Raw genomic sequence first — 115343 nt, 5'->3', positions numbered from 1 at the left:
GCCGGCTCTTAGAGACCCTTCGCTAATAAGGAATGAACCCATTCGATCTGAATCTCGACGCGACGTGTTATAAACGGGCGCTAGAGATCAGCGAATCTTATGAATGCTGCCAACCAGCAGGACCTGCTGTTGCCGGACGCTCTCCCGTCCGTTCTTGGTGACGCCACTGTCAGCGGGGATCGGCCCTGGATCTTTGGTCTGCTCGTCGCGCCGTCGGCTGTCGTAGCCAACGGGATCATACAGGGTGGGGTACTCGGATATCTGCTCACCCAGCAGGGCATGAAGATCGACGTCGCATCCCATTGGCTCTCCATACTGGCGCTTCCCACAACGCTTTATTTTCTCTACAGCCCGTTAACGGACTTCCTCCTCAAACGGCGCACCTGGCTGATGCTTGGTTCGCTCTGCGCGGCTGTCCTCATGCTGCTCGCCTTTCGCCAACAAAGCATCGCCGCGCCCACTCCACTGCGGCTTATTCTCCTCAGCGGATGCCTCACACAGCTTGTCTTTGCCAGTTGTGGCGGCATGATGGGAACGCTTCACTCCGACAAGTCTCGGCACACAGCGTGTGGTTTTTTTCAGGCTGGCTCCATGGCCTTCGGCGCGCTCGCCACCTGGGCCTTAATCCGCGAAAGCTCACGCGTTCCTGCCGCATCGCTTGGATGGATGGCAGCTGCCATGATTGGACTTCCCAGCATCTTTGCTCTTCTCGCACCGCATCAGCCCGTCGTGCGAAGCTCCGGCCTTCTACAGACCCTCAGAATTCTGGGTAGCGAGTGCAAAGCTACCTTCCTGCGCCGGGACTCCATCCCTTATCTGGTATACGTGCTCCTGCCGGCAGGCACCGGCGCAGCCATAGGACTACTTCCCAGCATCGCGCAATCCTACAGCATCAACAGCGACCAGATTGCCTGGATGAACGGCTTGATAGGAGCCTTAGCTATCGCCGCAGGCTCAATGGTGACAGCCCTGTTCCCAACTCGTTGGGGAATCGCACGCCCCGCTCTCGTCGTTTACATTCTCAACGCGTTGGTCCTTGGCGCAATGGCGTTCGGCCCCATGCGCCCATGGAGCTATCTCTGCGCCACGGTCCTGTATCTGTTCACCTCGGGCTGCTGTTACTCGACCTCGACTGCGATTACACTTGAGTTCCTCGGAGAGTCAGGCAAGAGCGGCAGCGGACGCTTCTCAGTCATCAACGGCATCATCAACATCCCGGTGCTGCTCATGATCTCCATCGACGGCTGGGCTGCGGCCCGATGGGGAGCACGAGGACTGCCCGCTATTGAGTGTGTGGCCGCCCTCGCAACCAGCATCCCTATGTTGATCTTCGTCTGCCTGCGGCCACTTCGCCCCACCGTGATCAAGACCGCACAACTCGAACTCTAAAGGGCTTCTCAGGGTAGAGCGCAGGCTCGTACCATCTCCTTAGCAACCGTCCGGGATTAAGCAACCAATCTAAGAGGAGCAGGCGATGCATGTATTTGTAGCAGGTGCAAGCGGAGCGATCGGCGGACCTCTGATCGCGGAGCTACTTAAGCAGGGACACTCTGTAGTGGGCATGACTACAAGCGCGGCGCGAGCGAAAGACCTGGAAGCTCAGGGAGCCGAGGCCGTGATCGTAGACGCCTTCGATGCTGTAGCGCTCGAAGCAGCGCTGCGGCATTCAAAGGCCGAAGTAGTGATCGATGAGCTGACATCTCTGCCCAAAGAACAAAGCGATATGCCAAACTACGCGGCTGGAGACAGAAAGCTAAGGATTGAGGGTGGTGGCAATCTCTTTCGTGCAGCGATTGCAAGCGGCGTGCGGCGATATCTGCAACAGTCGAGCGGATTCTTCTTGAAAGCGGCCGAAGGTACTTTGGCCGATGAATCTTCTCCCTTGGATGTGCACGCAAGCCCAGGCGTAGCGGCAAGTGCGCGGACGTACACAGAACTGGAAACACGCCTCTTCAGTTCCAAGGCAATCGAGGGCGTGTCGCTGCGTTATGGGTTCTTCTACGGGCCGAGAACGTGGTATCACCCCGGTGAGGCGGCGGCGAACATGGTGATGAAGCAACAAAATCCCGTGGTCGGTAAAGGTGAGGGAGTGTCGTCCTTTGTGCATATCGACGACGCTGCAATTGGAACAGTCGCAGCTCTGACCGCCGAACCAGGTGTGTACAACTTGGTCGATGATGATCCTTCCCCTCAGGCCGTGTGGCTGCCGGCGTTTGCGAAGTTCGTGGGCGCTCCGCCACCTCCGCGCATGAGCGAAGCCGAGGTGAAATCAATCGCAGGGGAAGATGTCGTATATTACGCAACAAAGTTGAGTGGCGCCTCCAATGCCAAGGCGAAGCGGATTCTCGGATGGAAGCCGCGAAGATTGCAGTGGCTGGAGGCGTAATGGAACCGTTGCCGCGCAAAACATTAATCTCACCGTCGAGCAGGTTCGATACACAAACAGTATGCTTCGATACACAAACGGAGATACCAGATATGGTGCCACGATCCAAGGAGCAACATCGCACAGAGCGCGCTCTTCGGAACAACTCTACAAAGCTGACGAGGCTTGTTGCGCCTTGGCCGTCAAGCCTCGTCAGGGTGTCGTCGGGCGGACGAACGTACCGATTTCCACCCTTGAACCAGCAATTCATCACGTCATCACGCAACGCTCTTCGCCAGCAACTCCCTCATAGCCAACGCAACCTCCTCTACATGCGTCTCCAGCGCAAAGTGTCCCGTATCCAGAAACTGCACCGTAGCATTCGGATTATCCTTTTTGAAAGCCTCAGCCCCCGGTGGAATAAAAAACGGATCGTTCTTCCCCCAGATCGCCAGCAACGGAGGCTTCGACGTCCGGAAGTACTCCTGAAACTTCGGATACAGCTTCACGTTGTTCTGATAATCCAAAAACAAATCCAGTTGAATATCCGTATTTCCTGGGCGGCTCACCAGCGCATAGTCTAGCCAGTAAGCCTCTGGGCCAACCGCCTCCGGACTCTTCACCCCATGCACGTACTGAAACTTGATCCCCTCAAAGCTCACCGCAGCCTTACGTACCTCCTCGCGATTCGCCGCCGAAGGATCGCTCCAATACTTACGAATCGGCCCCCACGCATCGCCAAGCCCCTCTTCATACGCGTTCCCGTTCTGCGAGACGATCGCCGTCACCCGCTCCGGATGCGCCACCGCCATGCGAAGCCCGGTAGGCGCCCCATAGTCGAACACATACAACGCATACCGCTTCAGATGCAGCGCATCGGTAAAGGCCAGCATCGTCTTCGCCAGCGCATCGAAGCTGTACTTGTACTGCCGCGCCTCAGGCACATCCGTAAATCCAAACCCCGGAAGATCCGGCGCAATCACCCGGTACTTATCCGCCAGCCGCGGAATCAGCTCACGATACTGAAATGAAGAAGTGGGGAAGCCGTGCAGCAGTAACACCACAGGCGCATCCGCCGGACCAGCCTCACGATAAAACACGGTCACTCCATCAGCTGTAACGCGGCGAATGGTAGTCAGCGGAACTCCTGAACTCGATACTGCTGAACCTGCGGATATGTTGGACATACTCTCTCCTCCTTCGAAACTTAGTGAGTCTTGAAACAAACTTTGTGAAAGGGCAGCGGGAGCGGCACCAGCCATTGCCAGTAGGCTCCCTCCCCCCGCAATAAAGCTTCGACGATCCATTCTGTCCTCCAGATGCAATTCAAATGTGCGTAACCACTGAACCTGGTGTTCAATAGTTACAAGTGAGATGTAACCACCTGAAATAGGTTTCAGAAGTTACAATAAAAGCAGAAAAAACTTTGCCCTTGCCGACACCCGTCAATCTCGTCGAATCTCCAAAGGTAGGCGATCATCCCGCGCTCGATCTCCTCAACACCGTCTTCCTTCTCGACGGCGTAATCGTAGACTCTCTCCAGACCGATCAGGATGCACTTCAGTGGCTTGCCGCTGCGGGCTGGCGAATCGAGCACGATCTCGCAAGGTCAAAGCCAGGTGCTCTCCTGCGCAGTGCCCGGTCCCTTCGGGAAGCCATTCGCAAGATCATAGAAACCAGAAAAGCAGGGAAGCGCGCCGACCTGGCTCCTCTCAACGCCTTCCTTGCCCAGTCACAAAGCCATCTCAAACTATCTTCCGCCCAAAAAAGAACGTTTCATCTCGAACGTCATTGGCAGCAGCGGACCCCCGAAGAGATCCTCGCCCCCATAGCCGAAGCCGCTGCCGAACTCCTCGCCACCGGAGACTTCAACCTAGTCCGCCGCTGTGAAGACTCCGAGTGCATCCTCTGGTTCTACGACCGAACCCGCTCCCACCATCGTCGCTGGTGCAGCATGGCCACCTGCGGCAACCGCAACAAGGTAGCCGCCTTCCGCCATCGCCACCAATCCACCACCTAACCACCATCTCGCAACCACAACCCACCACCTGGCAACCACGACCCACCACCTAATCTCCACAATCTACCTGGTCCCTACAACCCACGGCGTGGCCCTGCTAACCTACCTGGCCCCCACAACCCACCGCGTAGCCCCCACAATTCGATCGTCATTCTGAGCGGAGCGAAGAATCCCCGTATTTTGCAGTTGCGTTGTGCTGTTGCCGTTGCCTGTTCTTACCGTCATCCTGCCTCTGTGCGAAGTCAAATGGAGCCTGCCCACCATTCATTGCTGTTCCCCTCGCTTGCTCTTCCCGTGAACGAAACCGCCAAAACCCCAACGAAACCACATGTCAAGCCCCACCGAGACCTAAACACTTCTATCCAAAGAACATCCACGTGGCGTATTAGATAAGCCTGCCGCACTATACTTTAAGTAAGAAAGCGAGGAGGAAGAGATAATGCTTCAACAAGCAGCTTGCATATATCTACTAAACCATTGATTATAAGTATTTTGCGGATAACTCAAGCAAAATCAATATTTTGCAGACAGTCACCCCTCGCAAACCGCTAAAAATAAACAACTTCCATACAAGATACCCGGAGGGGGAGGGGGAGGGTGAGTGGCACTATCTGGGCCGGGGAATCGTAAGATCAAGATCCCTAGCAGTCATCTGCTTCGTCAGCAAAATTATCTGCCCTACATGCTGCTGCACATGTCCCACCACCTGATAGATAGCCTCCATAACACTCACATCGCGCCCCTGCGGAGTGATCCTCTCCGGCAACCGCCCCGCCGGCACCGCCGCAATCACACCCTTCGCCTCCGCAAACGTCGATTGAAACAGCGCAATCAACTCCTCTGGGCTCATCCCACCCTCTGCACTGAACTCCGCATCGCGAACTCTGACATCGGCGGCCCCACCCACCCCGTGCATCACCCACTGCTGAGCATTCCCGCAAAGATGAAGCACAAGATTTCCTACAGCATTCTCATGGTCCCCCTGCCGCTGCCAAACCTGATCGTAAGTCAGCTTCCTCAAACAAACTTCGAAGCACTCACACATCATGTCGAGCCTGCGACATGAAACATCAAGAAAATCGGCAGCAACAGCATCAAGGGTCGTAGTCATCTTTGCATTCTAATCCGCACCAGCGCATCCAGATCCGTCGAGCCGTTGACGGGATAGGAGATAGGGGGTTTCAAAACTGCCCCCTTGACTGTGTTGCGATAAGTGACTCGGCGATTGTTTCTTCGTTGTCCCATAGGGCTTCCTCATTTTTTTAAGCCCCAAAGAACGCAGGGGTGGGTTTCCTCCAAGAAGAGGGTTGCGTTCTGGTTGGGGAGGGAGGGCTGCCATTGGACGGATTCTTGTGCCGGGCTCGCCGAGCGCAGATAGTTAATTAATCCCCAAGAAAGAAACATTGCTTTAGATCGAAAGGCGTGATATCTATTATGTCCCCGGCCCAGAGTGTCCCACGCAGCAGAGTGTTCTACACGCGAGGAGAGCCTAATGGAGTCACGACTAGGTAAGTCCAAGGCTATAGGAGGGTGCGTATTCACAATAAGCTCACTCTTTGTGATAGCTCAACCTAAGCCCACAAGCACCCAAACTACTCCGACCGTTACAATTGATTGGTCTAACAGGACGACGGGACAACAAGCTTGCATTGCACCTGGAACGGGTGTAACTAACGCGCAGTTAACTCTGACAAACGCAAATATCATTCTCTACACGTACTCCCTTGACGTCAAAAGTTACGAACTTCCCGGGAACGACGCCGGTAGACTGCCCGGCGGTGGCGCGCTGGGTGGAGGCCAGCAGCCTGTGGCCGGGGCTCCTCACCTAGACTGCAGCGCCTACGAAACCGCCCTAGAGGATGTTTCGAGTAATCAATCTCTATTTCCGAAAAATGGAAACAGTGTTGGCCTGAGTGAAACTCAGACAGCGCTGACTAGCCAATCGGTCACCACAGTGCTCACAAACGCGAAATGCAGCGATCGAACCACACCTGGATATGTGCAGATCTCAAGCCACCCTTTTAGACGTAGCACAAGAAATCCAAGAGTACGAGGCGCTCAATGAAAAGCTTGGTTCTGGGACTGCGAGTGTCTCATTCCCGTATCAAGTTGATAGCAAACACTGGGATGCCTTCACGGTGAGGGAGCGTTTGCGCTACAACAATCAGCTTAGCGATTCGACTTTATCTTGGCGATGTGGGATAGATGACGTCTTAACGCTGTCTGTTGGCGTTATGTTCACGACACTTCCATATCGAACTTATGTGAGCCAGTCAGTGCCAACCTCAACGGGAACGCAGAATGTTCTTGTCGTGAATGGCAATTCAAATGTAAGCCCACAAGGGCTGGCCTTACTCAACTATAAGTTATATGTCTTAGACAAGGGTCCGCAGCCGGGGCTTGCGTTTTCTACGGGTCCTGTATTCAAATTTGGAAGCACTCCCTCCGTGTCCAATTTCGGCTGGTTTGCTGGTGGTTCATTTTCGTTGTGAAGGCGGCTGTTTCTGTCTGGGGGCATGCATATGGGGGAGTTTGCCGACTACCCTCCAGGATTTCACAACGGCAGCGTAATCCCCCCTAATTTTGGGCAGTTGACGCCCGTGACACGCTGGTCTGCCCGGTTTGCTGGAGGAATTACGTTCCAAACTAATTCCTTTGTGAAGCAAAGAAGCCTTGAAGGATACGAGGAGCAACTATGATGCGACCGTGGTTACTGGTTGTTGGCCTTGCAAGCTTGGTTTCGGCGGGGCTTCAGAATGAATCAAAGTCGCCCAGTCCGAATCTGAAAATACACGTTTGTTCGGCCAAGGATCCACCCAGGGTCAGAAAGGCTTTGAATAAGCTCGCTCAGTCGCCGATGTTCAACCAAGAGCTAAATATTACAAGTTTGTCTGCCTCGCAATTAGCTGATATTCGAGCAATTTCGCCAAGCATACAGCAAGGGGTAATGAAGCCGGAACTTTGGCCTCAAGGTTCCACTATCAAAGTAGCGTTTCTGAGTGGAGATCCGACTGTTCGCGAAAGAATTAAGCAATCAGCAATGAAGTGGACTGACTACGTCAACGTCAAATTTAATTTTGTTGATGATCCCACCCAGGCGTCGATTCGTATCGGCGTAGACGGGAATGGAAGATCAGAATCGGAAATCGGAAATGATGCGTTGCAAATCGATGGAACGAAGGAAACGATGCACTTCGGTTGGCTTACAACTTTTTCATCACAAGCGGACTACGACAGCGTGGTTCTTCACGAGTTCGGCCACGCTCTCGGTTTGGTTCACGAACATCAACTACCGAACACGGGGATTATTTGGAACAAACCGTACGTTTATCAATACTGTAAGACGCAGTGGGGCTGGACAACAGACGACGTAGATCAGAATATTTTCAACCAATACACACCTAAACAGCTTATCTTTACCAGAATGGACACAAGCTCGATCATGATTTACAGCTTTCCATCCGAGTGGACTCAGAACAATATTTCAGCGCCCTGGACCTATCAACTGTCGGACGGAGATAAGCAGTTCATGGCTTTGCAATATCCTAAGGCTCCTATGCCTAGCGTGAGTGGCCATCCCTAGTCATGGGAGCATATACCCACATCTCAATCCCTGACCTACTGGACAGCGTAGCACGTGATTCTCGTCGTCGGCTTTAAGTACTCGCGCTAAGTCACATGTCGATCTCTTGGACAATATTCCTTGCTACTAAACAGAGGAAGTGTGAATGGGCGACAACAAGGCAATCCACTCACTGAGCACTCGCGTACCGGTTCCACGGCAGAACCCTCTATTCTTACAGCCCTATAAGTTTGGCCAAAGCCATCCAATGCCGTGGATGCGGCACCCGGCCCTGCCGAATCTCGCCTGCATAGCCTCGCGAAACTGCAAGTCGGGTTGTTATGGAACTGCAAGATAGAGAGGAGATTTGCGGCTGAATGTTCTCAGCATAAAATTCTGCTGTCAGCCAGGACGGTTGGTCCGAAGGTGACCATTCCCGGATCTCTACTTGGTTCGCAATCTGAGTCGTGGACCGCTTAACTTGAGCATTGGCTGAACGAGAAACTACACGCCCCTCTGTCGCAACTGCTTTAAGGCGCCGCTTAGACTCTTCAACTGAGCAAACTCTGCACTTCTCATTTGCATTGATGATCGGAGTGCCGCAGTCATTACAGACGTTCTGCAAGCTAACCGAATTGTTGGACGTTACAAACGGATCTCCTCCCCGGGTCTCGCGCTTGTGATTCTGTGTCAGCCGCGTTGCTGGAGTCGCTCTGCGGATTTTGGTCGTTGACGCAATCTCCTTCACGGTCCACTCAGCAAGTGGAGCGACTAAGCGAGCCCAGGTCGAAATCGTTTCTGCGAGCTGACTCGCTAGATCAGCCATCAGACGGCAATTGCCGTTGCGCTCTTCGAAAAACCAATTTCTTTTTAGAGGCTGCTTCAAAATGCGGTCTAAAACATAGGCATCAACATCGGGTCGGATGGCCTCCATCAGATCGCACGCCAGGCTGTCTCGGTTGATCGTATCCATGTGCAAAACTCCCATCTCTGGATCAAGTCCAAGGGCAGCGACAGCAAGACGACACTCCGCCTCCAGCAGTGCATAGAGATAGTTCAAAATTGCGTTAACCGGATTTACCGCGAGTCTAGGAGAGCCTGAGAGGACAGACGCGCGTGAGCGAAAGATCCGCCAATGTTCGGGTGTGCGAGGCAGATCCTTGTCGGGAAACTTGATTGTGACTGCCCGCCACGCTTTCCAATAGATCTTGGCTGCGCGCAACTCCACAGACCGAATCTCATCAAGGGTCGTAACTCTTCGTCGCTAAACTTTCTGTTACGTCCAGGGCCACCCGGTCGCAGTCTCGGACCGGCGGGATAATGGACGGATGATAGCCGACCTACGAGGTCACCGTGAGACCTGTTTGATTTCTCCCGGTCACTCAAGGCTTCGTCGCGTGTCGTCATTCATAATCACTGGCTAAGCGTCCAACGAACAAGCTGGCAGCATCCTTTGCGATTGCAATGGCATTGCGCACGTCTTCTCGTTTCAAGTTTAAGGCGCGCAGTTTGCCCTTTACCTCGGCAACGGATTCGATCCGCCGGTAAGCCACTGAGTGCGCCTCCGCGAACAGTGCCAATCCTCGCAGTTTGGGTAGCGCGTCGTTCAAATAGAGGCCGTGAGCGTCAACAATGTCACCAACAACCTTCCCATCTTCTAGGGTGGAGAAGAAGATGAAGTCAGGGCGGACGATTTTGTATTGGTCACCATCAAGGTAAGCGATGCCAAGCGAAGATTGCCCAGGTTGTTGGGGATTGCGATACCAGAAGCTGAAACCCTTGCGCTTTGATTCGGTCTCTGCAACAGCGATCTCCCATGAATTTAGATTCGCCGGGTAATTGCCGTTCTCATCGCACAATAGATGGTTCTTGTAGGTCGGAAATTCTGTTTCCTTGTCGTTCTCTATTACCTTGGTCGGCTCGAACTTGGTTTCCGGCTTGACCAACTCCAGATCTTGCGGCTCGCTGCTCATCTCGACAATCTGTCGGTAGGCTTCCTTCCGGTCATCGGTCAGCTTCTTGATTTCGTTGCCGTATTTGGCTAGCCAAGCCGTGGCCAGCTTGTCGGCCTCGGCATCGAAATAACCTTGCGCCTCCATCACCAAACCCAGAGCGGCGATAGATACACGCGATTCGATAATGGATTCCTCGAATTCATCCGGTTCATCCGGCGCGGCCACCTTGTAAGCAAGGAACTCGGCATAGGTGCGCGAAATGTCCGGGGTAAAGATGCGCGCGGCACGGCGGTAGGCATCCTCGATCACTGCCATATCCGCATCTTCCCAGAAATCATCGAAACTCTTGTTCTTACCTTTTAGGTCGGCAACTATGGTCTTGCCGTCTACCGTCATCACAGCTTTGCGTTTGGCCTCTATCTTCACCTTCTCACTCTCTTGGAACTTGTCCAAAGCCTTGTGCATGTCTGCATGAGCCAACTTTCCAGCACCGGGAAGAATGTCATCGGAAGCCAATTCGTGCGCAAGCGCAGTCAAACGCTTTGCAGGCTTTGCTCCACGCTGTGGTTGCGTTTGGGATGGCAATGCTTCAAAGACCTCCCAAACAGCCGCTGATGCCGCAGGATTGGGCTTCACCTCAACAGGATTGACGAGGATGCGTCCAGTAGAAGGCTGCATCGTGTCATCGCCCTTCATCAGAGCCTTGACAACGTCACCAACCGTCTTCTTCTTGAAATTCGGCAACAGGCATTCCACTGCATTCAATCGCTCATTGCCAGGGATACGGCGAGCCAATGGCGAACGCACCAGGCGGCCCAGCAACTGTGTGATGTGGGTATAATCCGTAGCAGCACGGAAGGACACCATCACCTCTGCCCGCGGGCAGTCCCAGCCCGTACTGATGGCATCCTTGGCAATAAGCACACGCACCCAAGCACGATCCTGCACCAACTCTGGCGAAATGTACGGCACGTTGTGGTTGCCAAACTGTTGCGCGATGTGGTCGGCAAGCACATGCGCCACGCTTCCGCTGGGCAACTCCGGCCATTGCTGATAGATGGTATCCAACGCTCGGCCAATATCGTTCGGATCAGGTTTGTTGGGAACCTGCAACACCATCAGCGGAACCACAGTATGCGACTCCTCCTGATGCTTGGCGTACTCAGCCCAAGCAGAGGTGGATGCTTTCAACTTGTCCGTCGCTCGGCGCACCAGCACGGTATCGAAATCACCCGCCTCATCCGGGATGTCAATCAGGATGGTGTCTTTGATAAGACCAGATTCCTGCACTTTGGCAGAATCCACCAGTACATTGGGCAAGATCGTGCGATTGACAGCAACTTCCATAGCTGCGTTAAAGCGTTCCACTGTGGCCGAAATACCCCAGACTACTGGAACGCCCGGTACGCCGTTCGCGCCGTTGATGAGTCTCTGGACGATGGTATTCTTACCGTTCCTGTCGGCAGCGGTGGGATTTCCTATTCCGCGGTGCGCTTCATCCAGTACCAGATACAGAGTTAAGTCCGGATCTTCAATGGTGTTCTGGATGGTCTCCCAAATCGTATATGACCGCGAGTCAGGACGGAGTTCCAGCAACTGCGCACCGGCTCTTGTTTCCACTTCCTCTTGGTCGAAGCCGCGGGTCAGCAAGCTGTTCTTGGAGAGCTTTCCGGTGTTGATGAAATAAATCTTCTTCGCCTGAAACTTATCCCTGCTGAAGGTGTTTTCGACTGGAACTAGATCAGTATGGCTGAGCCGGTCACTGGCTTCCATTAAGCGGAACCGGGTCTGCTCGTTCAACGCTGGATCGTCGCTGAACCAGATCACCACCGCGCCAGGGTCTGCATCGAAATCGAATTCGTCATCACCATGAAACAGCGCCTCGAACACAGCGGCGGCCATGACCGTTTTGCCCGCGCCGGTGACGGCAGTCAGGGAGAACGCGGTCTTGTCGGCCTCGCCGTGCCAATACTTGCGGGCCTTCTTGAGATTGGACAAGGTATCGCGTGCAGCATCCGTCTGGTAGCTTCTCTTTAGCGTGAACTTCATCTGTCATTCCCCGTTCGCAAAGCTGAAGTTGGTCAAATACGATTCGTACAGGCGCACCGGTTCCACACCTTGGGGTAAACGCCGTGCAATGGCTTGGAAACGGCGATCATCGTCGGTAACAATGTAGGCGACGCCCGCGTCTTTAGCCTTGCTCACAGCCTTGATGAAGGGCGTAGCGGTATCCACGTCCACCAGCAGTCCATAGGCACACACCACGGCCCAACCTTCGGCGGGCAGATTGTCGATGCGCTTGCCACGGCTACCGGCACGCAACCACAACAGCGGGGCGATGCGGGCAAAGGCCACGTTGTGGTTGACTGCAATCGGAGATTCGTAAGTCAGTGTGAAGAACTCCGCATTCTCCTTAAAGCCATCGGCCATCGGAAATTCGTCGGTGAAGTTGTATTCGCCCTCGATAAGTTCACCGCTCGGTGTCTTGCCAGTGATAGCGGCTTCGACGCGGGGCTTGGTGATGTAGTCGCAGATACCCCATTGTTCCCATTCGGCGTCTCCTGGGCGCAGACTCCTTTTAAGAAGCGCATCCTGCTCCTTGGCAGCAACCTCATTGTTAGTAACAGAGATGCACTGGCGAGAGCCGCCATCCTGCTACGACGGCTTCTTGCTTTGCAGCCACAAACAAACGTAGCGTGTCTTCAACCGCATACAGTGACTTGGGAAACGGAAATCGGCGATCTGGCAGCAGTTGTGTGAGGGTGAGAGTGCCGCCAGTCTCTGCGTTGTGGGAGGGTCTCATCCACGTAGAAGTTGGAGTCTTGCGCTTATCGACCACATACTCGGCTATGACGCTCCCATTTGGCTCTCGATCTACTATGATTGCGCGCCCAGTATCAATGTCTTTAATCTTTCCTGTAGTCAAGTACGAAATCTCCCACTGTTGAGGCTCTCCTGGCGTGTGTCGCCCAACACGAACGTACCCACGGGAGTGTATTTTGCGCAGAGCCGGAGCGATAAGTCCCCAGTTCATTTCTAATCCCGAATCGCGCATAGGAAATACTGCTGTGCAACCTTTACGAAATGGCGCAGTTTCGCGTGGGACGCCATGAGGTAGCGCAGTGCCGATCTCTTCGATGACGCCCTCGGCGTTCACGTAGATGGGATAGAACTGAGCCGGGCCGCCTTTCAGGGTGCCCCGCGCTGAAGTCGCGTCGCTACGTCGCAAAGTACGCCAAGGAACCCGGCTGCCTCCGCCGAAATTGGGGTCTGCCTCTTGGCCGACCGTCGCCTTCCCTAGCATGACCGTAAAGATGTATTCCTCTGACCGCGAAAATCGTCCGGGACGATGGCGTCCACGTGGGTTCACAACGGTTGTAACCATCTCAATGACAGCTTCTGGGAAAACCTGCTCCAGCAACAACCCCAGCCGTAGATATTCCTTCTCGTCAATGGTGACGATTAGCGCGGAATTCGCCGCATTTAACAAGTCCTTTGCGAGCAGCAAGCGCCGCTCCATCATCGCCAGCCACTTGCTGTGCCGATAGAGATCATCTGCCTCGACGTAATCGTTGTTGTATTTCCAATCTTTTGCCCTGGAGTTGTATGGCGGGTCTATGTAGATGGCATCCACCTTTCCACGATGCGTGTATGTCAACGCCTTCAGCACGTGGTAGTTCTCGCCATTGATGACTGTGTGGAAAGGTCTGTCTCCACCTCGCTGTACTTTGCCGGTGCTGACCAAGCCCGGATAGATGGTGTCGCGAAACTCAGCAACAATCACCAAATCATTCACCACCACGGATTGCGCTTCCGTGTTCGCCGCGCCCAACAGTTCCAGATCGGCCATCTTGCCGTCACCGACCTTGCGGGTCGCCTTCACCTGCCAAAGGAGCTGGTCTCCTTTTTTGCCGGAGCCACGTTTCGGCAACACGCGCACCTTGTCACCCTTGCGAACAGGACGCTGAGGCAACTCCACGGCCTCCGGGCGGTGGCGCTCGAAGTTCAGGCCGAACGGCAACCGTGACGACAAAACCTTGAATTCCTTGTCCAAATCTGCCCCTAATTGCGGGTCTTTGGTTTTGGCTTGGGCAATCAAGTCGGTCAGTCGTGACACAGAAACTCCTTGGCGGCTGCTTGGAGCCGCGATGTGGTGGACAGCGTTTTAAAGATGTTCTAAACCACTGTAACGCAGAGTTGCGTGCAAGAAATGAACAGGCTTTCGGGGGATCGTGGAGGCGGGAACGAAAACTGTTGTGGTTCAATATCAAAGATCTACGTTGGGATATTCCTGCTGACTCTTGTTTTCTTTCAAATTCGTGCGTGCGGGAATTGAGGGGGGCAGTTTTGGAGCCCTCTATCTCCTATCCCGTCGAGCCGTTGACCTTCTCTCCCTCACCTCGTACACTCATAAAAGGCAGTCAGCGAGCACCCGTCGCGACGCAAAAGCGCACCCACGCCAAGCACGTTGCCCCCTAGTTCAATGGTAGAACAGTCGGCTCTGAACCGATCAATCGGGGTTCGAATCCCTGGGGGGCAACCAAAATCCATAAAAATTAAACGTCCCCAAACATCCTCTCGCACGAGCGATTCCGATGGAGCTCCTGATCCAGCCGGCTTGACGGACTGGTTATGAGAGAGGAGATCATTCAAGAGCTTTAGGACGATGAGATTGAGGTTGATGCCGCCGTTCGGAGGATACGACAAGTTTTGTGCGACGACTCATCGAGCCTCCGCTTTGTCCAGACGATCAGCAAACGAGGGTACCTATTCCTGGCTGAGACCGCACGGCCAGCCATACCACATCAGGCGCCCGCATCAACCTCGAAGACGATCCGATGGGCCTGCCCGTCGGCCTAGCAGCTCTGTTATGCGTCGGTCTGCTCGTCTGGAGCATCAGTCATTTCCGGAACGTCATGCGAGCAGAGAAAGACCCTCTCTAGACGGTTTTGTCTTTATAATTCAGAGTAGGATCGCTCTTTCCACCTCACACTTCCGCCAGCTAGTTTTCGTATAAGAGCGTACCACTGTATAACGAGAAGTATTCCAACACCGAGGGGATGGAACCACCCCCCGCGCCAGTTCTGGCGAAAACGGTATGCCGCCATAAAACGCGGCACCCATGCTCCAGCGATTGCAATGACTACATAGATTGTCTCCGCAAGCGAAGTTCCTTCTACTAGCCATAGCCATGCTGCCAGCATGAACGGGACTATCTGACCCAGGAATAAAAGCAGGCTGATCGGCAAAATTCTTACCGGTGCCGCGAGTCCCTCCGTTGCATTTTTGGCAAGCCCTTGCCACACTTGCCAAGCGTTGCGATACATCCTGCACGTTGCAAGATCAGTGAGATCGGTCAAATCTGTTCGATACCCGCGTTGCCGGAACAACCTTGGAAGGAGAAGTCCGTCGTGCATCGTTGTCTTGATCTCCGCATGGCCACCGCATGCAAAGTAATCTTTGCGTTGAACGAGAATGAACTGCCCGCAGCCCGCCGCGAACGACGGATCGGTAGTGTTTCTCATTCTTTCGACCGGAAGAAATCCGAGGAGGACAAAATGAATGAGAGGTAGCAGTAGCCGTTCAAGCCAGGTCTCCGTCAGCTGCCGCGGGAAACCACTGACTAACCCCCGTTGGCCTTGTATCAAGAGCGCTGCCACACGAGCAAGGCACTCGGGGCTCAGTCTTACGTCTGCGTCAACAAAACAGAGCAGATCGTGCCTGGCAGCATGTGCCAGCGCCCAACACGCGTGTTGCTTGCCATTCCAACCGATCGGCAGTGTTTGAGTACGCTCGAGTCTGACTCGCGCATCTTTCTTCGCGATCGCCTCGACGATATCAGCCGTTTGATCGGTCGAGCCATCGTCCATCACGATCAATTCGAAGGCCACGCCAGTGTTCGCGAGAACGCTTTCTACTGCGGCGGCAATTCCATCCTGCTCATCCCTCGCTGGAATAAGAACAGAGATCGCGGGCAGGTATAAGGACCCGGCTTGCGGAGGAGGCACATATCGCCGCCAGTTTACGCAAAACAATACCGCGGGCGCCAAAGAACAGAGCATCACCGCTATTGTGAAGGCGTCAAAGATCATCGCCACGCTCCTTGCAGGAGGCAACATCCCTACCGTACTCCGGCAGTACCGTGTGCTCCGCTTGATAAGGCCGTCCGGTCAAGGAGGATTTCAGTTTTTGCCATCCTCCATAGAAACCGCCCGTGCCGAGCTTTCCATGCGCTAAGGTGTCGAAGTTTCGGGCATCGCGTTGTATGGCTATGAAGCGTAGAGTGTTCATTGCCGTTTCCAGCGATTGCACCAATTCCTGTTGCAACTTCTCCGAATCCTGCGGTGAGTCAACCTTTAGTGGCTCTCCAAAGTGCAGTAAGCATTCTGGCAACCGCTCGTCCCAGAACGGATACTCGATGGCAAGCGGAACTACTGTGCACCAACCAGTGCTTACAGCTACTCTCGATGCCAGAATAGAAAGACCTGGCTTGAACTCCAGCGGCCGCGCCCTGCTATCAACGAAGCGTGCCTGCGGTGTTATCCATACAACTCCGCCCGAAGCGAGGATTGCTTCGCTGGTCCTCAAAAACGTCATCGCTCCACGGGCTGAGTTCATCTCGACTCCAAAGATGCCCATACGCTTCAAAACTGCATATCGCTCGAGAGCAGCTGCGTCCATCGGAGCGTAGTGCCGCCTGGCGCCCATGAGTCTCTCCGCTAGATAGACCGAAACCATCGGATCCCACCACGAACTGTGATTTGCATACACAATCACGGGTCCAGCATCTGGTTTTGCCAGCGCGGAAAATCTAGCCGCTCCACTTATCCTTACGGCGTGAAAGTGCCGGCGAAAGTAACCGCGAACGATTTTTCGGAAGAAGCGAAGAGCCGGTAGCGAAATAGGTGGCGCATTCATCATCGGTGAGCATCATGATCGAGCGAATCCGCCGCGATCCATCCCGACATCATTACCATAGGCATTCCGGGCCCTGGGTGTGCGGCTCCCCCGGCAAGATACATTCCTGCCAGTTCCTTACTGCGGTTGGCCGGTTTGAATGCACCCTGGAAGACTCCGTGGCTTGAAATCCCATAGATAGCTCCGTTTAGTACCCTATATCGTTCATGAATATCCTGAGGGGTCAGTGTCGCTTCAAAGACGATACGTTTTTCAATATCCTCGAGCCCTGCGGTTCGTTTTAGCTTATTCAAGATTACCTGCCTATACGCGGGAAGCATTTTGGACCAGTCATGATGTTCGCGCAAATACGGTGTGTGTACGAGCACGTATAACGCTTCGCCGCCTTCAGGGGCGCTGGTTGGATCGGTCGAGGCCGTGGCAGCGAGATAACACGTGGGGTCGGGAGCGGGCTCGCCCAACTCATAGATTGAGTGAAATTCCTCGTGGGGGTCACGCGAAAACACGAAGTCATGATGCGCCAGATGTTCGTACCGCTTATTCAGCCCGAGATAGAGTACTACGCCGGAGCACGCTGGCTCATAGTGTCGCTTATGTTCAAACTGCTGTGCGGCCGCTCCGCCGACGAGTTCACGGTGGGTCCGCACTGCGTCTTCATTCGAGACCACCGCATCGAAATGATGCACCTTGCCCATGGTCGTCACGAGTCCAGTTACCTTGCCGCCGGCCCTTCCTCCGTGCCGAGGGACGTCGGTAAGAATCTGCGATACGTCTGTCTCTGTACGAAACACAACACCAAGCTCGCCAGCCAGTCTCACCAGAGCCTCTGGCACTGCGCGTGTCCCACCGAGTGGGTACCAGATTCCTTCTGCCATCTGCATGTATCCGATTGCACAAAGAATCGCAGGCGAAGCATCGGGTGAGCTTCCCACATACTGCACAAAGTGATCGAGCATCTGTGCCACATTCGCATCCGGGATGAACTCTCGGATTGTGCCCGCAACTGTCTTACCCAGCCTCATCCTCATCACGTCTCTAAGAACCTTGATGTCAAACGCTCCACCTAGATCGATGGTGTCTTTCATCGACCCGATCGATCGCCAAAAGAAGAACCGGTCGCTGATCGAGTGCAATTGCTTTGATGTTTCAAGAAACTTGAGGTAGCCCGCGCCCATCCTCGGCCAGATAGCCTCGAGTTCTTTCGCCATCCTGGAGGCGTCATCGCGCAAGTCCATGCTTGTTCCATCTTCGAAGAAGCACCGCCACTGTGGATCGAGTCTTACCATGGGCACATAGTCTTCCATGCGTCGTCCAGCTTCTTCGAAGATTCTTCCCAGCACCGAAGGCTGGATTAAAATCGTCGGTCCCATGTCGAAGCGGAAGCCGGCGGCACGCAACTGTGCAGCCTTTCCCCCGAGCCATGCATTCTTCTCGAACACCTCCACCCGGTATCCCCGGGCAGCCAGCGTACAAGCCGCCGCCAGCCCAGCTAATCCGCTTCCGATCACTCCAACTTTCATTCCGCCGTCCCGCATGCTCTTCCTTTGGCTACTTCCGGCGAAGCCGCATTGCGGCTCCTACTGCTCTAGCTAAGCCTTGACACCGTTGATGTATCGTTTGCGAGTGCGATGCCAGGATTACTCCATCGAACAACTCGCGATGCTGATCTCCTGTTACTTCGTAGTGGCGAACGCTCTTGTTGCGTTGCACTGTAACCACCTTGGCAGTAGTCATCTCGAGAAGTCCCTCAGTGCCGCGGGTGGTTCCGTAGCCGCTTTCTTTTCGTCCGCCGAACGGGGTCCGCGGATCCACAGTAGCAACGATGACGTCGTTAATCAGCACGTTGCCCACGTTGAGCGTTGATGCCAAACGTTTGGCTTCTGCCTCATCGCCGAATACCGACGCCGTCAGCGCAAAAGGGCAGGCCTTCTGCGCCGCCAGCACTTCTGTCTCGCTCGATATGTCGATCATCGAGAGCACAGGAGCGAACAGATCGGCTTGGGCCAGACGCATCCCGGGTTTTACTTCAGTCACCAGGATAGGCCGTTGCTCTGTATTGATAGAGCCATGCACGTGAGCGCCTAAACGCTCCGCCTCGTGAAACATCTCGCCCAAATTCGCTCGCGGCGTCTCGCCAAGATGCACCGGCCTGCATTCATTGAACGCAGTGGACAACATCCCGACCAGCGTCCTCTTTCGATCCTCGGATGCACCCAACAGCAATAGCCTTCGCGGCGCCATGCACGTAGCCGAGCCATTCAGACGCATACCAAACGTTATGGCCCTCACAACTCGCTTCAAATTGGCCGAAGGTAGCACCACGACAGCGTCACATCCCGATGCCTCGATCACACATGGGATTATCTTTTCCGCGCATACTCGCAGTACTGTTCGCGCAGTCTGAGCGGAACCTGTGAAGATCACCTTGTCCACGGAGGACCGTAGAGCCTCCTCTGCCGCCTCGACCGAATCATCGGTCACCTCCAACAACGAACGTGGAAGGTTCGCAGCATAGAGCGCTTCGGCAAAGAGTTTCGCTATCGGGCCGCCGCCATGCCCAGGTTTTAACATTACTGCATTGCCAGCAGCTAATGCCTGCAAAGTCTGTACTCCGGGTAAGAAAAGTGGATAGTTCGCTGGTCCCAAAATAAGAACAACTCCGTAGGGTACGCGCTGAACCTCGCTGATGAGGCCTGCCAGCCAAAAAGGGCGCCGTCGGCTGCCCAATCGTTGGACCTCGAGAATCTTCTCTGCTCTTTGTTCCAGAAATCGGCACGCCGCAAGCAGTGGCAAGACCTCTGCGACTCTGGTATCTGCAGGCGTCCGGCACAGATGAGATGGTATTGCGTCTGAGAATGCGTCGGCCATGCGCGACATCGCAAACCTGGCACGCCGCAACACATCAAGGCGCCTCTGTATCGGCAAGTTGGCCCATGTCAGCTGCGCTTCGCGACGCAAAGAAAATTCAATGGCGTTGACTTCCTCGGCTTCGTCCATACGTGATGATCTACTGAGAGGTGCCTCTTCCCCGATCGCAGAGATGGGCATTGTTATGATGCCACGCCGACCAACTCATCGTCGGATATCGGTGATACGGACTCCCAGCGAGGCTCAATCTTCATGTCTTGCAGCAAGAGTCGTGATGTAATTCGGGCCGACTCGAAGATGACAGGCAATCCGCTGCCCGGGTGTGTTCCTCCACCGACCAGATACATCTGTCCGATGTCCTCGAATCGATTATGAGGACGTAGATGCAGCATTTGTTTCAACGAGTGCGCCATGCTAAAGGTCGCTCCTTTGTAAAGATTGAACTCGCTGCTCCAATCTGATGGGGTAATAATCTTCTCTGTTCGTATTCGTCTCTCGACATCCGTGATTCCTATCTTCTCCAATTGTTTAAAGGCTAGCTTTCGGAACCGTGGGGTCTCCATTTCCCAATCCACAGAGTTGCTCCCTTTTGATCCAGTCTCATGTGTAACTGGTAGCAGTACATATAAGGTGCTGCTGCCCTTTGGAGCCAGCGTTGAGTCTGTGACACTAGCATTCTGAACATAAAACGACGGGTTGTCTGAGAGGCGGTGTAGCGTTTCAATATCCTTCAGGTTCTGCCTGTAATTTTCAGCCAGGTAGATCGTGTGATGTGATACCTCGTCGTAGCACCCATCGATTCCCAGATACATCATGAACGTCGAACACGAATAATCCTTCTTAGCCAGCGTTTCGTTTGTCCATTTTCTTCGTTGATGATTCGGAATCATCTGCCGCATCGCACCTGCGAAGTCTGCGTTCACCACGACTGCATCTGCGGGCAAGCTATGGCGCGTTGTTTTTACGCCGATTGCCTTTCCGTTCTCCACGAAGACTTGCTCTACCGGCTCGTTGAGCAGAATCTTTACCCCCATTTCTCGAGCGATTCTCGCCATTGCCTGTGTAACAGCCCCGCACCCGCCTGTCGGATGAAACACTCCATGTTCATATTCGAGAAACGAGAGAATAGAAAATAGACTAGGGCATTGGAATGGACTCATTCCTAGATATTTCGACTGAAAGCTGAAGCCGAGTCGGATCCTCTCATCCTTGAAGTGCTGCTGTAGATCTTGATCTAGGGAACGCCAAGGAGCCAGCAAGGGCAGAAGCTTCATCATTCCTGGTTTTGCCAAATCCTTCCAGCTCTCGAAGGGTGATTGCAGAAACGGGATAAAACTAGTGAGCTTTTTTCGATTCTGCGTCATGAAGTTATCGAGACGAGCCGCATCCTGCGGCGAGATCGTGGCAATTGCCTGCCTCATGCGCTCCGCATCTGGCGTTGCCAACAACTCACCTCCTGCGCCGAACACCAACCTATACTGAGGATCAAGCCGAGTCATCGGCACTTCGACATCCAAGTCATATCCTGACGTCTTGAAGATTTCTCTTAGGACCTTTGGGTACAAGAAGAACGTTGGACCAATGTCGAACTTGAAGCCGCCCCGTTCAATCGTCGAGGTCCTCCCTCCAACTTGGCTGCGCTTCTCGAGGACAGTAACTTGAACTCCTGCCTTCGCCAGGAGCATCGCCACTGCCAGTCCGCCCGGGCCCGCTCCGACTATTACAACTTCTGAAGGTTTTGTTTTTCCCATATTCCTGCGCATAGAGTCTTGAGCCCAGCTGTGCTATTCGCGGTAGCCTGTTAGTTATCCTAAGCCTTAATCGCACCGCGCTCTTCGGAGCTTTCGTAGTGTGAATATTTTGCGCTCCAAACATCCGTGCGATCTAAATGGAGAAAAGTTGGCTTCAGAAAAGCCCGAGAGTCACAAACGGCGCATCGCCATGACTGTTCGTCCCGGTTTAGAGCTCGTGGCTCAAGCTGAGAGATGGATAGAAAATTACTCTCCAATTGTGGCAATAGGATAGAAAATACACCGCTTCGGCTTTCTATCCCTCCGTTCGCCCGAATGCATCAATGATGCTAAGGATGTTGGATCACGCTGAAAAGTGGGCACACTGTTGAACGATCGAACATAAACAGATTTATCCTTACCGTAATCCGCTTACTACATGAAATCTTTCTTCAGACTTTCGCTGGCGTTCGTTATTGCTACGACCTGCTATGGGCAGGTTGACTCCTCTCCAGTATTGAAAACCGGCGGTCTGCAGGAAGATGTTGCCGTCCTGCGCAGCGCGTATGAGCAACTGCATCCGGGCCTCTACCGCTACAACAGCAAGGCGGAGATGGATAAGGATTTCGCAACACTCAGTCGCCAGTTGGATCACGACCAGAGTTTGCAGGACGCCTTCCTCGCCTTTTCGGAATTTGCCGCGAAAATCCGTTGTGGTCACACCCAAGCGAATCCATTCAATCAGCCGAAGTCGTTGATTGAGACTCTCTTCAAGAGCCCAACGCGGCTCCCGTTCTACTTCGATTGGCTTGATGGACATATGATCGTCATGCGAGACTTCACGACGGACCACCTTCTTCCTCCCGGCACCGAGGTAACCCGGATCAACGGTGTTGCCGCGTCGGTGATTCTTATGCGGCTCCTTAGCGTCGCACGTGCCGATGGAGCCAACGATAGCAAACGTGTCGCGCAGCTTGCCGTAAACGGCGACAGCAGCTACGAGACATTCGACCTGTACTACCCGATGTTCTTCCCGCAAAAGATGGCCAACGACACCTTGCTCATACGGAAACCGATGAGTCAAAAGGTCGAGCAGATTTCCGTTACTCCGTTGACCTTCGAAGAACGGATTGCCCCCATAAAGCGGCGCGAAGAACAACGCAAAGGCGGCGACGGAGCGTTGTTCTTCTGGAAATACCTGTCGGATGGAAGCGGATACCTCAAGATGCCAACGTGGGCACTTTATGACAGCAAGTGGAATTGGAAACAGTGGCTGAACGAGCATTTGGATGATGCTGCCACCCGCAACGCTTCCGCGCTCATACTTGACCTTCGCGGAAACGAAGGGGGAGACGATGTCGGTAACGAGATCATCCCGCATCTCATCGATCAGCCTATTACTCTCTCGTCCATGCGCCGCCTCGTCCGCTATCGCAAGGTTCCCGACGAGCTCGTTCCCTATCTAGACACCTGGGACAAAAGTTTTCGTGATTGGGGAAATTCCGCAGTTGATCTACCCGAAGCATGGCCGACTGCACCGACAGGCGTGGCGTACCTGAAGCTCGCTCGTTACGACGACGATGCCAACGGAGACATTATCAAGCCGGCAAGCAAGCGCTTCCATGGAAAAGTCTTCGTCTTAATCGACGCAAGCAATAGCTCCGCGACTTTTCAGTTCGCACAGAATATCCAGAGTCACCATCTTGGCACGCTCATCGGTCAGCCAACCGGCGGAAGCCAGCGAGGAATCAATGGCGGTGCTTTCTTCTTTCTGCGGCTTGCGCATTCAAGCATAGAGATGGACCTGCCGCTCATTGGCACATTTCCTCCCGGTCCAGTGCCGGACGCCGGGGTGACTCCGGACATCCTGGTTAAGGCAACGGCGTCGGACATCGCCATTGGACACGATGTAGGATTGGCAGCTGCCATGTCTGCAATTCTAAAATAGAAGTCTGCCCTTTCAAACGTTTCTGCTTTGGAAGTACATGGCAATTGACCGTGTGGGGAGAGACCCTGCTGGTTTCTCCCTGAACCCGTATCTTCGCTCCCATCGGCGGCGTTAAGTGCAAAAAAGTCGTGAAAGATATCACGAGGCTTGTTTATCTGCGAGATGTTAAAATGGCAACAATCAGGCAATGATTTTCGGGTTTTGCATGTTGAATGATTGAGGACGTGGATTTGTGGCGCGCTAGGGTGGGCTGTGGCTATTTGACAGATCAATAATGATCAATAATGTCGGACCTTCAACGGTGGAGACGGCAGGGAAGTGCCTGCTACTGACTAACTACAGCTAGCCGAAGGTAATATCCCATCGCAGCGGTGCATTTGGTGAACTGCTGCCTCCAAAGCTGGTCCACCCATCGTCCGAATGCAGTGCTTCCTGCTTGCCGTTTACGGTGAGGTTCTTGAGGCGATGGAATATCTTCTCTGGCAAAGTGATTTCGATGCGCCAGTATCCGGCGGTCATTGGTGCATACCAGCCGGAGTATCCTGCGGACGTCTTTTTAAATCCCAGGAGGGGAGTGTTGAACTCGTAGTCGTCGAGAGGAAGATCTGGCTTGAAGTGAATGCCGTCCCGGCGAAACTTGGCACCAAGAAGCTTAACGGATGCGTAAAGAGGCCACGCGTGTGCGTGCATGTTGAGGACAGGAAAGTCCACTCCTGTACCGCCGGGTTGCGTGGATTGCACTGAGTGATAAGCATCGGGGCCGCTCCAGATGCCGAACCACTTGTCCGGGTAGATCTCGGCGTGGCGAGCGAGGGTGTTCTTCTTCCACTCGTCCCAAGCCATCTCGCCGTTTTCCAATGCGAGAGCCCAGATGAGGGTCCCGTTGATCGCGTAGAAGATGCCTCCGTTGGTGCCGGTACCTGGCTCATCTTTCATGGTCGGGTCGGGTTGACTCAGCAACATTGCGCCGATCGGTGAAGGCTTGCGCACCAAGTCATCGATTGTCGTCACCAGGGCTGTGATCTTCTCTTTAGGCACACAGCCGCCGATCATAGCCCATGGCTGGGGTTCCAGCCACATTTGCTTTTCGCCCATCCAACCGAGGTTTTCATCGAGCCACGCGCGGCGGTACCATCTGTCATGCCACTGGGCGCTTACGGCTTCGCGTTGAGCTTTTGCTTTTGCGCGGGCCAGGGTGGCCGGTTCGTGGTGGCCGAGGCCGTCGAGCATCTCCGCATAGTAGTCGAGGACGTAGGCCGCCATCGCGGAGTTTAGAACGCTCTCGCCGATTGGAACCACTTCTTCCCTCTGTTCTGGCGTGAGATGGGTGTACACGATGCTGTCATTCCAATCGCCGTTGAAGAGGCGTTGTAAACCATGTCGTCCGACGCCAATTGTGGAAGTAAAGTACGTAAAGCAACGGGACAGGAGGTCGAGGACCGTGGGGTCGTCGGGTCTCGTATCGTGGCGTGGGTACAGCGGAATACGCTCCTGGAGAAATTCCCGGTCGCGAGTTGCGAGCACGTACTCGCTGGCCACCCAGAGCACCCACAGCTGCAGGTCGCTGGGCTGGTAGACGCATGGCATCGGGATACCATGACCGACGATCGCGTATGGGATGGAGCCGTCGGACTGGATCTCTTTGAGGGTGTAACGGAGAACCGACCGGACAAGATGAGGATCGGTAAAGATGAAGGGCAGCACGTGCTGAAGCGGATCGCGAGCCGCGCCCTGCAGGCCGGCGAGATATTGGTAGCTCGCCCCCTGAGAAAGAATGTGTTCACGGAAGAAGCTGTCGTAGGTCAGACCGCTGCGCAGGTAGTAGCTGCTCCACATAGCTTCGCGTTCTACCCACGGGTGAGCCGGCGTGCGAAAGATGGGAGCAATCGACTTCCACTTAGCGCAGGATCGCGGCCAATGTGATGCTGGTTCAACGCTGTACCTAGCGATGAGTTCATCTGCGGAGAAGCCTTCAGGAAGATAGCCGTAGAGGAAGCTTAGGGTGCGGCTCTCGCCGGGTTTCAAGACGAGTTTTCGCTCCAGCAAGAATGCGCTTTCAGGTCCCTGCACGCTCAGGTCGTTGTCGAGGGATGCCGTCATTCCAGGCGGATGCTCGATGCTGCCGTCGAAGAATCGTTTGCCGCTGGTCGCAAAGTAGTCGGCTGGCGCATCGAGTGAAACCAGGAAGGTGGGCGGCGGCGCGAGATCTTCCATTGCGGTGCCGGCAGCTAGAGGAGCGGTCGAGCCGCCGAAGAACCCTGTCGGTTTCGCACGGAGAGATTCCTGCGTCTGTTGCCAAGCAAGCTGCTCTTCGGGGGTGCGTCCGAGGAAGGTCTGCGTTTCAAGAAGCCCTTTGCTGCCGAGTAGCTTGCGGAAGCGATGAGAGAAGCGAGCAGCAAAGTCGCGACGACGTTTGACCGCTGTTGGAGCCGCTGGGAGAACGCCGGACTCCATGAGCGAGCGCCAGGAGAACTGGTAGTTTTGGCAACCCCAATACTCCACCCAGCGAGGCCTGACCGTTTGGGCGGATTGGTTTGTGATGGTGACTTGAGAGATGAGGACTGGGTCATCGCCATAGGGAGCGAAGATGATCTGATCGACAACGTACGCGTGTGCCGCGACGCGCTTCTGCAGGTAGCCCATGCCGAAGACGCGATCGAAGGTTGTGGCGGCGCCAGTGTAGTACGTGCTGAGAACGAAGCCATTATCGTCTGCCAGGAAGCCGATTCCAGCTCCATAGCGATCTTCCTCCGGGCAGAAGTCGTTGAGGAACTTTGGACTGCCTTCATCCTGACGAACCTGCACATGGCCGTAGTTGGAAGCGATGGCAACGAGACGGTCGTTGCCTACCTGATGCATATGATCGGTGGGTGAGCGCCAAACCTTATCGACAGGCAATACGGCGAGCGGGTCAGTGAGTTGATTGCAGGTATATCGGTAGGCGGGGAGACCGTGGGCATCGGTTTGCCAACGGCCGAAGTGTCCCGAGCCATAGGCCTCAGTTGCGGTCTGCTGCTGATCCTGCCTGATCGGCCGAGTGTGTGGTGCTGCCTGCGTCACGAGAGTTCGCGGAGTGAGCGTGTTGGCCAGGCCCAGGCTAGCTAACTCAAGGAAGGTTCGGCGTTTCATCCGGGAGATCCTTTCTGTGCGGCGTGCGGGATTTTCGAGGCCTGATGCGCTACCGGGTTACGGGCGGCGCGTCGCTGAGCGAGGGAGGTGCGTCTTCAGGAGCCGCACCCCAGTGCCGATTGGGAACAGCGCCAAGGTCGAAGTGCAACGTGCCGCCGTCTGTGATGTTGTGAAAGGCGATCCAGTTTTGGGAGTGTTCGCGACCATTCAGTGTGACATTCTGAATGTATGGCGTGGTGTCAGGATGTTCACTGGTTGTGATGGTGAAGGCCTTTCCCGGATAGGGTGAATGCAGATGCACGACGGCTTTCGAAAAGACCGGGCTAACCAGCTCATAGGCGAGGCTTGACGGGTCCACGCTGTAGATGCCCAACATACTGAGGACAGCCCATGACGACATGGCTCCGCAATCGTCGTTGCCGGGGACGCCGTCAGGAGCGTCCGTGTAGTTTTCCTTCAGGACTCGTCGAACCACCTGTTGTGACTTCCACGGCTGGCCGGAAAAGTTGAAGACGAACGGCGCCTGAATGTCGGTTTCGTTGTAGGGGTTGTAGTACTGCCCATACCATCCGGGCGAGGGATAGTTGAAGAATTCCGTCATCGCTGCGTTGAATCGTTCTTGTCCGAAGGCCTTCACCAACCAGCCGAGGTCGGCAGGAGCGAACGAGCGATAGTGCCAGCCGGTGCCTTCGACGAATCCATGACTATCTTGCGCAGGATTGAATCCTTGCACCCAGGTACCATCGGCATTGCGTGGGCGGAAGAACTTGTCTTCGAGATCGAAGAGGTTGCGATAGTTGAGCGCGCGGTCGTACAGGCGCTGAGCGTCAGTGGTTTTTCCGAGCGCGACCGCGAGACGGGATAGGGACGCGTAGGCGAGCGAGTATTCTTGGGTCATCGCAACCGAGCCGTACGTCACCTTGTCGGCAGGAAGATATTGGAGCTTGTTGATCCAGTCGATGCCTTCTTCTCCGACGTAGGGATGGCCGGGCGGAGGAGCCTCGGTGGCATCCTTCTGCATGGCTTCCCAGGCGGTATGGATGTCAAAGCTGTGAAGTCCGTCAAGGTACGCCGTTGCGAGTGCGATGGAGAGCGGGCTGCCAACCATATCTTCTGTGTAGAGATTGATCTGCGGCCAGCGATCGATCCAGCCACCTTGCTGGTACATCAAGACGACAGACTGCGCCATGTCTTGCAGGCGCTGCGGCTCGACTATGGCAAGCAGAGGAACCTCACTGCGGTAGATGTCCCAACCGGAAAAATTTGTGTAGACATGGTGACCGGGGGGAATGGTATGGATCTTTCCATCGAAGCCGAGATAGCGGCCATCTGCGTCGTCGAAGAGCGAGGGCATGAGGAGGCTGTGATAGAGCGCGGTATAGAAGACCGTGTGATTTTTTGCGGAGCCGTCCGAGACTTCAATGTTGCTTAGCTCTTTGTTCCATTCACTCGTAGCGGCTTGGTGGATGCTGGTGAAGTCGCTGCCGGCAGCTTCGGACTGTAGATTCTTGTCCGCGCCTGCGACATCGACATACGAGATGCCAATCTTGGCCGTAACTGCCTGCTCATGATCTTCCGTCGCCCAATTCGCGTAGGCGCCAGTTGATTGCTCGTGGCTGGTCTGCTCGGCTGAACGTGTGCCGGGGGCGACAGTGCCACCGCGATCCTGGTCGTCGACCCACTTGCCGAACCAGGTGCCGAACGAAGTGAATGGCCTGTCGAAGACCATAACGAAGTACACCTTGTAGGTCGGTGTCCTGTTGCAGAAGAGGTGGTTCTCGACAAAGCCTTCAATGCGGCGGTCGCCGACGACGCGGACGGATGCTGCAGCCGTGTGGTTCAGCGTATGGCTGATGGGCACCAAGATATTGGAGACCTGATGGGCAGGGAAGGTGAATCGCGCGATGCCGGTTCGTTCCGTAGCGCTGAGCTCGGCGCGGATGCCCCATTGCAGAAGCTGGACCTGGTAGTAGCCGGGGGACGCGCTTTCTGAGTTGTGCGAGTAAGGTGTTTGATAGTCTGCGACCTGCGTGGCGATAGGGCCGGTGGTCGCGGTAAAGAATACGTCGCCCTGGTTCGCGCAGCCGACCCCGCTCATGTGGGTCATGCTGAAGCCTTTAATCCAACTTTGAACGGTGTGATAGCCATAGCCGTGATCTTCTGTATCTGGGCTGAGCTGAACCATGCCGAAGGGTCTGACGGCTCCGGGGTAGAGATTTGCGCCGTTCTCCGGATCGCCGCCAGTGCCGATCAGCGGATGGACGCTGGCCACAGGTTGCGCGGTCGAAGACGCGTCTTGCGCACACGATGTGTCCAACCACAGTGTCAGGAAGATAAGAAGCGCCCCGGCCGTGTGCGACCAAATTTTCGTCGTTCTTCGCATTCAGGCCTTTCTGCTGTGTAAAAAGCTAAAGTTGCTCAATTCGGTTCCGACATCGAAAGAGGCCGCTTCGGCACGAAAAGGCAGTGTCGTTGAATGCGCCTTCACAACCCAACTTCTGCAAGCGCAACAGGTCTCCTTTCGCGTGCCGACTGGATAGCAGCAAACGCAACACGAGTCGCTAGCACGGCCGCGTCGACGCCGCAGACTTCGGGGCCAATGCCCAGTATCTGATCGACGAACCGCTCCAGCGCGTGGGCATGTCCCTTGTCGGGTTCAGCCGTGAACTGAAGGACAGGATCGTTATGCGTGGTTGCTTCTTCGCACGCGGCACGCTTCTTGGCGAGCCAACCTGGGACGCCTCCCTCTACACCGATCTGCGGATGACGGTCGTGCACCATGGGGTAGGTTGTTCTTGCTGCCGCGCCTCCGATTCCAACTGTGCGCACTTCCAGCATGTGATCGACGGCAAGATAGGCGCCATTCCCCAGGAACTCATACAGCTCTTTGCAATAGCCCATGGTGCCGTTGTTGCCGAGTACGATCGTTGCCAGCGCGCCACTCTGATAGCGGACGATGACGGCCAGGTTGAGCATTCCCGTTGCGACAGCGGTTACCTCCACGGGCTCTTCCGCAAGGAACCAGTTGCAGACGTCGGTGAAGTGCGTCATCTCGAAGAGCATGGGGCCGTGAGGTGCCTGGGACTTGTCGAAGACCCAACCCTTCCAGCTGTACCAGTCGTCGTTGATGCGTACGGAAACGGATGGAACCCCGTCGTCGGGAAGAGCTGGAAGATGGTCGCCTGCGCGCCGCCAGCGCCAGGGGCATGGTTGCGGATGGGTCATGTGCTGGCGAAAAATTTGTTGCGCATCGAGCATTGCGGGACTGGCGCGGCGATTGTGGCCTACGCAAAACGGTATGCCCGCACTGGTCACCACGCGCTGAATCTCGCGCATTTCTTCGAGGGTTGCCGCCAGCGGCTTCTCGACGTAGACAGCCTTGCCGGCCTTCGCGGCGAGAGCGATCACGGGTAGCCGAAGCTTCTCCGTGGTTGCGAGGCAGATCATGTCAACCTCAGGATCGTTGATCGCTCCTTCGAAGTCTTTGCGGATATGCAGCGCACCAAAGACGTCCTGGCACTCAGCAAGGACTGCGTCATCGAGATCGACGCAGGTATGTAAAACCATTCTTGGAGATTGAACAATGTTAGGGATATGTTGCGCACGAGCGACGGAGCCACAACCGATGACTGCAACGTTCAGAGGCCGATTTTCAGCGAGGGGTTTCACGATAAGTGTGCGTGTTCCTTCAAAGAGTGTTTTTGGCAGAGGAGCGTGTAGTGACTTCAGGGTCAAGTTGAGCGAAGTAGTCTCGGCGCGAGACAAGACCAAACTCTCGCATAATTTCGCCGATGGAAAGGTCGACTGAGCGCGACTCTACAAAGAAAAGGCAGTTGGACTGTTCGAAACGAACGCGGACTTTGGGACCGTAATGCCGCTGCAGAGCCTGGATCTTTTCGCCATTGAAGTCCGCGAAGAGGCTTACCGCATTGAAGTTGATGCACGCCTGCTGCAGCGGCGTACCAAAGCCGGCGCGCAACGTCTCCGAACGTAAGCCGCCCGCCGCGAGTTCCTTGCCATCACGATCAAGGATGCGACTCCAAGGAGAGTAGGCAAGCACGAACGGAACGCCATACAGAACTGCGCAAGAATCGAGGAACGCTCCGGCCGGTGTCATGCTTGGGATGACAAAAAGATCCGCTCCAGCCTCCATTTGCGGATCGAAGACGCTGTGGGGGAAGTAGACATCAATGCAGATGCCTCCGCCCAACGTGAGACCCTCCCAACGAAGCGGCGTGTTGCTTGCGGGTTGAACTCCGGCAAGGCGCTCGCCCGTGGCGGGAACCTGCTTTTGATAGAAACCGACCTCAGCTCCGTCACGTGAGAGCAAATAAAATCGGTTGGCAAGAGTTGTCCCATCGCGCACGAGCAGTGGAAGCACAAGCGATATCCGATGTTTGGCCGCGCCTTCGCGGAGCATGGCTGTCTCACTTCGCCAGTCATCCAGAGCGGAATGTTCAAGGGGAGCGTCGCGTGCCGATTGATGCAGCAGGTTGATCGTCTCAGGCAGGACGGCGAGGTCCGCGCCCTGTAGGGAGGCGGCTTCAACCCAGTGGGCCGCCTCGCGAAGCACTGCCTGCAAATCCGCGAAGCAGTGGTCCCTGAGCGCGATTGTTGCAATCGTCTTCTCGTTCATGGCACCTGCTCGGCCTGCCGGTTGCAATCGCGCTCGCGGTGCGATTGGAAGTTATTAACGACAGGATCTGCGAGATGATCCCGAATGGCTAGGACAACCAACGGTCCAGATGCTCTGCGACGAATTGGTCGTCATTCAACAAAGGATACGCTGCATAGACTCGATCGATCTCCTCCAACTGCCCCGGCGAGAGCGACTCGTGGGGATCAAGACAAACGCGGTTGCCGAGGAGCCCCTGTCTGCGCAAAACTTCATGAATGCCAGGGATGCAGCCGCGGAACTCATGTCGGGCATCGAAGATGGCGGCGTTAGCGTCGGTGATCTCGGCACCTCGTGCCAGCACAGTGTCGAGCCGCGCGCGGTTGCGCTTCACTTCCTGAACAGTCTGCAGCAGTTCGACGGCTCGGCTTGTCCACACTGCCCATTGGCCCAGCAAGCCTCCGACGAAGTGGGCCGTGCGATCGCCAAAGCGAAATTCGGTAAGGAGGTCGGCAACAATGTTGTCATCGTTCCCTGTGTAGAGGGCGATCTCGTCTCCACGGCCGCTATGTGCGACGGTGCGCAAAACCTCCATCGTTTGATACCGGTCGAAGGAGGCCACCTTGATGGCGACGACGGATTCGATCTCTACAAATTTTTCCCAGAACGCAGCATTCAGCGGACGGCCGCCAACAGCCGGCTGTAAGTAGAAGCCGATGATTGGCGCATTGTCGCCGACAGCGCGGCAATGCTCAATTAGTTCCGCATTGGAGGCATCGGCGAGAGCGGCTAAGCTCAGCAGGCCGCCATCGTAACCAAGTTTGCGGATCGTGGCAGCTTCAGCGCATGCCTGGCGCGTGTCGCCACAGATCCCGCCAATCTTGGCGAGCCGTTTAGCGGTGCGATGTTCAAAGGCGCGCACTTCCTCCATTGCAAGTTCGAGCACCGGTTCGAAGAGTCCGACATTGCTGTCCCGAATCCCAAACTGCGTCGTGTGAACCCCAACGGCTACGCCACCGCTGCCTGCATCGCAGTAATAACGAGTCAGCGCCCTCTGGCGTCGCTCATCGAGACGCAGATCCTCTGTCAGCGCCAAGGGGTGTGCGGGGATCACTAGACCCTGCTGCAGGAGAGAGCGAAATTCGTGGGTGCTATCCGACATCAGAACTTTCCATCCGTAACTTGAAACTTGGTTGCTTTATTCAAAGTCGTGCCCCCGGACTCCACCCACGTAGCGACCGCCTCCATGAGCTGATCCGCTGTCACTTCGGGATATCCAAGTGCTGCATGACAGGCGCTTGCGTTGTTGAGCAGCGCGGTCCCCGACGACTCGCCGTTGAAGATCGCCTCGCGATCGAAGCGCTTTGCGAAGAACTCCGCCGCTCGACGAACCTGGATCGTTTCAGGTCCGGTCACGTTGAGACTGCGTGCCGGGGATGTACAAAGCTCCAGCGAACGCATTGCGTAGGAGTTCGCATCGCCCTGCCAAAGCACATTCACCGCGGGCACAGAGAGATTCACCGGTCTCCCAGCGTAGACCTGCTGCGCTATATCGACCAGCACGCCGTATCGCAGATCGATTGCATAATTAAGCCGGAAGAGGAGATAAGGCGTTTGATAATGTTTGGAGTAATACTCGAAGACACGCTCGCGGCCAAGACACGACTGAGCGTATTCCCCTCGCGGTGCCGGTGCATCGGTTTCCACGCAGCCGCCTTGCTCCGGCGTGACGAATGGATAAACGTTTCCGGTAGAGAATGCGACGATGCGCGAATCGCGGTATTGCTCGGCCACGTGGGCAGGAACGATGGTGTTCATGGCCCATGTAAGATCCGGATCACCAGCGGAGCCGAACTTTCGGCCAGCCAGAAACAGCACATTCGGCACGCGCGGAAGTGCTTGAACTTTAGCGCTGTCAAGAAAGTCGCAGCTAACGGTCTCGACGCCCGCATCGCGAAGTTCCGCGACGGCGCTGGCAGACTCGAAGCGTGAGGCAGCCAGGACACGCGCGTTGCGGCCTGCTTCACGCAGGGCCAAGTGGAGACGCTTGGCGAGAGTGGGACCCATCTTTCCGCCAGCCCCCAAGACGATCGTGTCTCCCTCAAGCCGTTGAGCAAACGCGATGTCCGCGGCGTTCGGCTGTGTCAGCAATCGATCGAGTTCTTGCTCCGACCTAGGCGATATCATCGACAGGGGATACTCCACATGAGGTTTTGGGACGGAATTCTCTCACCTCTGCGTTTGTTGAGATGTGGTTGATAGTTTCGAAATGCGAACACCGTGTTTGAATAACGGATAAAGAGTATTAGGCGGCTGTCCGCCTGTCAAGCACTCCGGAGCGTCAACCGCGCAGCCACACCGCTGCCTGCGCCGCTTGTTGATAGGGCACGCTCCAGTATTCAAGCGTATTCCACTCGATGGCCGTTGATTCTTCCAGGTAGGGTGTATCATCCGGCCGTCCGACGAAGCCGACGAACATGGCTTCCGGCAATTGGGGTATGCGGAACGAATATCCTACAGGTTGACGATAGCCAATTCCCGTGAAGAGTGAACGGTTGCACGTGTTGTGTCCGAAGCACCAGTGCAGCAGTCGTTCAGCGGCAGGACGCCATTGTGGTCGGTCGAGCAGCGCGGCGCCGCGCGCCAGCAGGTGAGCGTGCGCCATTAACACGGAACTGGTTCCGTGCACGATGCCCTGCGCGTTGAATGGGTGCATGAACGTGCGGACCCCATAACCCGCTCCGGCATTGCGAAAGAGCTGACGTTTGGGATGTGGAGGATTAGGGTAGACGCCGTACGGAGTCAGCGAAAACGGATTGCTGGTGCTGTCGGCAAGCAGATAGCGTTCCACGTAGTCAATCACAGCTGTACGTGCCTGCTTGGCGAGCGCGTCAGAATCAAATCTTGAACGCAGCTCCCAGAGCCGCAGCAGTGCGAAGACCGGCTCGGCGGCGAAGGCGATCGACCGGAAAGCATCTTTGGCTGTTTCCTCTTCGAGGAAGAAGCCGGCAAGTCCGTCCTTGTGCCGCACCTGACGGTCGAGCAGCCGCTGCGCAACCGCGAGTAGTGGGCCAGCATCATCATCAGCTTCGGGAAGAATCCGCATCTCCAGCCGAGCACGCAACTCGGCTGCGAGGAACAAGGTGCGTCCATCGTGTCCGCGCCGTGTGCCGTAGTTGGCGGCGCGCTTTGCCATGGCGGCGCACTCGCGTGCTTCGTTAGCTGAAAGATGCAGCGCCGCCCGCGCCTGCATCTGCACGAAGCTCCATTGCACAAGCGGGTTGTAGGTCGTGCGGACCGTGCGCTCATCGCCCGAGAGTGCGATGTTGTCGGTCCATCGGTTATCGCTGGCATCGCCAAAGCAGCCCGGATGATTCTCAAACCACCAATCGTGTTCGTAACTGAGCTTGCTTCCTGCAGGAGCGCGTCCCCCTGCTACATCCTCGTAGACCTGTCCAGAAGCTGCGATCATGCGATGAAAGAAACGATTGCCCCAGCGTAGCTCCTCCAGCAGCGCGTCCGAGGCATAGCCCTCCTCCTGAAGATCTTCTTCGCAGTGTTCGCGGATGCTCAAGAGAGCTTCGATGTGCGGCAGCGTGAAAGCAAGCCATTTGCGGAAATCTCCTGCATCGTGCCAGCCGCCGGCCGCATCATGCGGTGATCCATCAACATCCAGAATGCCGTCATCGAGATGACATGCGGCATGTACGCCAAAGACGGCGCAGCCGCATCGCTGTGCCTTCAGGAACGCGAGATAGCCAAGGATGATGCGATCGTACAAGCGCTCGCGAATAGCAAACGGTGGAGAGATCTGACTATCAGTTTCAATCTGGTAGCTGCCTGGCGTGGTGAAGTTGCTGAAATCTGCCTGCCAGAACCTCCCCCAGCGAGTGTTTGTGCGACGCAGTTCACCTTTGTAGAACACAGCACTGGAGGGAACTGGCCCGAGGTGTCCCTTCATCAGGTCATAAGGTGCAGGGAAGCGCTCGGAAAAGCCTGCAGGTTGCGGAGTCTTGCTAGGCAGACGAAGACAGTTCTGGCGAAGAAAAAAAGGCAGCGTATCAGGGAGATCCTCGGCGCCTTCTGCAAGCAGCGTGAGAGTCTTTGGGCCGTTGGGCAGGTAGCCGAGATGACTTAAACTGAGTTGCATTCTCACTACTATGCATGATTGAAGGCCGATCTTGTTATCGGCGGCGGCGGTCTACGGCTATGTCCTATGCTCTGTCCAGCTCCCGCGTGGCCAAGCTGTAGCGACGCTTTACGCGCAGCTTCCTTGACCAGGGCTGAGATCGCTACCTCACTTTCCGGAGAAAATTCATCCAGCGGAAGCGTGAGGCTGATAGCGGCAGCCGGACTGTTTTCCTGTCCACCCACTCCTGCGGCGAGCACCCAGTAGCCTGGCAAAAGCTCCTCCACGTTGCGCGCGTAGCGAATCTTCCTTACCTGCGTAATCTCCTGTTTCATCTTTACGATCGAGGTGATGGTGCTGCTGGTGTATTTTTCCGCGCTCTTCGCCATGATGCGCTCGACGTCTTCCTGCGACATGCCCGCCAGAAATATCTTTCCGGAAGCAGTGGCATTGAGCGGCCGGCGCAGGCCCACATCCGCGAAGGCATGAGGCGCACCGGAGTACCCGACGGAATGGATGAACAGCACGTAGTCCTGGTCCAGCACGCCAAGTTGCACCGTGCCCGGCACTTGGCGAGCGAGGTCCTGCATGGGAAAAAACGCGGCCCGGTAGATAGGGGAATGACGGAGATATCCGGAGCCAACCCATAGCGCATGGCTGCTGAGCATATATCGCCGGGTCACTGGCTCCTGGACGATGAGATTTGCTTCGATGAGAGTAGTGCAGAGTCGATGCGCGGAGGCTTTTGGAATTTCAAGTTTCGCAGCCAGGTCGGTGAACGACAGTTCAAACGGTTCCTCGGCTAGCAATTCCAAAACTTTGAGGCAACGCAGCGTGGAGCTCATGGCCGTAGATGCCTTCTTCATATAAGCAACACTCTCACGATAGGGCTTGACAGCGCAACGCAAGTTCGATTAAGTTGATCCGCATTACAAACATTTGTTTCGTAATGCGGAACAATACTGCATTTCGAGTAAGTAGGCCCCGGTTTCGCAATCATCGATAGGGAGGTCTAGAAAACCATGAACACTTCGCATTCGCGTTTGGTGAAGAGGCACTCAGGCGTTCGGGCGTTGATCGTTTTTATCCTGGCAGTCTGTTGTTCCGGGTTTTCTGCGCTTGCGCAGGAAGTGACCGCGACCATCACTGGCATTGTCACTGATCCCACTGGTCGGATTGTGGCGAATGCCGACATCAAGGCTCAGGATCTGGACCGGGGCACGATTTGGCCGACCCGTACCAACGGATCCGGTTTTTACACCATTACACGGCTTCCAGTCGGGCGCTACGAGGTCCGCGTAATCTCTCCCGGCTTCAGGACGGCAATGGAGTCGCCGATTGAACTGCAGCTCAATCAAGTAGCGTCGGGGAACATCAAACTCGTCTTGGGTGCAGCCAACGAGACGGTGCAGGTAACGAGTGAGGCGCCACTCTTGCAGACCGACACGACCGATGTCGGCACGGTCATCGACGCGCGCACCAACGTCAGCTTGCCGCTGGCCAGCCGCAACTATCTGCAGCTCACGCTTTTGACACCAGGTGCTGTGACTGTTCAGCCGACAGGATTTCAGAGTGGCCAAAATGCTGGACAGGTCGCTCGTCCGGAGATCAACGGAAACCGCTTCGATGCGAACAGCTACCTGCTCGACGGCATGGATAACAACGATGCAGGAAGTAATTACGTTGCATACTCCCCGCAGCCTGACGCAATTCAGGAGTTCCGCGTCCTGACGCAGAATGCTCCTGCCGACTTTGGCAACTACATGGGCGGTGTGATCAGCGCCTCGATCAAGGAAGGCACAAACTCCTTCCACGGCTCCGCCTTCGAGTTTTTCCGCAACGATGTGCTCAACGCGAACCAGTGGATGAATAAGCTAATCCCGGGTAGCATCATTCCCCGGCAGAAGCTGCGCTGGAACGAGTTTGGGGGCACAATCGGCGGCCCAATCTTGAAAGACAAGCTCTTCTTCTTTGCCGACTACCAGGGTGAGCGGTTTGACTTTCCCAGGACAACGTCCACCATCACTGTATTTACTGCAAAGGAGCGTACTGGCGACGTCTCTGAACTGGTGGCGGCAGGCAAGACGATCGTCGATCCGCAAACCGGATTACCTTTCGCCGACAACGTCATTCCGCAACCTCGCCTCAGCCAGACAGCGCTGGCTATTGTCAATTCGCAGTATTACCCAACGCCGATCAACGGCTTGCTTCAGGCGAATGCGCACAACACGACTGCCGTCAAGACAGACAGTGACCAGGGGGATGGCCGTATCGATTACGCCGCAAGCGTCAAGGACCACTTCATGGGTCGCTTCTCGTACTCCGATTTGACGAACCCGACCGTAAACTCATTTGCCCTCGACTACAACCCATACAACCTGGTCTCGACGTGGAACTTCGTCACCGGCTACACGCGGACAATATCTCCAAACCTGCTGAACGATGCGCGTCTGGGCGTGAACTACGTCAGGGTTGGACAGAACCAAACCACATCAAACTTTTCAGGAGACGCGACCAGCTTGTTCAAGATTCCTGGTTTGACGACAAGCTTCCTTCCCGCTATGAGTTTTAGTGGGGGCTATGTGAGTAACTTTGGCACCAAGGAAAGCGTCACCGATAACTACGACACCTCGGTTCAATATTCGGACGTAGTGAACTGGGTGCGCGGGAAGCACAGCATGCGCTTCGGCTTCCAGGGATGGCGGATTCGTACCAATGGTTTATTCAATGGTAGTAATGGACAGGCCGGAAGCTTTGGCTTCAACACCACATACTCGGGTAGCCCCGAAACAGACTTCCTGCTCGGCTTGCCCACCAATGTTGGTGTTGGTAACTTGGGCGCGGAGTGGGGACAACGTAACAACGTCTTTGCCGGCTTCGTTCAAGACGACTGGAAGGTGACGGATCGGTTGACGTTCAATCTCGGTTTCCGTTACGAGACGCACACACCTTTTGTCGAAGCCAACGACAAAGAGGTCAACTGGGACCCGCAGACAGGTACCTTTGAGTTGCCCGGTCAGAACGGCAATAGCCGCGCACTCTACAACTCGTATAACGGCTACGGGAATTATCAGCCTCGCGTCGGCGTGGCTTACCAGTTGATGCCAAAGACCACGGTTCGTGCGTCTTACGGATTGTCGTCTTTCATGGAAGGCACGGGTCTGGGGCTGCGACTGCCGGGTAACCCACCGCAGCCGATTGCGGCCAGTGCCAATTACAGCGCCCTCGGCTACCCGACGACAACGCTGGACCAGGGCTTTACCCCGATCGCGGTTCCTGCTGGATGTACGATTGCCGGTTTGGAGAGCGCAGCCCCAAATTGTTACAAAGGCGCCATTATCTACTCGTGGGATAAGCACGTACAGCCGGCACACTCGAATCAGTGGAGTCTCTTCGTGCAGCACGAATTATCACCGTCGGCTATCGTTCAAGTGGGATATGTTGGGCAATCGACTACACACCTGACCAACGCGGAGCTGCTCACGCAGCTTGTGTGGGACTCGCCGGGTGTGGTCAGCCCATCACCATTCTTCGCACAAAACCGGCCTGTCATTAATCAATTGGCATATATCTTCGGCACTTTCGCGGCGGCACATCAAAACTACAACGCCTTACAGACACAGATGCAAGGACGGCTGAACCACGGCCTGTCATATCTGCTCAGCTACACGTGGTCTCGCTGCATGACCAATTCACAGGGATTCTGGGGAGAAGGCGGGCAATCTCAAGCGCCAAGCGCTTGGTGGCAGAACACCTACAATCCCTCGGGCGAGAACGGAGCTTGCTACTACAACGTTAAGGGGGTCTTCACAGGCTATGTGATCTACGACCTGCCCTTTGGCCGCGGAAGGCAATTCGGCACCAATATGAACAGAGCCGCCGATGCTGTGGTGGGTGGTTGGAAAGTGAACGTGATACCGACCTTCCGCGGCGGTTTCCCGCTAACGCTTAGCTCTAATAGCGACCACTCTGGCACCAACTCCTTTCAAAACCGGCCGGATTGCATAGCGTCCCCGCATGTACTGCATAAACAGACCATCGGAAACGGGTTCTATGGGTATCGGTGGTTTGATCCCGCTTCCTACCAGGAGCCTAAAGATGGTTACTTCGGCAACTGCAGTGTGAGTTCGGTCTATGGCCCAGGCGAGCAGAACATCGACGCAAGCATTGCCAAGACATTTTCTATCACTGACCATCAGAATATCGAGTTCCGCACCGAGTTCATCAATGCTTTCAACCACGTGATCCTCGACGCGCCGAACAACGGAGGCATCGACATTGCGAACCCGGATGGCGGCACAATAGGTCAGATCAAGACGTCAGAGGGAGCACGGAACATTCAATTCGCCCTGAAATATAACTTCTAACCCGGTCTTATACGCCGGCTGAAATAATCAGTTGTAATCACGCGGCGTCTGGCTATCGGGCGGCAGCACAAACCGAGGTCCGCCGCGTCTCTCTTTTGAATCCCACGGCTTTTCGTGGGGTAGACTTCCAGCGGCTTCGCTTACTCGCAAGTAGCCTTAGCCGATGCGTTCGACAGCCTCATCCAATATCCATGGCGTCTGTTTTCCGGGCCACTGGAGCGCCGGACGGAGAAGATGATAAACAGCGATCTCATCGCTTACTTCAAACCGATCGCCTCTCAGTTCAGCGGCGATGATAATGTCCAGCTGATCGATCTGACCGGTCGCGTGACCGACATCCAGGCGAACAAACATCGCCTTACCTTGCACCTCTCTCTTACAGCTGGCCTCTATCGCGGCGTCCTCTCCACTCTACCCGGCTCCTTCGACATGGCCACCGCGATGATCGATATGGTTCAGGTTCCCGATGGCAAGCGAGTGCCCGTAGGACCGTGGGATCTTGATCATCTTCACAACGTGATGGCCGTCCCGATGGTTCGCACCTACGTCAATGGCAGGCTCAAGGGTGGCCTATGGTTCTCGATGCCTGGCCCGCAGCAGATCGCCGAGGGTCGTCTCACGGCAGACTTCGGCTTCGAAGCGCAGGATGGCGTCAACGAACTCGTCCTTGAGCTGATCGAACGTGACCGCACGCGCATGGATTGGGGGAAGCTCGCGTACTTCGAACTGCGCGAAGATGATCGACACCCAGTCCCTCTAGAACCATCCGCGACAAGTCATCCAAGCATCTTCTTGCATGCCGATGACCTTGAGCAGCTCCGCGAACGCTGGCAAAATATCGCTGAATTTGAAGAGTTAAGGAATCAGCTGTCCATGGAAGAGCTTGTCTTCCTCACGGACAACAGCCAGGGAACACTTGAGCTAGCCTGCCTCTTCTACGCGCTCACAGGTCATGCGGCAATCGGCGCGCGCGCCAAAGATCGGATACTTAAGCTTGCGCATGCTCCGACTTGGAGCGGCCGCCCCGATCCACTGCTGATGGGCGGCGATAACGATCGCGGCATCAGCCTCCGGCTCTACCTCACCGCGCTGGGTTGGGACTATCTGCAACCCCTGCTCAACGATTCCGAACGTCACGCCATACTTGCAAAGGCAGAGGAGTACATCGGCAAGATGTACGACTTCACCCTGCTGCAACGCGGCTACATGGGCTGTCCAGCCATCGATCCGCACTCGCTCGGCGCATGGAACGGCACAGCCATCGCGTGCATGGCATTCTTCGCGGAGCTTGCGATCGCACGTCGCGCGTTGCCGCTCTTCCACGGTCTCTTCTGCGAAAGCCTTACGTTTTTTCCTGACAGCGGCAAGGCGGCCTGGGCAACATACTTTCCCTTCCACCTCGTGCTCTACCTCGCCGCGGCGCATACCTTCGCCGGAAAGAGGGAAGAGCTGGACACAAGTCCTTTCCTCGATCACCTCGGCGAGGCGCTTCTGGCCAGCTTCGAGGTGCCGAACAGCCAGGAACTCCAGCGTGGACTGAGGACCCGCGAGCATCGGTTTCTCACTGCGTTCCTCAGCCGTTTCCACCCCACGCAAGGAATCGATTCGATCTACCGCGCGTTTGTCGAAAGAGAAAAACGCGCCACTGGCAACGTGGTGCCGGGCATATTCGACGTACTCTATGCTCCGCAGTCTACCGGCCCCATCGCTTCCTTCCCGGATCGGCCGCTGTTTGCAAAAGATGCTGGCGATCTCATTGCTTCGGTTCGCGGAGAACACACGATAGCGGTGTCGGTGAGTGGCGGCCCCAAGGCGGGGCGCAAGGCTGTCTTCCACCTGATGCCGCAGAACCGCGAGTTCGCGCCGTCGATGGGAGCGCTGGAGATCACTGTCGACGGAACACCCGTAATCTGCAACATCAATATGGGGCTCTATGGTCTCAATAGCGCGTTGACCAACACGATGTGCCTTGAAGACGGTGGCGCGCTCACCAACGGTCAGTACCTGAACGGCGCCGTTCCGCCGGAGTGCGGTGGCGTCATTCGTCGCTGTCTCATCAGCGACCGCTTCATCTACGCGCACATCGTCATCACCGATGCGCTCGATCCGAGGCTCCACGTCCAACACGCCGACAGAGTGTTTGTGCTGGATCGAAAGACAGGGGCGATTGTTGTCTCGGATGCCTTCAAAGGCGAGCGCCCAATACGATTCGCCACGCATCTTCATTGCTCTGGATCGGTGACCGAATTTGGCGGCCAGCAGTATCGCCTCACCGGCGGCCAGGCAAACCTGATCGCAGGAATTAAGGGTGGCTGCAAGGGGTTCGATGATGCCGAACGAGGAGAGATCTTCGTACAGATTCTGGAGAGTCCCGACTCCGCCCGTGTCGTTGTGGATGAACCCCGCTGGGTCCCGGGATACATCTACGGACTGAACAACACGGGTCAGGAAGACATCAGCGAAGGACGCTTTCCACGCTATCGTCGCTGGCGCCTCGAAGTTGCTGAACCCGAGGTGCAGGGTCGGTTTCTACTAGCGCTCAGTCCGCGTTCTGGAGAGATCGAGTATGTTGACGGTGTTGTCCACCTGCCGCAAGGCGGTCACCTCCGGTTCGGCAATCCCAATATTGCGGCGCTTGGCCTCGAGTGCGACTGCGAGTGCCTGCTGTGGGATGAGGAAGCACGAAAAATTATGGCGCTCGGTCTCCTCCGGCTACGCCACGGTAGAAGTGAGCTTTCCTTCAACCTGCCCGTCGACGCGACCTACGACGCAGACGATGGCACGGGCACTCTCTACGCGCAGGGGACACTTGATCCCGAAAATACACTTGGTTTCCATCTCTCTCACTGGACGCATATTGGGGAAGAAGGTTGGAAGACGCTGAATACGCACCGCGCGTCCTTTAAGCAAGCGGCCGCTAACAATACGAGCACGGAGGTGGGAATATGAGTGCGGAAAAAGCAATCGAGGTGGCCATTCTCGGCTGTGGGCAAATGGGACAGAACATTTTACGTACGCTTCAAAACAGCCCAAGAGTCAGTGCCATCAAGGCGTTTGATCGAAACGCTGAGCGCATGAAAGAGTTGAAAACCACGTTTGGCGTGAAGTCTGCTCCAACACTTGACGACGTACTGCGGGATCCGGCGATCAAACTGGTCTTTGTCACCGCCTCCAACAATGCGCACCGAGAACTAACCGTGGCGGCACTCGAGGCAGGGATGGCCGTGATGTGCGAGAAGCCCATGGCGACCACCATTCCGGACGCGCAAGCCATGGTGGAAGCAGCCGAACGCACGAACGGGTTTCTTCAGATCGGCTTCGAGTTGCGCTACTCACATCTCTACACCACGGTGAAGGACTGGATCACTCGCGGCCTCCTTGGCCGTGTGCTCAATACGCAGTGCACCTACTGCTCAAGTGCCTGGGGACGTCACGATGTCTGGAGGGTTGCCTCCAAAACCAGCGGCGGCATGTTTGGGGAGAAGCTCAGTCACTATGTCGATCTCGTGCGTTGGTGGATCGGCGACGAGGTGGAGGAAGTGTACGCGACGTGCGCGCCTAACGTGATTCCGTACTATGAAGTCCACGACAACTATCACTGCAGTTACCGCTTCAAGAACGGCGCCATCAGTCACCTCACCTTCATGATGGGGCCCGCTGCCAGCTTCAAAGGGGACCCGCTGCAAAATGCAGTCTCGCAACAGGCTGGCGACGGCCATGTGCTGCGCTACATGATCTATGGGGAAAAGGGCGCTGCCGAGACGGATGTTTTTCAGCGAACGATTAAGCGCTGGGAGTTCGGCGAAGACGACTATGGTCAAACCAGCAAATGGATCCAGAACGAGACCTGGGATCCGGAGCATGACTTCGCCTACTTTCACAACACCCATGACCAGGCTCTCGACATCGTGCGTCGCGTTGCCGAGGGAGAGCGTCCCAGCATCAACCCGCGCGATGCGCTGGAAACAACAAAACTCTGTTTTGCCGCTGAGCTATCGGCTGCTGAAAAGCGTCCCGTCCGCTTGGATGAACTCAAATAAAAAATTAAACTCGAGCGACATGCGGTCGCGGCCCAGGTCGGAGGCAGGAATGATGCAGGACGAAGAGAGCGCGGAGACTGTGATACCCGCCATAGAAGGGGTTACACCGCCTTCTGCGACGAACAGCGCGCTCACAACCTTCTACGCTGACCGCAAGCGGATGTGGAGCAATGTCCTCTGGATTACCTTCGGCCAATTTGGCATGTCAGTCTCGATGACCATCGTCGAGCCGCTCATGAACCTGCGCCTCAAAGCGATCGGCGTCAGCGAATCGAGTGTTGGCCTGCTGACTTCGGCAAATTTATGGGCAGTCAGTTTTCTCGTCATGTACTTCTCCTGGAAGAGCGACCATAGCACCAGCCGATTAGGACGCCGCACACCCTATACGCTGCTGTCACTGCCGTTCATCGCTGTGGCGCTCGTGCTCTTTCCGTTGTCTACCCAAAAGTGGGTGCTCATCACGTTGATGCTCACGTACTTTTTCTTCAACGATATGAAAGCATCGACCTACCCGCTCCTCGCGATCGATTGTGTATCCAAGGAAGTTTTAGCGCGCGTCTCCGGCCTGGTTGCTATTACCGTCAGCATGGCCGGATTCCTCTCGACCCGTCTGGGAGCGAAGATGGCGGACGTCAATCCCAAAGGCGTCTTCTTCATCGCGGCAGCCGTCATGACCAGCATGACGCTAATAGCGCTGTGGCGTATCAAGGAGCCACCGGTCTACCACCCAGCCAAGAGCAGCTTCAATCTATTAGCACCTATCAAAATCGCGTGCCGCGACAAACGAATCCTCGTGCTTATCGTCGCCGTCGCGTTGCTCAATTCATTTCCCATGATCTTCAAGACCTGGGTGTGGTTCTACGCGAAGAGCAAGCTCGGTCTCACCATCGGTGACACCGGCGTCGCAATTTCCTGGGGACTGTTGTTGCAGGTTGCTTTCTCCTACCCTGCGGGTTGGCTCATCGATCGCTTCGGAAGCTACCTCGCGCTCTGTATCCAGTGGTTGATTATGCTGACACTCGTACTCAGCTCGATCCATGTCACTAACTCGCACGGCCTCGTTCTTCTCATGTCGTTGTACTTCCTCTTCCTTCCGTTGCAGGTAGCAGGAGACACGATTCTCTGGAGGACCATGGACAAAGCAGATACCGGCTCCTACACCTCGACAGTCGCGCTCGTGCGCAACTTCAGCACTGGCACTGTCATTGCTATCTCCGGCTTCCTGATTAAGTGGACCGGAAGTTACATCGTCGCATTCTGGTTCGGTTTCGGTCTGAGTTCCATTGCGTTGGTGGTCTTCTTTATCTATCGCAACATCATGCGCAACGGACGCTCTTCACCTGCTTCCATTGCGACAGGGAACAAGCCAGATGACATCAAGAAATCTGATTCGCGCTTTGGCGCGTCACCTAACCCGAGTGTCGCAGCCGTATGAGGTGCCTCTTTCAAACAGCGGAAGCATGGAGGACGTCATGAAAGTTCATGTAGCGAAATCCCGCGCAGAACTCGGCCATTTCGCTGCGCATGAGATCGGCGAAACACTGCGCGAAGGTCTGCGTACCAAGACGCACCTTCGTTTGATCTTGGCAGCGGCGCCAAGCCAGAGCGATATGCTCGCGGCCCTTCGCCGTGAGCCGAAAATTGACTGGACTCGCATCACAGCATTCCACATGGACGAGTACATCGGGCTGCCCGCTGATGCGCCTCAGGGGTTCGCCAACTGGCTCAAGCGGGAGTTCATCGACCACCTTCCGCTTTCTCGCTTTGAGCCAATCAATCCAGACAACAATCCCGAAGCAGCGTGCAAGCGGTACGCCGCGCTGTTGGCTGAAGATCCTGTGGACGTCGTTCTGCTCGGCATCGGAACCAATGGCCACCTTGCCTTCAACGATCCACCCGCGAACCTCGACGACCCTGTTCCCGTCAAGGTCGTCACGCTGGATACGATGTGTCGGGAGCAGCAAGTTCTCGATGGCTGCTTTCCCACCCTCGACGACGTGCCGCACCTCGCAATCACGCTTACAATTCCCACACTCCTTTCAGGCCGCGAGCTCTTCTGCTGCGTGCCTGGCCGGCATAAGAGCACCGCCGTGCAGGCTGCGCTCGAGTCGACCATTAGCGGGGATTGCCCGGCAACCGCACTGCGCACCCATCCCCGGTGCACCCTTTACCTCGATCATGAGTCGAGCTCGATGCGTGAGATCTATGGGCATGACAACCATAACCGGACGTGATCCGCAAAGCGGGCACAATCACACCCTTTTCGTCGACGAGGGTGTGATTGTGCGCATCGAAGAGAACTCTGCGAGCAGCGATCTCTTTCTCTCCCCCGGCTTAGTGGATCTTCAGGTAAATGGCTGCTCTGAATTTGATGTAAACGCACAGCAACTCACGCCAGGCACAATTACAGACCTTGTCGATGCGATGCTGTCTCGTGGTGTCACCTGTTTCGCGCCGACGATTATCACCGCACCCGAAGATAAGATCTGCCACGCCCTCAGCGTAATTGCCGATGCGCGCCGCAGTCATCCACGTGCGGCCGCATGCATTCCGTTTGTTCACGTGGAAGGTCCGCACATCTCTCCGCTGTATGGATACCGCGGCGCCCATCCTGCCGATGCCGTGCGGCCACCCTCGATCGCAGAGTTCGAGCGCTGGCAGCAGGCTTCCGGCGGCATCGTCGGCATGGTCACGCTGTCTCCGCATTTCGAAGAATCCTGTGCGTATATCGCTGCGCTGGCCAAGCAGGGAATCCATGTTGCCATCGGCCACACACATGCTTCGCCTGAAGAGATTCGGCGCGCGATCGATGCAGGGGCACGCCTTGTAACCCACCTTGGAAATGGAATTGCGCCGGAGATCCCGCGGCACCGCAATGCCATCTGGTCCCTTCTCGCCGACGACCGCGTCTCCGCGACCTTCATCGCGGATGGACACCATCTGCCGCCTGACGTTCTCAAAGTAATGCTGCGCGCGAAAACTTTGCAGCACAGCGTGCTCGTATCTGACTCGGTCGCGCTCGCGGGTATGCCTCCAGGCACCTACTCCACTCCGGTTGGAGGGCGTGTCGAACTTCGGCCAGATGGCAAACTCTGTGTCTTCGGTTCCGAACTTCTTGCGGGAGCTACGGCTTCACTCGCGCAATGCATCGGCACTCTCGTCCGAACCTCCGACGTGCTTCTCCACGAGGCGCTGGCCATGGCCACAACGAATCCCGGAAAACTCGTTGGAGGCCGCGGTCAATTTACAACCGGATTTCGCGCTGACCTCCTCAGATTCAGCTGGCAGGATTCGATCCTCATTGAGGATGTCTGGCTGGCCGGAGAACAAGTGTATACACGCACCGAAGTCCGCAAGTAGCCGGGGAGATAGTGAAGATGAGACGCATCGGGACTGTAGATATTGGAGGTACCAAGATCGCCGCCGGCATTGTTAGCGATGATGGAAAGATCCTTCACCGGAGCGAGTGTCCCACCCAGCCGAAGCGCGGATTGCGGGATGCTGTCGATCGAATCCAGCGGATGCTGCAAGCAGCAATCGATCAATGCGGCCGCATCGACGGCATCGGCATTGCATGCCCAAGCCCGCTCGATCCGCTAACCGGAGTCATCGGTGTCGTAGGTACGTTGCCCGGCTGGGAGGGGGGCCCTCTCGCCGATGCCGTTGGCGAGCGCTTCGGCCTCCCTGTTGTCGTCGAGAACGATGCGGACGCGGCAACTCTTGCGGAATATGCCTGGGGCGCAACGAAGACGTCAGGAACTCTTATCTATGTCACGATCAGTACCGGCATCGGTGGTGGCATTGTGCAAAGCGGCCGGCTGTATCGCGGCGTGCGCGGCGCCCATCCCGAGTTTGGTCACCAGCTCATTGACCCCACCGGACCTCTTTGCTACTGCACACTCTCCGGTTGTTGGGAGAGCCTTGCGAGCGGCGCAGCGATGACTGCGTCTTTCCCCGAAATCGATCCCGGCAGAGGCCTGCTGACGGCCGCTGAGATATGCGGGCTTGCCCAACAGGGTGATCCGCTCGCACTTCGTGCAGTCAAACGCGAGGCCCATTACCTCGGCCTGGGCTTGGCCAACCTTGTCACCCTGTTTGTTCCCGATGTCATCTGCCTGGGAGGCGGAGTGATGCGAAGCAGTGATTTGTTTCTAGACGATGTTCGGGCGACGGTGCGAAGCCTCTGCACGCAGGTGCCCGTTGAATACACCACCATTACTCTGTCTTCGCTCGGACCCGACGTCGGCCTGCTGGGTGCGGCGCAGTCATGGCTGCTTCGGAATCCATCATGCTGAAAAATTCACAAAAAGGTAAGACATGCACAATCTAGCCAGCAACATTCACGCCCAGCCCGAATCACTCGCGCGCACGCTGCACTACCAATGCAAAGACGGCGCACCGGCCATGAAGCACGCTGCTACACTTCTCCGCTCTGGAAAAAAGATCATCATCACGGCCATGGGCGCGTCGCTGTTCGCTTCCATCCCGCTCCGGTATTTCCTTTGCTCATTCGGCCTTGACGCAGTTGCGATTGAAGCAGGAGAACTTCTGCACTACTTGAACAGTGTCTGGAAGGATGCCGTTGTCCTGTTAGTCTCGCGGTCGGGTGAGTCCGTCGAGATCGCGAAACTGCTCGAAAAGATGAAAGGCAAGGTGCCCATCATCGGTGTCACCAACGAGCCACTAAGCCAGTTGTCCCGATCTGCGGACGTGAGCCTCTCGATCGCCAGCCTCAATGATGAGATGGTCGCCATCCAGACGTACACCGGCACGCTTCTTACGCTGCACCTCTTGGGAAATCTTGTTGCCGGCTACTTCGACGCCGCCGCAGAAGAGGTTCGGACACTCCTGCCTTCGTTCGCCTCTCTCGTCGAGGCAAGCATGAAGACTCTCACAAGTTGGGACGCCTTTCTGTCGCCCTCTGTAACGCCGTATCTGCTCGCGCGAGGCCCCTCCGTCGCATCCGCCCATGAGGGTGCACTGCTCTTTCATGAAGTCGCGAAGAGTCCGGCAGTCGCGATGCCGATCGCCTCCTTCCGGCACGGCCCGGTCGAGGTCGTCGATCAAAACTTCCGCGGCTTCGTCTTCGCACCGCAGGGCCCTACGCGGGATCTCAATCTCGCCTTGGCCCATGACCTTGTACAGTTTGGCGGCGAAATTCGGTTGATCGGTCCATCCGGATCGCAGGTCCGTGATGCGCGCTGGTGTGATCTCCCCTCGGTATCCCAAACACTCTCACCCCTCTTTGAGATCGTGCCCTTGCAGGCGGCGGCCTTTCAATTGGCGGTCTTGCGAGGAATCGAGCCGGGAAGTTTTCGCTACGCGCCGCAGGTGGCGGTTGACGAAGCCAGCTTCAACCAGCGGCACGTCTCGCGGTGAAGGGGAACCTACAGGAGGAACGATGGACCTATTGAGAAAAATGTGCAACGCATCCTGGTTCTGGTACTCAATGATCTGCGTGCTCTGTTGGGGCGCCTGGGCGCTCTTCTCCAAACTTGGGTCACGAGAGATCCCCCCAGACACGATGCAGTTTCTGTTCACGATAGGCACCGTTCCCGTCGGACTCGTACTGCTGATTGCACGTCGCGGGAAGCTCGAAAAAAGTCCTCGCGGTGTCGCCTACGGCGTACTCAACGGTGTGCTGTCTGGAATCGGCGGCCTTGCGCTCTTCGCCGCCTATCACACCAACGGCAACACCACCCTCATCACGGTGGCTGCAGCGCTCTATCCCATGATCACCGTCGTTCTCGCGATCACGATCCTGCGTGAGCGCTTCCGTCCCATTCAGGCACTCGGCCTGTTGTTCGCCACAATTGCCATCGTCATCTTTTCCCTATAGGAGGTTTTGCGTCGTGCATATCCCCCCCTGGCTTTGGTACTCCATCCTGACCGTGCTCGCGTGGGGTGTTGTCGGCATCCTTCAAAAACTTGCAACCAATTACATCTCCGCGGAGTCGTCGCTCATCTGGCTGGTGGTGGGTTTTCTTCTCCTGGAACCATTCTTCTATCCGGGCCCTGCGGTTCTGCATTACTCAAAGCTCAACCTAACGTATGCAATCCTTAGCGGCCTGCTCAACGCTCTTGGTGCCTGGGCGCTCTTCGCCGCTCTCAAGCGTGGAGGGAAGGCGTCGATCGTGGCGCCCCTTACGGCGCTCTATCCTGTTGTGGTCATTGTGCTTGTGCCGTTGATCCTGCATGAGTCTGTCAGCCGTCTGCAATGGGCCGGAGTCGCCTGCTCCCTCATCGCAGTCGTGCTGCTGTCCATCTGAACCAGCACCGGTAGACACCTTGCCTTAGAGAATCAACTGGCCCCTCATGCCGTGAGTGCGCCTGACGAGAGCAAGAGACAGTCCGGACGAGGAGTTTTGTTGCAGTTATTTTTTGGTGTGGTGGATGCGTGTTTTTGTGGGGGTTTTTGCAAAAAAGGGGTGCTATAGCGTGGTGTTTTGATGGTGAGTTTGTGGTGGGATGCGTGGTAGACGTGGTGTTTAAGCAGTCACTTTTTCGGGCTCGAAAAATGCGTCACGGATTCAGGATTTATTTTTCAGGGTTTCCCGTTTTGGGAATCTGATCGGCAAGCTGGCGTCTGCTCCGAATCGCCTGAAATCTTCCTATCGAATATGTCCTAGTTATTTCCTAGTTATTGATGAAAGGTACTTAGCCAATTCGTGAGCAGGAGGAAGTCCGCGGCGGTCCATGTCATGCCGGAGTCGTACTGACCGGAGCCGGTGGAAGCATCGTAGTTCTCACGAAAATTTCCGTCGCGCGCACATGTCTCACAAAATCGTGTGGCGAGAGTCCTGGCGAGATTGGTTTCGCCACATTCAACGAGTCCTGTGCAGATGAGGTACGTGGATATGCCCCAGACCGGACCTCTCCAGTAACCGTTCGGCTGGTAGAGAGGGCTACTGCGCGCCTCGGTTGCGGGGCCTGCCGGAGCAAAGAAGCGTGCCGGGTCCGAGAGGGAACGAACGAGTTCACGGCGAATGGCGGGGTCGAGACGCTCTCCGAGAAGGAGGGGGATCGATGTGATGAGGCTTGTACTCCTATGACGTTCAGGGCCGGCGGGAGTGAGGCTGAAGAAGTGGGGTTGGCCGTCGAGCCAGAAGCGCTTGTGAAAGCGAGCGAGCAGATCTCTCTCATGCTCGCGCCAACGCGCGGCCTCATCGGTGCGGTCTAATTGAGTCGCGATCTTCGCCAGAGCCTCAGCGTCCAGAATAAGCCAAGCCGCAAGATCGGGACTCTGCACAGGCCATCGTCCGGCAAAGATGCTCGCGTTGTCCCATCCTGAGTCGTTGCCGCACATGTAGCAGGGAAGGCCGTCGCCCAGGAGATCACGCTCCCGGAACCACCACTCATGAAACCGGACGATCTTTGGATAGACCTCTTCGAGATGAGCTGTGTGATCTGTGGCGGGCGTGGCGGGTAGAAGTTTTTGAACAGTCCAGGCCCAGACGGGCGGCTTGTTGAAGCCATATACAATCTCGGAGTCGCTGATGGCATCTGGAAGAACGCCGTCGGCTCGTTGATGATCAAGAATGGTCGAAAGCTGGTCCCACGCAAGTGCCGGGTCAGCCTTTACAAGGGCCAGCGCATTGATGCAGTTGTCCCATGACCAGACCATGTTCATGCCCTTCTTGCTTGAGAGAACGGTCTGTCTCCGCAGCGCTCCTTCGGGGCTGACCTGCAACGCAGAGAAGAGGTACCAGGCGGTGCGTGCAGCGGGCTGATAGGAGTCCGGGACATCCGGGCAACGCCGCATCCATTCGTCGAGCTCATCGTTTCGTCGCGTGCGGACTAGGGTTAGGTCAGGTATCTGATCGCTGGGGTGCTCCTCCCGTGTTGTGCAGCGTACCGTCATCCTTTGTGTGGAATGCGATGCAAGAGTCACCGTGTCGTATGGAATACCCATCTCGGCAGGTTGAAAGATGAGCGGGCGGTCAGCGTGCAGGTTGAGATACGTCTTCGACTGTTGATCGTAAGCATGAAACGAGGTGGCACGAAACGCGGCGTCTGATGCCTGGTAGATCCAGGCGGGAGGGTGCGCCAGTCGAAGATGTACGCCGCAATGCTGTGCGGCGATGAGGAAAGTATCGCCGTCGGAAGATATCACTTCGACCGACGAGTCGCCTGAAGCAAGTCGAACACTCGACATGGAAGCCGTGATGGTGCTGGGAGCCTCTTTCCCATCACGAATCATGACGATCTCAAACAGCAGGTCCGCCCACGGACCGGTCTGCTGCCAACGATAGGAGACCGCGGAGCGGCGCACCGTCTTCACTGCCGCACGGCCTTCGCTGAGGTCAACGACGAGCCAGGAGCCTGCGATGCTGTATGGAATGTGAGAGAGATCGGGGATAGTCAGCGCTTCTACAGGTTGATCGTTCAACGGTTTGACCGATGACGAGTCGGCGCTCGGCAAAGCGAGTGCTTCTGCCGTTGATTGCATCGATGACAGCACGACAAGCGATCCTAGAAACTCTCTGCGATTCATAGTGCCTCGATATCTCTGTAAGGTCCGTACCGCCTCGCATGTTCGCGCAGACGTTCTACGCGTTCAGGAGTTCCATGCGTCGAGGCCCGGAGGACCGAAGCCGGATCTTGCATCATCGACGACGAGCACCCAGTCTGGACCGTAAGGCGGCGTGGTGACTTCAACCTTAGAACCTGAGAAGAATTGTGCGATCTTGGTACCGATCCCGGTGCGGGGATCGTACCACCAGGCGGTCCGCTCGCCCTGAGGCATTGACGATAGATTGAGCGAGATGGGCTGATCTGCGCATGGAATGTAGACCAGCAGATAGCTGCCATCCAATGCTTTGGTAGCTTGCACATGGCCGGCACGGCGGTTTGTTGTGCTCAGTAGTACAGCTTGATCTGGAATGCGGGCGAAGAAAGGCCGGACTCGATCAAGCGGCAGAGGTTGCGTGCGAGATAGGGTGATTTCCTAAGGGTCAAACCGGGCGCTGCTGCTCCGAGGAATCGTCTTCGAGAGTAATGAGATTGTGGCAATAGGTCGTGCTCCTTGTGGCGGTCTCGCAGTGGGGTCCGCGAGACTGGTTCATTCCAGACCAAATGGGGTCTATCCTTGAAGCGCTTCAAATCATTATTCCGAATATTACGTCCATCATATGCAATGAGGGAAGGAAATTCAGTTGGGATGAGCGCAGCTTCGAGGTGGATTATCAATCGCGCTTACAACAGTTTGGGTGCGGGTAGTTTTGGCTTTCGGAATTTTTGGGAATTTATTTTTTTATACTGGCTTTTTGTTACCCGAGGGATGAACGACGCGATTCTCGACGTACTGGCCTATTACGCCAGATAGTTCCTGACGTAACAGGCAGTTCGATAGAACTCTCGATCTCATAGGTAAATATCTGAAGCGAAGAGAGTCAGAGTCGAATATTGGTGGGGGCGTGAATAAACTTCTTGCGCTGGCGACTCTACAAGCCTTGAGGGGAGACAGGCAGAGAAACCAATGCTCTGTCGCAGGCCAAGATGCGTGTCGCGAGGCTTGGGCTGATGCGCAGCCCTCTATCGCGTCTTGTGTGCTCAGTGGCTACTCCCTGAGGTCTACGGTAGCCAGCTAATCCAGCTGGCCATCGATACCTTGCATTCTCCAGCACTCATGCGATCAGGCAAGTTTGTCTGATCGGAAGTCAGTGCGAAGAGTAACTACTTTTTTCGGGGTCACTTGCTCTTTGAGCAAAGTTGTTTGCTCCATCCTGACTATCTTTTCTGCGATCGCCAGGCTGATGAAGTGGTTGAGCGATATGCCTTCGACGTGTGCAAGATCATTGGCTTGTTGACGGATCGAAGGAGAAAGACGGAGTGGAAAGCTCTGGTGCCGTTTATATTCTTGGGTCATTTTGGTGCTCCCGTCGCGCTGCTCGACAGACGTTGGTACTCTGCGAATTCAATTCTGATCCTCGAATTGCGTAAATGGCAATACATAAATCGGTTACTTTTTCTCCTACTAAGAAAAACTCTTCACTATTACTCTTCCGCTTGAACGTTCAGGATCATCTGTCACTCCGTACTCAAGGTTCCGAATTCCTTTGGATTCGATTTATAAAAAGTTGATTTTCCTCTGAAAAATTCTAAAAACCTGCTGTTGATATCACGTTTGATATCAAACGACGGATTAATCCGAAAAGCCTAAATCCAAAGTAATGGGTACTTCCCTATACAAGGTGACTGCAAAGTTTTGCGGTTACTTTTGGAATCTCTCTGCGCTCGATTTGGCCTTGGAGGAACTATGTTGCAACTACCCCGTAAGCCCCGGTTTCACCGCGATGCGATAGCTTCCAGGCGACCTTCGCCTTTGTTTTCAAGCTCAACTACCGAGTCTCTGTTGAGACTACAGACTTGGCCCCTACCCGCTCATCGTCAACTTCAGACCCCAAAAGAGATTTATTCCTCAAGTTTTGTTCCTTACTGCCTAAATCCAAAGGAGTTTTACATGCTGAACAAATCAATGTTGTCTCTGAATACGGATCGCCTGAGTCTTGCAACTCTGAACGAGAGCCGCACTGGAATGTCAGTTGTGGAGAACGTCATTCGTGCGAGTGCAACCTTGCTGTTTTTTCTCACGATTTGCCTGGCATTTACCGGATGCGGGAGTGGCGGATATGCAGGTGGAGGAGTTGTCAGCCTGTCGAGTTCCGCGGTGACACTCGACGCTGGTCAGTCATTCGCGGTCAGTTCGAAACTCTCCGGGACACCGGTGGTTAGCTGGGTGCTTTCGAGCGCTGCCTGTGGCTCGAGTTCGTGCGGGGCGCTCTCGAACTCGGTTGGCGCTTCAACGACTTATACGGCTCCTTCGAATATCACCTCACAGCTGAAGTTGACTTTGACAGCGGGAGTGACAGGAACGAAGAACTCCAGCACGGTGAGCATCACGGTCAATCCGGATCCCACGATCTCCGGGGCTCCTCCGGTTGGGACCGTAGGGAGTGCTTACACCGCTACGCTGATCGCCGCCGGAGGCACAGCTCCGTTGAAGTGGAGCGTCGCGGGTGGCTCGCTTCCAGCTGGTCTTAGCTTCAATGCGGCGACAGGTGTGATCTCCGGAACACCGACCGTTGCAGGCACTTCGAGCTTCTCAGTTCAGATCATCGACTCCAGCGACATTCCGTTTTCTGTAACAGCACAAGAGACAGTTGTGATTTCGACGGGACAGGGCACGTCGCAGTCCGGCCCGCTTACGGTCCTTCGAGGCAATCCCCCAGCCGGCACGGTCGGCACGGCCTATTCGACGACACTGACCGCCTCAGGCGGAGCCACGCCATACTCCTGGAGCATTATCTCGGGCGCACTGCCTGCCGGTCTTGGACTCTCCTCTTCGACGGGCTTGATCTCGGGAACGCCGACAGCGCAGGGAGTGAGCTCTTTTACCGCTCAAGTACAGGACGCTAGCGGAACTCAGGCGAGCGCGCCTTTCAGCATCACGATCAACCCCGCACAGTCTGCGGCAACGTTGACCCTTACGAATCTGCCCGGCGCGACGGTCGGTGTTCCCTACACGGGGACGATCGGCGCCACCGGAGGTACGTCTCCTTACTCCTGCGTGATTACGGCGGGTATGCTGCCTGCTGGACTCACTCAAACCGGATGCATCGTGAGTGGCACACCTACGGCTCCAGGAAGCAGCACCGTTACGGTGAAGGTGACAGACTCGGGCAATCCGGTTGCAACTGCGACAGGGCCGGTCACTCTCACGGTCTCGCCTGCTGGGCTTTCGTTGACGCTGTCGTCACTGCCAAATGCGACGGTCGGTGTTCCTTACACTGCGACGATTGGAGTAGCGGGCGGTACGTCTCCTTACTCCTGCGCGATCACGGCGGGAATACTGCCTGCGGGTCTTTCGGTTTCAGGCTGCGTGGTTAGTGGTACGCCGACGTTTGCCGGAACCGCAAACCTCATGGTTAAGGCGACCGACTCAAGCAGTCCAGTCGAAACAACTACCGGACCAGAGAGCCTTACGGTTCTACCTGCTGGCCTTTCGTTGACACTGTCGTCGCTGCCAAATGCGACGGTCGGTGTTCCTTACACTGCGACGATTGGAGTAGCGGGCGGTACGTCTCCTTACTCCTGCGCCATCACGGCGGGAATACTGCCTGCGGGTCTTTCGGTCTCGGGCTGCGTGGTTAGCGGTACGCCGACGGTTGCCGGAACCGCGAACCTTACGGTCAAGGCGACCGACTCAAGCAGTCCGGTTGAGACGACTACTGGACCAGAGAGCCTGACGGTTCTGCCTGCTGGCCTTTCGTTGACATTGTCGTCGCTGCCGAATGCGACGGTCGGTGTTCCTTATACTGCGACGATCGGTGTGGCTGGAGGTACGTCTCCTTACTCCTGCGCCATCACAGCGGGAATACTGCCTGCGGGTCTTTCGGTCACGGGCTGCGTAGTTAGCGGTACGCCGACAGTTGCCGGAACCGCGAACCTTACGGTCAAGGCGACGGATTCAAGCCCGACCGTCGAAACAACTACTGGACCAGAGAGCCTGACGGTACTTCCCGCAACGATAACCCTTACCCTCACTTCTCCGCCGAACGCAACCGTTGGAACGCCTTACATCGGAACGATCGGCGTCAATGGAGGAACCTCACCATACTCGTGCACTATTACCAGCGGCACGCTTCCAGCGGGATTGTCGATTTCAAACTGCGCGGTAAGCGGGACACCGACGGTTGCTGGAACTGCGAACCTCACAGTGAAGGCAGTTGATACGAGTAATCCTGTTGCCACCACTACTGGACCTGTAACCCTGGTCGTGTCCCCCGCGACGGCAACGCTAACTCTGACCTCTCCGCCAAACGCCACGGTTGGAACGGTGTATAGCGGCACGATCGGCGTCAGCGGAGGAACAGCACCTTACTCCTGCACGATCATGAGTGGCACGCTACCCGCCGGACTCACAGCGGCTGGGTGCGTGATCAACGGTACGCCCACAACCGCAGGAACAGCCAACCTGGTCGTCAAGGCGACTGACTCGGCCACACCTACCGCAACCACTACCGGGCCGGTCACCTTGACCGTCCTGCCGATTCCAACCCTGAGCCTTACCGGTTCGCTTCCGAACGCGATTCTGGGTCAGCCATATATGCAGACCCTGCTCGCCACGGGAGGCATACAGCCCTACAAGTATCAGGTAACTGCCGGCAATCTGCCTGCGGGGCTCAGCCTGTCAACTTCGGGTGTTATCAGCGGAACGCCGACCACCCCCGGAGCAAGCAGCTTTACCGTGACAGTCACAGACACGGAGACGACGCCACAGACGGCAAGTCTGCCTCTGGTTCTTCTTGTGGTCTATCCAACTACACCTAATGACGTCGAGTTGACTGGCCCATACGCGTTCCTCTTCCAGGGATACGACGATGTGCTTGCCGGCGTTCTCGCCTATCAGACTGCGACTGTCGGAAGCTTCACAGCTGACGGCACCGGAGTTGTAAGCAACGGAGAGCTGGATGCAAACCACCAGAGCTCCGCTCCTACGGGAACGACTGTCAGCAGTAACGACTTCCTCGGCACCTACACGATTGGGACCGACAGCCGCGGCTCGTTGACGATCACGACTCTGAACCAGGATGGAACGACTGCCGGCACCTCAACCTACGCCATCGCGTTGAAGGCTCCGGTATCGCCAGCAACTATCTCGACTCGAGGAGACTTGATCGAGTTCGACAACAACTCGCTGCAGGGAACTCGAGGTTCGGGGACTTTGCTCGCACAACAGACGGCTGCCTTTGCCGCCGGATTGAATGGCAGCTATGCCTTCGGGTTGTCGGGAGATACTCCATGCCTGCCAGCCTGCACGCTAGGCATCGTAGCCGGTCCAGCCGCCTCTGTCGGTCAGTTCACGGCTAGCGGTTCCGGTCTTATCAGCAGCGGATCGAGCGATGCCAATATCGCTACGACCAACTATGCAAGCGAGACGTTATCCGGCAGCTATGGTTCAGCGGACGCAAACGGTCGGGTGCAGCTGGCGATGAGTACGACTGGTACGCCGGCCGCAATCTATCCGACCGACTATGCAGTCTATCTGGTCAGCGCGAACGAGGCGTTTGTTCTTTCTACTGACAAACACTCGTCGTATGTCCTGCTCGCCGGTTCTGCTCAACTGCAGACACAGGCGACGTTCACCAACGCATCGATGTCCGGTCCGTTCGTCGGCTATGAGAATGCGCAGTCAAATCCTGGTCTGCTGGGTTCGACCCTGCAGAATGTTCTCAACTTGTCGACGTCAACGATCTTCCGCGGAACCGCGAGCGGAGGAAGCTGCAACATCACGAACGTTGACGTCGCAGGTACAACAGCACTGGTCAACCAGATCACCGGGCTTGGCGGACTTCTGCCCACGAGTGTGGTGCAGGATCTGTTAGGCACCTACCAATCAACCGGTACCGCTGGTTGCCCGGTTGCCAACAGCGATGGTCGCGGAGTTCTCAATTACCCGGTTCCGACCGGACTGATTGCCACGCTCCTCGGACTTCTCGGACTCGACAACCCGCCTGCTCCGAGGGTCTTCTACCTGATCAGTCCTGACAACGCCTACTTCCTGGAGACGGGTTATGCCGGACTGGGCAACTTCGAGCCGCAGACAGGAGCTCCCTTCAGCAACGCAACGCTCGATGGAACCTTCGTCTATGGCACAACTCCAGCAAGCTCGCTGGCCGGGGTCAATGGCTCAGGCACAATCACCGCAAACGGCGCAGGAAGCGCGACGTCCACGCTCGATTTGAATGTGGGTGTCGGCACGATCAATGTGCTGCAGCTCGGCGTCACCAGCACCATGAACTACAACCTTACGGATGCGACGGCGGGCCGCTACACCTACGGCACCTCCGTACTCTACGCGATCTCGCCCAGCAGATTTGTCCTGTTGGATACGAGCATCTTGTCGACCTCGCCATCCGTTGCTTTGCTGTACTAGGTTCCGGCTTCGCGAACACCGGGCACTAAGTCCCGGAAGGAGAAATACGATGCGACGAATCACTCTAGCTTTGGTCTTTGGAACACTTGGAGTCTCTGCTGCGGTTGCGCAGCAGAGACCCGACAATCCGGCATACCTTGTCTCGCGATTCTCTGTCTCTCTTGGCTTCAACCACATGAACGCGAATGCGCCTCCCGGACAGACCGATTACTTCGGCCTGAACGGAGGCTATGTCTCCGCAGATTTCTACTTTACCCACTGGCTTAGCATCACCGGCGAGTTTACCGGTGGTCATGCTAACGACATCAGCCTGCTGGGACAGGACCTCACCCTGACCACCTATCAAGCTGGGCCAAAGGTGTCGCTGACCGGACATCGCTTTGTGCCTTACGGCCAGGTTCTCCTGGGAGGAGCTCACGGGAGCGGCTCTTACTTTCCGACAGCAAACTCCTTTACGACCAGCGCATCGAGCTTTGCGTTCTCTCCCGGCGGTGGACTCGATATAAACCTCACGCATCGTCTTGCCATTCGCGCGATCGATGTCGACTACTTGAGAACAACGCTGCCAAACGGAACCAGTGATTCTCAAAATCACCTCACTGTGGGCGCTGGTATCGTCATCAAGTTTGGCGAGCGCGACTCTCCCTCCACCCCCGTTCGGATGGCGGTGGAACGCCCGAGCGAGATCCTGTTCACCTGCGGCACTGACGTCGCCAATGTCGACGAAGGACAACCGCTGGAGATCACCGGTCACACCCTGACCGAACCAGATCGCCTCAACGTCAAGTACAGCTGGGCCTCAAACGGAGGCAGGATTGAAGGTACGGGCCGGCGTATCACCGTCAATACGGCAGGCCTCGCCGACGGCACCTACCGTGTTACCGGTCACGCTGCTCTCACCACAAGTCCATCGACCTCGGCTGAGTGTGATGCCGAATTCCGGGTGCGCTCCCACAGCATTGCATCTGCTCATAACTCTGATGATGGAAATTCTTCGTCACAAGCTAAGAGGGAGGCTGTCTTCCACGAAAATGTTCAAGATGCTCTCTTCGACTACGACAGCGCAAACATCCGAGCCGACGCAGAGACTGCTATCGAACATGCCGCGAAGTATCTGCAAGACAATCCATCGATTCGTGTTCTGGTGGGTGGTTACGCGGATGAGCGCGGCTCAGCCGAATACAACCTGGCACTTGGGGAAGAACGCGCGAACGCCGCACGCAACGCGCTTATAGCAGCAGGCGTTGATGCCGACCGGATTCAGGTCATCAGCTTTGGAAAGGAGGCACAAGTGTGCACAGCTGAAACGGAGAGCTGCTGGCAGCAAAATCGCCGGGCTGCTTTCCAAATGCATCCCTAACGGCAAGCACGGCCGTTCGAGATCCCAACGGGATGCCTGGATTTCAGAAGGGGTGTCCCGTTTGTACAGGTTTCTTCGCAACCATCTTGTCGCATCCAGATTCCTTGGAGACACTTATGAGAAGCTCACTCTCGACCGCTGAAACTGCCTCTTCCGAATCTGGATCGCACATTCCGGACTCCTTACCTTTTTCAGCGCTGATCCCCGCGCTCTCATTCGCGCTCGATCTGACAAAGGGCCGTCCGAAGGGCCATGTTCTTCGCTCATGCGTCATCGGGATGCGTATAGGAGTGCGGGCTCACTTGTCTCAAGAAATGCTCTCTCATCTCTATTCCGCTCTCCTGCTCAAGGATGTCGGGTGTAGAGGCAATTCTTCTCAGGCACCGGACACGCTAGCTCTGAATCGGTATCCGTTCACGCTCGCTGAAGCGTCACCGGCCGGCATTGGTCTGAGTGCAGGAGATAGAGATGCCCGGAAGCAGGCGCATGCCGGCTGTTTGTCCTGGGGTTGGGCCCAGCCGCTCCCCGCTGATTCAACGAGCTTTTCCGATTCCTGCGAGTTCAATTCTTTCGAGACGAGTGCCAATCTTCCTTGTGAGCGTGCCGCTCGTATTGCAAGAGATCTTGGCCTGCCGTTCGAAGTCAGCGAAGCAATCTATCAAGCTGATGAGCGCTGGGACAGAGTGGAATCACCTCAGGATATACCGGCTGAAGAAATATCCTTGCTTGCTCGCATTATTAGAATTGCTCAGACGCTGGATATTGCGGTGGAGCGATACGGTCCCATAACCGCTATTGATCTCGTATCGAGACGGTACAGCAGAGGGTTTGATACGAGCCTCGTTGCGGCCTCTAACCTGCTGCACGACCAGCGCGAACTATGGAAGGACCTGCAATCGCCAGAGATTTTATCCCATGTGATAGAACTCGCTCCCGAACGCAATAGACAGTCTCCAAATATATTTTTAGTAGACAACATTTGCCTCGCGTTCGCCGAGGTTGTAGACGCCAAGTCTCCTTTTACGTTCACCCACTCCACCGGTGTCGCCACGACAGCGAGCGCTATCGCTAAGGTGATGGGCGTGGGAGAGTACGATGCCAAATTGTTGGAACGCGCCGCCTTGCTTCACGACATTGGAAAGCTCGGAGTACCCAATACAATACTCGAGAAGCCGGGTAAACTCACCTCTAGGGAGTGGCAATCTATCTACAAACATCCTCGATACACGAGAGAGATTCTCGATAAGATTCCAGGATTCGAAGAGATTGCGGAGGTCGCTGCGGCGCATCATGAAAAGCTCGATGGATCTGGTTATCCGCGAGGGCTTCATGGGTCGGAGCTTTCACTTCTTGCACGGATATTAACGGTTGCGGATATTTATGATGCACTTTCATCCTACCGACCCTACCGACAAAAGCTCAGATGTGCGGAGGTGCTCAAGCTGATGCAAAATGATTCGCCGCGAGCACTCGACCAATCCTGCATGGATGCACTAGCGGTGGCAATTCATACAGTCTTTATTGGAAAGCCGTCGCGAAGAACTGTAAAAGACACCGGTTCCGATTGAACGGATTGCGGAGAGGCCGAACCACCCGAGACCGGGGAGCCTGTCGCAGAGAACGGCCACCATCCCTGTTTGTTCCGACGCTGAGAATCGGAGGCATGAAACCTGCATGTTCAAGGTCGGCGACGAGAGGTGAGTCCGTGACTGCGGACAGGGACGGGAGCGGAGGCGATAAATTGATGGTATGAGTACCACCAAACGGGCTATGACCAATTAGGTATATGGTTCATGGTTCGGAAGGGTGCTCTAATTTTGCTGCGAGGAGAGATATGCCGAAGCGGCTGGCTATTACGATTGCGGGTGCGGTGTCGTTGGGGAGTTATGAGGCGGGTGTTCTGTATGAGGTGCTGGATGCAATTCATCAGCATAACTCCGCTGAGGGAGTGACAGACGACGAAAAGATTCTTATCGATGTCATGACGGGCGCCTCGGCCGGTGCGATGACGGCGGCGATTGTGGCGCATAAGATGTTGTACTCTGCCGATGAGTTTCGCGACGCGTACGATAACCCGCTGTATAACGTGTGGGTAAAACGGATCGACCTCGATGGATTGTTGAAGACGGTGGACGAAGCGACAGGCGAGGTGGAGCCACCGCTGCGTTCGATCTTTTCGTCGAACGTGGTGGAAGGAATAGCAAAGGATACGCTCCTGGGACGATATGCATCGGAGGAGTGGCCCGCTCCCATAACGCACCTGGCTGCTGCCCGGTCGATCTCCATCGGAATGACGCTGACCAACCTGAACGGCGTGGACTACGGCTATGACATGCAGCCTTGCGGGAGGTTTATCTACACGCGGCATGAAGACCAGATAACACGAGTTGTGAGTGTGGACGGGAGCGATAAGCCGGAGGTGTGGCGTGAGCTAGCGGACGCGTCGGTGGCAAGCGGGGCATATCCGTTGGCATTTCGTGCAAAGGAGGTGGACCGCTGGCGGGCGGATTACGCAAAAAACGGTCTGGAGCCGTGGACGGATGATCCGTCGAGGTTCACGTACACCGATGGCGGAATCTTGCAGAATGAGCCGCTGGGTATGGCGAAGAATCTGGTGGATGAGATCGACAAGCATTGGTACAACGACAGCCGGTTCTACTTGTTTGTGTCGCCGCATGGGAGAACTTCGAGCGCGGATTCGAGCTTTTGCGAGGTGAATGCAGACTACTTCCAGATGATGAAGCGGTGGGCCAAGGTGCTGCTTGGGCAGTCAGAGTTTCAGGACTGGATTACAGCGGTGGAGATGAATGAGCAGATTGCTCTAATGGACGCTCGGGCCAGCGAACTGGTAGAGAAGCTGCGTTCAGGCGAAATCAAGAGCGGAAGTCTGAAGAGGACCGCGGATGGTCTGCTGAAGGTGTTGTTTTCGCAGCCGACGCGGACGGGGACTAGGCAGGTTGCGAAGATCGGGAAAGAGAGCCTCGCTAATGCCAGGCGGCGGATTGAACACCAATATAAGGAGGAGATCGTGCATCTGGGGGCAGGGAGCTACGCCGCCGATGCATTTCGCGATACTGTGCTTGCGTTTGAGACAGCGGCGAATTTGGGACAGTGCGACTATATGCGGATCTATGGAATCGCTGTGTCCGAGGAGTTGTTGGCGGGGGCGGACCTAACGGGCTTTCTGGGGTTCTTCGATGAGCGGTATCGCGTGCATGACTATGACCGGGGACGGATGGTGGCGAGAATGGTGTTGACCGATCCCGTGATGAGTGAAGCGGGAGAGCTAGGGCCGATACGGTATACGCCGACGCATACGAACCCGATCGACAGCACCCTGAACGGGCTGCAACTGGCGCAACTGTCGATCGAGGATCAAAAGAAATTTCGCGAGGGTGTGAAGAAGCGCGTGAGCGAGATGGTGCGATATCTGATTGGGTTCTGGTCTTATCCGGCGGACGTGGTGGTGATCGAACCGCTGATGAATGCGATTCTGAATCATTTGTTTCGGGAGTAGAGTGGACGAAATCTCGATCTATCTAACCATCTCCGCGCTTTTATCGCCCAGGGTGCCACACGCATCTCTCCTTCGGACAGAAGTTATCGTCCTCATGCTCAAGTCCAAAAAACGCAGCCGCAGTGGCCGGCGGAGGCTTCACTACGGTTGCTGCCACACTCACCTACGCATAGTCACTGAGTCACTCATGAGATGAGTATCGGGATTCAGATTGTGTTGATCCGACCACTACCGAGATGCGTGACTACGTTCGACAGAGACGCCGGACCGTCCTTCTGGCGTAGTTTGGAGCTTTAGTCCTGGGACAGCCGAAACGGGCAAAGGAGATAGAGGTAGTTCAAGCCTCACTCGCGTACCTCTGCCTTCCACACTTTCTATCGACATGGTTCCGCCGTGGGCCTTTGAGATAGCTTTCGCGATCGATAGTCCCAGACCAGTACCGCCCGACTCTCTAGTCCGTGCCTTGTCTGAACGGTAAAAGCGTTCGAAGACATGCGGCAGCGACCCAGCCGGAATACCTATGCCGGTATCACTGACCTCCAGAATCGCAAGCTGGGTTGCGCCGATTGCTGATATAGAGACGGTCACCTCGCCTCCATTTGGTGTGTACTTGATAGCGTTGTCCAACAGGTTTACCAGCACCTGCTTGATTCTGCCGGCGTCAGCCAGAATTGCCACCGGCTCAGCCCGAGAGCATCGCAGCGTGAGATTCTTTTCCTCCGCCATCAGATGCATCTGGTCAACGGTCCACTGTGCGAGGCAGTTGAGGTCCACTGGCTTCAGGTCCATACCGTCAGTGCCGGAATCCAGTCGAGAGATGGTCAGCAGGCTCTCCACGATCTGTGCCATGCGGTCGATCTCTTCGAGTGCGCTGCCCAGGGAATCGCGCTGCATCATCGGCATTCTGGAGGTGTGGAGCAATTGCTCTAACTCGCCGCGGAGTATCGTGAGCGGCGTACGCAGCTCATGGGACACATCTGCAGAGAAGCGCCGATTGTAGGCAAGCGCGTCTTCAAGGCGGCTGATCATACGATTCAGCGAGAGCGACAGCCTCTCCATCTCGTCGCCGGTCGCTATGACGGGCAAGCGCTCGCCAAACTGATGAGTACCGATCCGCTCTGCTTGTTCGCTCAGGATCTCCAAGGGCCGCAGCGGTAATTTCATCAAGAAGTGTCCACCGAGTGCGGCTGCAAAAAGAATGCACGGCGTTATCAGGAACAGAATCTTCAACAGGCTTGCCAGTACGCGAGAGATCGGGGCCAGGGAAGCGCCCATTTCAACGACATATCTCGTTCCCGAGGGCGACACGTATGGTTGTGTGTAGATCAGCAGATTGTGGGTTCCGCCGGCACTTTCCTGTCGAAAAAAATCCGTCGACTCACTCAATTGAGGCTGCGGAACAATCGAGGAATCGATATGAGGTTCTCGTGTGTCGCCGCCCTGGTACAGCACGGTACCGTCCTGCCTGCTAACGCGAATAAACCTTCCGCTGTTCTCCGGGGCATATGCCTCAGCGATTTCACCCTGCATCCAGGACTGTCCCTTGATCTCCTCCTGAGAGAGAAAAGTGAGGACGATCCCTTTCGCTTCGCCAATCAGCGAGTTCTCTAACGAACTTCGTAGATAGCTCTGCACACCAAAGTAAAGAGTTGCGCCGAAGACAAGCAATGCGGCTGCCATCAGGCCTACGTACCAGGTCGTGACCCGTGTTCGCAGCGTTGTCAAACGGATGGCCGGAATCAAGCCTCACCACCTGCACGGATCATGTATCCGGCTCCGCGCACTGTGCGAATCAGCTTACTCTCCTGTCCGTCATCTACCTTCGAACGCAGATGCCGCACGTAGACGTCGACGATGTTTGTTACTCCGTCGAAGCTCTGATCCCACACATGCTCGATGATCATATTGCGTGAGAGCACCCGCTCTGCATTCTGCATTAAATACTCCAGCAGAGAGTACTCCTTCGCTGTCAGTTCGATGCGTCTGCCACCGCGCTTAATCTGTTGGGTCAGGCGATCTAGCTCCAGGTCTCCCACCATCAACGTGCTCGATCGATTTACCGGTCCGCGCCTCAACAAGGCTTTCGCCCGAACCAGCAGTTCAGCAAAGGCGAAAGGCTTGGTCAGGTAGTCGTCCGCACCGCTCTCGAAGAGACGCACCTTGTCTTCTATGGAGTCCCGCGCTGTGAGCACCAGTACAGGCACGCATGCATCCTTATGGCGAAGCCGCTGCAGAACTTCGCGGCCATCCAGCCGGGGTAGCATCAGATCCAGGATGATCAGATCGTAAGGATAGGTCTGTGCCATCTCCAGACCATCGCGGCCGTCCGCCGAGACATCCACTGCGTACCGCTCGGCAGCAAGTCCACGCTCTACGAAGCCCGAGACCTTAGGCTCATCTTCCACCAGCAATATCCGCATTGCGTACACCTCGCACGATTACAGTCTTGAGCAGTAAAGCAGAGATGAAGCAAAGATGAAAACCCCTTCACTTGCGATTGCCTGCTACAGCGGCAGTTTAGTGGCGAGAAATTGCTACGGGATGCTGAAGTACATCACCTTGGCAACGGCCTTGGTATCCCCCGGGGAAGCCGCTAACACCAGCTTCTTGCTCGGTAACAGAATCCCCGTCTTGGCCCCGGGTGCGGTCGATATCTTCTCAACGGGCTTTAGATTATTGGCGTCGGAAGTGTCATAAATCTCGGTGTATCCTTGACCGCCAGGAACATACAGACGATGCATGGTGAGGTCGTATATTACTTGGTCGACTCTTGTAGGCGCGTCCTGCGTGCCCACGACGGCGCCGTCATCCGAATTCATCACCACAACCTTGCCCGCCGGAGCGCCGCTAAGGTCTGCGCGGCATACTACATACAACCTGTGCTGCATTTCATCCAGAGCCACCATCGCATTCTGTTGCGCCGGCGGAACCGGCCACTCGGCAATTTCTTTCATCGTCGTTCGATCCACGACAGCCATCTTGTTGGTCTGAGTCAGATTCACAAAGATGCGGTTACCACCCTCCTCCAGCGCAATTGCCTCGACATGGTTATCTTGAAACGTAACCCCGCCCAGTCGCTGCCCCGTATCCGGGTTCACCGCCTCGACACTGGCCGTCTTCATGTCGACATCTTTGCCGCCGGTCACGATGTAGTACACATTCGTCTTCGGGTCATAGGCCGCTGAATCCGCGCCCTCCGTCAACTTGATCGATCCCTTGATCGCATATGTTTCTGCGTCGAGGATCTTAGTCATCGTTTTGCCGCTATCCGTTACGATGACCGTTGAAGCGGCAGGGCGCACCAGAATGCTGTGTGGCGCGTCAAAACCTTTCACTGTCTTTAGATGTTGACCCGTTTTCAGATCGAAGACCTCCAGCGTCGCATGGTCTTCTGCCGCCAGTAGCAGTCGTCCGCGCTGTTCATCCACGGCGAAGTGATCGAAGTCACCTGTATAGCCCGGCAGCTCTATGGTTTGCACCAGTTTCATAGCGGGTTCTTGCGCGCGAGCAGCCGTCACTCCTGCAACGGGACAGATTGCTACCGAGGAACTCAAGACAAGCAGTCCGGCCAATCTCTTCTGAATCTTCATCTAATACCTCTCCTCGACGGCCGCATACCTTGTGGAGCCCGAAGCGATCCACTCCATCTACGCGGACTTCACAGTAAGCCTCATGCACCTTCATGAGGCTGTCTTGAAACCAAAATGAAATTGCATTCATCCACCCTCCGCCGCTATGCTTGCTCGTCCCCCCGTTCAAAACAACAAACGCCATCCATAAACAAACTTTTATGTAATCTTCAGCGACTCTTCATTCGCAAAGAACTAAATGGCAGAGGTCCGAAGTCATGCATCGCCGCCGTGATGAATTGGGTCACCGCCGCGTCAGCGTCACTCTGGCATTACGTAATAGCGATTGCATTGCAGTCAGCCAGTATTGAGAGGCACTACATGAAAGTACGGTCCATAAAGCGAGCACTTTACCTATCTACCCTTCTTCTCTGCGCGGCTCCAGCTCTGCGCTCACAGGTCTCTACCGGAACCATCGCAGGAACCATCACAGATCCCGCCGGTGCGCTCGTTGCAAATGCTCCTGTTGTTATCACAAACACCCAAACGGGCATCGTCACCGAGTCCACATCCAGCTCCTCCGGCTTCTACTCTGTTCCCAACCTCCAGACGGGTACTTACACCATCTCCATTAGCGTATCTGGCTTTGTGCCGCAGGAGATCAGGGATATTGCCCTCAATGTCGGTGCTCAGCAGGAGATCAACGTTCAGCTCCAAGTCGGTTCAGCCAAAGAGAAAATCGTAGTCACCACCGCGCCGCCCGCAATCGACATGGTCACTTCTACCACCATGCCCGTCGTCGACGAGCGCACAATTGTGGCTCTCCCGCTCAACGGGCGTGACTGGACTCAACTTGCTAATCTGCAGCCCGGCGTCGCCGCAGTGCGCACCCAGCCCGCTGTCGCCGTCACCAATCAACGAGCCAACCGCGGCATTGGGAATCAACTCACTGTCGGCGGCGCCCGTCCGCAGCAAAACAATTATCGGGTCGACGGCATCAGCATTAACGACTACTCCAACGGTGGCCCTGGCGGCGTCATCGGGTCAAACCTTGGCGTCGACGCCATCCAGGAGTTTTCCGTCGTAACATCCAACGCCTCTGCCGATTACGGCAAGGCTGCTGGCGGCATCATTAACGCGGTCACACGCGCCGGGACGAGTCGTCTACACGGCTCCGCCTACGAGTTTTTCCGCAACTCCGCGCTCGACGCGCGCAACGAGTTCGATACTCCGGGCCAGATCGCAGAATTCCGTCGCAACCAATTCGGCGCATCTGCAGGTGGTCCCGTGATCAAAGAGCGCACCTTCCTCTTCGGTGACTACGAGGGCCTCCGCCAATACCAGGGCGCAAATACCTCCAGCATCGTACCCTCCGCCGCGGCCCGGACGGGTAGCCTCTGTGTCGCCTCCGGTGGCAATCCCTGCGCCAGCCACGTGCAGGTGCCTGTCAGTCCCGTCGTTACTCCTTATTTTGCTCTGTATCCGCTCCCGACGGTCGACCCCGGTCCTAACGCCGACACTGGTAGCTTCCTCTTCAACGATCCCTTTGTCAGCCACGAAGATTACTTCACCATTCGCGCCGACCATCGCATCTCCGACAAGGATTCGCTCACAGGAACCTACTTCTACGACAACGGCAAACTCACCTCACCCGATCCCTTCAACGTCCGTATCACCGGCAACCTGGCCAAACGCCAGCTGGCGACAATCGGCGAATCGCACGTTTTTTCTGCAGCGCTACTCAACTCCTTCAAGTTTGGTTATAGCCGCGTTTTCTCCGATGCGCCCACCACCCTCGCGGCTATCAATCCTGCTGCGAGTGATCCCTCTCTGGGCTTCGTCCCGGGGCTTCCGGTCGGGTTAATCAATATTGGGGGACTCTCCAACTTTCAAGGCGGTCTCAAGGCCACCGGCGAGTTTGTCTTCCACCTCAACTCCTACCAGATCTACGACGATCTTTATTTGACCAAGGGCAAGCACGCGCTCAAATTCGGCTTTGCCTTCGAGCGCCTGCAGAACAATCAACTTGGCACCTCTAATCCCAATGGCCAATTCATCTTCTCCAGCCTGCAGAGCTTTCTCACCAACCACCCCACAAGCTTCAATGCGCCGCTCGCCCAGGGTGTCAGCCCACGCGATCTTCGCCAGTCGGTCTTCGGCGGCTACCTCGAAGACAACTACCGTATCTCCAATAATCTCACTCTTAACCTCGGTGTCCGTTACGAGCCTGTTACTGTTCCCACCGAGACGGCTAACCGTCTTGCCAACCTCCGCAATCTCACCGATACAACCCCCCATCTCGGCAGTCCATACTTTCAAAACGCCAGCTTCAAGAACATAGCTCCACGCGTCGGTTTTGCCTGGGATCCATTTGGCAAGAACATGACGAGCGTTCACGCTGGTTACGGCATCTATGACGCGCAACAGCTTAACTACCTGTACGAGGGGCTATCCATCTTCACCGCTCCCTATCTTGAGCTGGGCAACAACGCCGCTCCCGGTATCGGCTCTTTCCCAACGGGTGCTTATCCCTCACTCTCGGCGGCAAATCTGCGTTACGCCTATGCCCCGAATCACTCCTCCCGCAGCTACGTCCAGCAGTATTCGATGAACGTTCAGCAGCAGTTGCCCTACGACATGATCTTTCAGGTAGGCTACGCAGGGTCTCGCGGCACTCACCTTCCTTACCGCGTGGACGATGTCAACACCGTTCAACCCATCGTCAGTAATGGGAGCTACCTCTTCTATGGCCCCAACGGAAAAAACTCGCCCAGCGCAGCTGCTCTCACTGCTGCCAAGCTGAACCCCAACATCGGTCAGATTAGCGCCGTATTCATGACCGGCTACTCCCACTACAACTCGCTACAGACCAGCCTCAACAAACGCTTCAGTCACCATACGCAGTTTCAAATCTCTTACACATGGTCCAAATCCATAGACGACGGCTCCTCCTCCACCTTTGGCGACACCTTTGCCAACTCGGTGTCCAGTCTGCCGCTGTGGGCGCCCATTCGCCGCCGCGCCATCTCCGACTTCAACGTCGGACAGAATCTCGTTCTCAACTACATCGTCGAGCTTCCCAACGTCCGCAAGGACATACCGGTGGCTCACATACTCCTGAATGGCTGGCAATGGGGATCGATTTTTCAGACCAGCACAGGCGAGCCCTTCACGCCTCTCATCTCTGGCGATTCTCTCAACCTGCATAGTGCCGACGCATTCGCCTTTCCAGACCGTCTCACCGGTCCGGGGTGCACAGGCAATCCAGTCAAAAGTGTCTCTTCGCTCAATCGTCACTACGTCAACCTCAACTGCTTCGCCTTCCCCTCCTTCGACTCCACGTCCGGGCTCACGCATCTCGGAAATGCCGGTCGCAACTCCATCATCGGCCCCCGCCTCAACGATCTCGATACCTCTCTCGTGAAGAACACGTATATTCCACGCATCTCAGAGACGTTCAATCTCCAGTTCCGTGCGGAACTCTTCAACGTCCTGAATCAAGTGAACTACGCCACACCACCCAAGACCGGCACTCAGCTGTTCAACGCCAGCGGTGCGGTCCTTACCTCCACCGGCGGAGTGCTCGTAGGGCCCACTGCCGGAAGCAGCCGTCAAACCCAGTTCGCTCTCAAGGTGATCTTTTAACCGCTGCCTCAGTCACTATCTCTGAATGAATGCAATTTCATATCCGGTTAAGTCGCGGCTCATCTCGGAGAGGCATCGTTGTTACGGTTGAAGATACGTACCTGCTTCAACAGCGTCACACAGAGGACCGGAGTAGTCGCCGGATCAAGTCTAGGAGACATGATGAAAATAGCAGTTCGAATCCTATGGATCGCAAGCTTTGCCACACTGGTCGGCGTAGCATACGCGCAGCAAACACGGGAGCAGGCAATCGCAGGCATGCGAAAGGTCGATGCCAAAGAGATGGACCCCACTTACACCAGTGCCGCCCCCGGAGCGCAGAAGTTGGTCGACGAAGCACTCGCCAAACACCCTGAAGTCATCCTCCTCGCGATACACGCAACGCCACCCGGCCACAAAAACCTTATCGTAGCTTCCAACTTCGGACGCATCGGCAAGATTGGCGACGAGGATGACACGCGCTGCATTCGAACCGGCAAAAGCAACCTTGAGGTCAACGGCAATCACTTCGAAGACGAAGTTGTCATGAAAGATCAAACTGGCAAAACGATAGGCGCTGTCGGCGTAGTCTTCAACTACAAGCCAGGCGACGATAAGGCTGCGATGGCTAAAATCGCAGAGCAGATCCGCGATGAGATGCAGGCCGGGACGCCGACCGCCGCGGCTCTGTTCGGACCTCCTGCATAAGTGAAGATGCAATCCGTGGTGTCAAACCCGCGATAAGATCATTTTCTGGTTACATCTAATGTCATTGTCAGCTTATGGATAATGTGAGCTCACAAGCCATTGAATGCGCTCCAGAGAAGAAATCGCCTCACTAGGGGGGTATGTTTTCGGGCGATTGGGACTGCGCCATCACTGGCGCTGACAGGCCAAATGCACTCATTGAGGCATTGCGTTACCTAACGTCAGGCCGAAGTTACTGGAACGAGGCTTCTCGTTAACTTCGACCCGAGTACGTTTATCTGGTACCGAACTTGCCCGAAAGCCGACTTTGCGATCTCCCGAAGCTCGACGCCACAACTATCTGATAACTCTTTTGAGAGCCAGGTTAATGAGCGTATCGACCTGTTCTCTCGCCGACTAAAAAAATCTGGTGGTGATTTGGTGGTTCCTCGCCATTTGCTTCCGGACTGTTCCTCAGAGACGGCCTCTCGCACAGAACTTTGCTTGACACCTTGCACTTCTACAGGTCGATCATGTATATGTAGAAGGCACAGGCATCATGACGACTCAATCCAAATTTGATCTCCCACAAGGTACGCTGGATTTGCTGATCCTCCGCGTTGTTGCGTTGAGGCCAGTCCACGGCTATGCGATTGCGCAGCGCATTCAACAGATTTCGAAAGAGGCACTGCAGGTACAACAGGGTTCTCTCTACCCCGCTCTGCATCGACTGGAAAACAAGAAGTTCCTCGTTGCCGAATGGGGACCGAGCGAGACTGGTCGCGAGGCGAAGTTTTACCGGTTGACGACGAAGGGTCGAACGCAACTGAAGAACGAAACCGAAAGCTGGGCCCGCTTGATTGAAGTTGTCGGCCTGATTCTGCAACATCCGCAAGGAGAGACCACATGAACTTGTTGCAGCGGCTTTTACGACGGGCTCGGATGGAGAAAGAGCTCGACGACGAGCTTCGCTTCCACTTTGAATCACAGGTTGCGGATAAGATTCAGGCCGGCACGAGCGAAGCCGAGGCACGCCGCACCACTCGACTTGAGTTCGGCGGGCTCGATCAGATCAAGGAAGACTGCCGCGAGAGCCGCGGTACGCAGTGGCTTGCGTCCATCGCGCAGGATTTGCGCTTCGGTTCGCGCATCCTGGCAAAATCGCCCGGCTTTTCTTTTACGGCGATCCTGGTGCTTGCGCTGGGTATTGGGGTCAGCACGCTGGCGTTCAGCCTGTACAACCTGATCGCTTTGCAGACGATCCCAGTGCGCGACGCCGCCACTCTGGTCAGCATTCAGCGGCGATCTCCGGAGAACAACGCACCCGGTATTCCTTACGCTTCGATCGCCTACTATCGCGACAATGCCAGATCGCTCTCTGCGGTGATGGCAACGATGAGTGTCGCTCCTATGGTTCTGAATCATGAAGAACAACGCATTAACCCCAGCTTTGTCAGCTCGAACTATTTCATAGAGCTTGGCGCTTCCGCAACGGCTGGACGGTTGTTCGATCCCGCTCACGAGAGCTCTTCCGGGGCGGCTCCAGTTGCTGTTCTCAGCTTCCGCTTTTGGCAGAGAGAGTTTGACAGCGATCCATCAGTCATTGGCAAGACAATTTATCTCACCGGTAAGCCGGTCAACGTGATAGGCGTGACCTCGCAAGCGTTCGCGAATCTGGGGACAGAGAATCCGGATGTATGGCTTCCTCTCTTGCAGTATGCTTATTTTTTCGAAGGCAGTAAGGCTCTGGATGACCCGCAGTTCGATGAGAACATTCTTATGTGGGGACATCTTGCGCCGGGCGTTAGCCCATCAAGGGCCGAACATGAGCTGCTTGCGCTGACCGGCCAACTGCGGAAGCTCTACCCAGCTGTTATCTGGGATCATGAGCGCATCCTCGTCACCCCCGGCGCTCATTTCTTCTCGTTTGAAGACGGCATGCCGGTGCTGGCCTTCGCCGCGCTTCTTGTTCTCCTCATCCTGGTTGTGGCCTGCGCCAATCTAGGTGGGCTGTTGCTTGCGCGTGGAGTCCGGAGGCGACGGGAGATCCAGCTGCGGATCGACCTTGGCGCACGCAGGTCGCGCGTCCTTCGGCAATTACTGACGGAGAGCCTGCTTCTGGGTCTGCTGGGCTCAATGGCTGCGCTGCCTCTCAGCTACATCGTTCTTCGCCTCACTCTGGTCTATGCTAACGCTCCAGCATGGATGAGCGCGTTGCCGGACTGGCGCGTTCTTATCTTTACTGCTGCGATGGGTTTTCTCGCGGCACTCTTTTTCGGCATGCTGCCTACGTTGCAGATTGTTCTGCAGAAAAAAGAGAGAACCTTGTGGCATCAGGTGGTGGTCTGTGTCCAGGTGGGGGCAAGTTGCGTGCTGCTTATCGTGTCTGGATTACTTGTCCGCGCGACGCTCCATACGCTGTATACCGATCCGGGTTTCGGCTATGAGCAGGTACTGTCGCTCAACCCGGGCTTGAGCGACCACGGATACACACCATCTACGGCCGAGAGCTATCTCGACCAGTTGCGGAGCCGACTGCGAACGGTGCCCGGAGTTATCTCCGTGTCGATGGCTCAGAACCCTCCGCTGGTCAATACGAACGTGATGATTCAGGGTTTTCACGTTGATGGCCGCCTGATCAAGACCTATCCCAACTGGGTCGGTCCGGAGTTCTTCGAGACGATGGGTATTCCGTTGCTGCGGGGCCGGTACATGCACGCCGGGGAGACCCATGTAGTTGTGCTCAGCCAATCGTTGGCACGCAAACGCTGGCCGACGGAAGACCCAATCGGCAAAGAGTGGAGCACGGGCAAGGACACCGTTGTAGGGATCGTCGGTAACACGCGGGCGATGGAACTCAATAACTCGGACGCGACCGAAATCTACTACTCGCTGTCCGCCAAATCTCTCCCCAGGATGTCTGTTCTGATCAGGACAGCCGGTGCTCCTGATGGACTGTCGCCGACTCTTCAGCAGATTGCCGGTGGCATCGACCCCAAACTCTTCCCGACTATCACCCCGCTTAAGGCCGGCTTCAGCAAGAGCATCGGGCAGATCGAACAGGTTGCGACGATCATCAGCCTGCTCGGCAGCATAGCGATCTTCCTCGCAATCATTGGGTTGCTCGGCCTTGTCACTTATGCTGTGTCGCAGCGGACCAAAGAGATTGCGATCCGCCTTGCACTCGGAGCTAATCGCATGGAGATCTTCCTCACTGTGTTGCGCCGATTCGCATGGCCGGTCTTGGCCGGATTGGTGACAGGAGTAGCCTTGACCGCTGGCCTCTCGCAGATACTTCGTCGCGGGCTTTACGGTATCAGTGGTCTGGATCCAATCAGCTACCTGGGTGCGATAACCTTGCTGATCGCAATACTGGCCACGGCCGCCTTACTTCCAATCCGGAAAGCCCTTCAGATCGACATCGCAAGAATACTGCACTCCGACTGAGTTCGCTTATTCTCCTCAGATATTCGTTACAACAAATGCGTTTGTTGGAACTGCCCCTTGAGCTATTTGCTCATACCTCAGCGCGCAAGTGGACTGAACCCATTTGGCTTCTCAGATCCGCAGGATTGTCACAAACACTACAATCCGAGTCTGATGCTGCGTCAGAGAGACTCGCGGGTTGACGCCCTCTCCTCTGAGATCAGGCCAGAACTATCAGTTCTGCTGAAAAAGGCGTTAGAGGTGATGTCAAAATAGGCTATTGACATCATAAGGCAGACTCTATAGCATGACTTCTATGGCTCGGGTTGCGTTCACTTTGCGGATCGGTACAGAAGAGCGAGATGCTTTAGAGACTCTAAGCAAGGTTGAAGGGCGCCCTGTCAACCAGCTCTTGAATGAGGCGATTCAGGGTTATCTTCGTCGGCAGCGCCCGAAAGAGCAATCCCTTGAAAAAAGCTTGGCTCGTCTGCGGGCCTACCGTGAAAAGGATCCTGAGTTCAAGCAGGCTATTTCAGAGTTTGTGGAAGCTGAAGTTCGTCATGAAGACCCCCTTGAAGGGGAGTGGACCGAGCTGCAATCAGCTACACAAGGCCCTGTACAAAGCAAGATTCGTGAGCTGCTAGGTGCCTCCTAATTGGGACGAAGACAGCCCTCGTCTGCGCAAAAATCTCACCGAAGTTCTTTATGAGATCGCCCGCGCTGCGAAAGCGCGTGAGATGCCTTCTTGTGAGACTGCGAGGCACTGGCAAGAACTTTTTCTGCGTGGTCTGCAAGTACCAGACCAGCGATTTGTAGGCTCCTTTCGCGGTGAGCCAGGTCTTGAGAACATTGCAGTTCGAGTTGCTGGAAATTACGGTGTTGAACCTTCCGCTGTCGCCGATGAACTGAAAGGCTTTGAAGCGAAGCTACAGGCTCTGATCATGCAGCTCGATACGCTGGTACCTGTAGATCAGAGACCGGATGCCGACCAGCTCTCAGCCATACTCGACCTCTGCGCTTGGGCTCATGCTGAGTGGATCCGCATCCACCCGTTTGCCAATGGCAACGGCCGTACCGCGCGTCTTTGGGCCAATAGTCTTGCTCTGCGTTACGGGCTCCCGCCATTTATTCGCCTGCGGCCGCGGCCTGACAACGGCTATGGAGACGCGGGAGCCAAAGCGATGCAGGGCGATTGGAGGCCAACCGCGGTTGTCTTTCAGCGGTTGCTGGACGCGTTTATAGAGGAACACTGAACCGTGTGGCGGTAAAGATGCAATAAAGCGCGAAGCGCGTTTTCTACGAGCAGGTCACTAGTGTCAAGTCTTCGGGAGATTGTCATGGCGCCAAGTCGTCACCCATGAGACGCCGGACCGGAACTCGTTTATTCTGATCTACCGATGATGCCATCTCCTCCGCAAGACTCGAAGATACGGCGTCAAGTGCACATTCGAGGAATCGTGCAGGGAGTCGGGTTTCGCCCATTCGTTTATAACCTTGCCACATCACTCGGGCTGACCGGCTTCGTCTTCAATTCTTCGTCGGGTGTGACGATAGAAGTCGAGGGTCACGCCGCAACGATTCGCACCTTTATCGAAAGCCTGCAACACGATCTTCCAGGGCTAGCTCAAATTCTCGAACTCACTCTCTCCGAACTGAAGGTCGTGGGCAGCTCGGGCTTCGACATTCTCGAGAGCCGGGAGGAGATCGGTGAGTTCACTCTGGTCTCTCCCGACGCCGGCACCTGCGACGCCTGCTGGCGTGACTTCGGAGATCCGCTTAACCGTCGCTTCGGCTATCCATTCACAAATTGCACACACTGCGGTCCGCGCTACACCATCGTCCAGGACATACCATACGATCGCGCGAAGACAACGATGTCGGGCTTCATTATGTGCGACGCCTGCACGGCGGAGTACGGCGATCCGACCGATCGGCGCTTCCACGCTCAGCCAAATGCCTGCGCGGTCTGCGGCCCAGCGTTGTGCCTTGTCCCACGCGGCTCGTCACCGGCTGACTGTTCCTTTGCCGAGAAGGATTCGCTTCCAGCAATTCGCGCGACAAGGCAAATCCTGCGGGAAGGTAAGATCGTAGCCGTCAAAGGGCTCGGTGGCTTCCTGCTTGCCTGCGATGCGAACAACGACGCTGCTGTCGCCGAGTTGCGCAGACGCAAGCATCGGCCCATCAAGCCATTCGCTCTGATGGTACGGGATATGAAAAGAATCCAGAGAATTTGCGCGGTGTCACCTGAGGACGAGGCCGCGCTGCAGCATCCGCGCAGGCCAATCGTAATTTTGCCTCGCGCGTCATCTGACGGTACGGTAGCGAGCGGCCTACCGAACGTCATTGCTCCAGGAAACAACACACTCGGCATCATGCTCCCCTATACGCCGCTGCACTATCTACTCTTCACCGACTCACCGGAATCGAAGTCAGAGTTTGTCGCTCTTGTTATGACGAGTGGCAATCTCACTGAGGAACCGATTGTGATCTCAAACACGGAGGCGCTCCTGCGTTTGTCGGGCATCGCCGACTGGTTCCTCTTGCATAATCGTGATATCGCCACACGAGTGGACGATTCGGTGGTTCGCACCATAGAACGAAAAGAAACTGTGCTGCGTCGCTCACGCGGCTTCGCGCCGCAGACTATCGATTTGGGCACGGAGATGGCACAAGTTCTGGCCGTCGGAGCGGAGCTGAAAAATACATTCTGCTTGACCCGAGATAGGCACGCCATCTTGAGCCAGCACATTGGCGACCTCGAAAACTATGAAACCATGCGCTTCTTCGAGGAGACACTGGAGAAGATGAAGCATCTCTTCAAAGTTTCACCCAAGGCCATCGCACACGATCTACATCCCAGCTATCGAAGCACGCGCATGGCGCTCGCCTCTGGCATCGAGCGCAGGTTTGCGGTGCAGCATCATCATGCGCACATCGCCAGCTGCATGGTGGAAAATCACCTCGGCGGAAAGGTCATCGGCGTCGCCATGGACGGCACTGGTCTTGGCTCCGATGACACCATCTGGGGCGGCGAATTCCTGGTGGCGGATCTCGCTGGCTTCGAGCGCCGCGCCCACCTCCGCGCCGTGCCGATGCCTGGCGGCGATGCGGCGATACGTCAGCCCTGGCGAATGGCCCTGAGCTACCTCCGGGATGCTCTTGGTTCTCAAATGCCTGACAATCTTGCGTGTTTCCGGACAGTTCCCCCCACGCAGTTCAGGCTTGTGGACACGATGCTTTCGCGGCGCATTCAGACGGTGCAGACCTCTTCGTGCGGACGCCTGTTCGACGCGGTAGCGGCGCTGTTGGGGCTGGGCTCCGAGATCACCTTCGAAGGGCAGGCGGCCATTGCGCTGGAGATGGCGGCGGAGCCAGGCGTCTTGGATCGGTACGGGTTTGATCTGGAGCAAGGTGAATCGACGGTGATAGATCTTCGTCAAACCATCGTGACGATCGTCAGGGATATCGTTGCGGAACGGTCTGTGGCCGCGATCTCCGCCTGCTTTCACAACACGCTCAGCGCCGCCATCGTCGAGGTCTGCTGCCGCATCCGCAAGAGCGACGGACTGGACCGCGTATGCCTAAGCGGCGGCGTATTTCAAAATCATCTTCTGCTGGGACTTACGGCAGTCGAGTTGCGTCGTTTGCGATTTGGAGTATTCTTGCACGCGATGGTTCCTGCGAACGACGGTGGTATTTCGTTGGGTCAAGCGGTGATCGCGAACGAGTTATTGCGTCGAGGAGACTGACATGTGCCTGGCAATTCCCGGCAAAGTGGTAGATACCTACGACCAACGCGGTCTGCGCATGGCCAGGGTCCAGTTCGGCGGCATCGTTCGCGAAGCATGCCTGGAGTATGTTCCGGAGACTCAGGTGGGCGAATACGTCTTGGTCCATGTCGGCTTCGCCATCAGTCGAATCGATGAAGCGGAAGCAGAACGTACCTACCAGACGCTGAAGGATCTGGATCAACTCACCGAGCTGGAGTCCCCGGTTGTCGAAGAGATCGCTGAGACGGACAAGCCGTTCTACCCAGCCTGGATGAACGCCGGAGGGCTTCGCCGATGAAGTATCTTGATGAGTATCGGAATGGGGACATAGCGGCGAAGATCGTCGCCGAGATGCGCCGGGTGCAGACCCGGCCGTGGGTTTTGATGGAAGTCTGCGGCGGCCAGACCCACTCGATTGTCAAGAATGGCCTGGACCATCTGCTGCCGGAGGGTGTCGAACTCGTGCACGGACCAGGCTGCCCGGTATGCGTCACGCCGCTTGAAATGATTGACAAAGCGCACGCCATAGCACGCTCGCCTAATGTGATCTTTTGCTCTTTCGGCGACATGCTGCGCGTGCCCGGTTCCGACGGCGACCTGTTCTCGATCAAATCGCTGGGTAGCGACATCCGTATCGTGTACTCGCCTCTAGACTGCTTGAAGATTGCCCGCGCCAATCCAGATAAGCAAGTTGTCTTCTTCGCCATTGGCTTTGAGACCACGGCCCCTGCGAATGCAATGCTGGCGTGGCGAGCCCGCGAAGAGCAGGTTAACAATCTCTCTCTGTTGGTCTCCCATGTCTTGGTGCCGCCAGCGCTCGAAGCCATCCTCAATGCTTCCGACAATCGCGTGCAGGGCTTTCTCGGTCCGGGTCACGTCTGCGCCGTGATGGGGTACAGCGAGTATGACCCCATCAGCGCTCGCCACCACGTCCCCATCGTCATCACCGGGTTCGAGCCAGTCGATATCCTCGAAGGCACGCTAATGACCATCAAGCAGTTGGAAGAGGGGCGCGCCACGGTTGAGAATCAATACTCGCGCATACTCAATCGCAAGGGGAATCTGCCTGCGCAGGAGCTGATCGGCAAGGTGTTCGCGGTCGGCGACCGCAAGTGGCGCGGCATCGGCAGTATCCCGATGAGCGGCTACCATCTGCGCGACGAGTTCTTTCAACACGACGCCGAAAAGCTCTTCGATGTGGCCGAGATCGCCACGTTGGAGCCCGAGGTATGTATCAGTGGTCAGGTACTTCGCGGGATCAGGAAGCCGCACGACTGTTCCGCCTTTGGAACGCTCTGTACTCCGCAGCACCCGCTAGGTGCAACCATGGTCTCGGCTGAGGGAGCGTGCGCCGCGTACTACGCATATGGCCGTCACCTGAACCCGCAGGGAGCGGATAAGCTTCATCAGATCGTTCCCGAACCCGTTCTGGACGACGTCAGTGTCAAGCCCCGCAAGGAGCGCGAATACTCTCATGCCAGCCGCTGAAGATGATCTGAAGATGGAGAAAGCAATCGCTGGCGAGAGTCTGACGCCGTTCGGTTCGTGCCCAATCCCGATCTTCGACCATAAGCGGATCGTTCTTGGCCACGGTAGCGGCGGCAAGCTCACCGCCGATCTGATCGACAAGATCTTCCTTCCCGCCTTTCGCAATCCGACCCTCGATAAGCTCGATGATCAGGCCGTGCTCAACATCGGGGGTGCCCGGCTGGCGTTCTCCACTGACTCCTTCGTTGTCACACCTATCTTCTTCCCGGGCGGAGATATTGGTCGGCTCGCGATTCACGGGACGGTGAACGACCTGGCGATGAGCGGTGCCCGTCCGCTCTATCTCTCGGCAGCATTCATCCTCGAAGAAGGCCTGCCAGTAGACGATCTGCGCCGAGTGGTCGAGTCGATGCGGGCCGCCGCGGCTGAGGCCGGGGTACAGCTCGTCACCGGCGATACCAAGGTCGTCAACCGAGGCAAAGGTGACCAGATCTTCATCACGACAACCGGGATCGGTGTGATCGAGCACGACATCAGCATCTCGGCAGATCGCGCCAGCCCCGGCGACAAGATTATCCTCAGCGGCTACATCGGCGACCACGGCATGACCATCATGAGTCAGCGCGAGGGTCTCGAGTTCGAGGGCGCTATTGAGAGCGACTGCGCACCGCTTAACGGCCTCGTCTCGGCCATGCTTGCCACCACCGCCCCCGCGAACGATTTCATCCATACGCTGCGCGATCCGACCCGCGGAGGCGTCGCAACCACGCTCAACGAGATAGCCAAACACGCCAACGTTGGCATGGTGCTGGACGAGCGCACGATCCCTGTGCGCGAGTCGGTCAAGGGCGCCTGCGAGGTGCTCGGCCTCGACCCGCTCTATGTCGCAAATGAGGGCAAGTTACTCGCTCTGGTTGTCCCGGAGATGGCGGGTGCAGTTCTCGAGCAGATGAGGCAGCATCCTTTCGGCCAGGACGCCGTAATCATCGGCGAGGTCGTCGAAAATCATCCTGGCATGGTGCTAATGAAGACTGAGATCGGTGGCACGCGGGTCCTCGATGTGATGTTCGGTGAGCAGCTTCCGCGCATCTGCTAATTCCGGATCGGTAACTTCACGGCCTGAATAATTCCATCGACCGCGTAAAAGTTGTATTAAGTCCAATAAATATGCGGGTACAAGCGATTGACAGCCAGCTTCGAATAGGCGTAGTGTCTCTGGCATTCGAGCGAGCCGGCTTCGCTCGCGGGCTCTTGAGTCAAAGCTGACGCATCGCTTTGCGAAGGTGACAGGCTTGTCCTGCTTCTACCATTCCGCTTTCCCGAATCCAAAATCACAGTTCATGTGCTACGACTTCTCTGCTTTTCGGTCGGAAAGTCGTCACGCTAATTCATCTTCGAGCAAGCTCGCGGAGCAGGTCACAATGTCGTCCCAAGGAGAATTCCATGGTTGACTCGCCAAGCGGTATTACCAAGCCGTCACCGGTATCCGACGTCCACATTCTCTGGATCACTGCCGGTCTCAGTTGCGACGGCGACAGCGTATCGGTGACCGCCGCCGAGCAACCCTCGATCGAAGACGTTTTACTGGGTGCCATACCCGGCCTGCCCAGGGTTCATCTTCACAATCCGGTGCTTGCTTATGAGAACGGCGACGAGTTCATGCAGTTCTTTTACGACGCCGAGAAAGGTCTGCTCGATCCTTTCGTCCTCGTAGTCGAAGGCTCCATCCCCAACGAGAAGATCAAGAAAGAGGGCTACTGGGCGGCCATGGGGACGAATCACGACACCGGCCAGCCCATCACCACATGCGAGTGGATCGATCGCCTCGCTCCCAAGGCCCTGGCCGTTATCGGTGCCGGCACCTGCGCAACCTACGGCGGTATCCACGCCATGGCCGGTAACCCAACCGGCGCCATGGGACTGGCCGACTACCTGGGCTGGGAATGGCGTTCGAAGGCCGGTCTGCCCATCGTCAACGTCCCCGGCTGTCCTGTTCAGCCCGACAATTTCATGGAGACCGTTCTCTACTTGCTCTACCAGGTAGCTGGCCTCGCCCCAATGATTCCACTCGACAAACAGCTTCGTCCCACCTGGCTCTTTGGCAAGACGGTCCATGAGGGATGCGATCGCGGCTCCTACTACGAGCAGGGAGACTTCGCTACCGAGTACGGTTCTGCAAAATGCCTCGTCAAGCTCGGTTGCTGGGGCCCGGTCGTCGACTGCAACGTCACCAAGCGCGGCTGGATGCGTGGCATCGGCGGATGTCCTAATGTCGGCGGCATCTGCATCGGATGCACCATGCCCGGCTTCCCCGATAAGTTCATGCCATTTATGGATGAGCCACCTGGAGGCATGCTCTCGGCTGCGCTTGTCGGCGGCTACGGCCGCATGATCCGTGCGCTTCGCAGCATCACCAACGCTACCGTCAACAAGGAACCGAAGTGGCGTCACAATCGTCCGGAACTCACCACTGGCTATCGTCCAGCCCCCCCTAACGCCTAATAACCACTTGAGAGGACCAAGCTATGGCTACGTTTCCGGATACCATCCCTGAACTCGACATTAAGAAGCGCAATCTCGTCGAGATGAACTGGGATCCCATTACCCGTATCGTCGGCAGCCTCGGCATCTTCACCAAGATTGACTTCGCTAACAAAACCGTTGCCGAGTGTCACAGCACATCGTCCATCTTTCGCGGCTACAGCATCTTCATGAAGGGCAAAGATCCGCGCGACGCTCACTTCATCACCAGCCGCATCTGCGGCATCTGCGGGGATAACCACGCGACCTGCGCCTGTTATGCACAGAACATGGCCTTTGGCATTCGTCCCCCCGCGCTTGCCGAATGGATCATCAACCTTGGCGAAGCAGCCGAGTACATGTTCGATCACAACATCTTTCAGGACAATCTCGTTGGCGTCGACTTCTGCGAGCAGATGGTCAAGGAGACCAATCCGAACGTCTGGGAGAAAGCACAGCATACGCCTGCGCCGAACGCCAACAAGCACGGCTACCGCATGATCTCCGACATCATGACCGCGCTCAATCCCTTCACCGGCACCTTCTACCGCGAGACTCTTGCCATGAGCCGCATGACCCGTGAGATGTTCTGCCTCATGGAAGGACGCCACGTCCACCCCTCGACGCTCTATCCCGGTGGCGTCGGCACCGTAGCCACCATTCAGCTTTTCACCGACTACCTCGTCCGGCTGATGAAGTACGTTGAATTTATGAAGAAGGTCGTGCCGTTGCACGACGATCTCTTCGACTTTTTCTACGATGCGCTGCCGGGCTATGAAGAGGTCGGCCGCCGCCGCGTCTTGCTTGCCTGTTGGGGCTCTTACAACGACCCCGACTCCTGCGACTACCAGTACAAGAACATGGCGGAATGGGGACGCAAGATGTTCGTTACGCCTGGCGTGGTCGTCGACGGCAAACTGGTCACTAACTCGCTCGTCGACATCAATCTCAACATCCGAATCCTGCTCGGGAGTTCCTACTATGACGACTGGCAGGGCTCTGAGACCTTCGTACCCCGCGACCCGCTCGGCAACCCTGTCGATAAGCGCCATCCCTGGAACCAGACCACCATTCCACGGCCGCAAAAGCGCGACTTCAAAGGCAACTACACCTGGGTTATGTCGCCGCGCTGGCTCGATCAGCGCACTGGAGACCACCTCGCCCTCGATACCGGGGGCGGCCCCATCGCACGTCTCTGGTCAACTGCGCTCTCCGGCCTGGTAGACATTGGCTATGTCCAGGCCACCGGGCACAGCGTCAAGATCAATCTTCCCAAAACCGCAATGCTGCCAGAGACCGAATTCGAGTGGCACATCCCGAAGTGGTCGAACACGCTCGAGCGTGACCGTGCCCGTACCTACTTCCAGGCCTACGCCGCTGCTACCGCTCTGTACTTCGTCGAGAAAGCGCTCGCCGAATTGAATGCCGGTCGCACCTCCACCTGGACCGAATTCAAGGTTCCGGAAGAAGCTATCGGCTGTGGCTTCCACGAGGCCGTTCGCGGCGTTCTCTCGCACCATGTCGTGATCCGCGAGGGTAAGATCGCCAACTACCATCCCTATCCCCCCACTCCTTGGAACGCTAATCCACGCGACATGTATGGAACTCCCGGACCCTACGAAGACGCGGTCCAGAATACGCCGCTCTTCGAGGAGAACGGCCCCGACAAGTTCAAAGGTATCGACATCATGCGCACCGTCCGCAGCTTCGATCCCTGCCTGCCCTGCGGCGTTCACATGTATCTCGGTGATGGCAAGATCCTCGAAACTCGCCACTCTCCTATGTTCGGCGTAGCGGGGCACGAATAATGGCTGCTGCGCCTCAGTCGGAGACTCAGCCGGAAGTTGTCGATAGCATCGCGCCTCCACAGCGTGGTGAGTTCCGCTTGCAGACGGAGCGAGTTGAAAAGCTCGCCGCCCGCCTTCAAAGTGCAGGGGACCCGGAGATACGGGCCACCGCGCTCGACCTCGTGCAGTCTGTCGTTGAACTGCACGGCGCGGCGCTTCAACGTCTTGTCGACTCGCTCCTGAAGACGCCGGCGGGTGAACAGGCTCTAAGCGAAGCGTTGGAGAACGACTTGGTCTCGAGCATGCTCCTACTGCACAACCTCCACCCGGACGACATTGAAACCCGTGTGCTTCGCGGCATCGAAAAAGCTCGTCCTTATCTCAAATCCCACGGAGGCGACGTGGATCTCGCTGGCGTCCGCGACGGCATCGTTCACCTACGCCTCCACGGAACCTGCGGCAGCTGTCCTGGTTCCTCCATCACACTTAAGAATGCTGTTGAAGACGCGCTCTTCGAGGTCGCGCCCGACATCGTCGAAATCGTCTCCGAGAATGCCGCCGCGTCTGAGCAGAGCGGACCTCAACTCGTAACCATCAAGTAGGGAGAACCGTCATGGCCAAACAGGATGCACGCCCCGCTACTCCAGCCAGTACCATCGGAATCCGCAAAAGCGAGAGCCGCGTTGACCAACTCACCCCAAGCCCCACCCGCACTGCGAAGGACGCCACCGGCATTAACCTTGAGCAGCGCGGCCCAATCAGTCCCAAGATGCCTCAGTTGCCGCCTGCCTGACCCGGGAGCCCAGCATGAACGAACTCTCTGAAGAAGAGCAGGAACGAACTCCGGTCCCGTCATTCCTGAGGCAGGTTGCCCGTCGTCGCCCGATCTCCGACGGCGCCGAGCGCTGCGAGCTCTGCAGCGCCGAACTGACACCGGTCCATCAGCATCTGCTCGCTCCCCGCAAGCGCGAGATTGCCTGCTCCTGCGATGGTTGCGCCGTGCTCTTCTGCGGCCAGCCCGGAGCCCATTACCTGCGCATTCCGCGCCGCATTCGCGCTCTCGCCGACTTCCAGATGCCGAATCTGCAATGGGAATCTCTCATGATCCCCATTAACCTGGCTTTCTTCTACTACGACACCGCGGGTGGCAGGATGATCGCAATGTATCCCAGCCCCGCTGGCGCCATCGAATCGCTCTTAAGCCTCGAATCCTGGAGCGAAATTGCCACTCAACATCCCTCCCTCCAGAAGATGGAGCCCGACGTAGAGACTTTTCTCGTCAACCGCGTCGGCGCCATCCACGAGTACTACATTGTTCCCATCGACGAATGCTTCCATCTCGTTGGCCTCATTCGCATGCACTGGCGCGGCCTCTCCGGTGGGGCCGAAGTCTGGAAGCACATCCACGAGTTCTTCGCGAGTCTACAAGCCCGTAGCACTGAGGTGAGAGAGTCTGTTGCGAATCAGCAGCCGGAGCCCATCCATGCCTGAGCTCCACTTCCAGATCGAAGGCGCTGAAGCGGTGCCTCATGCGGCCACACCATTGATTGCACTCAAGCTGCGCATTACCAACTTTCCCGCCACTGAGGCCATTCACGCCATCACTCTTCGCTGCCAGGTTCAGATCGAACCCGCCAAGCGCCGCTACGTCCCCAACGAACAAGAGAAGCTGCTCGACTTGTTCGGCACACCCGAGCGCTGGGCACGGACCGTCAAACCGCTGCTTTGGATGAACACCAGCATTGCCGTCCCGCGCTTCACCGGCGTGCTGCTTGTCGACCTTGAACTTCCCTGTACCTTCGACTTCAACGTCGCCGCCACAAAGTACTTCCACGCCCTCGATTCGGGCGACATCCCGATTGCAGTCATGTTCAGCGGTACGCTTTTCTATGAAGGTTCCAATGGCGCTCTGCAGATCTCGCAAGTCCCATGGGATCGTGAGTGTATCTATCGTCTCCCCGTCTCCGTCTGGAAAGACATGATGGAGATGCACCATCCTAACTCCGCTTGGCTCTGCCTTCGTCGCGACGCCTTCGAGCAGCTCTACAACTACAAAGTCCGCCACGGTCTCCCAACCTGGGAACAAGCCATCGCCAGGGCCCTGGCCAGCGAAAGCGCCCCAGCAAAAACTCCAGAGGAGGTCGAAGCATGAACTTCACTTCCGTCGAAAAAATCGCCGCAGCTGTACTTTACGAGGGATACATTCTTTACCCATACCGGTCCACAGCCATCAAGAATCGCCAGCGGTGGAACTTCGGCACACTTTACCCTCGCGTCTACGCCAAGGCCCAGCGGCCACAGGAACCGTTCAGTCTTGTCTCAGAGTGCCTTCTTACACCGGGCCACAATGTCTCGCTCGATATTAAAGTCAGCTTTCTCCAACTGTTGCCGCAGCCGCGAACAGGCTCAGACCTCGCCGATCCATCGCTCGATTGGGATGAAGCAATCGAACGTACGTCAGACCACTGCGGCCTGAGTCTTAAGGAACTCCTCACCAAACCTATTAGGCTGCACATCAATTCTACGGCAGAACTCGCCGCGAGCCTCACCGTCAGTGCTCAGATGTTGCCCAGCGGCGCCTGCAAGCTGCATCTCGAACTTGAAAACATTAGCCTCCTTTCGAGCGGCGCCGAAGCCCGCCGCCACGAAGCGTTGTCCCAGTCGCTGGTCTCCGCGCACATCCTGTTGGGCCTGACCGGCGGAGAGTTCATCTCTCTCCTCGAACCCTCCGACCTCTACACTGCCGATGCCAAAGCCTGCATCAACACTGGTGTCTTCCCGGTTCTCGCAGGAGACGAACCGGATCGCTTCATCCTGCTTCTCTCGCCCATCATCATGTACGACTACCCCAAAACCTCGCCCGAGAGCGCCGGCGACTTCTTCGACGGTACAGAGATGGACGAGATGCTGACCCTCCGGGTCCTTACCCTCACCGACGATGAAAAGCAGCAGATGCGTACCGGCGATCCTCTCGCTCGCCGCATCCTTGAGCGCACTGAAGCTCTCACCGGCGAAGAGATGCTGAAAGCCCATGGCATCGTCCGTCCGACACGTGAAATCCGAGGAGATGCCTCATGAATCCCGACGCGCCTAATGGCTTCATCACCGAGTGGGATCCCTTCGCCGAAGAGAAGGCACCGCCTGAGTCGGTCACCGTCTTCGGGATTGCTCTCCGCGTCGGCGATCGCGTCCGTATCTGGCCGCAGAAGACCGCCGACATCATGGACATTGCACTCACCGGCAAGGTCGGCGTAATCGAAGCCATCGAGCAGGACTTTGAAGATCAGATCCAGTTAGCCGTGGTAATCGATGACGACCCTGGTCGCGAGTTTGGCATGATGCGGCAGCCTGGCCACCGCTTCTTCTTCGGCACTGAAGAAGTCGAGCCATATACAGACAAAGAACACAATGCCTTGAGAGAGGATGCCTCGGCGTGACCAAGACAATCCTCATCGCCGGCATCGGCAACATCTTTCTCGGAGATGACGCCTTCGGTGTCGAGGTCGTCCGTTCGCTGTCACGCCGCACACTTCCCGGCGAGGTCTTGGTGAAAGACTTCGGCATCCGCGGCTTCGACCTCGCTTACACGCTGCTCGACCCGTGGCACACAGTTATCCTCGTCGACGCGCTTTCCCGCAACGACGTACCCGGCACGCTATTCGTCCTCGAACCCGATCTCACCGATCTCGGCAATCCCGGTGCAGTGGGCATGGACCTGAACCCTCATGGCATGGACCCCATGCGTGTCCTCAATCTCGCTTCTGCCATTGGTCCCATAGCGGCCCGAATCCTTGTCGTTGGCTGCGAACCCAGAGACTTTGGCGACGAACTCGAAGGCCGAATGGGGCTGTCGCCGCAGGTGCAGGCCGTGGTCGAACAAGCGTCGAACATGATCGAAGAGTTGATCGGAAGAACCCTCGCCGAAATCGAGGATTCGCCGATGCCGTTGCAGACCCCCGTCCGGGTTTCGGACAACAGAGAGGTGACATCATGACAGGAAAATTTATCTTCGGAGTACTGGGCGTGGCCGTAATCGTTATAGGAATTATGGCTGCGCCAGACATCAAGCGCTACATCAGAATCAGCACAATGTAGCCGCTCGCAACCTGATGCGGTAAGTAGGAAAGGCGGCTCATGCACGAGTTATCGATCGTTCTCAGCATCATCGACGAGATCGGCGACCAATCCGAAGCGCTCGGTCTTAAGGACGTCGAGACCGTGCATCTGAAAGTTGGTGTCTTCTCGGGTGTGGACCGCGACGCGCTCCTCTTTGCATGGGAGCTCGCCTGCGAAGGCACGCCGCTCGAACATTCGCGACTCGATATTGAGACCGTTCCGCTCGTCATCCGTTGTGCCGTCTGCCATCAAAACCGTACGCCGCCGTCGCTCTATCAACTTTGCTGTCCAGAGTGCGAAACGCCGAGCGACACCATCGTCACCGGCCGCGAACTCGAAGTCGTCTCTCTGGAGGTTGCCGCATGAGCACACGCATCGTAGAAATACGCGCCAAAGTCATGAGGCAAAACGATCTGCTTGCCCATGCGCTCCGCGAGCGATTCGAGACCTCTGGCGTCAGCGTCGTCGGCTTGGTGTCAAGCCCCGGCTCAGGGAAGACCGCGTTCCTCGAAAAGCTCCTCAGCGGCCTCGCGCGCGACTTCCGCGTCGCTGCGTTAGTTGGAGATCTCGCGACCGAAAATGATGCCGCGCGTCTCAAGCGCGCCACTCCCAACGTCCGCCAGATCACTACCGGAACCATCTGCCATCTCGACGCCCAGATGATCGAAAAAGCACTGGAAGGATGGCAGCTCGACACCCTGGATTTTCTCTTTATTGAGAACGTCGGCAATCTCGTCTGCCCCTCCAGCTACGACCTCGGCGAAGAGCTCCGCTTCGTCATGCTCTCGGCCACCGAAGGGGAAGACAAGCCTTTGAAGTATCCCACCATCTTCAACAGCTCCGATGTGGCGATCATCACCAAGATGGATCTGGCTGAAGCTGCAGAGTTTGATGTGGCCGCCGCTCGCCGAAATATCGAAAGCGTACGCCCCGGGATGCAGATCTTCGAGGTCTCCGCCAAGACCGGATCTGGCATGCAGCGCGTCTTCCAACTCCTGCGCGATCAACTCGCTCATTCTCGCGAAACCCGCCCGGCATTGCAGATCCAGACGATCCAATGAACGCTCCAAGCGGAATCTATGCGCTCGGCCACACCACAATGTTCGACTTGGAGGATCGTCAGAACTCATGGTAAATGGCGTGTTCCTCGTGGTCGCTCATCAAGATCCGGATATCTCGAAGATTGTTGCCTGTCGGTCCTGTCATGATTGCGTCCCCCAACTCCTTGAAGACCAAGAACGAATCAAAAGTATCAAGACAACTCTGAGCATCAATTCCCATCAGCCGCGCGCGCTCAAAAGTCGTCCAGTCGGCAATCGCTCCCGCTGCCGGGCTGTTGCCGTCGATTCCGTCAGAGCCGGCGCTAAGGACTGTAATGTGCGAATGCCTTCGCGGGAGTTCCATCGCACAGGAAAGAACAAAATGCTGATTTCTGCCGCCCTTTCCAGAGCTGCCGTGCACTTGGACCAAAACTTCACCAACTGAGATGAGACACACTCGAGAATGAATGCGGGCCAGCGCCTCAGTCTTATCTAAAAGGTATTTAACCGCATCTCTGCATTCCCAGTCATCGCATGTTGAATCGACCTCGACATAGAATCCGGCCGCTTTCGCAACTCGTGTCGCGGCTTCAGCAAGCTCGGTGCTTGATAAAATCACCCGATGAAATGACCGTGCAAATGCCATGTCGGCCTGTTTCGGCGTTTCTGCAAGCAGCGGCCCGTTGAAAAAGGAGATCACACTCTCGGGCAGACGCACACGATCCTGCAGACCTTCAAAAAGGCTAATACTATCTTGAACTGTCGAAGAATCTGGTAGCGATGGGCCCGAACCGACGGAGCCGCTTGAATGAGAAGGCACGTCGGAAACGATCAGAGTGCACTGAGCGGCAGCGCGAGATGCGGCAACTGCAAGCCTCCCTCCTTTGACTAAGGAAAAGTGTTTTCGCAGTACATTCATCTCGGTGATAGGGAGCCCGGAAGCTACAAGAGCTCGATAAAACTCCGCAGTCTCACTTATCGATATGTTCGGATCGATTGGTGCCTCAAGCATTGAGGACGCCCCTCCACTCATCAAGAACATCACAAAGGTATGTCCATCCACCTTGCTGAGGTAACTCAAAGCAGATTCAGCGGCCTCTCTGGAAACTTCGTTCGGTGTGGGATGAGCGCCGGGAAAAAAAGTGACGTTTGCTCGTTCATGCCGCGGCGCGATCGAAGAAATAAGCAAGACGGTCACGTCCATCCATATGTGCGGAGATCGCTCCAACTCCGCGACTACTGCGTCATACATGGGAGTCGCCGCTTTTCCTGCAGCGACGATGACGAAGTGCTTGATCTCGCGAAGATCGTAGCGACGATCACACACTATCAACTCTGAACCATCGCATCGAATCGACTTCGAAACGAAATCGCTGATGTTCAACAGTTTGAGAGTTTCAGTAAAGATCGACCGAATCAGTACCGACGTCTTCCTCATGCCTGCTCCAATACACGGATCTGCGCTAGCGTATCCAGGCATCCGTTAAAAAATCAAAACTCCCTGCACCGCGAGGCACCACTCCCTCAACCCGCCTCGTATGAATCACCTCATTATTCGGATACCACAGCGGAATCCCAGGTAACTCCTCCGCCAGAACCTTCTGCACCTCGACGTATGTCCCTCTCCTCTCCGCTCGATCTGAACTGGCCGCAGCCTCCTTCAACAAACCATCGACCCGTGCATTTGAGTACCGCCCCCGGTTTCCCCCCTTCGGCGGAAAGCTCGTTGACGCATACGCATACCGAAAGATATCCGGATCTTCATTGCTCCCAATCCACCTCAGCGCATACATCTGAAACGCTCCCTTCGTCACATCCGCATAGAACGTTCCAAACTCCGCCGACCGAATCTCCAGCCGAATCCCGGCCGCCCGCAGCTGCTGTTGCAACACCGTCACCATCAGCCGAGTCGTCTCATCCGTACTTGTCTTCATCGTCAGCCGCAGCCGCACGCCATCTTTGCCGGCAGGGAAGCCAGCCTCATCCAGCAGTCTCTGAGCCCGCGCCACATCATGAGGATAATTAGCAACCTGTGCCAACTCTGCATCGCTTGCTGCTGCCCAATGTCCCTCCGGCAGCAAAGTATCCGCAAGTCGAGCCTGCCCCCGCCAGATAGCATCGACAATCGCCTGCCGATCCATCGCACAGGCAATCGCCTGTCGCACGCGCATATCCTTCAACAAGGGATCTGTAACGTTGAAGGTGACATAAACCACCGGCGATCCAGTCCCCGACTCCACCTTCAGGTTTGGCACACTCTCCAACGCATGCACCATATCCAGGGTCACCACATTGCTAGCCAGATCCGCCGATCCCTTCTTCAACTCCAACGCACTCGTAATCGCATCCGGCACCACCTCAAACCGAACCCGCTCAATATCCTGCGCACCCGCCGGAGCAACCGGCATCCCCGCCCAGTACTCATGATTCCGCGCAACAACCACCTCTTTGTCCTGCACCGCACTCACAAACCGAAACGGCCCGGACCCCACCGGATGCAACCCAAAATCCCTCCCACTCCCACGCGGCACCACTCCAAACAATCCGTCGCTCACATTGAACAGCAACCCCGCTTCCGGCCGCTTCATATGCACTACAACCGTCAGCCGATCTTTCGCTTCAACCTTATCCACCGCATTAAAGCCACCGCCCTTTGCCGTCACCAGCGAGCCATCAATCAAACTTCGAATCGTATAAGCAACATCCTCCGCTTCCAGCGGCCTTCCATCATGAAACCGTACGCCATCGCGCAGATGAAACACCCAGGTCAACGGATCAGGCTGCTCCCAACTCTTAGCCAGCCAGGGCTGCAGCTCATAATGCTCATCCTTCTTCGCCAACGCATCGAAGATCAGCCCCCCAACCCGCTCCGACTGCGCATCGGCCCCCACTCGCAAGTCCAAATTATTCGGACTGCTCTCGATAATCACCACCACCGAACCTGGCTCTGTTCTCCGCTCTTTGCAGCCCGTAACGCAAGGACAGACCAGCAGCAGTGCCAGCAAAACACGGCGTCGTACCACGCCAAACAGGTCCTGCTTCATCTGGCATCTTCTATCCAGCAACGACCCGTCGCCACCCTGAACAGAATGAAGCTTAGAAAGCATGCAGCTTGCCTTGATCCCAGCCTGTTCTTTCACTATCCATGCGTCACCTTTCCCAAAACCACGGACCTCCCAGCCCCGGTAGCAACAGGGATGTTCCCCGGCAGCCCATTCCACCTCAACCAGGCCAACAGCGCAAACGCCACGGCCTCCTTGGCCTGCGCCGGAATCCCCAACTCATCCATCAACCGTACCTTCACTCCCATCGCCCCAAGCGCTTCGGTCAACATACTCATCAACAAAGCATTCTTTGTCCCACCGCCTGCAACCACAAACTCCACCCGAGATGAAGGTGCAGCCTGCCCCACATGCCCCCTAACAAATCGCCGGTAAGCGTCTACAACCGAAGCAGCCGTCAACGCTGTTGCTGTAGCCACCACATCTTCATCCCGGTCTTCGCGTCCTCCAGCCTCCCGGCACATCGCGATAAAGCGCGAAACAAACACCTCACCAAACTGCTCCCGCCCGCAAGACTTCGGTGGAAGGGCAGAGAAGTACGGTTCCTGCAAAATCTTCTCCACCACATTCCGCAACACTGTGCCCGTTCGAGCCACAGCTCCACCACGATCGAACTCTCGTTCGTACAGTCTCTTCATGCAGGCGTCGATCACCATGTTTCCCGGTCCCGTATCAAACGCCATCAGCCCATCGGGACCAGCCTCCGCCGGAATAGCCGTCAAATTCCCAATCCCCCCAAGATTCAACAACACCCTGCTCACCTTCGCCGAACGAAACATGCAGTAGTCCAGCATCGGCACCAGCGGAGCCCCCTGCCCGCCGGCAGCCAGATCTCCCGGCCTGAAATCGCTCACCACAGTCGCCCGCAGCTTCTCGGCAATCACCGCTGCCTCGCCCATCTGCCAAGTGGCGCGCATCGCCCTCCCGAGATACGTCTGCGAAGCCCCTTGGTGGTACACCGTTTGCCCATGACAACCCACCAGCTTCGCCTTCACTCCAAACTTCTCCTGAGCCTTCGCCACTGCTTCGGCATACACCTCACCCAAGCGCCAGTTCAACCGCGCAAGCTCGGCCACCGAGATCGCATCTGCATCCATCGCACACAACACTGCCGCTCGCACAGTCTTCGGATAGGCCATCCCAAGATGTCCAATCAGCTTGATCCGTGGCGTTCCACCTACCTTGAACGCAGGGGAGATCCTGCAGATCGCGACATCTACCCCATCAGCCGATGTCCCACTCATCACTCCAGCCACCACCATGCTCTTCACCAAGCCTCCAAACCGGGCAAAGCCCGGAACCCAAGCATCAAACATCACCAAGAAAAGATATACAAGTCACGAAGTGACCGCGAATCGGGGTCCCCATAAACAGGTCCTCGTTTATGGGGTGACAAAGCGCAGGCGGCCTGTCCGGCAGGACATCATCCTTTCAACTCCCTCTGCAACTCCGCCAACAAATTCAAAGCATCCCTCGGAGTCAACCCATCCACATCCGCCTCCGCCAGCCGATCCACAATCTTCTGCGAAAGCGGAGTAAACATCGTCATCTGCATCCGCACGCCTTCAGTCGGTGAAGCCTCTCGTACCTGCTGCGTCTCCGCCCGTTCGTGCACCTTCAACACCTCGCGAGCCCTCGCGATCACGCCACTCGGCAATCCCGCCAACCGCGCAACCTCGATCCCATAGCTCTTACTGGCAGGCCCAGCCTCTACCGTGTGCAGAAACACAATCCCCCCCGCAGTCTCCTTCACCGTCACGCGCAGATTCGTCAACCGAGCCAGCCGATCCGCGAGCAGCGTCAGCTCATGATAGTGCGTCGCGAACAGAGTCCTCGCCCCAATCCGATCATGCAAGTGTTCCACCGTAGCCCACGCCAAACTCAATCCATCGTAGGTCGCCGTGCCGCGCCCCATCTCGTCCAGCAGTACCAGAGAGCGGTTCGTCGCCGTATTCAGAATCGCAGCCGTCTCCGTCATCTCGACCATAAACGTAGACCGCCCCCGCGCCACATTATCGCTAGCACCAATTCGCGTGTAGATCCGATCCACCAACCCCAGCCGCATCCCCTCGGCCGGAACGAAGCTCCCCATCTGCGCCATCACCACCAGCAGCGCGGCCATGCGCAAATACGTGCTCTTTCCCCCCATATTCGGCCCGGTAATCAGCAGCACCGCTGGCCCCACATCCGCGTCCAGATGAACGGAGTTCGGTACAAACCTCCCGCCACCCGACTCCTCCATCCGACGCTCCACCACCGGATGCCGTGCCTGCACAAACTCCAGCACGCCCGACATCTCAACCTGCGGCCGCACCCACCCACGCAGCGCCGCCAAATGCCCAAAACACCCCAGCAGATCAATCTCCGCGATCTTCCTCGCCGTCTCCCGCATCCGCCCTGCAGCCTCCAGCAACTGTCTTCGCAACTCCGCAAAGATCCTTCGCTCAATCTCTCCACTTCGTTCCTGCGCCGTCAAAATCTTCGTCTCATACTCCTTCAGCTCCGGCGTCGTAAATCGCTCCGCATTCACCAGCGTCTGCTTCCGCTCATAGTCAGCCGGCACCGCCTTGGCATTTGCCTTCGTCACCTCAAGGTAGTAGCCGAACACGTTATTGAACCGCACCTTTAATGATCCAATCCCAGTCCGTTCGCGCTCTCGTTCTTCAATCGCCGCCAACGCCTGTCGTCCACTGCGGCTCAACTCGCGCAGCTCATCCAAATCAGGATCGACGCCCACGCGAATCGCTCCACCATCCCCAATCGACACCGGCGGCTCCTCCGCAATTGTCCGCACAATCATCTCGTGCAGGTCCTCCAAAGGATCGACGCTCTCCCCCAACTCCCTCCACCTTGCACTCTCAAACAGCCGAACCGCCCCCACCACCCCAGGCAAACATCCAAGCGTCTTCGCCAGAGCCATCACCTCACGCGGCCCAGCCGAATCCAGCGCGACCCGCCCCAGCAGCCTCTCTAAGTCCAGCAAACCATCCATCGACCGCCGCAGATCTTCACGTCGACGCAAATCTCCCGCAGCCTCCCCCACCGCCTCCAGCCGAGCCTCAATCTCCCCCATCTCACTCGCAGGCCGCAGCAGCGACGCACGCAACAAACGTTTTCCCATCGGAGTACAACAAGCGTCCATCGTGTAAAAGAGCGTAGTCTGCGCCGACTCACCAGAGAACAGCGGCTCCACCAACTCCAGGTTCCGCACACTCACCGCGTCAAGCTCCAGGCAAGTAGACCGCTCATAAAACCGCAGTCCATCCACGTGCTCCAGCCCACCCTGCTTGGTCGCCCGCATATAGTGCAGCAGAGCCCCAGCCGCCACCGCTGCCGCCTCGTGTCCTCCCAGCCCCATCCCATCCAGCGAGTGCACCTTGAAGTGATTCCGCACCAGCGGCACCGCATACTCTGCCGTAAAGACCCACTCCTCCACCGCGGTCTTCGTCCGAATCGCATCCAGTCCCACCGCCGTCTCACTCTCGCCAGCCAGGTTCACACCGCCCAACAACCCCGACCCATACAACAACTCCACCGGCCGCACCCGTCCCAACTCATCCACCAGCGCCGCCCATCCACCAGACCCGGCAAACTCAGTAGCCCGAAACTCCCCCGTCGAAAGGTCCAGCAGCGCCACCCCACAACTCTGCATCGCTCCCGCACCCAACACCGCCACGCTCGCCAGGTAGTTGCTCTGCTCCGCCCCCAGCGTCGGATCGAGCGCAGTTCCCGGCGTCAGCACGCGCGTCACCTCGCGCCGCACCACCGACTTCGTCAGCTTCGGATCCTCCATCTGCTCCAGCAGCGCAATCTTGTATCCCATGCGCAGCAGCTTCTGCAGATACACCTCCGCCGCATGATAAGGAACCCCGCACATCGGCTGCTTCTTTTCGCGATCTCGTGCTGTCAGCGTAAGCTGCAGCAGACGCGACACAAGAATCGCGTCTTCATAGAACAGCTCATAGAAGTCCCCAATCCTGCAGAACAACAGGCAATCGGGATACTGCTCCTTCGCCGCAAAGTACTGCCGCATCGCGGGCGTAGCCCCAGCCGCCTCTGCCGCAAAGTTCGTCACTGTCTCGTTCGCCATCCCATCCATAATCACACAACAAGAATAGGCGCTGAAGGCGCGTCAGCCTCGATGGCAGATCGCGCCGTGCGCGCAGCACGCAGTTGTCTGTTTTGCCTTTACCCAAAGCCCAATGCGGTACACTCATAACCAGCAGCATTAGATCGTCCAAAGAGGTTCTTATGACACAGTCAACCTGGGCCACGCCCGACTTTGAAGAAGTTACCCTTAACTGCGAGATCAACTCCTACGCTCCCGTAGAACTCTAAGCAGAGTTCCCGTGAGGATTAAAGTCCTGGGGGCCGCCGCAGGTGGCGGCCTTCCGCAATGGAACTGTACCTGCAAGAACTGTTCCGCCGCTCGGCAAAATCATCCCAACATCCAACCCAGAACCCAGTCGCAACTAGCCGTCAGCGCAGATGACGACGTGTGGTTCCTTATCAACGCCTCCCCCGACCTTCGCCAGCAACTCCTCAACAATCCTGAGATTCACCCAGACCCCGCAGAGGGCCTGCGCAACACTCCTGTCGCCGGAATCATCCTCACCAGCGCGGATCTCGACCATGTCCTCGGCCTTCTCCTCATGCGCGAGTTCACCCCCGTCCGCATCTACGCGACGAGCCCGGTCATCAGCATCCTCAAAAAAAACAGCTTCTTCCAGATGCTCGATCGCCTCCCTGGACAGACCCGCTGGACCGAGATCGAACCGGACGTCAGCTTTCAAGTAGGCGGCGGTCTCACCTGCACACCGATCGCGTTATCAAGCAATCTCCCAACCTACATCAGCGAAGCAGACCGCGCCTCTCTCGACCCAATCGGCGCGACGATCGGACTGATCTTCGAAGATCCTCACGGAAACAGGGCAGCCTATCTCCCAGCGCTACCCGCGATAACGAGTGCCTTGAAGGAGCGTCTCTCCACATGTTCGACTATCTTCATAGACGGAACATTTTGGAGCGATGACGAACTGCAAAAGATTCAACCCGGAACACCCTTAGCGCGCTCCATGGGCCACCTTCCAATAGACGGCCCGGACGGCTCTCTCGCAACCCTCAAAGATCTCATCAACACACGCAAGATCTACACACACATCAACAACACCAACCCGATCTTGCAGGAACAAAGTTCAGAGCGTCGCACCGTCGAGGACGCAGGCTGGGAGGTGGCATGGGACGGACTAGAGATAACGCTGTAGCTCAAACAGAGCCGGTTCTACTGAGTAAAACCGAGCTGCGCCAGCGCCTCCAGCAGGTAGGCGAGGCGATGTATCACCACCAGCACCCCTTCCACATCCGCATGCATGCAGGCCAGCTAACACGCGGCCAGATGCAGGCCTGGGTGCTGAATCGTTTCTACTACCAGAGCCGCATTCCCATTAAAGACGCCATCATCCTCTCCAAGTCCGAAGACGTAGCCTTTCGCCGCGCATGGCGAAAACGCATCGTTGATCATGATGGGGATCACGACGGCGACGGTGCAGGCGGTATCGAAAAGTGGCTGCAACTCGCAGAGGCTGCCGGACTCGACCGCGACTACGTCATCAGCACCCAGGCCATCCTCCCCGGTGTTCGCTACGCCGTCGACGCCTACATTGACCTCGTCACCCATAACACCCTGCTCGAAGCCGTCTCCTCCTCGCTCACCGAACTCTTCGCCGGCCAATTGATCGCTTTACGCATGGACGCTTTAGCGAAACACTACCCCTGGCTGCAAAACGGCCTCGCCTACTTCCAGGGCCGTCTCACTCAGGCCCCAGAAGACGCCGCCTTCGCCTTCGACTACGCCGCCGAGCACGCCGACACCCCTCACCTGCAAGCCTCAGTAGTCCGCTCCCTCGAACGAAAGTGCGCTCTCCTCTGGGCCCAACTCGACGCGTTGCACTACTGCTACGTCGAGCCGGGATCACTCCCCCCGCAGCCCGATATCTTCCGCCCCGAGGCATCATGAGCGAACCCTCTACCGACACAAGCATCCCGCGTCTCGCAGTAGGCTGTCGCGTACGCACCGTCTCGCCCGACGAAGCAATGCTTCTTGTCCCTGAAGGCGCACTCCGACTCAAGGGAGCAGCCAGTGAGATCATCAGCCTCATCGACGGACAGCGCTCAGTCAACGCGATCACCACGCTCCTCCAACAAAAGCACCCCGCAACCGACTCCTCGCAAATCGCCGCCGAAGTAAACCAGTTCCTCGAAAAACTCCACGCCCGCAGCGTCCTACTCTACAAGGACTAGAGGAAAGGAATGGCCTTCCGGCCGGGACCGCTACGCGCGGAGCGGTCACTTCGTGACATGTATACCGGCTTCGCCGCGGCTGGGAAAGATTCGTGATCGCGACCAACGGAATCGCCAACCGAAGGGGTATACGCGTCACGAAGTGACCGCAGCCCGCGCAGGGCGCACCTGAGCATACAATTTTCTTGTAAGAAGAATATGTCGACAATCCCCGGTCCACTCTCGCTCGTAGCCGAAGTAACCCACCGCTGCCCCCTGCACTGCGTCTACTGCTCGAACCCCCTCAAGATGCAGTCCGCCGACAAAGAGCTATCCACCGAAGACTGGACCAGAGTCTTCCAACAAGCCTCAGCCCTGGGCGTACTCCACCTCCACCTCACCGGAGGAGAACCCCTCGCGCGACCGGACATAACGAAGTTAGTCGCTGCGGGCAGGGAAGCGAACCTCTACGTCAACATGATCACCTCAGGCCTCGGCCTCACCGCCGACCGCATGAGCGAACTCAAAGACGCCGGCCTCGAACACATCCAGCTAAGCCTCCAGGACGCAGACGAAGAAAAGGCCAACGAATTCGCCGGCGCCCGAGCCCACGCCCACAAGCTCAAACTCGCCGCCCTCATCCGCCAACAAGACATAGCCTTCACCGTCAACGTAGTCGTTCACCGCGACAACCTCGACCGTCTCGAAGCCATCCTCGCGCTCGCCGAATCTCTCGACCCGCAGAGAATCGAAGTAGCCCACGTCCAGTACTACGGCTGGGCTCTCAAAAACCGTGACCGGCTTATGCCCACCCCCAGCCAGGTAGAGCACTCCGTCCAACTCATCAAAGAGGCCCAATCCCGCCTCAGCGGGCGCATTCAACTGCAAGCCGTCTTTCCCGACTACTACGCCCGCTACCCCAAACCCTGCGTCGGCGGCTGGGGTCGTCAGATGATCCTCATCGACCCCGCCGGACTAGCTCTCCCATGCCACGCCGCCGCCATCATCCCCGGCCTGGAGTTTGACTCCGTCCGCAACCACCCCCTGCAATGGCTCTGGCAACAATCTCCAGCTTTCAACCGCTTCCGTGGCCAAAGCTGGATGAAAGACCCATGCGCCGCTTGCGACCGCAAGGAAGTTGACTTTGGAGGCTGCCGCTGCCAGGCCTTCCAGCTAACCGGCGATGCCGCCAACACCGACCCAGCCTGCAGCCTGAGCGATCGACACTCAGATCTGGTTGCCATCACCCAGGCCCCAGCACCGCCCCCTACCCAATGGGTCTACCGCATCCTCGTAAACTCCTGATCCGGGCTCTTGGAGCAGATTGGATGATGACGTAAGGGAAGAGAATGTCTGTGATTCTGAGCGAAGCGAAGAACCCCCGCATTTGCGTTTGTCCTTGCGGTTGCTTGTTCTTTCGGCCTCTATACCAACTCCTGATCTCTCACCTTGGACGCCTTCCCGCCCCACTCTAAAAATAAAGTCAAAAACAGTGGCGCATTTTTCAGAGACCGAAAAAGCGATGTCAAAACACCACTTCTACCACGCATTCCACCACGATCTCACCACGTTTTCACCACAGCAAACACCACAAAAAACTCAAAAAACCCTGCAAAATCGTCAATTCATCCCCAAATTAAAATCCTCCCGATCCCCGCAAGATTCCCCCGTACATCCTTCGGGGGATGTCCCATCGAACTCGCGTCCCTGTACTGTCGTCCTCGTTCCAAAAGGACAGGACTATGGCCAGAGTCACAATGCCGGTAGCGATCAACCTGAATCTCACCCCTTCAACCCGAATCAAAACCGAAGATGTCCCCCAAAAGGACCTCCACAAGGGTTCAAGCGCAGCCGCAGGAATCGTCTTCGGCCTGCTCTGCTCCACGATCGCTTGGATGTTCCTCGCCTACGGGATCTATCGTCTCCACGCAATGTCCATCGCCGTTCGGTAATCAAGCCCCTGAAACGACGTTGACCGCCAGCCACGCTGGCATTGGTGCAATAGGCAAGTCTCGAAAGAACCCTCAAGGTAACCTCAAAGATATCTACACCTTGCCCCTCTCTCAGACAGGCTCGCGCCGCCGAATAAGATCGGGCGAAACCGGCTGCACCCACGCAGAATCAAACTCATAAGCGATATACTCGATGTTTGCGGAAAACTCCGCGAAGTACGTCACTTATGTCTCTTTTCTGGCTCAGAGTCGCGGTCTTACTCTACGGCATCGCCGCGCTTGCGGTCCTGCCGGCGGCCCTATATGACCGCCCCCGCTGGCGCCACATCGCCGTCCCCGCCACTGTAGCCGCAGTATTCTTCCACTTCGTCTCGTTGGCCGAGATGCTCAACGCGGCCCACCATCGCCTTCCAGTAGATACCCACGAAACTCAGTCTTTCCTGGGCCTTCTTCTCGCCTTGGCCTTTCTCTTGGTCTATGCCCGCTACCGCACCGTTTCGCTCGGCATCTTCCTGCTGCCCATCTGCTTCCTTTTTTGCCTACTCCCGGCCTTTCATCCGGGTCAGGAGAGCACCACCTTCCCAATTCTTCACACCGGCTGGATCTTCCTCCACGTTGCTCTTCTTCTTGCCGCCTACGCCGCTCTCTTCCTCTCCATGCTGGCGTCGCTTCTCTACCTGGTGCAGGAGCGCCGCCTCAAGCAAAAATCGCCAACCATCTCATGGCTGCCACCGCTTGAAACTACCGATCAGATCGCCCTCAAAGCCCTCCTCTTCGGCCTACCTTGTATGACCGCCGGCCTTCTCATCGGTTCGCTCATCGCCCAGGCCACCGTCGGTGCTTCTTACTTCCGCGACCCCAAGATCCTTCTCGCATTCGCCATGTGGCTGGTTTACGTGGCGATGATCCATATCCGCCGAATCTCAGGCCTCCGAGGCCGCCGAGCCGTCTACCTCTCCAGCTTCGTCTTCCTGGTCATACTCACCGTGTGGGTGGCAAACCAGTTCTCCGCAGTCCACAGGTTTAGCGCCCCATGAACCAAGCCAAGCCCACATCCACACAGGGCCGTCTCGTCCTCCTCGGCATCAACCACAACACCGCACCAATCGAGGTACGCGAGCGTCTCGCCATCCCCGCTGAACGCCTCGCCGACGCCACCCGCACCCTTCTCCACCAGCCCGGCGTCCGCGAAGGCCTCATCCTCTCCACCTGCAACCGGGTCGAGCTCCTTACCCTCCAGGACGACGCCGAAGCCGCATCGGCACAGGACAAAACCGACCTCCTCCGCTTCCTGCACGAGTACTTCGCCGTTCCACCGCACGACATCCAACCGCATCTCTACGAGTTTCGCGAGCGCGAAGCCGTCCGCCATCTTTTCCGCGTCGCCAGTTCGCTCGACAGCATGGTCGTCGGCGAACCCCAGATCCTCGGCCAGGTCAAAGAGGCCTACACCGTGGCCCGTGACGCCGGCGCCGTCTCCAGCCACCTCGAAGCCCTGATGCAACGCACCTTCACTGTCGCCAAAAAAATCCGCACCGAAACTCAAATTGGCTCAAGCTCCGTCTCCATAGCCTCGGTAGCCGTCGATCTCGCCAGGAAGATCTTCGGCTCCCTCTACGGAAAGACTGTCCTTCTGGTGGGTGCCGGCAAAATGTCCGAGTTAGCCGCCCGTCATCTCATCCAGCAGGGCGCATCCTCCATCCTTGTCACCAACCGCACCCAATCCCGTGCTGAAAAAATAGCCTCCGACTTCAGCAGCCTCACCGTTCACACCGAAGCCATTTCCTTCGAAGCCCTCTACGAGCAGGCTGACCGTGCAGACATCGTCATCACCTCCACCGGCGCCCCCCAAAAGATCTTCGGTCGCTCCCACGGCCAGCACTTCCTCCATCGCCGCCGCAATCGGCCCATGTTCTTCATCGACATCGCCGTCCCCCGCGACGTCGACCCACGCATGAACGAGGTCGAAGGCTGCTTCGTCTATGACATCGACGATCTCCAGCAGGTAGCCGCCGCCAATCTGGCCGATCGCGGTCGCGAAGTCGCCGCCGCCGAGATTATCGTCAGCAGGGAAGTAGACAAGTATCAGGAGCGTCTTCAATCCCGCGACGCAGTCCCCGCCATCAAAGCCCTTCAGCAGCAGGCCGAGCAGCTCCGCCAGGCCGAACTAGACCGCTCCCAATCCAAGCTCGCCGACCTCACCGCCCAACAGCGTGACGCCGTCGAAGCCCTGACCCGCTCGCTCACAGCCAAGCTTCTCCATCCCCAACTCACCGCGCTCCGCGAATCAACACGCAAAAAAGACTCCGAGTAGATGTCAGGCGCTCTCGCGTCATGTCTACTAGGAGTCCTTCTTAGTCGCGAGCCGCCATACCAACTGGTGTTGTCGGAGATCTGTATTTACACTGCCCCGGAGCCACGAAAGACTGCAGGAATAGTTTGAAACAGGATCTTGATATCGAGCCATACCGACCACTGGTCGATGTAACGCATATCCAAAGCCATCCACTCATCGAAGCTGATCGAGCTTCTCCCCATCACCTGCCACAAACAAGTAATTCCGGGTTTGACGCTGAATCGTCTCCTGTGCCAGTCCTTCGTAAAACCTTCATAATCTCTCACGGGAAGTGGCCGTGGGCCGACAAGACTCATGTCTCCACGAAACACATTGATGAGTTGAGGAATCTCGTCAAGACTTGACTTCCGTAGAAACCTGCCCAGGGGTGTTATACGAGGATCATTCTTCAGCTTGAAGGTGGGACCTTTCGTCTCGTTCAAATGCTCCACCTGGGCCATCAACTTCTCGGCATCCGACACCATTGTCCTAAACTTCAGAATCTCGAAAGGTCGTTTGCCATAGCCAATTCTGGTCTGACGAAAGAAGACCGGACCCTTCGAGGTCAACCTGATCAATAACGCAACGATGAAAAAGACAGGAGCAAGGGCCAGCAAAAGCACCGCCGAAACGACCGCATCGGTTACTCGCTTTATCATCGATCCCCACGCATTCCAAGACTCATCGTGCAGAGTAATGGTGCCAATGCCACCCGGAAGGTAGGCAGTTCGATGTGCCTGTTCCTGATCGAAGAATGATCCCACTCCCCGTACCGTGATCCCATGGTCGCGGCACGTAGCCACCACCTCTGCAATCTGCTGGTAAAACGACGCGAGTGGCAAGGTCACGATCACTTCGTCGATAGGCATTGTTCGCAGCAGCGACGGAATCGTCTCCAGATCCCCAAGAAGGTTCCCTAGACCGGATGTAGCCGTCTCCTGGAACCACCATTGGCCGTCAATGAAGCCCCGCACATCGTAACCCCACTCCGGGTGCCGCAGTACATCCTGTGCAAAAGCGTGGGCCCGACGATTCGTCCCAACGATCAATACATGGCGAAGGTTATAGCCTTTGGAACGAAGTGTGTGCGCCGTAGTCCGTCCCAGAAATCGTGTCGAGAGGAAGACCGTAAAGCTGACGATCCCAAAAACGACCGCAGTTGAAGCGAGCTCATTTGCATGATAAGTACGTGTCGCGCGGGAACTTATGACCCACAGCCAGGCAAAGCAGGCTGCAGCGCACAAGGCGCTCGCAAGAAATACATCCATCGCCTCCATGAGGAATCCATCCACTCTTCTGGAGCGATAGAACTTATTCGAATATAAAACTCCGTGCCATACTATGCCCAATAACAGCGTCGCCAGAAATACTTCAACAGGATGATGTGTCACCAGGGACCTAGGTAAACCAAAAGCCTGATGCCCGGAGGTGACAACATAAGCTGCCGCCAAACTGCAAAAGAGAAGTAAAATATCGCTAAGTTTTACTAATTCCAGAAAGATACCTCTATTCGACAATGTCATTGGCATCCCTTCAATTAGCGCTTTGCCTCTATGATGCGTGTTCAACTTTTGAAATTTAGGTTACCTAACGTAACTACGGTAACTAATTACGGAGCCCGTCACAATAGAGCGGACGGTTTGAGAAGGGCTTCTCAGTGAGCGCCGTTATTCTGAAATAATGCAATTGTCGGGCCAACCGGCCGCTGTACTACAGCTGTAACTTGTATGAGAATTTCTTACGACGTCGCATACGAACGTAGGCCCGTCCCTCAAGATGGCCAACAGCTTGGGTTATGGTCATCAGCCGTAAGAACTTCTTTCTAAAGCTCGTCAATCATGACTTGCGGTGATTTTCCGCTAGTAGCTATTTGGCATTGCAATTGCACACATAAGTGTTGTTGGCATTGACTTTCCCTCGAAAGACGAAAATCAATGCATACAAAAAGGCATTATGGAGCTTTAGATAACTTGAAGTACCAGAGTTTTTCCTAATTATAGGAAATTCATTTCCCTCACAGGGATGAGGTAACGGCCCGGCGGAGGAGCAATGAACCCACCAATGGTTCGGTTCTATCAAGAATGCAACCCACTGCGTCGGTGTCAGGGAGCGATATGCAAAACGAAACTAGCATTCGAGACGTCTCAACTCGGCTTGATCAACTTTCCATCCCAGAGAGCTCTGCAAGCTTAGCCGAACGATATCGGAGTAACTCGCCTTTTCCTTATCTCACCATTGATAATCTGTTCGAACCCGACCGGCTAACTACTGTAATGAACGAGATGTCGGTAGCCAAGAGGTCCGACTGGGTACACCATAACACCCATAAAATCGAGAAGTTCGGTCAGAAGTCTGCCGTTTTGCTCGGCGAGGCAGGATTTCAGCTCGTCGCACTTCTTCACTCGGCCCCATTTCTTTATCTCTTATCCGAGATCACGGGGATCTGGAACCTGCTGCCTGATCCATATATGCACGGCGCCGGCTACAGCATTATCCCTCCAAAAGGAAAGTTTGATGTTCACATCGACTCAAACGAGGACCTCACCAGCGGTTTGACGCGCCGCCTCGCGCTGATCATCTACCTTAATCAGGATTGGTCTCCGAAGTACGGTGGACAACTCGAATTGTGGAATAAAGACGCAAGCCGTAAAGTTGCAGAGATTGAGCCTGTTTTTAATAGAACTCTACTGATGGAGGTCTCTCGGACGTCTTTTCATGGCGTCAATCCGGTAGTAGAACCGTCAGGCCGTTCGCGCTACTCTTTCATGGCCTACTACAACACAGCAGGAGGCATCCTCGGGAAGGAAAAAGGTGTACACAGCTCCATGTATGCGCCTGATATCTATGGGCCGAAACCCACCGTGCGCAGCCTCGCCCGTAAATTTACGCCACCTATCTTCTACGATTTTGTTCGCCAGAAAATTAAGTAGCCCTTAAGTAGTCGCGTGTCACTGCATTATTCAGAAACCGTTCGCAGACATTGGGCGGACCTGCATCTTGTCACTTGACGCGTCAATCCGTCAGCGGCACTCAACTTCCGACCGAGGGAATGGAGTGAGAGATCTTTCTCACTCATAAGTCCAGACCAAAAGGCACAATGGACAGAGCGACTGTATCCCAACTGAATATTCATAGATCTTGAGGCCTGATGCGGATTCTGTTTCTACACAATCGATATATCTACCGAGGTGGAGAAGACGAGTCCAGAGAGCAGGAAATCTCGATGCTTCGTTCCCGCGGAGAGGAAGTCATTGAGTATGTCTTGGACAATGCTGAAATTCGTTCTGAGAACCTGATCACTGTAGGCTTGCAATCCATCTGGAATTCTAAAGAGTTCGATAACATAAAACAGCTCATTCGGTCGGAACGGCCGGACATTATGAAGGTGGATAACTTTTTCCCTCGTCTCTCTCCCTCAATCTTTCGTGCCGCAAAAGAGATGGGTATCCCAACCGCTCTTTCGGTAAGAAACTACAGGCTCGTCTGCCCTTCCGCTAACCTGTTTCGCGATGGCCACGTCTGCACTACATGCGTTGGCAGTAAGGTAGCCCTCTCCGCCATTCAACATCGTTGCTATCGGAAGAGCTATCTGCAGTCAGCCGCAGTAGTCGCCAGCAATGTCTACGCTCATCTGCGTGGGGTGTGGGGAGACTCGGTCGATAGGTTCATAGCAGTCAGTAGCTTTGTAAAACAACAATTGGTCGCAGGTGGATTTCCCGAAGATAGAATTATAGTCAAACCGAACTTTATCTCGGACACCGGGGTCGGCGACGGTTCAGGCGGCTACGGCCTGTATGTCGGACGTCTCACAGAGGAAAAAGGTGTTCGTTCTCTGCTCAAAGCCTGGAAGAACATTCTGCAACCGGTGCGTCTGAAGCTTATCGGCGACGGCCCTCTCGAATCAATCGTCAGGGAAGCTTCTGAAGCCGATTCACGTATCGAATATCTAGGCCGCAGGTCGCTCTCCGACGTATGCGAATACTTGGGCAATGCTGCTTTTCTGATCTTTCCGTCAGAGTGGTATGAGCCATTCGGCCGCACAATCGTCGAAGCTTACTCCAAAGGAACGCCAGTCATCGCAGCCGCTACGCCACCTATGCAGGCAATGGTTGAAGACGGCGTGACCGGTCTCCTGTACCGGCCCGGAGATAGTGTAGAACTTGCCTCTGTCGTCAGCAGCCTCACATCTGATCCGGACCGTCTTAGGTCGTTGAGACTTCAAGCCAGGGCAAGATATCTTGCTCTCTACACCGAAGAGCAAAACTATCAACAACTCATGGCTGCCTTTCAGGAATGTATTGAGGCTCACCGTCCCTCATACGTATGACCCTATTCACTTGATAGTGAGCAGAAAGATCGGATAAGCGTCGGAACGGCTACGATCTCACAGCGGGCGCCGCTAAGCTTCTTCTTTCAAAAAGCCGCTTGCGGATCGCATCGGTGTTGCGCTCGAAGAGCAAATACATAATCCATGCGTAAGAATATGCGATCACCACGAATAAGATCGACAACAACAAGTACGTCGGCCGTTTGGGCCACGCGTGCCAGGGCTTGTTGACCAAACCTACCAGGAACACTAGAAACGGCAGGTGCACCAGGTAGAGAGTGTAGGAAGATTTAGACAATGTTGTCGCAACTCTCTGGTAGGAAAGACTATTGACAGGCTGCCTCGCATGCAGAATCACGTAAAGAAATAGTGCGAAGCTCAGGCCAATCGCGCTGGCAGTCAATACGAAGTGTGTCTGATACCGGCGTAGGACTGTAACCACAGCTAAGAATTGAAGCAAGGCAACGATCGTAGCGGGACGCCTGAACCTCGGCGGAATCGTTAACTCCAAGGTCGAAACCCCAAAGCCCAACAGCCACACCAAAAACAGGCCGGCAATTTTTATTCCAATCAGCATAAGAATGCAGGCGGCGATTAACCCAAACAGCACACGTAGAATGACCGGCGTTCGGCCTACGAAAATCAAGAGTAAGAGGGGAAAGAGCATGTAGTACCAGAACTCGTTTGCCAAACTCCACATTGCCGCGTTAGTTCCGTAGGAGGGAACTAGAATCTTTTGAAAGAAGAAGGCATTGCCGGCCAACACTTTTAATCCCATTGCAGCTCCAAGAGTTGGCTCGATCATCCCCTGACCCGGCGGCGCTGAATAGATACCTCCATTGCTATAGAGAAACTGCATGCCAACATGGTCAAAAATCCCCCCAACGATCAGTGCCGGGATCAGGACGATCCACAGCCGGGTCATTCTTTGGAAAAGATACTTGCGCCAGGACCATCTACCTTCTTGAATCGAGCGCCATGCGCTGCCGCCAACCAGAAATCCACTCAGCACAAAGAAAACCATCACCGCCTGGCCGCCTAAGCCAAGTGCGCTCGCCCCTGCCGCTGCAGGGTTTCTATGAAGTTGGTGTTCGCCAAAGAAGAGCATCCTCGCATGACCGGCAAGAACGAGAAAAGCAGCGATAGCTCGAATCGCATCCATGTGCACCGAGTACGCGGGAAGCCGAACACTATCAGATCTGTTGTGAAGTCTTATGATCGACCTTTGGATGGCTGCTAGCATTAGCGTGACCTTAAGTTCTTGGGCATTCAGATAGAGATTAACGACATCACCAGACTGTCAATTACGAAGAGCTAATAAGGACGTTCCAGATCCACGCTTCGAAACGGGCGTCTAACAGGCACTAATGCAGTTAAGCACGCATTGAACCCATCTCGACAGATTTCACGATGCCGCAGCGGAATACTATTTTGATGGCTCGGAAGCCTTGCTTGTATCAACAAAAAGACATCGAGAACAATAGGATCTCTTGCTCCAGATTATAACCAACTATGCGCATGCGACGGTTCTAAAAAGATGTAATCTGCGCGGCATATATATTCGAGCGATGATTTTTTTTGATCCCTACTAAACTCTCCCGGACACAAATTTTGGAAATTGTTACGCAAGTGGTTGCGAGTGATGCAACATCGATCCGCAACACCTTTGAAATTAATCCGCGAGCGTGGCAACCTAAATTTAGAATCCCGATTCCTTAGGAACAATGCTAAAATTTTCAAGACAAACAAGACAAGTCGATACGGTCTCCTCTGATCCAACCTTTCTTCCCGACGTAGGCACGAGGATTTTTTATTTGACACTCGATACCGCGAAGCTTGCTCTATCTTCTGAAGCCGTCCGAACCTGGCTCTTTCTTCTCAGACACGAGACCAAATACACGAAACTTCTTTTGGCTCGACTGCGCCAACGCAACCACCAATCCATCGCACCGGTGACTGCGACTGGCGGCCCTGTCGTGTCGATGACTAGTTACGGAGATCGGCTCCGGACAGTCCATCTCGTCTTGGAATCGATCGCCGCTGGATCGGTTCTCCCTTCAAGGCTCATCCTGTGGGTGGATAAGGATGAGATGGATGCGGTAAGAACGCCTGGACTTGAGAAATTAGTTCGCAGAGGCTTGGAGATCCATCCGTGTGAGAATCTGGGTCCCCACAAAAAATACTATCCGTATTTGATGTCGACAGACGTTTATGAAACTCCCTTGGCAACTGCTGACGACGACATGTTGTACTGCGACTGGTGGCTCGCCGGCCTCGTACGATCGCATCAAGCAGATCCAGAGTCAGTGAGTTGCTATCGAGCTCACATTGTAGAGCTCAGAGATCGAGCCGTTGCACCTTATCAAAGTTGGCAGCCATGCAGGACGACAGCTCCAAGCTTTCTTCATTTTGCTACCGGTGGTTCTGGTTGCATCTATCCCTGCTCGTTGCTTCGCAGTCTCAAGGCCGCTGGTTCCGTGTTCATGCAGCTGTGCCCTAAAGCGGATGATGTCTGGCTTCACGCGAACGCATTGCGGGCTGGCAACAAAATTCGACAAGTCTGGACCCGCCCCTTGCGATTCCCCTTCGCTCCTGGAACTCAGGACGTTGGGTTGTACCATTCCAACGTCCTTTTGGCCCGGAATGACGATCAAATCCGTGATACTTATACGGCCGCCGATATCACGCTGCTGGAAAATGTTGCAGGCCAGAAGCCGTAAGCGGTAGAGATCCCTTGTCGTCATTGATTGTTGGTCGCTTTCTTTCCACTACGTTACAAATCGGCCAACTACATCTTCCGACATAGGTTGCCTGCACCACGGTAACCCTTATGAAAAGTAACTTCCCTACGGTGAAAGCTAGATGAGAGTTTTGTGGAGACACATGACGCTTGTTCATAATAGAATGATGCTGGAAGTTCATAACGTTCGGTAGTGATGGTCTATCTTGAGTTGGCGGTCACGGAAGCGTAGAAAATCGAACGTAGGGTGAATTGATATCTGGCCGTTCGCATTCAGCCACTCGCAGAATACAAAAAATAATTTGGGGATAACGCTCAATGTCAATGAACCCGCTTCTGCCTGATGCGCGTCCGGGACCAAAAGCAATGGAGCATTACGGTGGCTTTGGCTCCACAATCCACGAAGAATTATCGATGGGTGATGTTAGTCGTGTATTGCGACGTCAAAGGCCTGTGATTTTATGGAGCATTTTGGCAGGGTTGGCGTTAGCGCTCTTAAGCTCGCTCCTCATGACGCCCAACTATCGTTCCGTGGCTCACGTTGAGTTGAAGTCGGCCGACGGTAATAAGCTCGGCCTAAGCGATTTCAGCCCAGAATCTGATTCCGGAGCAGACGATCTCGGAACGAACCTATCCACCCTGACTGAGATGTTGCACAGTGACGGCCTTGCAATGGAAACAATTCAGCAGAACAATCTTGAGGCAGTCGATCCATATAAGACTTCAAAGATCGGCAAATTTGCAGCCGAGGCTGATTTGCCTTTGGCAGATGCTCCGCTCCGTAGAATCGAAGTCCTTAAGCGGTTCAAGTCGAATCTCAATGTCAAACCTCTTCCGGGCACGCGTCTGGTACAGATAAGCTTTGATGACCGCGACCCCAAGCGTTCGGCCGCCGTCGTCAACTCGCTAATTGGGATTTATATATCCGATTACATCGCCCGACATTACTCGAGTGCCGTCCAGGCCTCTGACTGGCTGCAGAAGCAGATCGAGGATCTCAAACAACAAGTTGCGGTTTCTAACAAGCAGGTTACCGACTTTGAGAAAGAAAATGGTTTCTTTGGGTTTGTCGGCACAGGCTCGGATAACGCACAAAATCCGCTTTTGCAAAAGCTTGTCGCGCTCAACCAATCTGTCGTTCAGGCTGAGTCGGAGCGAATTCAAAAGGAAGCTATTATCAAACTCCTGGCCACCCGCGATCCAGAACTCATTGTGGGACTAGGATCGAATCCTCAAGTGCTTAATGGAGTTGCCGGTACGGATCTCGCTGTGCTTCAAAGTCTGAGGTTGCAGGAAGCGCAGCTCAAGGCTCAGTACTCGGATATGGAAAGCAAGTATGGCTCTCGTTACCCGACGCTTGTTGAAACAAAGAGCCAGATGGCCTCCATCCAAAGCTCGATCGCTCGTGCAGTAGATAACCTGCGATCGCGAGCGGAAAATGATTACTCCCTCGCCGCTAAGAACGAATCGATGCTTAAGCAAACCTACGACCAGAACGTCGCTGACGCTAACAAGCTTAACGATAAGGCGACTCAGTTTCAGCTATTGAGCAAAGAAGCCGAAGGGAACCGTGCTCTTTACGAAGGCCTGCGAACGAAGCTCCGTGAAGCAGAGGTTGCCGCTAGTGTACGCGGAGCGAATATTACCATCGTTGACCGCGCGCTGCCCATGCCAACTCCAAGTTCGCCGAACTACCCTTTAAACCTATCCCTCGGCCTTGGCGCTGGATTGTTATTTGGATTGGGAGCGGCCTTCTATCGCAATCGTGGTGACCATACACTTGAGACAGTTGAGGCGATGGAGGCAGTTTCGCCTGTGCCGATTCTTGGTGCCGTACCCAGCCTCACGCGGCTCAAACAGGCCTCTTCCCCTAGAGGGCTGGCTAGCAGCGTGGGAAGAGTCATCAACGGGCATTCTCAAAGAATCGAGAATGAAGATAGACTTTCCCTCGAAGCGTATCGTCAGATTCGTGCCTCGATCTTGATAAACACAGCTGGAGCGGCGCTCCGCACTATTCTCGTGACAAGCCCGATGAACGGCGATGGTAAATCGAATTCTGTCATCGAACTTGCTAGCGCCTTTGCCTTTAGCGGAGCACGGGTGCTCGCCCTCGATAGCGACCTTCGTCGGGCGGAAGTAGATACTCGATCAGGGAAGAATACACAAAAGGGTTTGAGCGATCTGCTGGCCGGCGAAGGGGATGCCAACGACTTCATCCAACCGCACAGTTCAGTAGCCAATCTCTTCGTTCTCCCCTCAGGAAGTTCGCTGGAGTCGCCTCTGCTGTTGATTGAGTCACCTCGTTTCAGGCAATTGCTCGAGAATCTCAAACGGAATTTTGACTTTATCCTGATCGATTCGCCACCTGTCTCTTTCTTCGCGGACGTAAGTGTCATGGCTCCGATGATGGACGCAACAGTACTCGTTGTACGCGCTGGAGTCACGCCAAAACAGGCGTTTCAGCGATCATGCCGTGCGCTCCTTGATTCCGGTAGCAAGTTGCTTGGAGTCATCGTTAACGACGTGGCGCTCGACTCGTCGAATTTCTACGGTTATTACGGATATCACGGAAAGGACGCTGCCAGCTCCTATGCCAAAAATTAATACATATACCCATACTCTTTTTGTTCTATCGCTCTTGTTTGCAGCATCAGTGCCATCAAGGCTCGTCCAAGCACAGACTCCTTCACTGATTCCACAACAGCAGACTGGACCGTTACCAAACACCCAACCCCAATCCGTATTTGGAAGAAGGCCTCTTGGCGCCAATGCAGCGGGTGGAGGCATCGTTGCAGCGCCTGCCGACCTGGAGAAGCTTAGAATTCAGCCAGGATTTCTTCTTCAAATATCCGTCTTTAACGAGCCCCAGCTCAATCAGGACGCCCGTGTTAGTGAAAATGGCGAAATAAATCTTTCTCTCGCCGGACATGTACATGTGCAAGGAATGAACGAAGCCGAGGCGGGGGTAGCAATTGAGAACGCCTATACGAAATCTGAGATGCTTAAAAATCCTCAGATTACGATTTCAATCACGCAGTATGTCTCGCCTCAGGCAGCAATCTTGGGTGAAGTTCAGTCTCCTGGCAACTATGAGTTGATCTCGCCAACCGATTTGCTCACAGCAATTACCATCGCTGGCGGGGCCACTGCCAACGCAGGCAACCGCATCATCCTCAGGCATGGATCTAGCCACGACGAAGAGGTTGTTAAATTCCTGCATGACGGTGACACCAGCAACCTCAAGAAATTCACTGTGAGTGCAGGTGATACTGTCGTCGTAAATCGAGCAGGAATTGTCTATGTACTGGGTGCCGTAAATCGGCCCGGCGGATACGTGATGCAGCCGGATGGTTCCATGAATGTCATTCAGGCGATCTCCCTTGCGCTCGATACGAACTACTACGCTGCCCTGGGGAAGATTCGTATCATTCGGAAGACCGATGACGGATTGATCAGCATACCGATCGACTACAAAGCCATCGTTGCAGGCAAAGCTAACCCTAAACCGCTCGAGCCGGACGATATCGTTTATATCCCGAACAGCAAGACGAAACTCACGCTCGGAACCACGAAGCAGCTAGCTTTCCAAGCTTCGAACGCACTTATCTATACCGGCGTGTCGCATTAGTAAGAGTCTTCTAAGGCCCGATCCTTGCCTTGGTTGAATGTGCAGGTCGAATAGGACGCAATGTACAGGTTTTGGCTAAAAATGCTGGCGGGGCTGCTTTTGGGGTACATGGTCTTGGACCGTGGCTTCGCGCACTTCGGTGTCCCACCGATTTACGTGGGAGAGCTGGTTCTTGTGCCGGGCATTTTGCTGGCGTTGGTGCCCGGCGCCATCATGCCTGTACTGCGTACCCCGTTAGGTCTGCTCTATATTGTCTTCGCCGTCTTCAACTTGGGCTGCACTTTGCCCTATCTGGGCAGTTACGGCGTGGATACAGTGCGCGATTCAGCGATCTGGATCTACGGAATCTTTTTCTTGCTTGCGGCCAGCCTGTTGATTCGCCGGCCGAAGATGTTGATGCGCGTTCCTACTGTGTATGGGCGGTTTCTCATGTGGTATACGCCTATACTTTGTGTGCTCATGATGCTCCGTTTTCTACTCCACGCAGACGACGAAACTGAAGGAGGAACCCGCTTATTCTCGATAAAAATGGGAGACATGGGGGCCCATCTGGCGGGAGTGTTCGCCTTCCTTCTTCTTTCGCTCGACATGCTATGGCAGCGAACCGACTCTAAGCCGCGCGCTTCTGTGCGGTACCTGATAACCGCTGCTGGGGCTCTGGTGTCATTCGTCTTCGTTTCGTCGGTCAATCGTGGTGGAATGCTTTCGGTTATCGTAGCTCTCGTCCTGGTAACGTTGCTGGCCAAAAAGATCAGTTGGGGGCGTGCGGGAATAATCTTAGCTGGCGGAGTTGTCGCTGTACTTCTAGTCTTCGGCGCGGCGGGAGCTAAGGTGCACATCAGCGCTGCCCGCACCCTTTCTCTTGACCAACTTGTAACCAACGTGAGTAGCGTCTTTTTCCCTCAGGATTCAAGCAACACTGCCACGAGCAATACGGCGCACTGGCGGCTGGATTGGTGGAAGAAAATCATAGGCTATACCTTTGGCGGCTCGTATTTCTGGACTGGAAAAGGATACGGCGTAAATTTAGCCGATTCCGATGGTTTTCAGATTGGAGCAGGACATGTCCTGCGAGCACCCCACAACTCGAGCATGTCAATTCTCGCGCGGTCCGGTGTTCCAGGGTTTGCGCTTTGGATTGCGCTATTAGTGACCTTCGCGTTTCAAATGGTCAGGATGGTGCTCCACGCCAAGAGGCGCGATCGCGTGGTATGGTCCCGCGTCGCGCTCTGGTGTTTCGTCTACTGGCTCGCCATGGTGGTTGACTCCTGCTTCGACGTTGCTCTGGAAGGCCCTCAACTGGGCATCTGGTTCTGGTCGTTAATGGGCTTTGGTGTAGCTCTGCAAACTGTTTACAAAGAGCACTTCGCTTATGCGGACCACGGAACGATCACAAACTTAGTGGCAGAAAGCGACTGGACTGAACTTCCGGTTCTCGCTCATATTCAATCCAACCGTACAGCCTCCTCTTAACTTCAATCAAATCTCTCAGGGGGAGCGGAAGAGGGAGGGGTACATTTTTTACTCACACC

The 115343-nt window shown here is 56.0% G+C and carries 85 protein-coding genes, 1 tRNA gene and 1 pseudogene; 55 read left to right on the top strand and 32 right to left on the bottom strand.

Features of this window, described 5'->3' with window-relative positions:
• Nucleotides 1-99 precede the first annotated feature (99 nt).
• Nucleotides 100-1389 (top strand): hypothetical protein, encoded by a 1290-nt coding sequence (locus RBB75_RS19480; protein ID WP_353069024.1) that lies wholly within the window; start codon nt 100-102, stop codon nt 1387-1389.
• Nucleotides 1390-1474: 85 nt separating this feature from the next.
• Nucleotides 1475-2386, top strand: a complete 912-nt coding sequence (locus tag RBB75_RS19475) for an NAD-dependent epimerase/dehydratase family protein (protein ID WP_179638271.1) — start codon at nt 1475-1477, stop codon at nt 2384-2386.
• A 257-nt stretch (nt 2387-2643) separates the two neighbouring features.
• Here the strand turns inward: RBB75_RS19475 and RBB75_RS19470 are convergent, their stop codons facing one another.
• Nucleotides 2644-3552 carry an alpha/beta fold hydrolase gene (locus RBB75_RS19470; protein WP_353069023.1) on the bottom strand — a complete coding sequence of 303 codons (909 nt, stop codon included), beginning with the start codon at nt 3550-3552 and terminating at the stop codon, nt 2644-2646.
• Between the two features lie 239 nt (nt 3553-3791).
• Here RBB75_RS19470 and RBB75_RS19465 point away from each other — a divergent pair, with 239 nt between their 5' ends.
• A complete protein-coding gene (locus tag RBB75_RS19465) occupies nt 3792-4385 on the top strand; it encodes a CGNR zinc finger domain-containing protein (protein ID WP_353069022.1) in 594 nt (197 codons plus the stop codon).
• 102 nt (nt 4386-4487) lie between these two features.
• Here the strand turns inward: RBB75_RS19465 and RBB75_RS19460 are convergent, their stop codons facing one another.
• The gene (locus tag RBB75_RS19460; protein ID WP_353069021.1) at nt 4488-4610 is read right to left on the bottom strand and encodes a hypothetical protein; all 123 of its coding nucleotides are present in this window, start codon (nt 4608-4610) and stop codon (nt 4488-4490) included.
• A gap of 382 nt (nt 4611-4992) precedes the next feature.
• On the bottom strand, nt 4993-5496 hold the full coding sequence (locus tag RBB75_RS19455) for a DinB family protein (protein ID WP_353069020.1): 504 nt from the start codon (nt 5494-5496) through the stop codon (nt 4993-4995).
• Between the two features lie 1584 nt (nt 5497-7080).
• Here RBB75_RS19455 and RBB75_RS19450 point away from each other — a divergent pair.
• Nucleotides 7081-7968, top strand: coding sequence for a matrixin family metalloprotease (locus RBB75_RS19450; protein ID WP_179638266.1), 888 nt, complete (start codon nt 7081-7083; stop codon nt 7966-7968).
• 214 nt (nt 7969-8182) lie between these two features.
• Here the strand turns inward: RBB75_RS19450 and cas1 are convergent.
• The 4 genes and pseudogenes from cas1 to RBB75_RS19430 all read right to left on the bottom strand — a co-directional run.
• Nucleotides 8183-9193, bottom strand: a pseudogene (gene cas1 / locus RBB75_RS19445) (CRISPR-associated endonuclease Cas1); the annotation flags it as partial.
• 157 nt (nt 9194-9350) lie between these two features.
• Nucleotides 9351-11951, bottom strand: coding sequence for a DEAD/DEAH box helicase family protein (locus RBB75_RS19440; RefSeq protein WP_353069019.1), 2601 nt, complete (start codon nt 11949-11951; stop codon nt 9351-9353).
• A 3-nt stretch (nt 11952-11954) separates the two neighbouring features.
• A complete protein-coding gene (locus RBB75_RS19435; RefSeq protein WP_353069018.1) occupies nt 11955-12332 on the bottom strand; it encodes a hypothetical protein in 378 nt (125 codons plus the stop codon).
• A gap of 187 nt (nt 12333-12519) precedes the next feature.
• Nucleotides 12520-14019, bottom strand: coding sequence for a DNA methyltransferase (locus RBB75_RS19430; protein ID WP_353069017.1), 1500 nt, complete (start codon nt 14017-14019; stop codon nt 12520-12522).
• Nucleotides 14020-14371: 352 nt separating this feature from the next.
• On the opposite strand from RBB75_RS19430, the gene RBB75_RS19425 reads away from it, so the two are divergent.
• Nucleotides 14372-14445: transfer RNA gene (locus RBB75_RS19425), tRNA-Gln, on the top strand.
• A gap of 412 nt (nt 14446-14857) precedes the next feature.
• Here the strand turns inward: RBB75_RS19425 and RBB75_RS19420 are convergent.
• The 5 genes from RBB75_RS19420 to crtI are packed head-to-tail and all read right to left on the bottom strand — an operon-like array spanning nt 14858 to nt 21451.
• Complete coding sequence (locus tag RBB75_RS19420) at nt 14858-15994, bottom strand: glycosyltransferase family 2 protein (protein WP_179638262.1); 1137 nt, start codon at nt 15992-15994, stop codon at nt 14858-14860.
• The gene (locus RBB75_RS19415) at nt 15984-16820 is read right to left on the bottom strand and encodes a lysophospholipid acyltransferase family protein (RefSeq protein WP_353070418.1); all 837 of its coding nucleotides are present in this window, start codon (nt 16818-16820) and stop codon (nt 15984-15986) included. Before RBB75_RS19415 ends, RBB75_RS19420 begins: the two co-directional genes overlap by 11 nt.
• Nucleotides 16820-18340, bottom strand: coding sequence for a phytoene desaturase family protein (locus RBB75_RS19410; RefSeq protein ID WP_179638260.1), 1521 nt, complete (start codon nt 18338-18340; stop codon nt 16820-16822). The genes RBB75_RS19415 and RBB75_RS19410 overlap by 1 nt, the downstream gene beginning before the upstream one ends.
• A 28-nt stretch (nt 18341-18368) precedes the next feature.
• Nucleotides 18369-19817, bottom strand: a complete 1449-nt coding sequence (locus tag RBB75_RS19405; RefSeq protein WP_179638259.1) for an aldehyde dehydrogenase family protein — start codon at nt 19815-19817, stop codon at nt 18369-18371.
• Between the two features lie 53 nt (nt 19818-19870).
• Nucleotides 19871-21451 carry a phytoene desaturase family protein gene (crtI, locus tag RBB75_RS19400; RefSeq protein WP_257030944.1) on the bottom strand — a complete coding sequence of 527 codons (1581 nt, stop codon included), beginning with the start codon at nt 21449-21451 and terminating at the stop codon, nt 19871-19873.
• A gap of 406 nt (nt 21452-21857) precedes the next feature.
• Here crtI and RBB75_RS19395 point away from each other — a divergent pair, with 406 nt between their 5' ends.
• The gene (locus RBB75_RS19395) at nt 21858-23366 is read left to right on the top strand and encodes a S41 family peptidase (RefSeq protein WP_179638258.1); all 1509 of its coding nucleotides are present in this window, start codon (nt 21858-21860) and stop codon (nt 23364-23366) included.
• 342 nt (nt 23367-23708) lie between these two features.
• On the opposite strand, the gene RBB75_RS19390 is transcribed toward RBB75_RS19395, so the two are convergent.
• From RBB75_RS19390 to RBB75_RS19355, 8 genes are all read right to left on the bottom strand, one after another.
• A complete protein-coding gene (locus tag RBB75_RS19390) occupies nt 23709-26495 on the bottom strand; it encodes a GH36-type glycosyl hydrolase domain-containing protein (RefSeq protein WP_353069016.1) in 2787 nt (928 codons plus the stop codon).
• Nucleotides 26496-26544: 49 nt separating this feature from the next.
• The gene (locus RBB75_RS19385; protein ID WP_218884542.1) at nt 26545-28878 is read right to left on the bottom strand and encodes a GH92 family glycosyl hydrolase; all 2334 of its coding nucleotides are present in this window, start codon (nt 28876-28878) and stop codon (nt 26545-26547) included.
• Between the two features lie 101 nt (nt 28879-28979).
• Complete coding sequence (locus RBB75_RS19380) at nt 28980-30164, bottom strand: Gfo/Idh/MocA family oxidoreductase (protein ID WP_353069015.1); 1185 nt, start codon at nt 30162-30164, stop codon at nt 28980-28982.
• 19 nt (nt 30165-30183) lie between these two features.
• Nucleotides 30184-31131, bottom strand: a complete 948-nt coding sequence (locus RBB75_RS19375) for a carbon-nitrogen hydrolase family protein (protein ID WP_353069014.1) — start codon at nt 31129-31131, stop codon at nt 30184-30186.
• Nucleotides 31132-31219: 88 nt separating this feature from the next.
• Complete coding sequence (locus tag RBB75_RS19370; protein WP_179638253.1) at nt 31220-32272, bottom strand: dihydrodipicolinate synthase family protein; 1053 nt, start codon at nt 32270-32272, stop codon at nt 31220-31222.
• Entirely contained in the window at nt 32272-33261 is a 990-nt protein-coding gene (locus RBB75_RS19365; protein WP_257030942.1) for an NAD-dependent epimerase/dehydratase family protein, read from the bottom strand. The genes RBB75_RS19370 and RBB75_RS19365 overlap by 1 nt, the downstream gene beginning before the upstream one ends.
• Before the next feature lie 190 nt (nt 33262-33451).
• Entirely contained in the window at nt 33452-35260 is a 1809-nt protein-coding gene (locus RBB75_RS19360) for a glycoside hydrolase family 9 protein (RefSeq protein ID WP_353069013.1), read from the bottom strand.
• Between the two features lie 8 nt (nt 35261-35268).
• The gene (locus tag RBB75_RS19355; RefSeq protein WP_179638250.1) at nt 35269-36105 is read right to left on the bottom strand and encodes an IclR family transcriptional regulator; all 837 of its coding nucleotides are present in this window, start codon (nt 36103-36105) and stop codon (nt 35269-35271) included.
• Nucleotides 36106-36261: 156 nt separating this feature from the next.
• On the opposite strand from RBB75_RS19355, the gene RBB75_RS19350 reads away from it, so the two are divergent.
• From RBB75_RS19350 to RBB75_RS19305, 10 genes are all read left to right on the top strand, one after another.
• A complete protein-coding gene (locus RBB75_RS19350; protein WP_353069012.1) occupies nt 36262-39606 on the top strand; it encodes a TonB-dependent receptor in 3345 nt (1114 codons plus the stop codon).
• Nucleotides 39607-39840: 234 nt separating this feature from the next.
• The gene (locus RBB75_RS19345; protein ID WP_353069011.1) at nt 39841-42555 is read left to right on the top strand and encodes a hypothetical protein; all 2715 of its coding nucleotides are present in this window, start codon (nt 39841-39843) and stop codon (nt 42553-42555) included.
• Nucleotides 42552-43646 carry a Gfo/Idh/MocA family protein gene (locus RBB75_RS19340; RefSeq protein WP_353069010.1) on the top strand — a complete coding sequence of 365 codons (1095 nt, stop codon included), beginning with the start codon at nt 42552-42554 and terminating at the stop codon, nt 43644-43646. The genes RBB75_RS19345 and RBB75_RS19340 overlap by 4 nt, the downstream gene beginning before the upstream one ends.
• A 49-nt stretch (nt 43647-43695) precedes the next feature.
• Complete coding sequence (locus RBB75_RS19335; RefSeq protein WP_179638246.1) at nt 43696-45081, top strand: MFS transporter; 1386 nt, start codon at nt 43696-43698, stop codon at nt 45079-45081.
• Between the two features lie 37 nt (nt 45082-45118).
• Complete coding sequence (locus tag RBB75_RS19330) at nt 45119-45880, top strand: glucosamine-6-phosphate deaminase (protein WP_353069009.1); 762 nt, start codon at nt 45119-45121, stop codon at nt 45878-45880.
• A complete protein-coding gene (locus RBB75_RS19325; RefSeq protein ID WP_179638244.1) occupies nt 45858-47006 on the top strand; it encodes an N-acetylglucosamine-6-phosphate deacetylase in 1149 nt (382 codons plus the stop codon). The genes RBB75_RS19330 and RBB75_RS19325 overlap by 23 nt, the downstream gene beginning before the upstream one ends.
• A gap of 17 nt (nt 47007-47023) precedes the next feature.
• The gene (locus RBB75_RS19320; RefSeq protein WP_179638243.1) at nt 47024-47941 is read left to right on the top strand and encodes an ROK family protein; all 918 of its coding nucleotides are present in this window, start codon (nt 47024-47026) and stop codon (nt 47939-47941) included.
• 22 nt (nt 47942-47963) lie between these two features.
• On the top strand, nt 47964-49025 hold the full coding sequence (locus tag RBB75_RS19315; protein WP_179638242.1) for an SIS domain-containing protein: 1062 nt from the start codon (nt 47964-47966) through the stop codon (nt 49023-49025).
• 22 nt (nt 49026-49047) lie between these two features.
• Nucleotides 49048-49485: an EamA family transporter gene (locus RBB75_RS19310; RefSeq protein WP_306459676.1), complete on the top strand. Its 438-nt coding sequence runs from the start codon at nt 49048-49050 to the stop codon at nt 49483-49485.
• A 13-nt stretch (nt 49486-49498) separates the two neighbouring features.
• Complete coding sequence (locus tag RBB75_RS19305; protein WP_179638240.1) at nt 49499-49915, top strand: EamA family transporter; 417 nt, start codon at nt 49499-49501, stop codon at nt 49913-49915.
• A gap of 371 nt (nt 49916-50286) precedes the next feature.
• Here RBB75_RS19305 and RBB75_RS19300 read toward each other — a convergent pair whose 3' ends face one another.
• The 3 genes from RBB75_RS19300 to RBB75_RS19290 all read right to left on the bottom strand — a co-directional run bounded on the left by RBB75_RS19300 (nt 50287) and on the right by RBB75_RS19290 (nt 53514).
• Complete coding sequence (locus RBB75_RS19300) at nt 50287-52140, bottom strand: amylo-alpha-1,6-glucosidase (protein ID WP_353069008.1); 1854 nt, start codon at nt 52138-52140, stop codon at nt 50287-50289.
• 63 nt (nt 52141-52203) lie between these two features.
• Nucleotides 52204-52530 carry a putative collagen-binding domain-containing protein gene (locus RBB75_RS19295; protein WP_353070417.1) on the bottom strand — a complete coding sequence of 109 codons (327 nt, stop codon included), beginning with the start codon at nt 52528-52530 and terminating at the stop codon, nt 52204-52206.
• 750 nt (nt 52531-53280) lie between these two features.
• Nucleotides 53281-53514: a toxin-antitoxin system HicB family antitoxin gene (locus tag RBB75_RS19290; RefSeq protein WP_353069007.1), complete on the bottom strand. Its 234-nt coding sequence runs from the start codon at nt 53512-53514 to the stop codon at nt 53281-53283.
• 594 nt (nt 53515-54108) lie between these two features.
• Between RBB75_RS19290 and RBB75_RS19285 the strand changes: the two genes are divergently transcribed.
• The 4 genes from RBB75_RS19285 to RBB75_RS19270 all read left to right on the top strand — a co-directional run bounded on the left by RBB75_RS19285 (nt 54109) and on the right by RBB75_RS19270 (nt 63461).
• Nucleotides 54109-58584, top strand: coding sequence for a beta strand repeat-containing protein (locus RBB75_RS19285; protein WP_353069006.1), 4476 nt, complete (start codon nt 54109-54111; stop codon nt 58582-58584).
• 49 nt (nt 58585-58633) lie between these two features.
• The gene (locus RBB75_RS19280) at nt 58634-59944 is read left to right on the top strand and encodes an OmpA family protein (protein WP_353069005.1); all 1311 of its coding nucleotides are present in this window, start codon (nt 58634-58636) and stop codon (nt 59942-59944) included.
• 116 nt (nt 59945-60060) lie between these two features.
• Nucleotides 60061-61512 carry an HD-GYP domain-containing protein gene (locus RBB75_RS19275; protein ID WP_353069004.1) on the top strand — a complete coding sequence of 484 codons (1452 nt, stop codon included), beginning with the start codon at nt 60061-60063 and terminating at the stop codon, nt 61510-61512.
• 266 nt (nt 61513-61778) lie between these two features.
• Nucleotides 61779-63461, top strand: coding sequence for a patatin-like phospholipase family protein (locus RBB75_RS19270; RefSeq protein ID WP_179638234.1), 1683 nt, complete (start codon nt 61779-61781; stop codon nt 63459-63461).
• Nucleotides 63462-63689: 228 nt separating this feature from the next.
• Here the strand turns inward: RBB75_RS19270 and RBB75_RS19265 are convergent, their stop codons facing one another.
• From RBB75_RS19265 to RBB75_RS19255, 3 genes are all read right to left on the bottom strand, one after another.
• Complete coding sequence (locus tag RBB75_RS19265; RefSeq protein ID WP_179638233.1) at nt 63690-65204, bottom strand: sensor histidine kinase; 1515 nt, start codon at nt 65202-65204, stop codon at nt 63690-63692.
• Nucleotides 65201-65881, bottom strand: coding sequence for a winged helix-turn-helix domain-containing protein (locus tag RBB75_RS19260; RefSeq protein WP_179585890.1), 681 nt, complete (start codon nt 65879-65881; stop codon nt 65201-65203). The genes RBB75_RS19265 and RBB75_RS19260 overlap by 4 nt, the downstream gene beginning before the upstream one ends.
• A gap of 114 nt (nt 65882-65995) precedes the next feature.
• A complete protein-coding gene (locus RBB75_RS19255; protein WP_179638232.1) occupies nt 65996-67051 on the bottom strand; it encodes a hypothetical protein in 1056 nt (351 codons plus the stop codon).
• A 360-nt stretch (nt 67052-67411) separates the two neighbouring features.
• Here RBB75_RS19255 and RBB75_RS19250 point away from each other — a divergent pair, with 360 nt between their 5' ends.
• The 22 genes from RBB75_RS19250 to hypB all read left to right on the top strand — a co-directional run bounded on the left by RBB75_RS19250 (nt 67412) and on the right by hypB (nt 89509).
• Nucleotides 67412-70675, top strand: a complete 3264-nt coding sequence (locus tag RBB75_RS19250; RefSeq protein WP_353069003.1) for a TonB-dependent receptor — start codon at nt 67412-67414, stop codon at nt 70673-70675.
• Between the two features lie 159 nt (nt 70676-70834).
• Nucleotides 70835-71362 carry a hypothetical protein gene (locus RBB75_RS19245; protein WP_353069002.1) on the top strand — a complete coding sequence of 176 codons (528 nt, stop codon included), beginning with the start codon at nt 70835-70837 and terminating at the stop codon, nt 71360-71362.
• Nucleotides 71363-71900: 538 nt separating this feature from the next.
• On the top strand, nt 71901-72251 hold the full coding sequence (locus RBB75_RS19240; RefSeq protein ID WP_353069001.1) for a PadR family transcriptional regulator: 351 nt from the start codon (nt 71901-71903) through the stop codon (nt 72249-72251).
• The gene (locus RBB75_RS19235) at nt 72248-74788 is read left to right on the top strand and encodes an ABC transporter permease (RefSeq protein ID WP_353069000.1); all 2541 of its coding nucleotides are present in this window, start codon (nt 72248-72250) and stop codon (nt 74786-74788) included. Before RBB75_RS19240 ends, RBB75_RS19235 begins: the two co-directional genes overlap by 4 nt.
• A gap of 286 nt (nt 74789-75074) precedes the next feature.
• Nucleotides 75075-75422 (top strand): hypothetical protein, encoded by a 348-nt coding sequence (locus tag RBB75_RS19230; protein ID WP_179638227.1) that lies wholly within the window; start codon nt 75075-75077, stop codon nt 75420-75422.
• A gap of 286 nt (nt 75423-75708) precedes the next feature.
• Entirely contained in the window at nt 75709-76020 is a 312-nt protein-coding gene (locus tag RBB75_RS19225) for a Fic family protein (RefSeq protein ID WP_218884541.1), read from the top strand.
• 186 nt (nt 76021-76206) lie between these two features.
• Nucleotides 76207-78516 (top strand): carbamoyltransferase HypF, encoded by a 2310-nt coding sequence (gene hypF / locus RBB75_RS19220; RefSeq protein ID WP_353068999.1) that lies wholly within the window; start codon nt 76207-76209, stop codon nt 78514-78516.
• Between the two features lies 1 nt (nt 78517).
• On the top strand, nt 78518-78835 hold the full coding sequence (locus tag RBB75_RS19215; RefSeq protein WP_353068997.1) for a HypC/HybG/HupF family hydrogenase formation chaperone: 318 nt from the start codon (nt 78518-78520) through the stop codon (nt 78833-78835).
• On the top strand, nt 78832-80025 hold the full coding sequence (gene hypD / locus RBB75_RS19210) for a hydrogenase formation protein HypD (RefSeq protein ID WP_353068996.1): 1194 nt from the start codon (nt 78832-78834) through the stop codon (nt 80023-80025). The genes RBB75_RS19215 and hypD overlap by 4 nt, the downstream gene beginning before the upstream one ends.
• Entirely contained in the window at nt 80012-81121 is a 1110-nt protein-coding gene (gene hypE, locus RBB75_RS19205) for a hydrogenase expression/formation protein HypE (protein WP_353068995.1), read from the top strand. Before hypD ends, hypE begins: the two co-directional genes overlap by 14 nt.
• A gap of 347 nt (nt 81122-81468) precedes the next feature.
• Nucleotides 81469-82527: a hydrogenase expression protein HypE gene (locus tag RBB75_RS19200; RefSeq protein ID WP_353068994.1), complete on the top strand. Its 1059-nt coding sequence runs from the start codon at nt 81469-81471 to the stop codon at nt 82525-82527.
• Between the two features lie 23 nt (nt 82528-82550).
• Nucleotides 82551-84353, top strand: coding sequence for a nickel-dependent hydrogenase large subunit (locus RBB75_RS19195; protein WP_353068993.1), 1803 nt, complete (start codon nt 82551-82553; stop codon nt 84351-84353).
• Nucleotides 84353-84934 carry a NifU family protein gene (locus RBB75_RS19190; RefSeq protein ID WP_353068992.1) on the top strand — a complete coding sequence of 194 codons (582 nt, stop codon included), beginning with the start codon at nt 84353-84355 and terminating at the stop codon, nt 84932-84934. Before RBB75_RS19195 ends, RBB75_RS19190 begins: the two co-directional genes overlap by 1 nt.
• Before the next feature lie 11 nt (nt 84935-84945).
• Nucleotides 84946-85125 carry a hypothetical protein gene (locus tag RBB75_RS19185; RefSeq protein WP_179638220.1) on the top strand — a complete coding sequence of 60 codons (180 nt, stop codon included), beginning with the start codon at nt 84946-84948 and terminating at the stop codon, nt 85123-85125.
• Nucleotides 85126-85139: 14 nt separating this feature from the next.
• Nucleotides 85140-85823 carry a DUF5947 family protein gene (locus tag RBB75_RS19180; protein WP_353068991.1) on the top strand — a complete coding sequence of 228 codons (684 nt, stop codon included), beginning with the start codon at nt 85140-85142 and terminating at the stop codon, nt 85821-85823.
• Nucleotides 85816-86484, top strand: coding sequence for a DUF6084 family protein (locus RBB75_RS19175; RefSeq protein WP_353068990.1), 669 nt, complete (start codon nt 85816-85818; stop codon nt 86482-86484). The genes RBB75_RS19180 and RBB75_RS19175 overlap by 8 nt, the downstream gene beginning before the upstream one ends.
• Complete coding sequence (locus tag RBB75_RS19170) at nt 86481-87410, top strand: hypothetical protein (RefSeq protein ID WP_353068989.1); 930 nt, start codon at nt 86481-86483, stop codon at nt 87408-87410. Before RBB75_RS19175 ends, RBB75_RS19170 begins: the two co-directional genes overlap by 4 nt.
• Nucleotides 87407-87769 carry a hypothetical protein gene (locus RBB75_RS19165; RefSeq protein ID WP_353068988.1) on the top strand — a complete coding sequence of 121 codons (363 nt, stop codon included), beginning with the start codon at nt 87407-87409 and terminating at the stop codon, nt 87767-87769. Before RBB75_RS19170 ends, RBB75_RS19165 begins: the two co-directional genes overlap by 4 nt.
• Nucleotides 87766-88326, top strand: coding sequence for a hydrogenase maturation protease (locus RBB75_RS19160; RefSeq protein WP_353068987.1), 561 nt, complete (start codon nt 87766-87768; stop codon nt 88324-88326). The genes RBB75_RS19165 and RBB75_RS19160 overlap by 4 nt, the downstream gene beginning before the upstream one ends.
• Nucleotides 88323-88427, top strand: a complete 105-nt coding sequence (locus tag RBB75_RS21115; protein WP_373563150.1) for a DUF6893 family small protein — start codon at nt 88323-88325, stop codon at nt 88425-88427. The genes RBB75_RS19160 and RBB75_RS21115 overlap by 4 nt, the downstream gene beginning before the upstream one ends.
• 39 nt (nt 88428-88466) lie before the next feature.
• The gene (hypA, locus tag RBB75_RS19155; RefSeq protein WP_179638214.1) at nt 88467-88814 is read left to right on the top strand and encodes a hydrogenase maturation nickel metallochaperone HypA; all 348 of its coding nucleotides are present in this window, start codon (nt 88467-88469) and stop codon (nt 88812-88814) included.
• Nucleotides 88811-89509: a hydrogenase nickel incorporation protein HypB gene (gene hypB, locus RBB75_RS19150; protein ID WP_179638213.1), complete on the top strand. Its 699-nt coding sequence runs from the start codon at nt 88811-88813 to the stop codon at nt 89507-89509. The genes hypA and hypB overlap by 4 nt, the downstream gene beginning before the upstream one ends.
• Before the next feature lie 58 nt (nt 89510-89567).
• Here hypB and RBB75_RS19145 read toward each other — a convergent pair whose 3' ends face one another.
• From RBB75_RS19145 to mutS, 4 genes are all read right to left on the bottom strand, one after another.
• Complete coding sequence (locus tag RBB75_RS19145) at nt 89568-90926, bottom strand: glycerate kinase type-2 family protein (protein ID WP_353068985.1); 1359 nt, start codon at nt 90924-90926, stop codon at nt 89568-89570.
• 25 nt (nt 90927-90951) lie between these two features.
• Complete coding sequence (locus RBB75_RS19140) at nt 90952-92532, bottom strand: ABC transporter substrate-binding protein (protein WP_353068984.1); 1581 nt, start codon at nt 92530-92532, stop codon at nt 90952-90954.
• A 95-nt stretch (nt 92533-92627) separates the two neighbouring features.
• Nucleotides 92628-93812 carry an anhydro-N-acetylmuramic acid kinase gene (locus tag RBB75_RS19135; protein WP_179638915.1) on the bottom strand — a complete coding sequence of 395 codons (1185 nt, stop codon included), beginning with the start codon at nt 93810-93812 and terminating at the stop codon, nt 92628-92630.
• 161 nt (nt 93813-93973) lie between these two features.
• Entirely contained in the window at nt 93974-96640 is a 2667-nt protein-coding gene (gene mutS / locus RBB75_RS19130) for a DNA mismatch repair protein MutS (protein ID WP_179638210.1), read from the bottom strand.
• Between the two features lie 259 nt (nt 96641-96899).
• Between mutS and pqqB the strand changes: the two genes are divergently transcribed.
• The 7 genes from pqqB (at nt 96900) to hemA (ending at nt 103095) form a co-directional block, all read left to right on the top strand.
• Entirely contained in the window at nt 96900-97814 is a 915-nt protein-coding gene (gene pqqB / locus RBB75_RS19125; protein WP_353068983.1) for a pyrroloquinoline quinone biosynthesis protein PqqB, read from the top strand.
• The gene (gene pqqC / locus RBB75_RS19120) at nt 97787-98566 is read left to right on the top strand and encodes a pyrroloquinoline-quinone synthase PqqC (RefSeq protein WP_353068982.1); all 780 of its coding nucleotides are present in this window, start codon (nt 97787-97789) and stop codon (nt 98564-98566) included. The genes pqqB and pqqC overlap by 28 nt, the downstream gene beginning before the upstream one ends.
• Complete coding sequence (pqqD, locus tag RBB75_RS19115) at nt 98563-98850, top strand: pyrroloquinoline quinone biosynthesis peptide chaperone PqqD (protein WP_353068981.1); 288 nt, start codon at nt 98563-98565, stop codon at nt 98848-98850. The genes pqqC and pqqD overlap by 4 nt, the downstream gene beginning before the upstream one ends.
• Before the next feature lie 198 nt (nt 98851-99048).
• Nucleotides 99049-100134 (top strand): pyrroloquinoline quinone biosynthesis protein PqqE, encoded by a 1086-nt coding sequence (pqqE, locus tag RBB75_RS19110; RefSeq protein ID WP_353068980.1) that lies wholly within the window; start codon nt 99049-99051, stop codon nt 100132-100134.
• Between the two features lie 437 nt (nt 100135-100571).
• The gene (locus RBB75_RS19105; RefSeq protein WP_179638205.1) at nt 100572-100781 is read left to right on the top strand and encodes a hypothetical protein; all 210 of its coding nucleotides are present in this window, start codon (nt 100572-100574) and stop codon (nt 100779-100781) included.
• 227 nt (nt 100782-101008) lie between these two features.
• The gene (locus RBB75_RS19100; protein ID WP_179638204.1) at nt 101009-101818 is read left to right on the top strand and encodes a cytochrome C assembly family protein; all 810 of its coding nucleotides are present in this window, start codon (nt 101009-101011) and stop codon (nt 101816-101818) included.
• On the top strand, nt 101815-103095 hold the full coding sequence (gene hemA / locus RBB75_RS19095) for a glutamyl-tRNA reductase (RefSeq protein WP_179638203.1): 1281 nt from the start codon (nt 101815-101817) through the stop codon (nt 103093-103095). Before RBB75_RS19100 ends, hemA begins: the two co-directional genes overlap by 4 nt.
• A gap of 86 nt (nt 103096-103181) precedes the next feature.
• Here hemA and RBB75_RS19090 read toward each other — a convergent pair whose 3' ends face one another.
• Nucleotides 103182-104645 carry a sugar transferase gene (locus RBB75_RS19090; RefSeq protein ID WP_353068979.1) on the bottom strand — a complete coding sequence of 488 codons (1464 nt, stop codon included), beginning with the start codon at nt 104643-104645 and terminating at the stop codon, nt 103182-103184.
• 585 nt (nt 104646-105230) lie between these two features.
• On the opposite strand from RBB75_RS19090, the gene RBB75_RS19085 reads away from it, so the two are divergent.
• Together RBB75_RS19085 and RBB75_RS19080 are read left to right on the top strand one after the other, a co-directional pair.
• Complete coding sequence (locus tag RBB75_RS19085; RefSeq protein ID WP_179638201.1) at nt 105231-106046, top strand: 2OG-Fe(II) oxygenase; 816 nt, start codon at nt 105231-105233, stop codon at nt 106044-106046.
• A 293-nt stretch (nt 106047-106339) separates the two neighbouring features.
• On the top strand, nt 106340-107443 hold the full coding sequence (locus RBB75_RS19080) for a glycosyltransferase (RefSeq protein ID WP_179638200.1): 1104 nt from the start codon (nt 106340-106342) through the stop codon (nt 107441-107443).
• A gap of 49 nt (nt 107444-107492) precedes the next feature.
• Here the strand turns inward: RBB75_RS19080 and RBB75_RS19075 are convergent, their stop codons facing one another.
• Nucleotides 107493-108605: an acyltransferase family protein gene (locus RBB75_RS19075; RefSeq protein ID WP_179638199.1), complete on the bottom strand. Its 1113-nt coding sequence runs from the start codon at nt 108603-108605 to the stop codon at nt 107493-107495.
• A gap of 562 nt (nt 108606-109167) precedes the next feature.
• Between RBB75_RS19075 and RBB75_RS19070 the strand changes: the two genes are divergently transcribed.
• The 4 genes from RBB75_RS19070 to RBB75_RS19055 all read left to right on the top strand — a co-directional run bounded on the left by RBB75_RS19070 (nt 109168) and on the right by RBB75_RS19055 (nt 115284).
• Nucleotides 109168-110163, top strand: coding sequence for a hypothetical protein (locus RBB75_RS19070; RefSeq protein WP_353068978.1), 996 nt, complete (start codon nt 109168-109170; stop codon nt 110161-110163).
• Between the two features lie 344 nt (nt 110164-110507).
• Nucleotides 110508-112787, top strand: a complete 2280-nt coding sequence (locus RBB75_RS19065) for a GumC family protein (RefSeq protein ID WP_179638198.1) — start codon at nt 110508-110510, stop codon at nt 112785-112787.
• Nucleotides 112774-113811, top strand: a complete 1038-nt coding sequence (locus tag RBB75_RS19060; RefSeq protein ID WP_179638197.1) for a polysaccharide biosynthesis/export family protein — start codon at nt 112774-112776, stop codon at nt 113809-113811. Before RBB75_RS19065 ends, RBB75_RS19060 begins: the two co-directional genes overlap by 14 nt.
• A gap of 60 nt (nt 113812-113871) precedes the next feature.
• Nucleotides 113872-115284 (top strand): O-antigen ligase family protein, encoded by a 1413-nt coding sequence (locus RBB75_RS19055; RefSeq protein ID WP_179638196.1) that lies wholly within the window; start codon nt 113872-113874, stop codon nt 115282-115284.
• Nucleotides 115285-115343: the final 59 nt, after the last annotated feature.

It is taken from the genome of Tunturibacter empetritectus (assembly GCF_040358985.1).
Classification (GTDB): domain Bacteria; phylum Acidobacteriota; class Terriglobia; order Terriglobales; family Acidobacteriaceae; genus Edaphobacter; species Edaphobacter empetritectus.
Note: the sequence above shows the minus strand (reverse complement) of the source record. Positions and strands in the feature narration are given on the sequence as shown.

Bases quoted from the DNA above. Each gene is read 5' to 3' on its own strand.
- RBB75_RS19480 (WP_353069024.1), top strand. From the start codon at position 100: ATGAATGCTGCCAACCAGCAGGACCTGCTGTTGCCGGACGCTCTCCCG.
- RBB75_RS19475 (WP_179638271.1), top strand. From the start codon at position 1,475: ATGCATGTATTTGTAGCAGGTGCAAGCGGAGCGATCGGCGGACCTCTG.
- RBB75_RS19470 (WP_353069023.1), bottom strand. From the start codon at position 3,552: ATGTCCAACATATCCGCAGGTTCAGCAGTATCGAGTTCAGGAGTTCCG.
- RBB75_RS19460 (WP_353069021.1), bottom strand. From the start codon at position 4,610: ATGACGGTAAGAACAGGCAACGGCAACAGCACAACGCAACTGCAAAAT.
- RBB75_RS19455 (WP_353069020.1), bottom strand. From the start codon at position 5,496: ATGACTACGACCCTTGATGCTGTTGCTGCCGATTTTCTTGATGTTTCA.
- RBB75_RS19450 (WP_179638266.1), top strand. From the start codon at position 7,081: ATGATGCGACCGTGGTTACTGGTTGTTGGCCTTGCAAGCTTGGTTTCG.
- RBB75_RS19440 (WP_353069019.1), bottom strand. From the start codon at position 11,951: ATGAAGTTCACGCTAAAGAGAAGCTACCAGACGGATGCTGCACGCGAT.
- RBB75_RS19435 (WP_353069018.1), bottom strand. From the start codon at position 12,332: ATGGCCGATGGCTTTAAGGAGAATGCGGAGTTCTTCACACTGACTTAC.
- RBB75_RS19420 (WP_179638262.1), bottom strand. From the start codon at position 15,994: ATGATCTTTGACGCCTTCACAATAGCGGTGATGCTCTGTTCTTTGGCG.
- RBB75_RS19415 (WP_353070418.1), bottom strand. From the start codon at position 16,820: ATGAATGCGCCACCTATTTCGCTACCGGCTCTTCGCTTCTTCCGAAAA.
- RBB75_RS19410 (WP_179638260.1), bottom strand. From the start codon at position 18,340: ATGAAAGTTGGAGTGATCGGAAGCGGATTAGCTGGGCTGGCGGCGGCT.
- RBB75_RS19405 (WP_179638259.1), bottom strand. From the start codon at position 19,817: ATGGACGAAGCCGAGGAAGTCAACGCCATTGAATTTTCTTTGCGTCGC.
- crtI (WP_257030944.1), bottom strand. From the start codon at position 21,451: ATGCGCAGGAATATGGGAAAAACAAAACCTTCAGAAGTTGTAATAGTC.
- RBB75_RS19395 (WP_179638258.1), top strand. From the start codon at position 21,858: ATGAAATCTTTCTTCAGACTTTCGCTGGCGTTCGTTATTGCTACGACC.
- RBB75_RS19390 (WP_353069016.1), bottom strand. From the start codon at position 26,495: ATGAAACGCCGAACCTTCCTTGAGTTAGCTAGCCTGGGCCTGGCCAAC.
- RBB75_RS19385 (WP_218884542.1), bottom strand. From the start codon at position 28,878: ATGCGAAGAACGACGAAAATTTGGTCGCACACGGCCGGGGCGCTTCTT.
- RBB75_RS19375 (WP_353069014.1), bottom strand. From the start codon at position 31,131: ATGAACGAGAAGACGATTGCAACAATCGCGCTCAGGGACCACTGCTTC.
- RBB75_RS19370 (WP_179638253.1), bottom strand. From the start codon at position 32,272: ATGTCGGATAGCACCCACGAATTTCGCTCTCTCCTGCAGCAGGGTCTA.
- RBB75_RS19360 (WP_353069013.1), bottom strand. From the start codon at position 35,260: ATGCAACTCAGTTTAAGTCATCTCGGCTACCTGCCCAACGGCCCAAAG.
- RBB75_RS19355 (WP_179638250.1), bottom strand. From the start codon at position 36,105: ATGAAGAAGGCATCTACGGCCATGAGCTCCACGCTGCGTTGCCTCAAA.
- RBB75_RS19350 (WP_353069012.1), top strand. From the start codon at position 36,262: ATGAACACTTCGCATTCGCGTTTGGTGAAGAGGCACTCAGGCGTTCGG.
- RBB75_RS19345 (WP_353069011.1), top strand. From the start codon at position 39,841: ATGATAAACAGCGATCTCATCGCTTACTTCAAACCGATCGCCTCTCAG.
- RBB75_RS19340 (WP_353069010.1), top strand. From the start codon at position 42,552: ATGAGTGCGGAAAAAGCAATCGAGGTGGCCATTCTCGGCTGTGGGCAA.
- RBB75_RS19335 (WP_179638246.1), top strand. From the start codon at position 43,696: ATGATGCAGGACGAAGAGAGCGCGGAGACTGTGATACCCGCCATAGAA.
- RBB75_RS19330 (WP_353069009.1), top strand. From the start codon at position 45,119: ATGAAAGTTCATGTAGCGAAATCCCGCGCAGAACTCGGCCATTTCGCT.
- RBB75_RS19325 (WP_179638244.1), top strand. From the start codon at position 45,858: ATGACAACCATAACCGGACGTGATCCGCAAAGCGGGCACAATCACACC.
- RBB75_RS19320 (WP_179638243.1), top strand. From the start codon at position 47,024: ATGAGACGCATCGGGACTGTAGATATTGGAGGTACCAAGATCGCCGCC.
- RBB75_RS19315 (WP_179638242.1), top strand. From the start codon at position 47,964: ATGCACAATCTAGCCAGCAACATTCACGCCCAGCCCGAATCACTCGCG.
- RBB75_RS19310 (WP_306459676.1), top strand. From the start codon at position 49,048: ATGGACCTATTGAGAAAAATGTGCAACGCATCCTGGTTCTGGTACTCA.
- RBB75_RS19300 (WP_353069008.1), bottom strand. From the start codon at position 52,140: ATGAATCGCAGAGAGTTTCTAGGATCGCTTGTCGTGCTGTCATCGATG.
- RBB75_RS19290 (WP_353069007.1), bottom strand. From the start codon at position 53,514: ATGACCCAAGAATATAAACGGCACCAGAGCTTTCCACTCCGTCTTTCT.
- RBB75_RS19285 (WP_353069006.1), top strand. From the start codon at position 54,109: ATGCTGAACAAATCAATGTTGTCTCTGAATACGGATCGCCTGAGTCTT.
- RBB75_RS19280 (WP_353069005.1), top strand. From the start codon at position 58,634: ATGCGACGAATCACTCTAGCTTTGGTCTTTGGAACACTTGGAGTCTCT.
- RBB75_RS19275 (WP_353069004.1), top strand. From the start codon at position 60,061: ATGAGAAGCTCACTCTCGACCGCTGAAACTGCCTCTTCCGAATCTGGA.
- RBB75_RS19270 (WP_179638234.1), top strand. From the start codon at position 61,779: ATGCCGAAGCGGCTGGCTATTACGATTGCGGGTGCGGTGTCGTTGGGG.
- RBB75_RS19260 (WP_179585890.1), bottom strand. From the start codon at position 65,881: ATGCGGATATTGCTGGTGGAAGATGAGCCTAAGGTCTCGGGCTTCGTA.
- RBB75_RS19255 (WP_179638232.1), bottom strand. From the start codon at position 67,051: ATGAAGATTCAGAAGAGATTGGCCGGACTGCTTGTCTTGAGTTCCTCG.
- RBB75_RS19250 (WP_353069003.1), top strand. From the start codon at position 67,412: ATGAAAGTACGGTCCATAAAGCGAGCACTTTACCTATCTACCCTTCTT.
- RBB75_RS19245 (WP_353069002.1), top strand. From the start codon at position 70,835: ATGATGAAAATAGCAGTTCGAATCCTATGGATCGCAAGCTTTGCCACA.
- RBB75_RS19240 (WP_353069001.1), top strand. From the start codon at position 71,901: ATGACGACTCAATCCAAATTTGATCTCCCACAAGGTACGCTGGATTTG.
- RBB75_RS19235 (WP_353069000.1), top strand. From the start codon at position 72,248: ATGAACTTGTTGCAGCGGCTTTTACGACGGGCTCGGATGGAGAAAGAG.
- RBB75_RS19230 (WP_179638227.1), top strand. From the start codon at position 75,075: ATGACTTCTATGGCTCGGGTTGCGTTCACTTTGCGGATCGGTACAGAA.
- RBB75_RS19225 (WP_218884541.1), top strand. From the start codon at position 75,709: ATGCAGCTCGATACGCTGGTACCTGTAGATCAGAGACCGGATGCCGAC.
- RBB75_RS19215 (WP_353068997.1), top strand. From the start codon at position 78,518: ATGTGCCTGGCAATTCCCGGCAAAGTGGTAGATACCTACGACCAACGC.
- hypD (WP_353068996.1), top strand. From the start codon at position 78,832: ATGAAGTATCTTGATGAGTATCGGAATGGGGACATAGCGGCGAAGATC.
- hypE (WP_353068995.1), top strand. From the start codon at position 80,012: ATGCCAGCCGCTGAAGATGATCTGAAGATGGAGAAAGCAATCGCTGGC.
- RBB75_RS19200 (WP_353068994.1), top strand. From the start codon at position 81,469: ATGGTTGACTCGCCAAGCGGTATTACCAAGCCGTCACCGGTATCCGAC.
- RBB75_RS19195 (WP_353068993.1), top strand. From the start codon at position 82,551: ATGGCTACGTTTCCGGATACCATCCCTGAACTCGACATTAAGAAGCGC.
- RBB75_RS19190 (WP_353068992.1), top strand. From the start codon at position 84,353: ATGGCTGCTGCGCCTCAGTCGGAGACTCAGCCGGAAGTTGTCGATAGC.
- RBB75_RS19185 (WP_179638220.1), top strand. From the start codon at position 84,946: ATGGCCAAACAGGATGCACGCCCCGCTACTCCAGCCAGTACCATCGGA.
- RBB75_RS19180 (WP_353068991.1), top strand. From the start codon at position 85,140: ATGAACGAACTCTCTGAAGAAGAGCAGGAACGAACTCCGGTCCCGTCA.
- RBB75_RS19175 (WP_353068990.1), top strand. From the start codon at position 85,816: ATGCCTGAGCTCCACTTCCAGATCGAAGGCGCTGAAGCGGTGCCTCAT.
- RBB75_RS19170 (WP_353068989.1), top strand. From the start codon at position 86,481: ATGAACTTCACTTCCGTCGAAAAAATCGCCGCAGCTGTACTTTACGAG.
- RBB75_RS19165 (WP_353068988.1), top strand. From the start codon at position 87,407: ATGAATCCCGACGCGCCTAATGGCTTCATCACCGAGTGGGATCCCTTC.
- RBB75_RS21115 (WP_373563150.1), top strand. From the start codon at position 88,323: ATGACAGGAAAATTTATCTTCGGAGTACTGGGCGTGGCCGTAATCGTT.
- hypA (WP_179638214.1), top strand. From the start codon at position 88,467: ATGCACGAGTTATCGATCGTTCTCAGCATCATCGACGAGATCGGCGAC.
- hypB (WP_179638213.1), top strand. From the start codon at position 88,811: ATGAGCACACGCATCGTAGAAATACGCGCCAAAGTCATGAGGCAAAAC.
- RBB75_RS19145 (WP_353068985.1), bottom strand. From the start codon at position 90,926: ATGAGGAAGACGTCGGTACTGATTCGGTCGATCTTTACTGAAACTCTC.
- RBB75_RS19140 (WP_353068984.1), bottom strand. From the start codon at position 92,532: ATGAAGCAGGACCTGTTTGGCGTGGTACGACGCCGTGTTTTGCTGGCA.
- RBB75_RS19135 (WP_179638915.1), bottom strand. From the start codon at position 93,812: ATGGTGGTGGCTGGAGTGATGAGTGGGACATCGGCTGATGGGGTAGAT.
- mutS (WP_179638210.1), bottom strand. From the start codon at position 96,640: ATGGCGAACGAGACAGTGACGAACTTTGCGGCAGAGGCGGCTGGGGCT.
- pqqC (WP_353068982.1), top strand. From the start codon at position 97,787: ATGGGACGGACTAGAGATAACGCTGTAGCTCAAACAGAGCCGGTTCTA.
- pqqD (WP_353068981.1), top strand. From the start codon at position 98,563: ATGAGCGAACCCTCTACCGACACAAGCATCCCGCGTCTCGCAGTAGGC.
- pqqE (WP_353068980.1), top strand. From the start codon at position 99,049: ATGTCGACAATCCCCGGTCCACTCTCGCTCGTAGCCGAAGTAACCCAC.
- RBB75_RS19105 (WP_179638205.1), top strand. From the start codon at position 100,572: ATGGCCAGAGTCACAATGCCGGTAGCGATCAACCTGAATCTCACCCCT.
- RBB75_RS19100 (WP_179638204.1), top strand. From the start codon at position 101,009: ATGTCTCTTTTCTGGCTCAGAGTCGCGGTCTTACTCTACGGCATCGCC.
- hemA (WP_179638203.1), top strand. From the start codon at position 101,815: ATGAACCAAGCCAAGCCCACATCCACACAGGGCCGTCTCGTCCTCCTC.
- RBB75_RS19090 (WP_353068979.1), bottom strand. From the start codon at position 104,645: ATGCCAATGACATTGTCGAATAGAGGTATCTTTCTGGAATTAGTAAAA.
- RBB75_RS19085 (WP_179638201.1), top strand. From the start codon at position 105,231: ATGCAAAACGAAACTAGCATTCGAGACGTCTCAACTCGGCTTGATCAA.
- RBB75_RS19080 (WP_179638200.1), top strand. From the start codon at position 106,340: ATGCTTCGTTCCCGCGGAGAGGAAGTCATTGAGTATGTCTTGGACAAT.
- RBB75_RS19075 (WP_179638199.1), bottom strand. From the start codon at position 108,605: ATGGATGCGATTCGAGCTATCGCTGCTTTTCTCGTTCTTGCCGGTCAT.
- RBB75_RS19070 (WP_353068978.1), top strand. From the start codon at position 109,168: ATGCTAAAATTTTCAAGACAAACAAGACAAGTCGATACGGTCTCCTCT.
- RBB75_RS19065 (WP_179638198.1), top strand. From the start codon at position 110,508: ATGAACCCGCTTCTGCCTGATGCGCGTCCGGGACCAAAAGCAATGGAG.
- RBB75_RS19060 (WP_179638197.1), top strand. From the start codon at position 112,774: ATGCCAAAAATTAATACATATACCCATACTCTTTTTGTTCTATCGCTC.
- RBB75_RS19055 (WP_179638196.1), top strand. From the start codon at position 113,872: ATGTACAGGTTTTGGCTAAAAATGCTGGCGGGGCTGCTTTTGGGGTAC.